At 36.4% G+C, this 115,343-nt stretch carries 100 protein-coding genes, 4 tRNA genes and 3 pseudogenes (1 of these 107 only partly in view); 51 read left to right on the forward strand and 56 right to left on the reverse strand.

The window, feature by feature from the left end:
- Window positions 1-30: 30 nt before the first annotated feature.
- Window positions 31-423 carry a sulfite exporter TauE/SafE family protein gene (locus GYY69_RS00265; protein WP_174795878.1) on the reverse strand — a complete coding sequence of 131 codons (393 nt, stop codon included), beginning with the start codon at window positions 421-423 and terminating at the stop codon, window positions 31-33.
- A 299-nt stretch (window positions 424-722) separates the two neighbouring features.
- Here GYY69_RS00265 and GYY69_RS00270 point away from each other — a divergent pair, with 299 nt between their 5' ends.
- The 4 genes from GYY69_RS00270 to GYY69_RS00285 all read left to right on the forward strand — a co-directional run bounded on the left by GYY69_RS00270 (window position 723) and on the right by GYY69_RS00285 (window position 5,710).
- Window positions 723-1,142, forward strand: coding sequence for an OsmC family protein (locus tag GYY69_RS00270; protein ID WP_174795879.1), 420 nt, complete (start codon window positions 723-725; stop codon window positions 1,140-1,142).
- 110 nt (window positions 1,143-1,252) lie between these two features.
- A complete protein-coding gene (locus GYY69_RS00275) occupies window positions 1,253-2,605 on the forward strand; it encodes an APC family permease (RefSeq protein ID WP_174795880.1) in 1,353 nt (450 codons plus the stop codon).
- A 71-nt stretch (window positions 2,606-2,676) separates the two neighbouring features.
- Window positions 2,677-3,303, forward strand: a complete 627-nt coding sequence (locus GYY69_RS00280; protein ID WP_174795881.1) for a LysE/ArgO family amino acid transporter — start codon at window positions 2,677-2,679, stop codon at window positions 3,301-3,303.
- Window positions 3,304-3,754: 451 nt separating this feature from the next.
- Window positions 3,755-5,710: a glycoside hydrolase family 3 protein gene (locus GYY69_RS00285; RefSeq protein WP_174795882.1), complete on the forward strand. Its 1,956-nt coding sequence runs from the start codon at window positions 3,755-3,757 to the stop codon at window positions 5,708-5,710.
- Between the two features lie 481 nt (window positions 5,711-6,191).
- Here GYY69_RS00285 and GYY69_RS00290 read toward each other — a convergent pair whose 3' ends face one another.
- The 5 genes from GYY69_RS00290 to GYY69_RS00310 all read right to left on the reverse strand — a co-directional run bounded on the left by GYY69_RS00290 (window position 6,192) and on the right by GYY69_RS00310 (window position 8,661).
- Window positions 6,192-7,151, reverse strand: coding sequence for a tetratricopeptide repeat protein (locus tag GYY69_RS00290; RefSeq protein WP_174795883.1), 960 nt, complete (start codon window positions 7,149-7,151; stop codon window positions 6,192-6,194).
- 351 nt (window positions 7,152-7,502) lie between these two features.
- Window positions 7,503-8,111, reverse strand: coding sequence for a tetratricopeptide repeat protein (locus GYY69_RS00295; protein ID WP_174795884.1), 609 nt, complete (start codon window positions 8,109-8,111; stop codon window positions 7,503-7,505).
- Window positions 8,112-8,390: 279 nt separating this feature from the next.
- Window positions 8,391-8,466: transfer RNA gene (locus GYY69_RS00300), tRNA-Lys, on the reverse strand.
- Between the two features lie 9 nt (window positions 8,467-8,475).
- Window positions 8,476-8,551 (reverse strand) — tRNA-Val (locus tag GYY69_RS00305).
- Window positions 8,552-8,585: 34 nt separating this feature from the next.
- Window positions 8,586-8,661 (reverse strand) — tRNA-Val (locus tag GYY69_RS00310).
- Between the two features lie 203 nt (window positions 8,662-8,864).
- Between GYY69_RS00310 and GYY69_RS00315 the strand changes: the two genes are divergently transcribed.
- From GYY69_RS00315 to tusA, 6 genes are all read left to right on the forward strand, one after another.
- The gene (locus tag GYY69_RS00315) at window positions 8,865-9,812 is read left to right on the forward strand and encodes a PilN domain-containing protein (protein WP_174795885.1); all 948 of its coding nucleotides are present in this window, start codon (window positions 8,865-8,867) and stop codon (window positions 9,810-9,812) included.
- Window positions 9,802-10,275 carry a hypothetical protein gene (locus GYY69_RS00320; RefSeq protein WP_174795886.1) on the forward strand — a complete coding sequence of 158 codons (474 nt, stop codon included), beginning with the start codon at window positions 9,802-9,804 and terminating at the stop codon, window positions 10,273-10,275. Before GYY69_RS00315 ends, GYY69_RS00320 begins: the two co-directional genes overlap by 11 nt.
- 62 nt (window positions 10,276-10,337) lie before the next feature.
- Entirely contained in the window at window positions 10,338-10,643 is a 306-nt protein-coding gene (locus tag GYY69_RS00325; RefSeq protein ID WP_174795887.1) for a hypothetical protein, read from the forward strand.
- The gene (locus GYY69_RS00330) at window positions 10,636-11,973 is read left to right on the forward strand and encodes a secretin N-terminal domain-containing protein (RefSeq protein ID WP_174795888.1); all 1,338 of its coding nucleotides are present in this window, start codon (window positions 10,636-10,638) and stop codon (window positions 11,971-11,973) included. The genes GYY69_RS00325 and GYY69_RS00330 overlap by 8 nt, the downstream gene beginning before the upstream one ends.
- Window positions 11,974-12,093: 120 nt before the next feature.
- Window positions 12,094-12,900 carry a Cof-type HAD-IIB family hydrolase gene (locus tag GYY69_RS00335; RefSeq protein ID WP_065638731.1) on the forward strand — a complete coding sequence of 269 codons (807 nt, stop codon included), beginning with the start codon at window positions 12,094-12,096 and terminating at the stop codon, window positions 12,898-12,900.
- 19 nt (window positions 12,901-12,919) lie between these two features.
- Entirely contained in the window at window positions 12,920-13,156 is a 237-nt protein-coding gene (tusA, locus tag GYY69_RS00340) for a sulfurtransferase TusA (RefSeq protein ID WP_174795889.1), read from the forward strand.
- A 46-nt stretch (window positions 13,157-13,202) separates the two neighbouring features.
- Here tusA and GYY69_RS12990 read toward each other — a convergent pair whose 3' ends face one another.
- A complete protein-coding gene (locus tag GYY69_RS12990; protein WP_174795890.1) occupies window positions 13,203-13,607 on the reverse strand; it encodes a protein YgfX in 405 nt (134 codons plus the stop codon).
- 255 nt (window positions 13,608-13,862) lie between these two features.
- Here GYY69_RS12990 and GYY69_RS00350 point away from each other — a divergent pair, with 255 nt between their 5' ends.
- The 8 genes from GYY69_RS00350 to GYY69_RS00385 all read left to right on the forward strand — a co-directional run bounded on the left by GYY69_RS00350 (window position 13,863) and on the right by GYY69_RS00385 (window position 23,950).
- Window positions 13,863-16,394 (forward strand): PBP1A family penicillin-binding protein, encoded by a 2,532-nt coding sequence (locus GYY69_RS00350; protein WP_446718867.1) that lies wholly within the window; start codon window positions 13,863-13,865, stop codon window positions 16,392-16,394.
- Between the two features lie 14 nt (window positions 16,395-16,408).
- On the forward strand, window positions 16,409-16,972 hold the full coding sequence (gene rsmD, locus GYY69_RS00355) for a 16S rRNA (guanine(966)-N(2))-methyltransferase RsmD (RefSeq protein ID WP_174795891.1): 564 nt from the start codon (window positions 16,409-16,411) through the stop codon (window positions 16,970-16,972).
- Window positions 16,972-17,229 carry a DUF1145 domain-containing protein gene (locus GYY69_RS00360; RefSeq protein WP_174795892.1) on the forward strand — a complete coding sequence of 86 codons (258 nt, stop codon included), beginning with the start codon at window positions 16,972-16,974 and terminating at the stop codon, window positions 17,227-17,229. Before rsmD ends, GYY69_RS00360 begins: the two co-directional genes overlap by 1 nt.
- A 71-nt stretch (window positions 17,230-17,300) precedes the next feature.
- Window positions 17,301-17,376 (forward strand) — tRNA-Gly (locus GYY69_RS00365).
- 342 nt (window positions 17,377-17,718) lie between these two features.
- A complete protein-coding gene (locus GYY69_RS00370; protein ID WP_174795893.1) occupies window positions 17,719-19,221 on the forward strand; it encodes a hypothetical protein in 1,503 nt (500 codons plus the stop codon).
- Window positions 19,222-20,228: 1,007 nt separating this feature from the next.
- Entirely contained in the window at window positions 20,229-21,131 is a 903-nt protein-coding gene (locus tag GYY69_RS00375; RefSeq protein ID WP_174795894.1) for a hypothetical protein, read from the forward strand.
- Window positions 21,132-21,947: 816 nt separating this feature from the next.
- Window positions 21,948-22,811 (forward strand): RNA ligase family protein, encoded by an 864-nt coding sequence (locus GYY69_RS00380; RefSeq protein WP_174795895.1) that lies wholly within the window; start codon window positions 21,948-21,950, stop codon window positions 22,809-22,811.
- Window positions 22,808-23,950: an AAA family ATPase gene (locus tag GYY69_RS00385; protein ID WP_174795896.1), complete on the forward strand. Its 1,143-nt coding sequence runs from the start codon at window positions 22,808-22,810 to the stop codon at window positions 23,948-23,950. The genes GYY69_RS00380 and GYY69_RS00385 overlap by 4 nt, the downstream gene beginning before the upstream one ends.
- Before the next feature lie 141 nt (window positions 23,951-24,091).
- Here GYY69_RS00385 and citG read toward each other — a convergent pair whose 3' ends face one another.
- The 16 genes and pseudogenes from citG to pepN form a co-directional block, all read right to left on the reverse strand.
- Complete coding sequence (gene citG, locus GYY69_RS00390; protein WP_174795897.1) at window positions 24,092-24,985, reverse strand: triphosphoribosyl-dephospho-CoA synthase CitG; 894 nt, start codon at window positions 24,983-24,985, stop codon at window positions 24,092-24,094.
- 101 nt (window positions 24,986-25,086) lie between these two features.
- Window positions 25,087-26,631 (reverse strand): annotated as a pseudogene (locus tag GYY69_RS12720) (DNA translocase FtsK); the annotation flags it as partial.
- A gap of 909 nt (window positions 26,632-27,540) precedes the next feature.
- Window positions 27,541-28,077, reverse strand: a pseudogene (locus tag GYY69_RS12725) (DNA translocase FtsK 4TM domain-containing protein); the annotation flags it as partial.
- A 102-nt stretch (window positions 28,078-28,179) separates the two neighbouring features.
- A complete protein-coding gene (locus GYY69_RS00400; RefSeq protein WP_174795899.1) occupies window positions 28,180-28,704 on the reverse strand; it encodes a gamma carbonic anhydrase family protein in 525 nt (174 codons plus the stop codon).
- 5 nt (window positions 28,705-28,709) lie between these two features.
- Window positions 28,710-29,951 carry a Bcr/CflA family multidrug efflux MFS transporter gene (locus GYY69_RS00405; protein WP_202984910.1) on the reverse strand — a complete coding sequence of 414 codons (1,242 nt, stop codon included), beginning with the start codon at window positions 29,949-29,951 and terminating at the stop codon, window positions 28,710-28,712.
- A gap of 133 nt (window positions 29,952-30,084) precedes the next feature.
- A complete protein-coding gene (gene rsuA, locus GYY69_RS00410) occupies window positions 30,085-30,774 on the reverse strand; it encodes a 16S rRNA pseudouridine(516) synthase RsuA (RefSeq protein ID WP_174795900.1) in 690 nt (229 codons plus the stop codon).
- 21 nt (window positions 30,775-30,795) lie between these two features.
- Window positions 30,796-31,527, reverse strand: a complete 732-nt coding sequence (locus tag GYY69_RS00415) for a class I SAM-dependent methyltransferase (RefSeq protein ID WP_174795901.1) — start codon at window positions 31,525-31,527, stop codon at window positions 30,796-30,798.
- Complete coding sequence (gene prlC / locus GYY69_RS00420; RefSeq protein WP_174795902.1) at window positions 31,514-33,541, reverse strand: oligopeptidase A; 2,028 nt, start codon at window positions 33,539-33,541, stop codon at window positions 31,514-31,516. The genes GYY69_RS00415 and prlC overlap by 14 nt, the downstream gene beginning before the upstream one ends.
- Before the next feature lie 95 nt (window positions 33,542-33,636).
- The gene (gene ibaG, locus GYY69_RS00425) at window positions 33,637-33,894 is read right to left on the reverse strand and encodes a BolA family iron metabolism protein IbaG (RefSeq protein ID WP_174795903.1); all 258 of its coding nucleotides are present in this window, start codon (window positions 33,892-33,894) and stop codon (window positions 33,637-33,639) included.
- 90 nt (window positions 33,895-33,984) lie between these two features.
- Window positions 33,985-34,257 (reverse strand): STAS domain-containing protein, encoded by a 273-nt coding sequence (locus tag GYY69_RS00430; protein ID WP_174795904.1) that lies wholly within the window; start codon window positions 34,255-34,257, stop codon window positions 33,985-33,987.
- 6 nt (window positions 34,258-34,263) lie between these two features.
- Entirely contained in the window at window positions 34,264-34,908 is a 645-nt protein-coding gene (gene mlaC / locus GYY69_RS00435; protein WP_174795905.1) for a phospholipid-binding protein MlaC, read from the reverse strand.
- Window positions 34,909-34,917: 9 nt separating this feature from the next.
- The gene (mlaD, locus tag GYY69_RS00440; RefSeq protein ID WP_174795906.1) at window positions 34,918-35,502 is read right to left on the reverse strand and encodes an outer membrane lipid asymmetry maintenance protein MlaD; all 585 of its coding nucleotides are present in this window, start codon (window positions 35,500-35,502) and stop codon (window positions 34,918-34,920) included.
- Window positions 35,503-35,513: 11 nt separating this feature from the next.
- Window positions 35,514-36,293: a lipid asymmetry maintenance ABC transporter permease subunit MlaE gene (gene mlaE, locus GYY69_RS00445; RefSeq protein ID WP_194240573.1), complete on the reverse strand. Its 780-nt coding sequence runs from the start codon at window positions 36,291-36,293 to the stop codon at window positions 35,514-35,516.
- On the reverse strand, window positions 36,293-37,111 hold the full coding sequence (gene mlaF, locus GYY69_RS00450) for a phospholipid ABC transporter ATP-binding protein MlaF (protein ID WP_174795907.1): 819 nt from the start codon (window positions 37,109-37,111) through the stop codon (window positions 36,293-36,295). The genes mlaE and mlaF overlap by 1 nt, the downstream gene beginning before the upstream one ends.
- Before the next feature lie 214 nt (window positions 37,112-37,325).
- Entirely contained in the window at window positions 37,326-37,655 is a 330-nt protein-coding gene (locus tag GYY69_RS00455; protein ID WP_174795908.1) for a rhodanese-like domain-containing protein, read from the reverse strand.
- Window positions 37,656-37,780: 125 nt separating this feature from the next.
- Entirely contained in the window at window positions 37,781-40,414 is a 2,634-nt protein-coding gene (gene pepN, locus GYY69_RS00460; RefSeq protein WP_174795909.1) for an aminopeptidase N, read from the reverse strand.
- Window positions 40,415-40,571: 157 nt separating this feature from the next.
- Here pepN and pncB point away from each other — a divergent pair, with 157 nt between their 5' ends.
- The 6 genes from pncB to mdtH all read left to right on the forward strand — a co-directional run bounded on the left by pncB (window position 40,572) and on the right by mdtH (window position 48,053).
- On the forward strand, window positions 40,572-41,765 hold the full coding sequence (gene pncB / locus GYY69_RS00465; protein ID WP_174795910.1) for a nicotinate phosphoribosyltransferase: 1,194 nt from the start codon (window positions 40,572-40,574) through the stop codon (window positions 41,763-41,765).
- Window positions 41,766-41,925: 160 nt separating this feature from the next.
- Window positions 41,926-43,329: an asparagine--tRNA ligase gene (gene asnS / locus GYY69_RS00470; RefSeq protein ID WP_174795911.1), complete on the forward strand. Its 1,404-nt coding sequence runs from the start codon at window positions 41,926-41,928 to the stop codon at window positions 43,327-43,329.
- A 283-nt stretch (window positions 43,330-43,612) separates the two neighbouring features.
- Complete coding sequence (locus tag GYY69_RS00475; RefSeq protein ID WP_174795912.1) at window positions 43,613-44,800, forward strand: porin; 1,188 nt, start codon at window positions 43,613-43,615, stop codon at window positions 44,798-44,800.
- 306 nt (window positions 44,801-45,106) lie between these two features.
- The gene (locus GYY69_RS00480) at window positions 45,107-46,249 is read left to right on the forward strand and encodes a porin (RefSeq protein WP_174795913.1); all 1,143 of its coding nucleotides are present in this window, start codon (window positions 45,107-45,109) and stop codon (window positions 46,247-46,249) included.
- Window positions 46,250-46,382: 133 nt separating this feature from the next.
- Window positions 46,383-46,841, forward strand: a complete 459-nt coding sequence (locus GYY69_RS00485) for a methylglyoxal synthase (RefSeq protein ID WP_174796144.1) — start codon at window positions 46,383-46,385, stop codon at window positions 46,839-46,841.
- On the forward strand, window positions 46,842-48,053 hold the full coding sequence (gene mdtH, locus GYY69_RS00490) for a multidrug efflux MFS transporter MdtH (RefSeq protein WP_174795914.1): 1,212 nt from the start codon (window positions 46,842-46,844) through the stop codon (window positions 48,051-48,053).
- On the opposite strand, the gene GYY69_RS00495 is transcribed toward mdtH, so the two are convergent.
- Window positions 48,031-48,810 (reverse strand): class II glutamine amidotransferase, encoded by a 780-nt coding sequence (locus GYY69_RS00495; protein WP_174795915.1) that lies wholly within the window; start codon window positions 48,808-48,810, stop codon window positions 48,031-48,033. The genes mdtH and GYY69_RS00495 overlap by 23 nt on opposite strands.
- 1 nt (window position 48,811) lies before the next feature.
- A complete protein-coding gene (gene lpcA, locus GYY69_RS00500) occupies window positions 48,812-49,390 on the reverse strand; it encodes a D-sedoheptulose 7-phosphate isomerase (RefSeq protein WP_174795916.1) in 579 nt (192 codons plus the stop codon).
- Window positions 49,391-49,779: 389 nt separating this feature from the next.
- On the opposite strand from lpcA, the gene ribH reads away from it, so the two are divergent.
- The 11 genes and pseudogenes from ribH (at window position 49,780) to gorA (ending at window position 59,745) form a co-directional block, all read left to right on the forward strand.
- On the forward strand, window positions 49,780-50,250 hold the full coding sequence (gene ribH / locus GYY69_RS00505; protein WP_174795917.1) for a 6,7-dimethyl-8-ribityllumazine synthase: 471 nt from the start codon (window positions 49,780-49,782) through the stop codon (window positions 50,248-50,250).
- A 4-nt stretch (window positions 50,251-50,254) separates the two neighbouring features.
- A complete protein-coding gene (nusB, locus tag GYY69_RS00510) occupies window positions 50,255-50,674 on the forward strand; it encodes a transcription antitermination factor NusB (protein ID WP_174795918.1) in 420 nt (139 codons plus the stop codon).
- 21 nt (window positions 50,675-50,695) lie between these two features.
- The gene (locus GYY69_RS00515; protein WP_174795919.1) at window positions 50,696-51,751 is read left to right on the forward strand and encodes a TrmH family RNA methyltransferase; all 1,056 of its coding nucleotides are present in this window, start codon (window positions 50,696-50,698) and stop codon (window positions 51,749-51,751) included.
- A gap of 152 nt (window positions 51,752-51,903) precedes the next feature.
- Window positions 51,904-52,839, forward strand: coding sequence for a multifunctional transcriptional regulator/nicotinamide-nucleotide adenylyltransferase/ribosylnicotinamide kinase NadR (gene nadR / locus GYY69_RS00520; protein WP_174795920.1), 936 nt, complete (start codon window positions 51,904-51,906; stop codon window positions 52,837-52,839).
- Window positions 52,840-52,901: 62 nt separating this feature from the next.
- Complete coding sequence (ubiE, locus tag GYY69_RS00525) at window positions 52,902-53,678, forward strand: bifunctional demethylmenaquinone methyltransferase/2-methoxy-6-polyprenyl-1,4-benzoquinol methylase UbiE (protein ID WP_174795921.1); 777 nt, start codon at window positions 52,902-52,904, stop codon at window positions 53,676-53,678.
- A 14-nt stretch (window positions 53,679-53,692) separates the two neighbouring features.
- Window positions 53,693-55,234 carry a ubiquinone biosynthesis regulatory protein kinase UbiB gene (gene ubiB / locus GYY69_RS00530; protein ID WP_174795922.1) on the forward strand — a complete coding sequence of 514 codons (1,542 nt, stop codon included), beginning with the start codon at window positions 53,693-53,695 and terminating at the stop codon, window positions 55,232-55,234.
- Between the two features lie 74 nt (window positions 55,235-55,308).
- Window positions 55,309-55,530 (forward strand): twin-arginine translocase TatA/TatE family subunit, encoded by a 222-nt coding sequence (tatA, locus tag GYY69_RS00535; protein ID WP_446718868.1) that lies wholly within the window; start codon window positions 55,309-55,311, stop codon window positions 55,528-55,530.
- Window positions 55,531-55,533: 3 nt separating this feature from the next.
- Window positions 55,534-55,812, forward strand: a pseudogene (gene tatB / locus GYY69_RS00540) (Sec-independent protein translocase protein TatB); the annotation flags it as partial.
- 59 nt (window positions 55,813-55,871) lie between these two features.
- On the forward strand, window positions 55,872-56,630 hold the full coding sequence (gene tatC / locus GYY69_RS00545) for a twin-arginine translocase subunit TatC (protein ID WP_174795925.1): 759 nt from the start codon (window positions 55,872-55,874) through the stop codon (window positions 56,628-56,630).
- 57 nt (window positions 56,631-56,687) lie between these two features.
- Window positions 56,688-58,112: a bifunctional D-glycero-beta-D-manno-heptose-7-phosphate kinase/D-glycero-beta-D-manno-heptose 1-phosphate adenylyltransferase HldE gene (gene hldE / locus GYY69_RS00550; protein ID WP_174795926.1), complete on the forward strand. Its 1,425-nt coding sequence runs from the start codon at window positions 56,688-56,690 to the stop codon at window positions 58,110-58,112.
- A gap of 280 nt (window positions 58,113-58,392) precedes the next feature.
- Entirely contained in the window at window positions 58,393-59,745 is a 1,353-nt protein-coding gene (gene gorA, locus GYY69_RS00555) for a glutathione-disulfide reductase (RefSeq protein WP_174795927.1), read from the forward strand.
- A gap of 79 nt (window positions 59,746-59,824) precedes the next feature.
- On the opposite strand, the gene GYY69_RS00560 is transcribed toward gorA, so the two are convergent.
- A complete protein-coding gene (locus tag GYY69_RS00560; RefSeq protein WP_174795928.1) occupies window positions 59,825-61,177 on the reverse strand; it encodes an MFS transporter in 1,353 nt (450 codons plus the stop codon).
- A 244-nt stretch (window positions 61,178-61,421) separates the two neighbouring features.
- Here GYY69_RS00560 and GYY69_RS00565 point away from each other — a divergent pair, with 244 nt between their 5' ends.
- The 6 genes from GYY69_RS00565 to GYY69_RS00590 all read left to right on the forward strand — a co-directional run bounded on the left by GYY69_RS00565 (window position 61,422) and on the right by GYY69_RS00590 (window position 68,926).
- Window positions 61,422-61,991: a DNA-3-methyladenine glycosylase I gene (locus GYY69_RS00565; RefSeq protein WP_174795929.1), complete on the forward strand. Its 570-nt coding sequence runs from the start codon at window positions 61,422-61,424 to the stop codon at window positions 61,989-61,991.
- Window positions 61,992-61,995: 4 nt separating this feature from the next.
- Window positions 61,996-62,586, forward strand: coding sequence for a YdcF family protein (locus GYY69_RS00570; protein WP_160430554.1), 591 nt, complete (start codon window positions 61,996-61,998; stop codon window positions 62,584-62,586).
- A gap of 146 nt (window positions 62,587-62,732) precedes the next feature.
- The gene (gene mnmE / locus GYY69_RS00575; RefSeq protein WP_174795930.1) at window positions 62,733-64,094 is read left to right on the forward strand and encodes a tRNA uridine-5-carboxymethylaminomethyl(34) synthesis GTPase MnmE; all 1,362 of its coding nucleotides are present in this window, start codon (window positions 62,733-62,735) and stop codon (window positions 64,092-64,094) included.
- Window positions 64,095-64,795: 701 nt separating this feature from the next.
- Window positions 64,796-65,728 (forward strand): hypothetical protein, encoded by a 933-nt coding sequence (locus GYY69_RS00580; RefSeq protein ID WP_174795931.1) that lies wholly within the window; start codon window positions 64,796-64,798, stop codon window positions 65,726-65,728.
- Between the two features lie 686 nt (window positions 65,729-66,414).
- Window positions 66,415-67,341, forward strand: a complete 927-nt coding sequence (locus GYY69_RS00585) for a hypothetical protein (protein ID WP_174795932.1) — start codon at window positions 66,415-66,417, stop codon at window positions 67,339-67,341.
- Window positions 67,342-68,023: 682 nt separating this feature from the next.
- On the forward strand, window positions 68,024-68,926 hold the full coding sequence (locus GYY69_RS00590; RefSeq protein WP_174795933.1) for a hypothetical protein: 903 nt from the start codon (window positions 68,024-68,026) through the stop codon (window positions 68,924-68,926).
- A 942-nt stretch (window positions 68,927-69,868) separates the two neighbouring features.
- Here the strand turns inward: GYY69_RS00590 and ilvA are convergent.
- The 5 genes from ilvA to ilvG all read right to left on the reverse strand — a co-directional run bounded on the left by ilvA (window position 69,869) and on the right by ilvG (window position 76,340).
- Window positions 69,869-71,407: a threonine ammonia-lyase, biosynthetic gene (ilvA, locus tag GYY69_RS00595; RefSeq protein ID WP_174795934.1), complete on the reverse strand. Its 1,539-nt coding sequence runs from the start codon at window positions 71,405-71,407 to the stop codon at window positions 69,869-69,871.
- Window position 71,408: 1 nt separating this feature from the next.
- Window positions 71,409-73,259, reverse strand: a complete 1,851-nt coding sequence (gene ilvD / locus GYY69_RS00600) for a dihydroxy-acid dehydratase (RefSeq protein WP_174795935.1) — start codon at window positions 73,257-73,259, stop codon at window positions 71,409-71,411.
- 118 nt (window positions 73,260-73,377) lie between these two features.
- Window positions 73,378-74,307: a branched-chain amino acid transaminase gene (locus tag GYY69_RS00605; RefSeq protein ID WP_174795936.1), complete on the reverse strand. Its 930-nt coding sequence runs from the start codon at window positions 74,305-74,307 to the stop codon at window positions 73,378-73,380.
- A 122-nt stretch (window positions 74,308-74,429) separates the two neighbouring features.
- Window positions 74,430-74,660, reverse strand: a complete 231-nt coding sequence (gene ilvM, locus GYY69_RS00610) for an acetolactate synthase 2 small subunit (protein ID WP_174795937.1) — start codon at window positions 74,658-74,660, stop codon at window positions 74,430-74,432.
- A gap of 3 nt (window positions 74,661-74,663) precedes the next feature.
- A complete protein-coding gene (gene ilvG / locus GYY69_RS00615) occupies window positions 74,664-76,340 on the reverse strand; it encodes an acetolactate synthase 2 catalytic subunit (protein WP_174795938.1) in 1,677 nt (558 codons plus the stop codon).
- Between the two features lie 1,761 nt (window positions 76,341-78,101).
- Between ilvG and GYY69_RS00620 the strand changes: the two genes are divergently transcribed.
- The 4 genes from GYY69_RS00620 (at window position 78,102) to GYY69_RS00635 (ending at window position 81,159) form a co-directional block, all read left to right on the forward strand.
- Complete coding sequence (locus tag GYY69_RS00620; RefSeq protein WP_446718869.1) at window positions 78,102-78,992, forward strand: SDR family oxidoreductase; 891 nt, start codon at window positions 78,102-78,104, stop codon at window positions 78,990-78,992.
- A 118-nt stretch (window positions 78,993-79,110) separates the two neighbouring features.
- A complete protein-coding gene (locus GYY69_RS00625) occupies window positions 79,111-79,770 on the forward strand; it encodes a hypothetical protein (protein ID WP_174795940.1) in 660 nt (219 codons plus the stop codon).
- Between the two features lie 227 nt (window positions 79,771-79,997).
- Complete coding sequence (locus GYY69_RS00630; protein WP_174795941.1) at window positions 79,998-80,525, forward strand: protein K; 528 nt, start codon at window positions 79,998-80,000, stop codon at window positions 80,523-80,525.
- Between the two features lie 193 nt (window positions 80,526-80,718).
- Window positions 80,719-81,159 carry a hypothetical protein gene (locus tag GYY69_RS00635; protein ID WP_174795942.1) on the forward strand — a complete coding sequence of 147 codons (441 nt, stop codon included), beginning with the start codon at window positions 80,719-80,721 and terminating at the stop codon, window positions 81,157-81,159.
- A 78-nt stretch (window positions 81,160-81,237) separates the two neighbouring features.
- Here the strand turns inward: GYY69_RS00635 and GYY69_RS00640 are convergent, their stop codons facing one another.
- The 6 genes from GYY69_RS00640 to GYY69_RS00665 all read right to left on the reverse strand — a co-directional run bounded on the left by GYY69_RS00640 (window position 81,238) and on the right by GYY69_RS00665 (window position 86,939).
- Window positions 81,238-82,479 carry an MFS transporter gene (locus GYY69_RS00640; protein WP_174795943.1) on the reverse strand — a complete coding sequence of 414 codons (1,242 nt, stop codon included), beginning with the start codon at window positions 82,477-82,479 and terminating at the stop codon, window positions 81,238-81,240.
- Between the two features lie 185 nt (window positions 82,480-82,664).
- On the reverse strand, window positions 82,665-83,777 hold the full coding sequence (locus tag GYY69_RS00645) for a ribosomal protein uL16 3-hydroxylase (RefSeq protein WP_174795944.1): 1,113 nt from the start codon (window positions 83,775-83,777) through the stop codon (window positions 82,665-82,667).
- Window positions 83,767-84,552, reverse strand: coding sequence for a YchF/TatD family DNA exonuclease (locus GYY69_RS00650; protein WP_174795945.1), 786 nt, complete (start codon window positions 84,550-84,552; stop codon window positions 83,767-83,769). The genes GYY69_RS00645 and GYY69_RS00650 overlap by 11 nt, the downstream gene beginning before the upstream one ends.
- 13 nt (window positions 84,553-84,565) lie before the next feature.
- Window positions 84,566-85,744 carry a lipopolysaccharide assembly protein LapB gene (gene lapB / locus GYY69_RS00655; RefSeq protein ID WP_174795946.1) on the reverse strand — a complete coding sequence of 393 codons (1,179 nt, stop codon included), beginning with the start codon at window positions 85,742-85,744 and terminating at the stop codon, window positions 84,566-84,568.
- Between the two features lie 12 nt (window positions 85,745-85,756).
- Window positions 85,757-86,062, reverse strand: coding sequence for a LapA family protein (locus GYY69_RS00660; RefSeq protein WP_194240574.1), 306 nt, complete (start codon window positions 86,060-86,062; stop codon window positions 85,757-85,759).
- 157 nt (window positions 86,063-86,219) lie between these two features.
- On the reverse strand, window positions 86,220-86,939 hold the full coding sequence (locus GYY69_RS00665) for a phosphatase PAP2 family protein (protein WP_174795947.1): 720 nt from the start codon (window positions 86,937-86,939) through the stop codon (window positions 86,220-86,222).
- 101 nt (window positions 86,940-87,040) lie between these two features.
- Here GYY69_RS00665 and ribA point away from each other — a divergent pair, with 101 nt between their 5' ends.
- On the forward strand, window positions 87,041-87,652 hold the full coding sequence (gene ribA, locus GYY69_RS00670) for a GTP cyclohydrolase II (protein WP_174795948.1): 612 nt from the start codon (window positions 87,041-87,043) through the stop codon (window positions 87,650-87,652).
- Between the two features lie 182 nt (window positions 87,653-87,834).
- Here the strand turns inward: ribA and GYY69_RS00675 are convergent, their stop codons facing one another.
- The 4 genes from GYY69_RS00675 to zipA form a co-directional block, all read right to left on the reverse strand.
- Window positions 87,835-88,023, reverse strand: a complete 189-nt coding sequence (locus GYY69_RS00675) for a 2-hydroxymuconate tautomerase (protein WP_065568141.1) — start codon at window positions 88,021-88,023, stop codon at window positions 87,835-87,837.
- Between the two features lie 9 nt (window positions 88,024-88,032).
- A complete protein-coding gene (luxS, locus tag GYY69_RS00680; protein ID WP_174795949.1) occupies window positions 88,033-88,551 on the reverse strand; it encodes an S-ribosylhomocysteine lyase in 519 nt (172 codons plus the stop codon).
- 67 nt (window positions 88,552-88,618) lie between these two features.
- A complete protein-coding gene (gene ligA, locus GYY69_RS00685; RefSeq protein ID WP_180214688.1) occupies window positions 88,619-90,649 on the reverse strand; it encodes an NAD-dependent DNA ligase LigA in 2,031 nt (676 codons plus the stop codon).
- Window positions 90,650-90,878: 229 nt separating this feature from the next.
- Window positions 90,879-91,808 (reverse strand): cell division protein ZipA, encoded by a 930-nt coding sequence (gene zipA / locus GYY69_RS00690; RefSeq protein ID WP_446718870.1) that lies wholly within the window; start codon window positions 91,806-91,808, stop codon window positions 90,879-90,881.
- Window positions 91,809-92,210: 402 nt separating this feature from the next.
- On the opposite strand from zipA, the gene GYY69_RS00695 reads away from it, so the two are divergent.
- Window positions 92,211-93,419, forward strand: coding sequence for an efflux RND transporter periplasmic adaptor subunit (locus GYY69_RS00695; RefSeq protein ID WP_174795952.1), 1,209 nt, complete (start codon window positions 92,211-92,213; stop codon window positions 93,417-93,419).
- A 19-nt stretch (window positions 93,420-93,438) separates the two neighbouring features.
- Window positions 93,439-96,642 carry an efflux RND transporter permease subunit gene (locus GYY69_RS00700; protein ID WP_174795953.1) on the forward strand — a complete coding sequence of 1,068 codons (3,204 nt, stop codon included), beginning with the start codon at window positions 93,439-93,441 and terminating at the stop codon, window positions 96,640-96,642.
- Window positions 96,643-97,352: 710 nt separating this feature from the next.
- Here GYY69_RS00700 and ruvC read toward each other — a convergent pair.
- The 7 genes from ruvC to GYY69_RS00735 all read right to left on the reverse strand — a co-directional run bounded on the left by ruvC (window position 97,353) and on the right by GYY69_RS00735 (window position 102,648).
- A complete protein-coding gene (ruvC, locus tag GYY69_RS00705) occupies window positions 97,353-97,841 on the reverse strand; it encodes a crossover junction endodeoxyribonuclease RuvC (RefSeq protein WP_174795954.1) in 489 nt (162 codons plus the stop codon).
- The gene (locus GYY69_RS00710; RefSeq protein ID WP_174795955.1) at window positions 97,841-98,584 is read right to left on the reverse strand and encodes a YebC/PmpR family DNA-binding transcriptional regulator; all 744 of its coding nucleotides are present in this window, start codon (window positions 98,582-98,584) and stop codon (window positions 97,841-97,843) included. The genes ruvC and GYY69_RS00710 overlap by 1 nt, the downstream gene beginning before the upstream one ends.
- Before the next feature lie 179 nt (window positions 98,585-98,763).
- Window positions 98,764-99,060, reverse strand: a complete 297-nt coding sequence (gene fis / locus GYY69_RS00715) for a DNA-binding transcriptional regulator Fis (protein WP_065639234.1) — start codon at window positions 99,058-99,060, stop codon at window positions 98,764-98,766.
- A 7-nt stretch (window positions 99,061-99,067) separates the two neighbouring features.
- On the reverse strand, window positions 99,068-100,075 hold the full coding sequence (dusB, locus tag GYY69_RS00720) for a tRNA dihydrouridine synthase DusB (RefSeq protein WP_174795956.1): 1,008 nt from the start codon (window positions 100,073-100,075) through the stop codon (window positions 99,068-99,070).
- A gap of 36 nt (window positions 100,076-100,111) precedes the next feature.
- Window positions 100,112-100,978, reverse strand: coding sequence for a 50S ribosomal protein L11 methyltransferase (prmA, locus tag GYY69_RS00725; RefSeq protein WP_174795957.1), 867 nt, complete (start codon window positions 100,976-100,978; stop codon window positions 100,112-100,114).
- A complete protein-coding gene (gene panF / locus GYY69_RS00730; protein WP_174795958.1) occupies window positions 100,953-102,404 on the reverse strand; it encodes a sodium/pantothenate symporter in 1,452 nt (483 codons plus the stop codon). The genes prmA and panF overlap by 26 nt, the downstream gene beginning before the upstream one ends.
- Before the next feature lie 7 nt (window positions 102,405-102,411).
- Entirely contained in the window at window positions 102,412-102,648 is a 237-nt protein-coding gene (locus GYY69_RS00735; protein WP_174795959.1) for a DUF997 family protein, read from the reverse strand.
- Window positions 102,649-102,821: 173 nt separating this feature from the next.
- On the opposite strand from GYY69_RS00735, the gene ilvC reads away from it, so the two are divergent.
- Window positions 102,822-104,300 carry a ketol-acid reductoisomerase gene (gene ilvC / locus GYY69_RS00740; protein WP_174795960.1) on the forward strand — a complete coding sequence of 493 codons (1,479 nt, stop codon included), beginning with the start codon at window positions 102,822-102,824 and terminating at the stop codon, window positions 104,298-104,300.
- Between the two features lie 285 nt (window positions 104,301-104,585).
- Window positions 104,586-105,158 carry a cell division protein ZapC gene (locus tag GYY69_RS00745; RefSeq protein WP_202984912.1) on the forward strand — a complete coding sequence of 191 codons (573 nt, stop codon included), beginning with the start codon at window positions 104,586-104,588 and terminating at the stop codon, window positions 105,156-105,158.
- Here GYY69_RS00745 and GYY69_RS00750 read toward each other — a convergent pair.
- On the reverse strand, window positions 105,148-106,251 hold the full coding sequence (locus GYY69_RS00750) for a YcbX family protein (protein ID WP_174795961.1): 1,104 nt from the start codon (window positions 106,249-106,251) through the stop codon (window positions 105,148-105,150). The genes GYY69_RS00745 and GYY69_RS00750 overlap by 11 nt on opposite strands.
- Before the next feature lie 123 nt (window positions 106,252-106,374).
- Window positions 106,375-106,860 (reverse strand): transcription elongation factor GreB, encoded by a 486-nt coding sequence (greB, locus tag GYY69_RS00755; protein ID WP_174795962.1) that lies wholly within the window; start codon window positions 106,858-106,860, stop codon window positions 106,375-106,377.
- A gap of 44 nt (window positions 106,861-106,904) precedes the next feature.
- Here greB and GYY69_RS00760 point away from each other — a divergent pair, with 44 nt between their 5' ends.
- Window positions 106,905-109,220 carry a Tex family protein gene (locus GYY69_RS00760; RefSeq protein WP_174795963.1) on the forward strand — a complete coding sequence of 772 codons (2,316 nt, stop codon included), beginning with the start codon at window positions 106,905-106,907 and terminating at the stop codon, window positions 109,218-109,220.
- A gap of 102 nt (window positions 109,221-109,322) precedes the next feature.
- Here GYY69_RS00760 and GYY69_RS00765 read toward each other — a convergent pair whose 3' ends face one another.
- The 6 genes from GYY69_RS00765 to GYY69_RS00790 all read right to left on the reverse strand — a co-directional run.
- Complete coding sequence (locus tag GYY69_RS00765) at window positions 109,323-110,189, reverse strand: YjjW family glycine radical enzyme activase (protein ID WP_174795964.1); 867 nt, start codon at window positions 110,187-110,189, stop codon at window positions 109,323-109,325.
- Window positions 110,164-111,705: a YjjI family glycine radical enzyme gene (locus tag GYY69_RS00770; RefSeq protein ID WP_174795965.1), complete on the reverse strand. Its 1,542-nt coding sequence runs from the start codon at window positions 111,703-111,705 to the stop codon at window positions 110,164-110,166. Before GYY69_RS00770 ends, GYY69_RS00765 begins: the two co-directional genes overlap by 26 nt.
- A 14-nt stretch (window positions 111,706-111,719) precedes the next feature.
- On the reverse strand, window positions 111,720-113,402 hold the full coding sequence (gene ushA / locus GYY69_RS00775; RefSeq protein ID WP_174795966.1) for a bifunctional UDP-sugar hydrolase/5'-nucleotidase UshA: 1,683 nt from the start codon (window positions 113,400-113,402) through the stop codon (window positions 111,720-111,722).
- 29 nt (window positions 113,403-113,431) lie between these two features.
- Window positions 113,432-114,733 carry a pyrimidine-nucleoside phosphorylase gene (locus GYY69_RS00780; protein ID WP_174795967.1) on the reverse strand — a complete coding sequence of 434 codons (1,302 nt, stop codon included), beginning with the start codon at window positions 114,731-114,733 and terminating at the stop codon, window positions 113,432-113,434.
- A 96-nt stretch (window positions 114,734-114,829) separates the two neighbouring features.
- Window positions 114,830-115,225, reverse strand: a complete 396-nt coding sequence (locus GYY69_RS00785; protein WP_065638812.1) for a cytidine deaminase — start codon at window positions 115,223-115,225, stop codon at window positions 114,830-114,832.
- Between the two features lie 31 nt (window positions 115,226-115,256).
- Window positions 115,257-115,343 carry the final stretch of a bifunctional 2',3'-cyclic-nucleotide 2'-phosphodiesterase/3'-nucleotidase gene (locus GYY69_RS00790; RefSeq protein WP_174795968.1) on the reverse strand. Its footprint extends 1,887 nt past the window's final position, so the window shows 87 of its 1,974 coding nt (coding positions 1,888-1,974); the start codon falls outside the window, past its right edge; the stop codon is at window positions 115,257-115,259.

A 115,343-nucleotide genomic window follows, 5' to 3' on the forward strand; every position in this document is an offset into this window, starting at 1 on the left:
TTTTGTGGCCTTTTTTATATCCAATAATGTTTAATATATGATTAACTTGATTGCGAGCAATAATAAAAATAGACCAAAAAATCTGATTAATTTTTTAATTGATAATTTTTGCGCAATTTGCACGCCTACTTTGGCCATGGGGATGCTTGCTAGCATAATCACTAAGGCTGCAGGTAAATAAATAAAACCTAAACAGTAGTTTGGTAATTGTGGATTATTCCAACCCGCGATGATATAGCCAATGGTACCACCAATGGCAACTGGTACAGTGAAAGCGGCCGATGTTCCGATGGTTTTACGCATATCAACACCACATCGTTGCAAAAATGGCATAACTAAAACGCCACCACCAACACCAAACATACCGGCTAATAATCCTGCAGCAGCGCCAATACTAAGAAAAATGACAAACTCAAAAATCATATTCAATCCTTAAGGTAGTGGTAAAGCGAACCACTTGGCTATTTGTTTGTTAAGTGAAAGTTAAGGCTAGATAATTGATTCTAATTATATTTACAAAGATGTTGTTGCAAATAATTTGGTTATTCTACCTGAGCTATTTGCAATAAGCCAATGAATCTATTTGCAAATAAATCAAAATTATTATCAAGTTTAATCACAAAGTAATAGGTCAAAAGATGACAGAATGTTTAAAAAAGCTTATGTTATTGCGTAAATTGTAACGAATGAAAAGTTTAAAGATAAATTGAAAGGAGCGAATAATGAAAGATCGTTTAAAGTGGATTGATGATTTTGGTTTTTTGGGCGAAACAGCAAGTGGGCATTCATTAGTGATGGATGGCGGTATTGAACATGGCGGTCGCAATCGTGGCGCTCGCCCTATGGAACTTTTGTTACATGGTGCAGCAGGCTGTATGGCTTATGATATTATCGCTATTTTAAAAAATAATAAAAAAGATGTTCGCGATCTTTGGATAGAGATTGATAAAACTCAAGCCGAATCTTCTCCTAAAGTTTATACATCAATTAATTTTCATATAGTTATTACTGGTATTAATGTCGATAGCGAGGCAGTTGAAAGAGCGGTGAAACTTGCTTCAGAAAAATATTGTAGTGCCTCTATCATGTTAGGTAAGACCGCAAAAATGTCGTATACCTATGAGGTGAAAGAGCATCATTAAATATCTTCTTATAACAAATAATTATAACTTAATAACAAGCTGATCTTAGTGCGTTTTTTAGTAATCATTTAACATTCTACTTTATTGATGATTATGATACGAAAACAATTATGCAACAGTTAAGTAAAAATATGCGGTTCCGGGATTTGGTTATTCTGGGATTGCTTTTTATTGGTCCAGCAGCACCTATAGGATTATTTGGCGTTTTAGATGCGATAAGTGATGGTGCAGTTGCTTTAGTTTATATAGTTGCCACTTTGGTAATGGCATTTACTGCATTTTCTTATGCTAGAATGGCAAATGCTTTACCGCATGCGGGCGCCGTTTACGCTTATTGCTCTATTGGTATCCATCCTAATGCTGGATTTTTAGTAGGCTGGTTGTTACTACTTGATTATATGTTTATTCCTGCTGTTGCTTATTTATTTAGTGGCATATCGTTCAATGCATTGATCCCCGAAGTGCCAATATGGGTATGGACTTGTGTGGCTGTTATGTTAACTACCACGCTGAATTTAATGGGTGCCAAAAAATCGGCCAAAATCACGTTGATCATACTAATATTTGAAATTATTGTCCTGCTTGCTGTGTTAGCTACTGGTATGTGGATAATAATAACCAGTGAGAGTAGCAAAGATTGGTTGCAACCTTTTGTTGGAGGGAATTTATTCAGTTGGGGTAAACTATTTAATGCGGTGTCTATTGCTGTACTATCTTATTTGGGATTTGATGCTATTGCGACTTTTTCTGAAGAAAATAGTGGCCATCATAATTTAGTCAGTAAAGCGATTATGAGCTGTTTAATTTTAGCCGGTTGTTTATTTGTGGTACAAATTTATGTTGGAGCTTTACTTAATCCTTATAGCTCAGACTATTTGCGTAGTCATCCCGAACTACAAGGTAAAGCTTACTATAATATTGTTAATCAAGAAATTAATTTATGGTTAGGATGGGCACTAAGTTTAATGAAAGCTATTGGTGCATCATTTGCTGCAATGGTTGGACAAGCCGCAGCAAGTCGCCTTTTATTTAGCATGGGGCGTGATAAGCGTTTACCTCCAGTTTTTGCTAAAGTGGGTGAAAAAAGCGGTGTGCCAACAATGGCTATTTTATTTGCTGCTTTATTTAATTTATGTTTAGTAGTTATTGCTGCGAATAATGCAAAAGGGTTGCCAACGTTAGTGTCATTTGTTGATATTGGCGCATTAACGGCATTTATTATGTTACATTTATCTGTAATTGGTTATTTTAAGCTCAAAAAAGGCTCCAAAGGCTGGCTTTCATGGATTTTAGATATCTTTATGCCTATTATTGGTACTGTTGTGCTATTACCCGTATTATTTCACATTGATAATGATGCAAAAATGGTCGGCATTATTTGGTTAGCGATAGGTGTGATCATCCTCTATTTAAACAAAGATCGAACGCAATTACGATGGTTAGAAAAAAATAAATTCGATTAATTTATTGAAAGCTTATGATATCATTGATTAATTGCTAATGTTTTACTATTTTATTCTGGTGTTATAACCAAATGCTATCAGAAATATTACGTGGCGCTTTAATTTCAGCCAGTCTAATTATTGCTATTGGTGCTCAAAATTTATTTGTGCTCAAGCAAGGGTTATTAAAGAATCATATCTTTTATGTGTCGGCAATTTGTTTTATCTGTGATTTTGCTTTGATGTCCGTGGGTATTTTTGGGGTAGGTATCTTTATTGGTAGCAATCCTTTAATTACTAATATACTCGCGATATTAGGGGCGGTTTTTTTAGTTTGGTATGGCTTTTGTGCGTTTAAAAGTGCAATTAAAGGCACAAGTAGTATGCAAATCGAATCCCAAGTTCCTAACAATAACAGCTTATTAAAAGTTGTACTAGCAACTTTGGCAATCACACTGCTCAATCCTCATGTCTATTTAGATACTGTTGTTATTGTAGGAGGGATTGCTGGCACGTTAACCTGTGAACAAAAACTCGCTTTTTTGATTGGCGCGGTTTGTGTTTCATTCATCTGGTTTTTTAGTATTGGTTATGGGGCAAGATTACTCACACCACTATTTAGACAAAAAAGAATGTGGGTAATATTGGATTGCATTGTTGGCACTGTAATGTTCTATATCGCTTACCGATTGGTTATTTATGTGGTATATAAAAATTAAACAGATAGTTGTAAGCTAGCCATGTATATTACTGACAAAAAGATATTTTATGTTTCGGCTGATTTTTAATCCGCGCTAAAGAGTATTGCGATAAAAAATCATTAATTCATCATCAGTTATTAAATAACATATGAATTAAGAATGTGACTTTTATCACAATTACATCAACAAATTAAAAGATAGGATATCTTCTTTATCTTATTAATGTTAGTTTACATGGAATAATTTTGGATTGTTACTGTATTATCAATTGACGATACAGGCAAAACCTAAACATTTTGGTTAACAAAGTGTTTAGGTTTTTTTGTTTTGTATAAAGGCAAAAAAGGCGAGGCGTTAATTCGCTATAGCAACAAATCATAAGATGATTTGTTGCTATGTATTCAAATCAACTATTTTAAGAATTTAATATTAATAATAAATGTGTCATAGGTCACTTAAGGATAAAAAGATGAAAAGTAAGATTTTAAAACCAGCACTATTAATTAGTGCTGTTCTAACAACAAGCCCGTTATTTGCTATTGACCAAATCAAACTTGAAAGTCATCAATTAAAAAAAATTATTGTTGATAACCTTGAATTTAAGGATATGGATAAAGATGGAAAACTAACTCCTTATGAGGATTGGCGTTTATCACCACAACAACGTGCGCAGGATCTGCTTTCAAGAATGTCATTAGAAGAAAAAGCTGGGATAATGATGCATGGTAATGCGCCGAGTTTAAATAATGATATTGGACGTGGTGATAAGTACGATTTTGAAAAACTGACCGCTTTAATTTTGAATGATAAGGTTAATAGCTTTATTACCCGATTAGAGGTTAATCCTAAGGATTTTGCAGAGCAAAATAATCAATTACAACAAATAGCTGAATCCTCTCGTTTATCGATCCCATTAACGATCAGCGTTGATCCTAGAAATACGTTTTATTATGGCAATGAATTAGGCATAAATAGTGGTTTTAGCCAGTGGCCTGGCACGTTAGGAATGGCGGCTATTGGTCACGAAAAAGATATTAATGAATATGGTAATATAATTCGACAAGAGTATAGATCATTAGGGATAACACAAGCATTATCACCAATGGCAGATTTGGGTACTGAACCTCGTTGGGCTCGCTTTGAAGGTACATTTGGTGAAAATCCTGAACTAAGTAAAAAGATGGTTAGAGGTTATATCTCAGGAATGCAAGGTAAAGATGGTTTAAATTCACAAAGTGTCGCCGCCGTTGTTAAACATTGGGTGGGATATGGCGCTGCCGAAAATGGTTTTGATAGTCATAGTGCTTATGGTAAATATGCACTTTTTACACAAAAAGATAGTTTGAAAGAGCATATTATTCCATTTACTGGCGCTTTTGAAGCAGATGTTGCTGGTGTCATGCCGACTTATTCAATATTGAAAAATGCTCAAATAAATAATCATAAACTTGATGCTGTTGGTGGTGGATTTAATTCGTTTTTATTAAAAGATTTATTACGTGACACCTATAAATTTAAAGGTGTTATCATGAGTGATTGGAATATTACGAGTGATTGTAATGAAGTTTGTGTCAATGGCACACCTTTAGGTGTTAAACCCAAAGTAGAAGGAATGCCATGGGGGGTTGAAGATCTGACCAAAGAGCAACGTTTTATTAAAGCTATTCAAGCAGGAGTTCAACAATTTGGTGGTGTTAGTGATAGCTCAATTATTGTAACCGCTGTTAAAAACAAAAAAATTGCGGAAAAAGACATCGATAACGCAGTATTGGCTATTTTGGTGCAAAAGTTTTCTTTAGGGCAATTTGAAACACCGTATGTTGATCTAAGCAAAACAAGTTTTGTTGGCAATAAAGATTTTCAAAAAGTGGCAAATCAAGCTCAATATAATTCGCTGGTATTACTTGAAAATACACAAAAAACGTTACCATTAAATCCTACTAATAAAATCTATCTACATGGTTTTTTGCCAGGTACTAAAAGTCTTTTAAAGAATAAAGTTAATATTGTTGATGATTTAGATCAAGCTGATGTCGTTGTCGTTCGAATAAATGCGCCTTATGAACAAAATCATAAAGGTTACTTTTTTGGTTTAGAACATCATGAAGGATCATTAGCATTTCCATCTAATGATAAAAATATTGAATTTATCGCACAAGCAAGTAAAAAGCATCCTGTTGTTGTTACCGTTTATTTAGATAGACCGGCTGTTCTTACAGTTTTAAAACAATATGCTAGTGCAATTATTGCTAATTTTGGGGTCAATGATGAAGTACTATTTGATCGATTACTTGATAACAAGCCTTATTTAGCTAAAATGCCATTTTCATTACCCGATTCAATGGATAGCGTGCAACAGCAAGCGTCAGATTTACCAAACGACATGAAAGCACTCTATCCGCTTGGTTATGGTTTAACGCATTAATTATATATTTTAGCTCAAACTTAACTTGACAATCACTCATTATTCATCGGGTTTCATGTTAGCAAAACGTGTGTCCGATGAGTAAAATAAAGTCTCTAGTTGCTTTTCCATGACCGGTGATTTTGCGCCGAACACAGTTTACCAAGTGTTTTTATTGTGTATATCTGGCCAATTAATCTATTTTTTAGGCGTATACTTTCGTTAAAGTTGCCTTGGATAGGAATATTATGCGCATAAGGAACTTGAGTATTGACTTTCTATTTCATCATGAGTCTTGTGCAACGTGTTATTTTTTAAAACTACTTGTTTGAAATGGGTTCTACTCATCTTGCTTGATTGTTTTTTATGATTTATTTCCTGAAGCGTAAGTTCACCATTTCACCATTTTACTCATAGTGTTTTTACAGAGGTCATGGCTATCACAGCTTATAGCCCATCATCGATCACCTATCTTGAACACTTCCTAGCTTTAATTGTTTTACTAAAGAATGTTTTTGACATGTTTGCAAGCCTCTTGGTAGTTATTTTGGCAAGCTTGTTGAAAATAATGTTTTGCGGTATAAATGTCTTTTGCGACCCCTAATCCTTGTTGATAGATAATACCTAGATTGTATTGGGAATTGGCATGGTTTTGCTCAGCGGCAAGCTGAAACCATACCCTAGCTTTGGTATAATCTTTTTCAAACCACGAACCATTATAATATAACCAACCTAAGCTATATTGTGCTTCAGGATTTCCGCTTTGTGCAGATTGAGTATCTAATTCTACACCTTTGGCAAAATCTTTTTTTAATCCGCCCAATCCATTGTAATACATATTTGCTAAATTATGCAGTGCATATATGTTTCCTTGCTTGGCTGCTTGTTCATATAGTTGTCTAGCTTTGGTATAGTTCTTTTTAACAACAATTCCACTATAATAAAATACACCCAGATTGTTTTGAGCTTCTTTGTTACCTAGTTGCACCGCTTTTTCGTAAAAATCTTTCGCCTTAACATAGTTTTGACTAATAGTATTATTATCTGAATTTTGTTCAATTCCTTTGCGATAATGTTTTTTTTCTGCAAATTCGTAAAGTGCCCCTAGACTGAATAGACCTAAAGCATAACCACTTGAAGCCGCTTTTTCATAGAGTTGCTTTGCTTTAAGCAGATCTTTCTTCACACCGATACCATAATTATACATGTAGCCTAAATTCACTTGTGCATCGGCATAATTTTGATTAGCCGACTTTTTGTACCATTCAATAGCTTTAGCATAATCTTGTTTAACGTTTTGACCATACTGGTACATATAACCTAAGTGGTTTTGCGCTTCGGCACTATTTTGTTCAGTCGCTTTTTTATATTCAGCATCAAAGTTATATTTTGTATTTTGTGTTGCAAAAATAGGCGTATTTATCGATATAAATAAGCATATTAACAATAGTAATTTCTTCATGTCATTGCCTTTGTTGGAGATGAACACATTATATTTTAATTAAAGAATGTTTTTGACATGTTTGCAAGCCTCTTTGCAGTTATTTTGGCAAGTTTACTGAAAGCAAAGCTTAGTTGTGTGGACATCTTTTTTTATCTTTGTTTTTGATTGAAAAGATTATTTGGTATTCAACCAATTATCTTACCCAATATGGATGGAAAGCGTTAAATAGCAGGCTTTTGTTTTGCCATAGAATAAGAAATCATTACATCTATGGGGTTATGCTTTAACTTTTTGATGGATTGAATTATCCAATTATCGTTATTTTAATGATGATAATGAATAAAATAGCATTCCGTCATTTATTTAATATTAATCACAACCGCAATCATTATTACTAGCTTGCTTTTTCTTGGCTTGCTGTTTGGCTACGATAGCATTAACCTTTTTTGTTACAACAGTTAAATGATCTTTTGCATCAGAATAGTTTTGTTCAGCAGCCTTAGCAAACCATTGTTTGGCTTTAAAATAGTTCTGTTTTACGCCAGTTCCATTGTAATAGAGCGTTGCTAATGTATATTGCGCAACGGCATCTCCTTTTTTAGCCGCTTTTGTATCCCACTCAATGCCTTTTAAATAGTTTTGCTTTGTTCCTTGCCCGTTATAGTACAATAAAGCTAAACTGTGTTGAGCAGCCATATGGCCTTGATTGGCTGCTTTTTCAAACCACTCTTTTGCCTTAATATAATCAGGTTGTGCTTTTGATTGTTGTTCAAAGCCATCTTCAATGCCTTTAAATTGACGTTTTTTAGTATATGAACCATCAGTATACATAAGACCCAAATGATATTGTGCTTCAGCATCATTTTGTTCGGTTGCTTTTTGATATTCCTGATTAAAATCAAACAATGTTTGTTGATCAGCATTAGCAGCAATACTAAAACATAAAACTAGTGATAGTTTTGTAAGAAACTTTAGCATACGACTTCCTTAAAAAATAAATAACTTAATCATTTTATCGCATTTATTTGTTTAGTATAGCGTAATTAATTGCGTTGTTTTGTGATTCAATATTTATGTTCTGAAATAGACTGTTGTGAACTTGATTATCCGGCACATCGCATAGCTCATCCTTTCAGGGCCAACACTACGCGTTGTTCAAATTAGTTCCAGACAAATTTATCGAATGCTGGCATTCTCGTTGCTTTTCTTTGTTTAGATTAGGTAATGTTTATTGATTGAGTGTAGATACTATTAAAATGGTGGGTCGTGAGCGATTCGAACGCTCGACCAACGGATTAAAAGTCCGCTGCTCTACCGACTGAGCTAACGACCCATCTAGAGATGGTGGGTGATACCGGGTTCGAACCAGTGACCCCCTCCTTGTAAGGGAGGTGCTCTCCCAACTGAGCTAATCACCCCACTGTTTCATTGCTGAAACGTCACGGTAAAGATTGGTGGGTGATACCGGGTTCGAACCAGTGACCCCCTCCTTGTAAGGGAGGTGCTCTCCCAACTGAGCTAATCACCCTTACCGTGTGGATGTGCATTATAAGGCACGTCTTATTTCAGTCAACCTTTTTTTTTAAATTTCTCTAAAAATCACCTCGTTCGATTTAATTTTAAACATTTTTTGGGTGTTAGTTCTCAAAAATAACTTTTGTCTATTTTTATTTAGAATAGGGTGATTATGATGAAGTGATGTTGTTATCAGAAACAAGAAGATATTCCATCATGATCTTTAATAAAGAACGCGTCATTATGTATGTGGAACCGACAATTTTACGTTATAAGATAGTAAGTACAGCTAAGCAAAACCACACATTAACAGCTAGCAAAGCTTTAATAACATTCAATTACCAAAATGTCAGTGATGTTGATGTTTTTATTGATGAGTTAAGAAAAAAAATTTCTGGGCGTGCTGAGTTTGAGCTTAATTTGGATAGCAATTTGATTCAAGTGCAACAACTAACCTTGCCCGATGTAAAGCTAAATGTCAGTGAATTGATTTTGTATATTGAAGCAAACATTTATAAATTATTTCAATTGCCAGCTAAAAGTGTGTTTTTTGATTTTGTTTTAAATGAGCAAACAAAACAAGTTACGGTAATAATAGTTGAACGCCATTATATTGAAAATTGGGTTAATCTTTTTAAAAATTATGCACTACTGTTAACATTTGCAGGTTGTCGATTTGAAAATACTAAAGTTAACTTTTTACCTTGGCGGCAAGAAAAACACACTAAGCATCAACGACAAATGATCGGTACGATTGTCGGTTTTATTGGCATAATCAGTTGTGTACTTTGTTATTTGTGGATACAAGCACGAAATGAACGACAAAATTATGATAAAAAATTGTTACACCAGCAAGAGATAGCACAAGCGCTAACCGAAGAATTATCTAATTATTTGCCAAATCCATCGTTAAGCCAAAAACAAATTCAGCAATCTTTAATACTGCTTTCAAAGCAGTTGCCTTCCGTAATTTGGCTTGAATCTTTTTATTATGAATCACAAAAAGTAAGGATCGAGGGGCAAAGTTTTAGTTATGTTGAGCTGACTAATTTTAATCAAAGTTTGTCAATGCTAAAAAATATAAGTCATAGCCAAGTAAAAACTATCACAACCAATAAAAATAATCTATTTTTTGAAATGGAAATAAAACTTAATGAACAGTGATTTTTTTTATCGTCCAATTTGGCAACAATATGGGGTTTGTATTTTATGTTGTTTGGCGTTTTTTGCTATCGTTTATCTCCTTTTTATTAAAGATATCCAGCAACAAGCTATGCTAAAGGCTAAATTATATGAACAAAAAATTACTGAAACTAAGTTGTTACAGGCAAAAGTAAATCGTTATCAGGCAAGTAAAAATACTTTATACAGCGTGATATCAGAAAAAGAGCTGGCACAGGTTTTCGAGAAAAATCATCTCGCATTACGTTCCTTTAAACATTATCAAACGGATAATATGGTTAATTGGGATATCGAGTTAGAGGGGCAATTTGGCGATTTTATTAATTTAATTTCATCATTGACAAATGATTTTTATTTTCTTGATTTTCAAAATCTAAAAATCAGCAAACAAGAACAGCAGTTACAGATTATGTTTACTTTATTGTTTAAAAAGGGCATAGAGTGATGCGCTGTATATATAAGTACCTCGGGTTATTGTGTGTTATCTGTTTTGAGCTAAAGGCTAGTATGCTTTTAGATCGAGATCCTTTTCAACAAAATTATTCAGTTTCTTGTAGTGAGCAGACAGCGTTACTGCTTGAACAAATTCAAGTTTGGCATTTTAAGGGGCTTATGAAACAAATTGATCAACAGTATCAGCAAATTTGGTTAGCATCAGATAATCAGTGGCTAGCAATAACCGATAATACAGTGCCAAATGTTTTGTTTCCTTGGTCTGTGCAATCTTTACTAAATGATAAAATTATGTGGCAAGCCGATTTACCTGATTATTGCCATAATACTGTGTCATGGACAATGTCGTTAAATGAATAATAAAAATTCCACAAATCAAGCGTATCAATGGCTCAATCAAAATATTGGCAGATTAATTAGTGCCAAAATAAGTTTGTTTGTCCCGATAGTTTTTGTATTCATAACAATTGGTATAAATGCTGCTTATGCAAATATAAATCAATCTTCAAATGTCGAACAGCAAAAAAATATCTCAATAACATTTTATCAAACGGATATTGCAATTATCTTACAAGCATTAGCCGATAGTCAGCAGATGAATTTAGTTATGTCAGACGATTTGTCAATAAAACAAACTATCAAGCTTAACAATGTTGATTGGCACAAAGCGCTAAAGATCATATTAGACTCAGCAAATTTACAAGCGGAAATTGACGATAATATTTTGTTCGTTTCTAAAGCGATAGATCCTGAAGTTTTATTATATAAACAACAATTAGAACAAAAAGAAAAAGAGCTAAAGCAACCGCTTAATTCGGTATCTATAGCTGTTAATCATGCCGATCCCACGACCTTAATCGAAACAATTCAACAACAAGGATTATTATCAGAACGAGGTAAAGTTGCGCTTGATAAACGGACAAATTCACTGATCATTACCGATTTACCTAAACAATTTACTCATATCGAAAGATTAGTTAAAACACTTGATAAACCTATGCCTCAAGTGCATATTTCAGCGCACATTGTTACCATGAGTGATGAAAGTATGTCTGAGTTGGGGATTAAATGGGGATATTCAGGAAAATCATCGCAATTATTAGATAAGTTTGATATAGGGCTTGGTACTAGTCATCCGACTACAACCGTTGGTTTTAATTTGGCTAAACTATCAGGTAGTTTACTCAATTTAGAGTTATCTGCGCTTGAATCTGAAAATCAGCTCGAAATTATTGCTAGCCCGAATTTACTCACAGCTAATCAAAATATGGCTTCGATAAAACAAGGTACTGAAATCCCTTACGAGGTTGCGAGTGGTGGTAATGGCGCCACATCTATTGAGTTTAAACCCGCCGTGTTGGGATTAGAAGTTACACCTAAAATATTATCTGATAATCAGATGATTTTAGATTTACACATTACGCAAAATACGGCTGGCCGTTCAATAAAACGTAGCGATGGTGGTGAAGCGCTAGCAATTGATACGCAAGAAATCAAAACACAAGTTCAAATAAAAAATGGCGAAACAGTAGTATTAGGAGGCATATTTCAACAAGTTACCACCAACGGTCAACGAAAAGTTCCTAGTGTAGGCAACGTGCCAATTATTGGAAATTTATTTAAACACAACAGCAAAAAACAACAAAAACGTGAGTTAGTTATTTTTATTACGCCACAATTGGTTGAGTAAATGTCAACAGAGTTGTATCATATCTTAGCTTGTTTTAGCCTTTGCTTTGATAAGTAATGCTTGTTTTAAAGTATATTATTTTAGTCGTCATTATTACCATTTATTATAAAAGTAGAGAATATTATGCATGTTGTTGCTTCTGATTTAGACGGTACTTTATTAACTCCTGAACATAGCTTATCGCCTTACACGAAACAAGTTCTTCAAGCGCTTCGTAACAAGGGCATCCATTTTGTTTTTGCAACTGGTAGACACCACATTGATGTCGCTCAAATGCGAGAAAATATGGAAATTGATGCTTTTATGATAACGTCAAATGGCGCAAGAGTACATGATAGCCAAGGCCATTTAGTTTTTAGCCAAAGTATTGAACCATCACTTGCGAGCGAAATAGCTAAAATGAGTATGGAAGATCCTTTAGTTTATACTCATTTATATCGTGGTGATGAGTGGTTAATTAATAAAGAAGATACATATTCATTAGAATTTTATCGAGACACGCAGTTTACTTATCAATTATTTAATCCACTTGATTTTGATACTAACGATATTGCTAAAATTTATTTTACTACCACGGATAATGCACTTTATCCACATTTGGTTCAGCTAAAAAATCGACTTGATGCAAAATTTGGCAATAAAATTAGCGTTGCTTTTTCTACTTTAAATTGCCTAGAAGTGATGGCCGAAAATGTGTCTAAAGGAAGTGCATTAAAAAAAGTGGTTGAAAAACTAGGTTACAGTTTAAAAGAGAGTATTGCTTTTGGTGATGGCATGAATGACTACGAAATGCTAAAAGTGGCTGGTAAAGGCTGTATAATGCAAAACGGTAGCTCAGAGTTAAAGGAATTGTTACCCGAATTAGAGGTAATTGGCTCAAATGCACAAGACGCCGTGCCTCATTACTTAAGTAAACTATTTTTATAATTATCAAATATATCTAAAAATGAATATAATTATCGACAAAGAACTCAATACGCTTGGATTGCGTTGCCCTGAACCGATTATGCTAATAAGAAAAGCCATTCGAGAACTTGCCATAGGGCAAGTTCTTTATGTCATTGCTGATGATTTTGCTACAACTCGCGATGTCCCTAGCTTTTGCCGCCATATGGATCACGAATTACTGTCATCGCAAATAGAATCCCAACCCTATCAGTATTGGATTAAAAAATCGCATTAGTTTAACCACTTTTTTGGCAAAATTTTCAAGAAAGTAGGTGTTTGCGTTAAGTGAATTCAATTTGTTTTAAGTAAAAACGTAATGTTCGCCAGTCATTAGGTTGCAGATTATCAACCATTAACAAAAGCGTACAGCGTTTACCGTCATGTCGAGATTTTAAATTCAAGATAATAACATAACGAAATATCAGCGGTTTATACATTAAGTACCAGCGTTGTTTGTACCAATATATTTGATTGATATAGTGAAATAGCGCAAATTCGTTTTTAATGGTTTTGAAATAACAGATACTACGCCACCATTCTATTATTAATAATATTATAATAATAAAGGTATAAGAATTTAAGGATGTGTTAGCAAACATGACTAGACAAAGCATCATGAGCACGGAATAAAAAAGGGTTGAAATTAGTAATTGCAGCTTTGATATGCTGAGTTTTATGCTCCACATAATGCTTACTCTAATTAGTGAAAATATAATTATTTCATGATTTTGTTAAAAATTGCTTAAAATAAAGTTAAATATGGGAGATAATACGCACAATTTGGGTGTGATTTAATGGATAAGAGATCAATCATTAGCATTTTCCTTTAATGTTTATGTGAAGTCCTTACCAAAAGATAGGTTAACTAAATTTGGCGCAGAGAGAACTCTGAAGCCATTATTTTTGCCTTAAAATTTAGATAGGAAAAATTTGTGATATTAATTAGAGTGTTAAAAATTCTTCTAAAATTACTCATTGGTTTATTTCTTTGTGGCTTAATTATTGGCATTGCTGGTTATGCTCATTATTCTAAAGATCTACCAGATGTTACTACATTAAAAGATGTTCGATTACAGACGCCAATGCAAGTATTAAGTAAAGATGGTGAGTTAATTGCTATTTTTGGTGAACGGCGTCGAACCCCATTGAAATATGACGAAATTCCACCAATGGTTGTTAATGCCGTCATTGCAACAGAAGATGCTCGTTTTCATGAACATTTTGGCATTGACCCTATTGGTATTGTTCGGGCAATGTATATCGGTTTAAAACATAAAGGATTTTCTCAAGGTGGTAGTACCATCACTCAACAAGTCGCTAAGAACTTTTTCTTAACACCTGAAAAAAGCATATCGCGTAAAGCCAAAGAAATTATTTTGGCTATTCGTATGGAAAAAGAACTATCGAAAGAAGAAATCATGGCATTGTATCTTAACATGATTAACTTCGGTTCTAGAGCATACGGCGTTGCCGCTGCATCTTATACTTTTTTTGGTAAAACTCCCGATCAGTTAACCATTGATGAAGCCGCTTTATTAGCCGGTTTACCAAATGCACCATCAGCTTACAATCCAATTTCTCATCCAGATCGTGCATTAACTAGACGTAATTGGGTATTAGGACGTATGTTAGATCAATCCTATATCACTCAAGCTGAATATAATGAAGCGATTAAAAAGCCGCTTAGCGCCAGCTATCATTCACCACAAATCGAGTTTTCAGCGCCTTATGTAGCGGAAATGGCACGTCAATTTATGTACGATAAATTTGGCGAAAATGCCTATACAGATGGCTATAAAGTTTATACAACTATTTCGAAAACAGATCAAATAGCTGCAACAGAAACGGTGCAAAAACATATTATTGATTATGATATCAGACATGGTTATCGTGGCGCTGAAAAAGTATTATGGCAACCGAATGAAACCCCATGGGATCTTGAGCAAATCAAGCAAACCATTGATAAATATATGTGTTATAACGGCATGTGTCCAGCTGTTGTTATGACCTCAGCAGATAAAGAAGCAACAGCGGTATTATCTGATAAAAGCAGTATTACTATTACATACCCAAACATGAAATGGGCTCGTCCATTTATTAGTGATACAAGACAAGGTGCGTTTCCTAAAAAAGTATCTGATACTCTTAAATCAGGACAACTTATTTGGGTTAAAAAAACGGGCGATAATTGGGAATTAGCACAAATTCCAGCTGTCAATGCCGCACTGGTATCACTTGATTCAGACAATGGGGCAATCAAAGCAATTGTAGGCGGTTATGATTTTAATTTGAGTAAATTTAACCGAGCAACGCAAGCACTGCGGCAATTAGGTTCAAATATTAAACCATTTATTTATACTTCAACCTTAGAACACGGTTTAACGATGGCAACACTGCTCAATGATGCACCCATTGTCCGTTCTACAGGGAGTGCAACATGGCGCCCTAAAAACTCACCACCAACCTATGCAGGACCACTACGCTTAAGAATCGGGTTAGGAATGTCTAAAAATGTAATGATGGTAAGGGCTTTGCGTGCCGTTGGTATAGATTATGCGGCAGATTATTTAGAACGTTTTGGATTCCCAAAAGAGAATATTTCACATAACGAATCGTTAGCGTTAGGTTCGGCTTCGTTTACTCCCCTGCAAGTGGCAAGAGCGTATTCTGTTATCACTAACGGAGGTTATTTAATTACACCATACTTAATTGAAAAGATAGAATACAATAGTGGTACTGGTACCATTTATCAACATCAACCGATGATTGCTTGTCACAATTGTGTTGACGATGATGTCATTGTTGGCTCAACACCGGTATCACTTGATAATGTTGAAAATGAATCAAATGAATCAGATAATGAAGAACCTGAACAAGCCAACCTTAAATCTGATGATGATATCGTGTTACCTGATATAAATATTGATAATAAAACAATTGATGTCACCCCAAAATATGCACCGCATACAGTAAATAGTGGCATTGCATTTATTATGAAAGATGGTCTTCGTTCAATTGTATTTGGTGGTTCAGATTGGCAGGGTACGGCATGGCGCGTAAAAGCGTTGGGTAGAAAAGATGTCGGTGGAAAAACAGGGACTACTAACTCATCTAAAGACGTTTGGTTTTCTGGATTTGGTGGCAATATTGTCACAACTGTGTGGATGGGATTTGACGATCACCGTCGTGATTTAGGTCGAACTTTCCGAGCCGAAGCAGGGGCGGTAACTGCAAATCCAGTGTGGGTTGATTATATGAAAGTTGCCCTAAAAGATGTACCGGTAATAGAAGATGTCAAACCTGAAAATGTGATTTCTGTGACTATTGATCAAAAAACGGGGTTATTACCTCAATCTGGCTCTAGAACTATGTCAGAGTACTTTATAAAAGGTACCGAGCCAACGACTTATGCAACTCAAGAAGTGGGCACAAAGGTAACAGATTCAGAAGGTAATACTTCTGAGCTATTCTGATATAAGGATTTGAGATGAATGGTTCAATAAGAATTATTGGTGGAAAATGGCGTGGGCGTAAATTGTCGGTACTTGACAAACAAGGGTTGCGCCCAACCACAGATCGTATCAAAGAAACTCTGTATAACTGGTTAATGCCAGTTATACACGATAGCAATTGTTTAGACTGTTTTTCAGGAAGTGGTTCGTTAGGTTTTGAAGCAGCATCAAGAGGAGCCCAAAGTGTTACCTTACTTGAAAAAGATAAACAAGTTGTGCAACTACTCAACAAAAACAAACAGCTTATTGCTAGCGATACAATCGACATTTATCATACCGATACTCTACAATGGCTAAACAAGCCTGCTATAAAACAATTTGATATTGTATTTATCGACCCGCCATTCCATCATGCATTGGTGGCAAAAACGGTTAGCGAGCTTGAGAATAATAACTGGCTAAAACCGTCAGCTTATATTTATATTGAAACAGAAATAGATCATAATCTAACAACTTATATTCCAACTCACTGGCATTTACATCGCGAAAAAACGGCCGGACAAGTTCACAGTTATCTATTTATACGAGAAGGCAATTAATGTTCATATTTATAGGAAAAGTCTTGTATTCATTGGTATGGTTATTTTTAGTATTTAACCTTATCTATCCTTATCCACACCCTGCCAATGTAGTGGCTAATATCGGTTTAATTGCGTTTACGGTTATCCATGGTTTACAAGCGTGGATGTTACACTCAACCATGACAAATCAAGAAAAACAACAAGACAAATTTAAAGTCTTACGTTTGTTTTTATTTGGTGTTTTTGAATCACTTAGTTGGAAAGATAAAAAATAACAATAAAAATGGTTGCTAGATACAAAAATTTTTGTATAATGCTCACCACTTCTTTCGAAGTGCCTCAATAAGCGGGAATAGCTCAGTTGGTAGAGCACGACCTTGCCAAGGTCGGGGTCGCGAGTTCGAACCTCGTTTCCCGCTCCAATATAGCCTATGTAAATTACTAGAACTTTCAAAAAAGTGAAATAGAATCGCAGTATTGTTTTCTTAACTAGCTAAAAATAGACGAATCCAAAATAATTTTTATCCTAAAACGCATAGTTACTTGAAATTTTTTTAACAATAATTTCCGGATGTTTGCTAAAAAATAGCATTCTTCAAAGTTGTTCATAAGCAATCTTAGTAAATTTTTTTAATCAAAATGATGGTCAATTTTTTTTTAAACGCTATACTCACAAAAAGGAAAAATTGATTTAGCTTATTTTAAAAGCGAGTAATTGTAAAAAAGATAAATAAAACAGAGAAATAATTGATAGGTGAAATGTTATGGAGAGACAGGTTAAACACCAACTGCCCTATGTCCAAAATTTACCAAATAAACAAGTTAGACGGAGGGGCGTACTCACCTCATGTTTATCATCGAAATTATTATTAAAATTCATAGCGCAGTTGGCACCGTTATTGTTATTGCCATATTCATTGGACTTACAGGCATTGTCCGCCAAAACCACCGATATAATTCAAGGTACAGCGCCGTATTTTACGTTTGATAGTGGTAAAACCAAAGTGACAACAACAGAAGATTTACTTAGTATCTGGTTATCGGATGGTACTCAAATCACACCATCAAACAATCCCTCAACCCCCACGAACCCAATCAACTTACCCAATGCAGGAGATACTCTTGCTGATATTGATATGATGATACCAGTATCAACAAATTTCATATTGTTAAGTGACTTAGTAACACATTATCACTATTGGGGTGATGATGATGGTGATGGATTGGGCACAAAAGGGGTCATCGCAACAGGTAGTTTATCAATTAGGATTACTGATAAAAATAACCGAGAAATTAACCGCAGTGATGCTTTAGATATTTGCAAAGCGCCTTATAAAATGGAGTTAAACAACATACCGGGCCGTTTAAGCACGCAATACGGTGTACCAAGTCACAGTATTTTTGACTATGGCACGGTAACGTATTACATCAATCCAAATTTACCGCCTACAGTCTGCTATGCTAGGCCGAATCTACGATATGGCACAGGCGGCTTTAAAGGGGCTGACTCCATATGGGATTCAGATAAAGGTTTTATCCCGCAATCAACCAATCCCACATTATACGGCAGTAACTTCCCGACCACGGGAGCTGATGGCTTATATTTTGATTTAGACATAAGGGGCGTTGATACAAATCAATTGACTTGGGAACCCGTCACGCATGAGGGAATAACCGCCACAGTAACAAGGACAACAGCTAACGATAATTGGATTCCTAACTATCCAGAAGTAGTAACACGAGTCACTTTAACTGGTCCAGAAGCAAGAGCACAAAAGGATAATGTCAATCCTAGTCGAATTAGCAAGCCCAATTTACCACAGACATTTGAATTAGTAGGTAGAGATAGTGATGGTAATGCAGTCGTAAAATATGGATTTGTATTACGGAAGTGGTTCATCAACCGAGGGGATAAAAGCGATACCGCATCTAATCAAGTAGCATGGTGTCGTAGTTTAGGTTATCGTCTCGCACAGGTCAAGGACCTGACTAACGCAGTTTGTTCTGATGTGAACGTTGGTAACTATTGTCAAGATGCTGTCGGGGCTACACCATCAGCTAGTGATAATTTTTATCAGCGTCAAATGGGTGCTGGATTTTTAACGGAGTGGGGTGAAATATTAGATTACGCGGATATAGATTTCACCCTCTGGTACTGGACAAGTGATACAACGGGAAACCTTCAGTTCTATGTGGGGGTAATGGGCGGTGGTGTGGGCAGCTATAATCCAAGTTACCATTACTCAGGGTTTTGCACCACGCCTTAGTTTTTATTTTTAGTTTTTAATCCTTGGCGAAAGGGCACAATTAAAGGATGTAGTCCTAGCGGGAGATGTCGATTTTCCGCGTAAAAAGTAAGCTATATTAACCTTTGGGTGTTATGGAGATTGATATTTTTTCTATAAAAACAGATTGGGTATAACATTGATTTTATTTTTTTGTTTTTTAGTAAAATAAGGTAGTTATAGGGTAGCTTTGCGATGATATTTTTCCATACCTTACCAAGTGCTGACAACTTAGGCAAGTGAGCAAGTCAAACATGAATATTTGGTGTGGTTATGTTTGTCCGGAACAAACCAAAGTAGGAGTATAAAGACCTAACCGCATCAAAAAGCCTTTAATCAAAACATACAACTCCAAAATTACCCCACAAACAATTGATTTTATTAAAAAACATTAAGTAAAAAGTTTAATAAAATCAATTTTCTATCTCGGCAATTTTGCAGATAAAAATACACCTATATTTCACAACATTCAAAAGTCAATACAGTCATTAATCTGGCGTCAGAATGTGACAGCAACGGAGATAGGTTAGCACGTCAAACTGGGATGTTTGGCTCAACGTTATCACCGATATTAATAATTCCACCAAAGGTTAAAAGGCACGAAACTTAATACCATATTTTAATTAAAAAATTACCATCGCTTTAAAGTTGAATCGTTTCCATCTTCACATTTCTTTACAAAAAAATGCGCTTAAAAACTAGCCAGATGTTTTTTAAGCGGTTATACTTTTATCACTATAGTACAACAAGCTTATTAAACAAGCGAATAATCATAAAAAACATAAATAAAACAAAATATTACTTGACGGGTAAACCATAATGCATTATCATTTTAGACACCAGACACCAGACACCAGCACTGGCAAACCTATGTCTTAAATTTATCAAATAATCCTATTCGACGAGTTTTTACACAAAACTTATTTATATCTTCGAAATTATCGCTCAAATCACCTAAAACAGCTTTGCTAGTATTAGCATTGTTATTATTGTCATCTTCATCGAATTTACAGGCATTGAATGGTAAAATAGCTCGAGCGGATAATCGTAGTGATGCGATAATTTTACCTTCAACGGTAGTTGCAGTTATTGATTATGTAAGGCCGAATGTATATTTGGGTTACCGCAAATATGAAGGACCAGTTGACATATGGAATCCTAGTAAAGGCTTCTTAGTTCAATCAATCAATCCTGAATCATACAACCTCAATTTCCCAACTACAGGTGCGCATAATTTATATTTTGATTTACTCATAACTGGAGATGTAGAACAATTGATATGGGAGCCTGTCACGCATGAGGGAATCACCGCGACAGTGACAAATGTTGTAGCTAATGATATTTGGATTCGTTCTTATGAAGATAGGAGACAAGTTGTAGCACGTGTTAGGCTAACAGGTCCAGAGGCAAGCAATCAATGGGATAATCCGAATCCTAGACGAATTACTGTACCAAGGTTACCGCAGAAGTTTGAGTTAGTGGGTAGAGATATATATGGCGGTGAGGTAGTAAAATATGGATTTGTATTAAGGCAGTGGTTCGTCAATCGTCGTGATGGTCAATTGAAAAATTATAGTGACCAGTTAGCATGGTGTAATAGTTTGGGTTATCGAATGTCACGGGTAAGAGATTTAACCAATTCAAACTGTAGTAATTTAGGTGCAACACCTTGCTCATTCTTTGATAATCATTACAAGCGTCACATAGGCGCTGGCTTTTTCACGGAGTGGGGCACCATGTACCCCTACACTGATGCGGGCTTCGTCAACGCCTACTACTGGACGAGTGACGCAGCAGGTGGCCGCCAGCAGTTCCTTGTCTACTCGTACGACGGCAACGTCCTCAGCTTCTATGTCGACGACGGCGGCTATGGCCTTTGCACCGCACCTTAGCTTTTAGCGTTTATTTCTTAATCCTTAGGTCGCGGGGGCACTTCTGGTACAAATAGAGGCAATCTAACAAAGAACCCAGCTTCCGCTCAGTTGGACGCTGAGCAGGTATGACTGCGTTAATGACTGAAAGTCAAAAAACGCTCCCGACCGACTACGCATAGGCATGGTTGGCATTAAAAGGGTAAGTTTTAAAGGTATTTTGTTCGGTAATGTTTCGGATGTTGACTCTAGAGTTATTTATTTTCCCAAAGGTTAAAACGTCCGAAACTTAACCGTATCCCCATAGTCTTTACTTAAATACAAAATCCCCAAAAAAACGGACTGTAAGCATTTAATTTCATTAAAAAATAATTAATAAAAATTTAATAAAATCAATTAAATATCTAAAATGTTTTATAGAAAAACATTCCAATTTTTCACAATACCTAAAGGTGGATATAGTCATTAATCTGGCATTAGAATGAGCACAGAGCTGGTAAAGGGTTGTTGCAAAAATAGTCAGTTAGAGTGTTGATTTTATTTGTATTTTTATAAAAACAATTGATTTATAATTAATTATTTCCATAAATGATTATTTATTATAATTAAACTTGACAAAGCATGAGCAACTGTTGATAATAGCGCCGTTTTTTTAACCTGAATTTTTTATTATAGCGAGGTGGCAAAATGCCTGTAGTTAACACTTTATCTTAATGCCGACTTGGTATCTTCTATCATATTGTCTTTTGCTTAGTATTATCTAAGCCCCCTTCGTTGCAATTCAATCTATAGATTTTTGCCTTGTCGGTTTTCCCTTATTTTTTTGGAGAAAACATTATGACAATGGAATCTTATATTCAAAATTTAGAATTAATTAAATATCCACGAACACCGCACCTAGAAAGCTCACGCCTACAGGTTGGTGATAGTGAACATGGACAACGTCCTTATAAGCAATTAGCTGGTCAATATATCGTTATTGAAGAAAAACTTGATGGAGCAAACTGTGCTATTAGTTTTTCAGCTAGTGGTGAGCTGTTGCTTCAATCTCGAGGACATTACTTAATAGGTGGTTCACGAGAACGCCAATTTAACCTTTTAAAGCACTGGGCATGCGTGCATGAATATTGGTTACTTGAGCGTTTAGAAGATCGCTATATCCTTTATGGTGAATGGTTACACAAAAAACATGCTATTTTTTATGATGCTTTACCGCACTATTTTTGTGAGTTTGATATTTGGGATAGACAACAAAACTGTTTTTTATCTACCCTAAAGCGACATCAATTATTAGCAGGTGGTCCTGTTTTATCGGTACCTGTGTTATTTGCAGGGATTGCACCTTCTAAATTGGGCGATTTATTGGCGTTAGTCAAACCATCTTTGGCTAAAACCGCTAATTGGCGTACTTGCTTTGAGCAAATCGTGATGCGTGAAAAGCTTGACTTAAGCAAAGCTTGGCAACAATGTGATAACTCTGACTTGATGGAAGGGTTATATCTTAAAATCGAATCGGAAGAACAAACCATTGACCGCTTAAAATGGGTGAGACATGATTTTGTTCAGGCGATTTTAGATGCAGGGCAACATCATAGTGAACAGCCTTTTATTCCAAACCAATTAGCTCAAGGTGTTGAGTTATATACACCTCAATTAACAGTGAATTGGAATAATGGATGCCTAAACGGAGGTAAATTATGAATTACCAAGTACTAAAACAACAAATAGCAAGTACGTTGGCAACTGATGATTTTAGCCCATGGTTAACCTGTATTCCTGAGTTGAATAGTTTGATAATAACGCCACAAGATCCCTTGCATCATGGTGAGGGGAATGTTTGGGTGCATACGCAAATGGTTGTGCGTGCATTATTAACGCAAGAAGAGTTTACCAATGCAACAGAAGATGAGCAGTTTGTATTATTTATGACTGCTTTATTGCATGATATTGCGAAGCCAGAAACCACCGTCATAGATGAGTTGACAGGTAAAATCACACAACCAAGGCATTCCAAAAAAGGCGAAATTCGTAGTCGTATATTATTATGGCGAATGGGGGTGCCATTTGATTTGCGGGAACAAATCTGCCGAATCATTAGTGTACATCAAGTGCCTTTTTTTGCTTTAAGTGATGGCGGAAGAAATAAATCACCCGAATATTTAATTCACCGCTTATCGTGGCAACTGCCTATTTGGATGTTATGTCTGCAAGCTAAAGCTGATATGGAAGGTCGTATTTGTGCTGATAAACGCCGAGCGCTTGATGAAGTTGAACTCTTTAAGCAATTGGCGCTTGAAGAGGGGTGTTTATATCACCCTCGCCAATTTGTTGATGATTATACTCGGGTTCAATATTTTCGAGGTAGTAATGTATTACCCGATTATGCGTTATATCCCCAAGTAGGATCTAAGGTGATTATGCTGGCTGGTTTACCTGCATCCGGTAAAAATAGTTGGGTAAATAAGCATTATCCAACATGGCCGATTGCTTCTTATGATGATGCTAGAGCTGAATTAAAGCTAAAGCATGGTGAAAATGAAGGCTTAGTCATACAATTTGTTTTAGCAAAGGTAAAACAGTGGTTAAGAACTAAGCAATCTTTTATTTGGAATGCGACCCACTTATCACAGGAGATGCGTCAAAAAGCACTCGATTTGCTTTATGCTTATCATGCGGATGTGGAAATTGTTTATCTTGAGCAACCTGAAAAGGAGTTGTATCGTCGTAATTCAGCACGCGATACTACCTTGCCAAATAAAACGATTCAGCGGTTATTAAGTAAATGGGAAGTTCCATTACCGACTGAGGCTCATAAGGTGAGCTATTTAATCAATCAATAATTGTTATTCATCTTTGGTAATATTAAATTGGGGCTTGATATCAAAGCCCCTGATTTGTCGAATAGCTACATTAACTATTCAATTCTAATTATGTTTATGACTTTTCGATATCCATAAAGGCGATTTTTTTATTGGTTTATCTTATTTATTATATTGAGACAAAAACCAAGTGATCGCAATTAAATCGGCCGAACCACCGGGGCTTAAATTGCGTTTTATTAATTCGGTATCAAGTTGATACAAATTTTCCCGTACTTTGGGATTGATTATGCCACCTTGTTTGATGAGTTTTTTCGCTTGTTCTTGCACAAAAGCCAAGCCATCAAGGCCACCTCGTGAAACCAGATTAGTATCTTGATTAAAAGCAAGTAAATATAACATCGCCTGTAATAAGCAAGTTTCTTCATCATAGCCACTGTTTTGCATTTCTTGATAGATAGGTAGTGAAATATTTCGAACTGTTGCGTAGCCAGATTCTGCTTCTCCTCTTGCACCAGTAAGGTTGTGGCGTTTAAATAGCCTTTCGCCTACAGAATTGGTTTGATTATTTTGTTTTAGTTCACTTTGAACAATGCCTTGGCAAATGGATGAAACTGTATCGCAAATACTTTGTGCGTTGATTGGTAAGCCTATTTGTTCTAATTTGCCAATCGCGCCAAGCAGTAAACCAAAGGCAAATATCCCTCCTTTATGGGTATTAACTTGATTGGTGGCTTGGAACATGGCTTGTTCACACTCAATACCAATCGGTCTGATTCCTGCTAAAAATAGTTTGTTATCGTGTAAAGCGGATGCTTTGCCATATTGATAAAAACGTTCAAACCAGTTGCTAATGGCACTGATGCTGTGGACAAAGGTTTGAAAATCCATGTCACGGTGGGCACCACTGTTATTCATGTCAACTAATCCCGGCTTAGGTGATAGGCAAATTTCTTTAATTAATGCTTGGGTTGCTAATTGTGCAGGTAAGCATTGATTGGGCTCATTATTGAGTTTTAATTCTAATAATGCGATTTGTTGATAATAATTGTTCATTATTATTAATTACCTATTGGGGATGATAATTATCATGTTGTGTGATGCTAGTGTGTCATAAACCAATCTAGCGATTGAAATTGATTGGTTTATGACAATAATTAATAATCACTATGCGTTGATACCGCAAGTACTTCCCGATTACCGTTGTGGCTTGGGGCGCTAATAATGCCTTCTACTTCCATCTGTTCCACAATGCGGGCAGCTCGGTTATAGCCAATTCTAAATTTGCGTTGTACGCTAGAAATTGACGCTCTTCGTGTTTCAACAACAAAAGCGACAACTTGATCAAATAATGGATCGAGCTCTTCACTTAACATATCTGCGTTACCATTTTCACTTTCGTCGGTTGCTACAGTGACATTTTCGATATATTTTGGTGTGCCACGTGCTTTCCAATCTTGTACAACGGCGTGCACTTCTTCATCACGGACAAAGGCACCGTGAACGCGAATTGGAATAGAACTATTAGGGGCTAAATAAAGCATATCCCCCATACCAAGTAGTGATTCAGCGCCCATTTGATCTAAAATGGTACGCGAGTCAATTTTACTTGATACTGTAAAGGCAATGCGTGTTGGAATATTCGCTTTGATTAAGCCGGTAATAACATCAACCGATGGGCGCTGTGTCGCTAATACCAAGTGAATACCAGCCGCCCGTGCTTTTTGAGCAAGCCGTGCAATTAACTCTTCTACTTTTTTACCAACGGCCATAATAAGGTCAGCAAACTCATCAACCATAACCACAATGTACGGTAATTTTTCTAGTGTCGGCATGTTAAGATCCATGCTGTCTGTTGGTTTCCAAAGTGGATCGGGAATAGGCCTGCCCATTTGTTCTGCCAGTTTGATTTTTTCGTTATAACCGGCAATATTACGAACCCCTAACGCCGACATGAGTCGATAGCGTCGTTCCATTTCGTTAACACACCAATTAAGCGCATTGGCAGCATCTTTCATATCGGTTACTACTTGGGTTAATAAGTGTGGGATCCCTTCATAAATAGATAACTCAAGCATTTTCGGGTCAATCATAATAAACCTGACATCTTCAGGCTGTGATTTATACAAAATACTTAAAATCATTGCATTAACGCCGACAGATTTACCTGAACCTGTCGTACCGGCAACTAATAGATGTGGCATCTTTGCCAAATCAGCAACCACCGATTGTCCAGCGATATCTTTCCCTAATACTATCGTTAGTGGTGATTGCGCTTCTTTAAACTGTGGACTATCTAAGACTTCTCTAAAATAGACCGTTTGGCGATTTTTATTGGGTAATTCAATGCCAACATAAGGCTTACCTGGAATGACTTCGACCACACGTACTGATGGCATGGATAGTGAACGCGCTAAATCACGGTCTAGCGTTGAAATTCGTGCGGCTTTAATACCTGGTGCCAGTTCAATTTCAAAACGAGTAATCACTGGCCCCGGCAAATAATCAACCACTTTAGCTTTAACCCGGTAATCCGACAAACTTTTTTCAATTAGTTCAGACATGGCATTTAAAGCGACATGATCGATTTCGATTCGCGCTGTCGGTGGCGCGGTTAGCAAGTTTAGCGACGGCAAAGGTGTAGTTGGTTTAGGTAATGGTTTATCATTACGTCGTAATAATGGATGAATTAAGCTTTCTTCGTCGCTTTCATTGGAATAATTTTGAATATCTTCAACGCGATCTTCTTCTGGGTAGATATCGTCAATGATTGGATTGGCCTTTTTTAGCGCTTCGGTATCAATATATTCTAGCTGTTCTACATCTGCTACTTTTACTTCGGTTTCAGTTTCTGTATCAGCTATGTTTGCAATGTTAGCTAGGTTTTCTGTATCTGTAATAATCTCAGGCTCTTGGATAAATGACTGCTTAGATTCAATTATTTCAATTTTTGCAACATCTATAGTTGGTTCCAAGGATGTTTGTTCATGAGTAAATTTAATTTCAGGCTCGTTATGTACCAAAGTAAACAAGGGTTTACTTGGCGCATCAGAAATAGTGTATTTATCTGGCTCTCCAAATGATAATTTTTCTGCTGATTTTTGCGTTTGTATTACCTGTTTTATTTGCTCCATTGATGAAGACAATGCTTGTTCTTGATCTGGTGTGGCTTTGTCCGCATTTATGTTTTGAATAATCGATTCAAGGCGAGATAAAATTTCGTCTGGATTAAGTTCATTTCTTGGCGGATTGTCAATTGTTTGCGAGGTTATGGTTGACGATGGTAATTGAACGTCTTCGCGCGATGACCCGATTAATTCAGCGGTAGTTTTGATTGAAATTTCTTCATTGTCAGTCGATTCGGTAGTATTTGATGACTGCTCTTGTGATGCGTCATTGCTTGGGATAGTGGTTGATGTTTGAACGATATGGGGATTATCATCTTTGGTATCAAAAGGTATGGTAAATTGAGGCTCTTTTGTATCCTCATTGGACGGTACTATTGGTTTTTCTTGCTTTGAATCAGGTTGTGCAAGTTTATTTGTGATGCGAGGTTTCATTAACCACCTAATAGGTAACAGTAAAATCATGACAAAAGCACCTAATTTTTCAATTAGATTGAGCCATGATAATCCAGTTAATAATGTGACACAGGCTAAACAAGTTGCAAGAAGAATCAATGATAAAGCAAAACTATTTATAATAGGTAAAAGGCTTTCAATGACTATCGCACCAAGATACCCCCCCGCTTCAAACTGTTCAGAATCGCGGATATTTAAAGCAAAAAATCCAGTCGCACTAAATATGAATGCTAAAATCCCAATAATCCGAAATGAAAGACTAAAGTAGTTAATAGGATTATTCGCATGTTTATAAAAATAAACGCTTAATTGTAAACAGATAAAAACAGCAATGAAAGGTAAGCTATAAGCAATAAAACCTAAAAATTGAAAAAGAATATCGCTGGCATATGCACCAATATAACCACCAAAATTACTAATCGGAGAGTGCCAAGCCGTACGAGACCAACCAGGATCAGACGGATCGTAACTGAACTGTGATAAAAATAAACAAACAGATAAACCGATTATTATGAGTAGAATAAATTGATTAATAATCTGTTTTCTTGTAATTTTGGGCTTTTTCAAACAAGTACCTAAAAACTATTGCTAATAAAATTGCTGGCATTTTATCATAAATTGTGCCTGCTCACAGAGGCAATAGCATCGAAAACACAATTTATTGTTGGGTTATTCTGTTATGGGAAATAGGGTTGAATTAAATCTGATACCATTTTGTACATATCGTTGCGCATTAGTAATATTGGCAGTAATTTCAGCCTCGGTCAATTTACGGATAATTTTAGCGGGCGATCCCATAATTAAACAACCTTCTTCATAAGGTATAGTGTGTGTTACTAGCGAGTTGGCGCCAACAAGACAATTTTTTGCAATTTTGGCATTGTTTAATATAGTACTACCCATACCAATTAATACATTATCTGCAATTGTGCAGCTATGTAGGATTACATTATGTCCAATTGTGACATTTTCGCCGATAATGCAAGGAATATCAGTTTCAATATGGATAGTAGTGTTATCTTGTACGTTACTATTTTTGCCAATACGTATGGGGGCTATATCACCCCGTAAAACAGCGTTAAACCAAATAGATACGCCTTCTTGTAATACAACATCACCAATGATATCGGCAGATTTTGCAATAAAACAATTTGGATGAATTTGTGGATATAAATCGCCTAGTTGATAAATCATAATGATCACCTTTTGCTGTTTTTGACACTCAAAAATAAGCTAACAGAAAGAAAATTACATAACACCATAGAGCCAACCATTAACCACTCTGTTGTATTATCGATCGTTATGGTTGTAGCGGTATGCGTTGCTACCAATGTTGATAATAATATTCCTAATGCACCCGCGACAGCGAATCGAATTGTACCGGCAAGAGAAGATGCCGTGCCAGCAATATGCGGGTAAAAATCTAAAACGACGGCCATGCTATTGCCTCCAATGGTTGACATACAACCAATATAACCAGCAACACAAGCAACAAGATAGGCAAATCCCAAATTAAATACTGTGACGAGCATCAGCCCTATTGCCATAATAAATTGGAGCAAAAGACCGAGCCGCATCATTTTTATAGCGCCAACATGTTTAACAAATCGACTATTTAATGTATTCATGAAAACCATCACTATGATATTGAACGCAAAGTAGTAACCAAAATTAATTGATGCAACACCATGCAGATTCATATAAACAAAAGGCCCTAAACTTAAAAATGAAAACAATCCCGCACCTGAAAACGCACCTATCATCATATAAGTTAATACTTGTCTATGGCGAAATAGTGTAATGAAATTACTCAATATACGCATTAAACTGAATTTATCTCGTTTTGCTTTGGCTAGTGTTTCAGGAATCAATGTAATGACTAGAATAAAACAGGTCAAAGCAATTAGGCTAATAGTGTAGAAATTGGCTTGCCAATTAAACCAATATAAAATAAAACCACCAATAATTGGTGCTAATAACGGTGCAACATTGGATATCAGCATTACAAATGACATCATTTTAGAAAATTCATCACGGTCACGATAAATATCTTTCATTAACGCATTAATCACGATTGTTGTTGCCGCCGCTGCAATGCCATGAAAAAATCGAGCAGTGATTAATTGATTAATATTGGCCGCAATACCACAGTTTAACGCTGCAACTATAAAAATAATTAGACCAAAAATTAATACGTTACGCCGTCCATAACTGTCAGTGAGCGGTCCAAATAAAAGTTGACCAACAGAAAATCCTAATAAATAGCAGCTAATGGTTAACTGTACAGCCGAATCAGCTACATTAAAATCACGAGCGATAGTTGGCATACTTGGTAAATACATATCTATGGATAAAGGCATTAGCATAGAGAGTAATCCAAGAATAAAAATCAGTGCTTTTTTAGAAATTTTAAGATTAACTAAAGTATTTTGGGATGGCACGTCGTACTTCCTTCAAATTGTATTCAAAATACGCATAACAAAATGCGTGACCATAAATGACACAAAATTATTTAAAAAATCTTTAATTATCTAAATGGAAAGTTGTGGCTCAGATCTCAGTAAATTATACCTATCAATTAAACGAGTCAATTTCATCTTGTGTAAGTGGGCGATATTCCCCTTCGGGTATATCTAGGATTACTTTGCCTATCTGTATGCGATGCAACGCAACAACATGATTATTGACTGCAGCAAACATGCGTTTAACTTGATGATATCGCCCTTCACTAATGGTTAATTCAGCGTGAAAATCATCGATAATATGTAATTTAGCGGGTTTAGTGAGTGATTTCTCACTTTTTAATTGAATGCCATTGTTAAATATATCAATCAGTTCAATGTCTAATGGTTGTTCAACCGTGACGGCATAGACTTTTTCACAATGATGCTTGGGTGAGGTAATTCGGTGTGACCATTTACCATCATCGGTCAGCAATACAAGCCCAGTCGTATCAAGATCAAGCCTGCCAGCTGCATGCAATTTTTCAGGCATCGGCTCATCAATAAAATAAAGAATAGTGGGATGGTCGGGATCATCGGTTGAACAAACATAGCCTTGAGGCTTATTGAGCATGAAATAGCGTTGGCTGGTAACTTGTTCGATTTGATAACCATCATAATGAACAATCTGTTTTGGCGATAATTGATAAGCGCCTGATTTTATAATCTCACCATCAACAGTTACTTTTTTCGCTTTGAGTTCTTTGGTGACAATTGTACGACTGGCGCCTAAGTGATGAGCAAGAAATTTATCTAATCGCATAATTTAAAACATGTTCCTGTATTACTTTAAAGGTGTATATATATCAAAACGGTGATTTTTAGTTTTTATTTCAGCCGTTGGTTTTTGATTAGCTAAAAACGGTGCATAATCGGGTCTTTTGACCACAACCCGTTTTTGGGCTAATTTTCTTGCTGGCTCTAATAAGCTATCTGCATCATTATCACTACCAACCAGTTGTTGAAAAATGCGCATCTCTTTTTTGACAAGTGCACTTTTTTGACGATGTGGAAACATGGGATCGAGATAAATCACATCGGGTTTTTCTGGGTAAGTACTTAATCCCTCAATGCTTGAATGATAAATTAAACGTAAATGCTGCTCAAGCCAACTACCAATGTGGGGATCTTGATAGGCACGCTGTAAACCATCTTCTAATAATGCAGCAACGACAGGGTGCCGCTCAAACATAGTGACATGACAACCGATAGATGCTAAAACAAAGGCATCTCGACCAAGCCCAGCTGTGGTATCAACAACTGTAGGTAAATACTCACCTTTTACCCCGACTGCTTTAGCAATTGCTTCACCACGACCACCACCAAATTGACGACGGTGAGCCATTGCTCCTGAAACGAAATTAACACATATCGAACCTAATTTTGCTTCGTCAGTCTTTTGTAACTCAAGTTGATTGTTTTGGGTAATCAGAGTGAACGGTAAATCGGCATGTGCCGATAACCACTGCTCAGCTAATAATTTTAGCTGAGCTAAGTTAGGACTAGTGGATACCATAATGACGAAGTAATGCTTCAAGTTGAGGTTCGCGGCCTCGGAAATTTTTAAATAGTGTCATTGGTTCATCGCTACCGCCTTGCGACAAGATGTTATCAAGAAATGCATTCCCCGTTTTGGCGTTGAAGATGCCTTCTTCTTCAAAACGTGAAAATGCATCAGCAGATAATACTTCTGCCCATAAATAGCTGTAATAACCTGCAGCATAACCACCAGCAAAGATATGACTAAATGCATGCGGGAATCGACCCCATTCAACAGTAGGCACAACAGCGACTTGCTTTCTTACTTCGGCTAATGTGTTTAAAATATCTGGATCTTTTTGTGTATGTAATTTAAAGTCAAAAAGACCAAATTCCAATTGGCGTAAAATAAATAGCGCGGCTTGATAGTTTTTAGCATCTAGCATCTTTTCTAACATGTCTGCGGGCAGTGGTTCGCCAGTTTGATAATGTCCTGATATAAATGCAAGCGCTTCAGGTTGCCAACACCAGTTTTCTAGGAATTGACTAGGTAATTCAACGGCATCCCAAGGTACTCCATTAATACCTGCGACAGATGAAGTATCAATTTCGGTTAACATGTGGTGCAAACCATGACCAAACTCATGAAATAGGGTGGTGACTTCATCGTGCGTAAATAGCGCTGGTTTGTCGCCAACCGGGCGATTAAAGTTACAGGTTAAATAGGCAACCGGTTTTTGTACATGTCCGTCAGCAAAACGCATACGGCCAATACAATCATCCATCCAAGCGCCACCACGCTTGTGTTCGCGTGCATATAAATCAAGATAGAAGCTACCTTTTAATTCACCGTTAGCGGCAAACAGATCATAAAATTTTACTTCAGGATCCCAAACTTCAACGCCTTGTCGTTCTTTGGCTGTAATACCAAAGATGCGGTGTACTACCTCAAATAAACCACTAATTACTCTTTGCTGTGGAAAATAAGGACGCAACTCTTCATCGTTAATGGTGTACAAGTACTGTTTTTGTTTTTCACTATAATAAGCCACATCCCATGGCTTGATATCACTAGCACCAAAAAACTCATAAGCATAACGTTTAAGTTCAGCAAGCTCTTTTTCGCCTTGAGGTTTAGCTTTAGTTGCTAAATTGGTTAAAAATTCGATGACTTGCGAGGTGGATTCAGCCATTTTTGTTGCAAGTGATTTATCTGCATAGGTATTGAAGCCTAGTAATTGTGCAAGCTCATTACGTAGTGTTAAGATTTGTTTGATGATCTCTGTATTATCCCACTTACCAGCATGGGGGCCTTGATCTGATGCACGAGTAGTATAGGCTTGATAAAGTTCAAATCGTAGATCACGGTTATCACAATAAGTCATAACAGGAAGGTAACTTGGCATATCTAAAGTCAGTAACCAACCCTCTTCGCCTTTTATTTTGGCTTGTTCTTGAGCAGCAGCAAGTGCACTTTCAGGCATGCCAGAGAGTTCTTTGATATCAGTAATTAGTTTTGACCAACCCATGGTCGCATCAAGTACATTATTGCTATATTTTGAGGATAATTCTGATAATTTTGCGACAATTTCACCATAGCGTTTTTGTTTATCATCAGGTAAACCAATTCCAGATAATTCAAAATCACGTAATGCATTATCAATAACTTTTTTCTGTGCTTTGCTTAACGTCGCATATTGTTCGCTTTCTTTGAGTTGTTTATAGGCTTGATATAAAGGTTTATGTTGTCCAACCCATGTGCTGTATTCAGATAATAATGGCAGACAAGCTTCATAAGCTTCACGTAATTCAGGGCTATTTTTAACTGAATTAAGATGGCTAACTGGCGACCAAGCTCGACCAAATTTTTCGTCCATTTCATCAATTGGTTGGATTAAGTTATCCCAAGTGTATTGGCTATTTTGTTTTAGTACTGTTTCAATTGTATTTCTGCAGTTTTTTAAAGTTTCTTGTATAGCAGGCAAAACATGCTCGGGCTTAATTTGTGAAAAGAGTGGTAATGGTGCATCTGTTAATAATGGATTAGTCATGTAGCGATACCTTTATACACATGGGTTGTCTATTGATAGAACATAATATGGTGGCAAATTCAGTTAATTCAAGAGAATGTCATGCTTGGGAAGCATTATAATCCCATCAATTTGCGTTCGCGCTGCCATTCAGTAGGGGTATAAGTTTTTATAGAAAGAGCATGGATACGGTTGTCATGGATGAATTCTGCCAAAGGGGCATAAATTGCTTGTTGTTTTTTTACGCGACTTAAATCGGCAAATAATTCACCGACAGCAATAACTTGAAAATGGCTACCATCATCGGTCAAAACATGTACATCATCAAGCTCAAGCGAATTTTTTAATTTATTGATTATTTCTTCTTTATTCATTACTCATACTCATTATTAATGTAAATTATGGAAGTTATTTTTGTTAAAAAGTTTCAGGTAACTATGCGTTTTAGTATAAAACCTAACTTTTTAAACATTGATCACAGGTTGTAGATCATACAAGGTAATTAATGTTTGTAGCTGAGGATTAATACCTTTGAGCTTTACATCATATTTATTGCAAAAATAAATTAACGTCGCGAGCCCTGAAGAATCAACTCGAGTAAGTTGCCCTACATCAATGTATTTGACACTGTTTAAAATGGTGTTTTGTGTTGACCATAAATCGTTTAAAGAGTGAACATCAAGTTCACCCTGTAAACATAATATATCTTGTAGTTGTTCTGTTTTGATTCGCGACATTATCGACTAACCTTTTTGTTTAGCATTTGGATCAATATTGCGATTTGAAAGATCAGTTAATTGCTTAGTTAATGCATCAATACCGTTTTGACGTAAAATAGTTGACCATTCATTTTGTTTTGTGGTGATCATGCTTACACCTTCAGCAACTAAATCATAAGCTTTCCATTCGCCAGTGACAGAGTTTTTACGCCATTGAAAATCAATACGCAATGGTTGTTGATTTTTATCCGGTTGATTTAATAAAACACGAATAGAAATAAGTGTTTTGCCAGTTAGATCTTTTGGCGATTCAACTTGATAGGTTTGACCATTATACATAGATAATGCTTGAGCGAAAGCTTGTACCAGATAGTTTTCAAAAGCCGCAAAATAAGCTGTACGTTGTGCTTCTGTTGCACTTTTATAATAATTACCTAGAATCAATGCGCCAGCATATTTGACTTGTACATAAGGTAATAGATCCGATCTTACAATCTCTTTGAGTTTGTTAGGGTTTGATTTTAAAGCTGCGGATTGTGCATTCATGGTGCTAAAAATCTTATCAGCAGAAACTTGCATTTCTTTATAGGGATCGTTTTCAGCAAAGGCTGTAGCACTAAACATTAAAACTAATACTAAAAAAACGGCTTGTTTGAATTTGGTTAACATAGTCACTCCTTACTTTTCGTTTGTATCTTGCGTATCTTGTTTTTTATCTTTATCAGTCGAACCCCCGGCACTATAAAGGAACTGACCAATTAAGTCTTCAATAACCATAGCAGGTTTAGTGTTATATATTACAAAACCGTCGTGAAAATAGGCTGGTTCATGCTGATTTATTGGCAAACTATTGTTTGTACCTTCGCTATCTAATGAATCAAGCTCCATTTCAGTATTTTTATCAAGTCCAAAGTTGATATCAATAAATTGTTCGCCTAATAAACCCGATGTTTTAATTGAGAGAGAACTTGAGCTTGGAATTTGATTGTATTGCGCATCAATATCCATTGTCACATAGGGTTTATACACATCAAGATCTGATGATTTTAGCGTTATATTGCTTACTCGACCAATTACAACGCCACCAATTTTGATAGGAGAACGTGCTTTTAATCCCCCAATATTATCAAATACAGCATAAACTCGATAGGAATTATGGCTAGCAAATGATGTTGGATCGGTTACTCTAAAACATAAAAATAGCACTGAACAAATGACCAGCACCATAAATAATCCTACTGTAATTTCGATTTTACGACTCATGTTTAATGACCTCAATGACTAAACATTAATGCGGTTAAAATAAAATCTAACCCCAAAATAACTAATGATGAATAAACAACAGTGCTTGTTGTTGCTCGACTAATTCCTTCTGATGTTGGTACACAATCATAACCATTAAAAAGTGCAATCCAAGTGCTAGCGATGGCAAATGCAAAGCTTTTGACAAAGCAGTTTCCTAAATCATGCCACCAATCAACATTGCTTTGAATAGATGACCAAAAAAAGCCCGCATCAATACCTTTCCAATCAACACCAACAAGCGCACCACCTAAAATGCCAACGGTGACAAAAATTGCAGTTAAAAACGGCATACTAAAAAATCCAGCCCAAAAACGTGGAGCGATAATACGCCGTAATGGATCAATTGCCATCATTTCCATACTTGATAACTGTTCAGTTGCTTTCATTAAGCCGATTTCGGCTGTTAAAGCAGAGCCTGCACGCCCAGCAAACAGTAAACCTGCGACAACAGGCCCTAATTCGCGAAGTAGGGCTAGCGCAACCATCATCCCAAGGCTTGCTTCGGCTCCAAAGGTGGTTAGTATAAAATAACCTTGCAGAGCCAAAACCATGCCTATAAAAAGACCAGAAACAATAATAATAGTGAGAGATTGTACTCCAACAAAATAAAATTGCTTAACGAGTAATGGAAATTGTTTGTTAAATTGTGGCTTACCAATCAATGCCCCAAACAGCATAACACCGGAACGACCAATCATCGCAATGATATTGATAAACCATTGCCCTAATTTTGCCAGTAAATTCAACATTATTTTATACCTCTGCTTAGGTCTAATCGGTAATCATCAGCAGGATAATGAAAAGGAACTGGTCCATCAGCCAAACCGTCAAGGAACTGTTTAACGCGTAAATCGTTATTATCACGCAGTTGCTGTGGTGTACCGCCTGCAATAATATGCTGTTCAGCTACAATATAAGCATGATCTGCAATACTGAGTACTTCGCTCACATCATGGCTCACAACAATGCAGGTTAATCCTAATGATTGGTTAATTTCAGATATCAGCTTAACAATTACGCCCATTGAGATAGGATCTTGTCCTGCAAACGGTTCGTCAAACATAATTAGATCGGGATCAAGCGCAATAGCTCTAGCTAAAGCGGCTCGCCTTGCCATACCACCAGATAGTTCGGCTGGCATCATTTGAGCCGCGCCCCGTAAGCCAACCGCTTGTAATTTCATTAATACTAAATTATGCAGTATAGGTTCAGGTAGATTAAGGTGTTCACGTAATGGATAGGCTACATTGTCAAATACCGTTAGATCAGTAAATAAGGCACCAGATTGAAATAACATGCTCATGCGTTTACGTACTTCATACAATCTTGAACGTGACATGCTGGGCACATCTTCACCATCAAATAAAATTTTTCCTGATTGCGGTTTTAATTGTCCACCAATTAGGCGTAATAAGGTGGTTTTACCAATGCCAGATGGTCCCATAATTGCCGTGACTTTTCCTTTTGGGACATTCAGATTCATATTTTTATAAATAGGTCTTGTTCCACGATAAAAAGACATATCATGGATTTCAACCAAATTCTGCTGTAATGCCTTGCCCACCATTATTTCCTATACTACTAAAATTATAATTGTGCCTATTTTACTTGATATTTGTAAATAAAGAAATCAATTAAACGCATCGCCAATTTGTGAATAGTTTGTAAATAAATAATTTTTATACTTTAAATATTATATGAAAACACATAATCAAAATGGTTATTGGGTAATGCCTAAAGAATAAACGAGAAAAAATAAAGCCCGTTTGATAACGGGCATTTTAATATCTTGGCATTTGTTGATCAATTATGCATGCCCAAGCATCAATCCCGCCCGTAAGGTTATATAGGAAGTTGGGATCAAAGCCATTTTCTGCTAAATAATAAGCAACATTTAGGCTTCGCCTGCCATGATGACAATAAATAACTATATCTATTTCGTCTGGGATTTTATCTAAATATAGCGGGATCATATTCATTGGAATATGCGTTGCGTGATTGATACTGCAGATGGCTACTTCATTGGGTTCGCGTACATCAAGTAAAAATAGATTATCTTGTTGCTTTAATTTTTGTACAAGTTCGGCCGGGGTGATTTCTTTTATTGTCATTATGTAAAGCTCATTAGAATAATTGTCAAAAAGTTTCAGGTAGGTATGTGTTTCAGTATAAAACTTAAATTTTAATTTAATTAATATCATCTGGCAATGATATTGCCAGATGATATTTTTACCACCTATACAGCTAATGCTTTGCTAATTTTTTCAAATAAATCTTTAGATAAATTTTCAATTTTTAGCAAGGCTTCAAGTGCTTTTCGCATCTGTTGTTGACGTTTTTCGTCATAACGTTTTAATCGAATCAGCGGATCGATGAGTCTTGCTGCAACTTGCGGATTTTTTTGGTTTAACTCTGTGAGGATTTCAACTAAGAATTGATAACCACTACCATCTTTAGCATGAAATGCCACAGGGTTATTATTTACAAAGGCACCAATTAATGCGCGGATGCGATTTGGATTACTGAGCGTAAATGAGCGGTGAGTTAATAATTTTTTCACTGTAGCAAGGACATTTTTATCTGGGCTTGTTGCGTTCAATGCTAACCATTTGTCCATAACAAGCCCATCTTGATGCCATTTATCATCAAAGTCTACTAATAGCTCAGTTCGACAATCAAGTTTAGCTTTTACCGCTACATTCAAGGCAGCTAAACAATCAGTCATATTATTTGCTTGATAATATTGTTGGCTAACTAATGTATTAGCGTGCGAATTGTCATCAGCATAGGCTAATAAAGTTAAACAACAGTTTTTAAGTGAGCGCTTAGCAATATCATTATGTTTAATTTGATATTGTAAAGTGTTATTGTGGTGATAAACGGCTAATAATTCATCATAAAGTTCGTTTGCAAACTGAGTTAGTAAAAACAGACGGACTTCATGAATAGCGATTGGATCAACCACAGTAAATAAATTAGCTAATTCGTTTTCAGATGGCAAGGTCAAGATCTGCGCAATAAGGAAAGGATCAGTATTTTCTGATAACAGTACCGCCCGAAATGCATCTAATACTGAATCAGGTAGCATTATTTTTTGATTTTCTTGATAATTTTTTACATTTAAACGAACATATTTTGCCAATAGCATTTGCGCTGCATCATAGCGGCTAAATGCGTTAGTCGCGTGCTGCATTAGGAAAATGAGATCATTATCTTGATAATCATAAGTCAACTTAACGGGTGCTGAAAAATTACGTAATAATGAAATGATCGGCTTTTCAGTCACGTTATCAAAAATAAATTGTTGTGTGCTCTGTGTTAAATTTAAAACATGGTGAATAGGTTGGCCTTGGTATTGCAATGTAATAACTTTGCCATCATGTTGATATAATTCAATATCAAGCGGGATATGTAATGCTTGTTTTTGATTTTGATCTTGTGTTGCTGGCGTATATTGCTCTACCGTTAAAGTATATTGTTGGTTTTTTTCGTCGTAATTATCGGTAACGGTTAGTTCAGGTGTACCTGATTGACTATACCATAATTTAAACTGAGTTAAATCTATACCTGAGGCATCTTGCATGGCTGCAACAAAATCATCACACGTTGCGGCACTGCCATCATGGCGTTTGAAGTAGAGTTTCATGCCTGCTTGAAATTTATCTTCACCTAACAAGGTATGCATCATACGAATAACTTCAGCTCCTTTTTCGTATACGGTGACTGTATAAAAGTTATTCATTTCAATGACTTGTTCAGGGCGAATAGGGTGAGACATAGGGCTGGCATCTTCGGCAAATTGAACGGTACGTAAAAGTTTTACATCTTCAATCCGTTTGACTGCACGAGATCCCATATCGGCGCTAAATTCCTGATCACGAAATACCGTTAATCCTTCTTTTAAACTGAGTTGGAACCAGTCACGACAGGTGACTCTATTACCTGTCCAGTTGTGAAAATATTCATGACCAATTACCCCTTCAATACCTAGATAGTCATCATCTGTTGCTGTTTGTGGTTTGGCAAGCACATATTTTGAATTAAAGATATTTAATCCTTTGTTTTCCATTGCTCCCATATTGAAAAAATCGACTGCAACGATCATAAAAATATCTAAATCATATTCAAGTCCAAAACGTGTTTCGTCCCAACGCATGGCATTTTTTAAACTTGTCATTGCCCAGTGCGAACGATCTAAATTACCTTTATCAACATAAATTTCTAAATCAACTTTACGTTTGGATTGCGTGATAAACTGATCTTTTAAAATATCAAAATCACCAGCAACTAAAGCAAATAAGTAGGCTGGTTTAGGAAAGGGATCTTGCCATTGTACCCAATGACGTCCATCAGCAAGTTCACCTTGCGCGATGCGATTACCATTTGAAAGTAGGTAAGGATAGCGTTGTTTATTGGCGGTAATGCGTGTTGAAAAACGTGCAAGTACATCGGGTCTGTCAAGATAATAGGTGATATGACGAAATCCTTCCGCTTCACATTGCGTACAAAGTGCTTCGCCTGATACATATAATCCTTCAAGTGCGGTATTATCAATTGGTTTGATTTCGTTAACAATCGTTAAAGTAAACTCAGCAGGCACGTTTTGAATGATTAATCCTGTTTTCGTGATTTGGTAATCATGCCATGGTTGCTCGTCGATATTAATGGAAATCAATTTAAGGTCTTCGCCATCTAAAATTAAATCGCTCGCTTGCTGGTTTTTTTGAACGACGTGGCTACGAGCTGTTACTGTTGTTATTTCGGGCGCTAAATCAAAATCAATATCAATGTCGGTAATAGTAAAATTAGGCGCTTTATAATCAAGACGGTTTTTTGCAATAGGTTGCGATTCAGGTGTTTTTGTATTCATGTTGTTATGACCTTTTGGTTTGGACTCAATTTATACGTTGTGCTAGTGAATATTATAGCTGATTAAAAACAATCTTATTACATAATTAATCTATATCTTCATTATTATTCTGCTATAATCTCTAGAATTTTCTTTAAAGTAATAGCATTAAATTTACATGTTACCAGCGATAATTACATCAATATTAGATACTGATGCTTATAAGTTGCATATGCAACAGGCCGTATTTCATCACTATCCTGAAGCAACCGTGGTTGCACAGTTTCGTTGTCGTAGTGATGATCTACTTGGGCAATATGCAGATCAAATAATACATCAAGTGAAATTAATGGAATCATTAGCGCTGTCTGATGATGAATTTAGCTATTTATCAAATATCTCCTTTTTTAAATCTGACTATTTAAATTGGCTTAAAAAATGGCGTTTTAATAGTAATTTGCTTACTATAAAAAATGAAGATGGGAAGCTTTCCATTACAATTAAAGGAAAATGGTTAGATGTCATTTTATGGGAAGTGCCATTACTTGCTGTTATTAGTGAGGTTGTCCATAAAGATCGTTCGCCAAATATTGGCGTTCCTGAAGCATTGGCAAGGCTAAAAGATAAATTAGCCTTGTTTAATGAAAAAACAGCTAATATGGATATGTCGGGTTTTAATTTAATGGATTTTGGTACTCGTAGGCGTTATTCGTTTGCGGTGCAAGAAGCTATTGTTAGTTATTTGAAATCGCATTTTAATAACTTTCATAGCACTAGCAATTATTTACTCGCCTATCGTTTAGGGCTTACGCCTGTTGGAACTCAAGCACATGAGTGGTTTCAAGCTCATCAGCGTTTAGCCCATAATCTTCAGGATTGCCAAATAAATGCACTTCAGGTTTGGTTAGATGAATATCCTCATGACTTGGGGGTGGCATTGACCGATTGTATTACAATGGATGCGTTTTTACGTGATTTTGATTTATACTTTGCATCTCACTACCAAGGGCTTCGCCATGATTCGGGCGATTCAATTGAATGGGGCGAAAAAGCGATTGCGCATTACCAGCAGTTAGGCATTGATCCTAAAACAAAGTTATTGGTATTTTCAGACAGCTTAAATTTTGATAAAGCGATTAACATCTATCAGCATTTTAACCACCGCGTAAAATTATCTTTTGGCGTGGGTGGTTTTTTAGCTTGTGATATTCCCTCTAAAAATGCCAATACTAAAGCATTGAATATTGTGCTTAAATTAACGGAATGTAATAATCAATCCGTTGCGAAGCTATCAGATAGCCCTGGGAAAACGATATCTCAGGATTTAGATTTTATTGATGAATTAAAACGAACTTTTAGCGTTAAAATTTGATAATAATTCATATTTAACCTATGTTCATATTAGAAAATAGAAATCAGTAATCAAGATTTTATTATTCAAAAATTCCATTTTGCTATGGAATAACCGTTAGAATAGATCTGTATTACTTTAAAGATTACTTAAACAATTAATGTAGAGATGGATAATTAAAATGACTTCAGTTGCACCTATTGTTGATGTGTTACAAGGCAAAATTGCTGTTGGTAGCACAATTTCTGTTCAGGGTTGGGTAAGAACTCGGCGTGATTCTAAAGCAGGCATATCATTTTTAGCCGTTTATGATGGTTCTTGCTTTGATCCTATTCAAGCGGTTATTGAAAATAATTTACCTAATTATGAACAAGAGATCTTACGTTTAACGGCTGGGTGTTCGGTTAAAGTCACGGGTAAAGTGGTGGAATCACCAGGTCAAGGTCAGAAATATGAATTACAAGCAGCGCAAGTTACAGTATATGGCTTTGTTGACGATCCTGAAACTTACCCAATGGCAGCTAAACGTCACTCTATTGAATATTTGCGAGAAGTGGCTCATTTACGAGCAAGAACCAATATTGTTGGTGCGATAACGCGTGTACGCCATACGCTTGCACAAGCAATTCACCAGTTTTTTGATGAACGTGGTTTTTATTGGTTATCAACACCAATTATTACTGCATCAGATACCGAAGGGGCGGGCGAAATGTTCCGTGTTTCAACACTGGATATGTTAAATCTGCCTAAATCGGACAATGGTAAGGTTGATTTTGATAAAGACTTTTTCGGTAAAGAAGCTTTTTTAACTGTTTCTGGGCAACTAAATGCCGAAACTTATGCTTGTGCGCTTTCTAAAGTTTATACTTTTGGTCCAACATTTAGAGCTGAAAACTCAAATACCACTCGCCATTTAGCTGAATTTTGGATGATGGAGCCTGAAGTGGCATTTGCTGATCTCAATGACAATGCTAAACTTGCCGAAGATATGCTGAAATATGTGTTTAAAGCTGTGTTAGAAAAACGGGCTGATGATATGCAATTTTTTGCCCAGCATGTTGATAAAGAAGCAATCAATCGCCTTGAGAACTTTATTAATGCTGATTTTGCGCAAGTGGATTATACCGATGCTATTACCATTTTGCAAAACTGTGATGCTCAGTTTGAAAACCCTGTCAGTTGGGGAATTGATTTAGCCTCAGAGCATGAACGTTACTTAGCGGAACAACATTTTAAAGCACCAGTGGTTGTCAAAAACTACCCTAAAGACATTAAGGCGTTTTATATGCGTATGAATGATGATGGTAAAACCGTTGCAGCAATGGACGTTTTAGCACCGGGGATTGGTGAAATTATTGGTGGTTCTCAGCGTGAAGAGCGTTTAGATATGTTGGATAAACGAATGGAAGAAATGGGGCTGAAGAAAGAAGATTATTGGTGGTATCGTGACTTACGCCGTTACGGCACAGTGCCGCACTCGGGGTTTGGACTTGGTTTTGAACGCTTAATTGTGTATGTAACAGGTGTTCAAAATGTACGCGATGTGATCCCATTCCCAAGAACGCCACGTAATGCGAATTTTTAAGTTGATTAAATTCCCAACCAAAATTTGGTTGGGAATAAAAATTAAAAAACCCAGTTTTATGTACAAAAAACAATCAAACAGGCTCATTTTTAGCCTTAGACATCACATTTAATGAAAAGTTCGCTTGATTTTATAAAAAATTTATACATAATTTACGATACTGTAAAAAGTAGATAAAAATAATAGATAAAAATATTATTTTTTGGATGAATAATTATTGTATGAAAATTGACACTAAACTAATGGAAAGTGTCTTTTTAGAAAATAACCATGAGGGTAAAAAATGAAACGTAATCTATTAGCAATCGCTATCCCTGCGCTTTTAGCTGCAGCTAGCGCAAATGCATCTATTGAAGTTTGGAACAAAGATGGTAATAAAGTTGACTTTTATGGTCGAGTAAAAGCAGCTAACAACATTACTGACCGTGGACAAGCAGGTGAAGGTGATGATACTTCTGCTCGTTTAGGTATGTCTGGTCAAACTCAGATTACTGATAGCCTAACTGGCTATGGCCGTTGGGAATACGAAGCGAAAGCTGGTAAAAATTCTAGCAACGAAGTACGTTATGCATTTGCTGGTTTAAATTTTGGTGATGCTGGTTCATTCGACTATGGTCGTAACGATGGTGTGTTAAAAGCAATCACAGCTTATACTGACGTATTACCACAATTTGGTGGTGATGCAGCAAACAACGATTGGAACGTGTTATCTGCACGTACTAAAGCTGTTGCAACTTACCGTAACAACAACTTCTTCGGTTTAACTGATGATTTAAGCTTTGCATTACAGTATGCTGATAATGGTGATAACGCTGCAACTTATGATAGTAAACTTGCTAGAGCAAAATATGATGAAGACGGTGATGTCGATGGATTTAGTGGTGAAAGCCGTGAAGCCTATGGTGCAAATGTCCAATGGCATATTTTTGATACAGGTTTAACTCTGGGGGCAGGTTATGCTCAAACAGCAGGCAAATCTGCGTACGAAGCTGGAGCATTTAAAAGAGTCAAAACATGGACTACTGGTATCAAATATGATAATTACAACTTGTATCTAGCTGCTAACTACTTCCAATCTAAATTCAATACTTGGAATGATCGCACTGATGGTGAAAAATATAAAGATCCAAAAATCAAAGGTATTGAATTAGTTGCTCAATATGGTATTGATTTAGAAGTAGGTCGTTTAACGCCTTCTTTAGCTTATGTGCAACATAAGGTGAGCAATGTTGAAGATGGTTATTATGATGATGATCATAAAGAAGGTCGTAATTTCGTTAAATATGTTTCACTTGGTGCAACATATGATCTAAACAAAAACTTTAGCGCTATCGTAGAATATAAATTCAATCTACTTAAGAAATACGACATTGGTGCAGAAACAAATACTGTTCGTGAGAGCAATGGTCGTCATCCATACAAACCAGGTACTAAAGACGTGTTAGGTGTTGGTTTAATTTACCAATTCTAATTTCTTGATATCTTATAAAAAGGCACTTAGGTGCCTTTTTTTTCGCCTGCTAAATGCTTTTCTTGTTAAAAACACATTTTATGTCTAAAAAAATCTACATCAAATATTAAAATATTCGTAAATTCGCAGAAATAATCTAGTTAACATTGTTAAATAGGCAATGAGTGCAATAAAATCTATTTGTTATCTAATAAAAATAGATATCACAGTAATAATATGATTGTTATTTATTGACAATTATTTATTAAAACAAGAGCAAAATAATTTGCGTCTTTAATAATATAAAATACCTACGAGGGTAACAAAATGAAACGTAATCTATTAGCAATCGCTATTCCTGCGCTTTTAATTGCAGGTACGGCAAACGCTTCTATCGAAGTGTGGAATAAAGACGGTAATAAAGTGGACTTTTATGGTCGAGTTTATGCTTTAAATTATATTACCGATCGTAATAATCAAACTGGTGAAGGTGACAAAACCACTGCACGTTTAGGCATGTCAGGTCAAACACAAGTGACAGATAGCGTAACTGGCTATGGCCGTTGGGAGTACGAAGCCAATACTGGTAAAAATGCAGATAACGAAACGCGTTATGCATTTGCTGGTTTAAATTTTGGTGATTTTGGATCATTTGATTATGGTCGTAATGATGGTGTGTTAAAAACATTAACGTCTTATACTGATGTTTTACCAGAATTTGGTGGTGATGCTTCAGATAATAATCTTTATGCATTAACAGCTCGTACAAAGGCCGTTGCGACTTACCGTAATTCAGATTTCTTTGGTTTAGTAAATGGTTTGCGTTTTGCTGTTCAATACGCGGATAATGGCGATAACAGCTCAACAAATCATTTCAACAAACAGAATAGTAATGCAAAACATGATAGTGCTGAAGCATGGGGTTCTGTTGTTGATTGGGATGTACTTGATACAGGTTTATCGGTTGGTGCTGGTTATGCACAAACGGGTGGTCATAAGGATGCTAAAACATGGTCAGCTGGTATCAAATATGATAACGACAACCTTTATTTAGCTGCGTTATATATTCAAGGTAAACAAAAATATGGTTGGGATAATGCATCGACGAATCACCGCGCTGATGATTTAAAAACCAAAGGTTATGAATTTGTTGCGCAATACGGTATTGACTTTGAAGTGGGTCGTTTAACGCCATCTGTTGCTTATATCCAACATAAAGTTAAAGATGCATCTCATTATTCAAATGATGCAGGGCTTAAAGGTAATGATGTAGCTAAATATGTTGATGTTGGTTTAACTTATGACTTTAACAAAAACTTACAAGCTATTATCGATTATAAAATCAACTTGTTAGATAAAGATGACATCGGTGCACGTCATGCTTTATATGAAGACGGCTCATTTACTAAATCACAAATCAATGGCACAACAAAAGACACAGTGGCACTTGGTTTAATCTACCAATTCTAATCTCTTTTGATATTGTATAAAAAGGCACCTCGGTGCCTTTTTTATTATTTGCTATCGATTAAATATCCCTTGCACTTTAATTAATACTCTGTTAAAAAATCTAGAAAGATAATAATAAATTAGGATAACAATGATGCTTTATACCACACGTAAATTATCGGCTCAAAAAAATATTGCTTTAGTTGCTCACGATCATTTAAAGGATTCTTTATTAAATTGGTGTAAAAAAAATCGTGAAGAACTTTCTCGACATAATTTATGTGGTACAGGGACGACAGGCACATTGATAAAACAAGAAATAGGACTAAATATCACACCAATGCTAAGTGGCCCTATGGGGGGCGATCAGCAAATTGGTGCATTAATTGCAGAAGGTAAAATTGATATCTTAATCATTTTTTGGGATCCACTTAATGCCGTACCTCATGATCCCGATGTCAAAGCGTTGTTACGGCTATCTACGGTTTGGAACATTCCCGTTGCTACTAATCAAGCTACAGCCAATGCATTGATCCAATCTTCTATTTTTACGCAAGAAGTTGACATTGAAATTCCTGATTATCAAAGCTATTTAGCGCAAAGAGTGAAGTAAATGCCAATACCATCCCAAATTCGTAAAACAGGCCGGCAAATACTTCTGCTTGATAATTTGTTTATTGTATTAGGGTTTTATGTGGTGTTTCCGCTGGTTTCAACCCACTTTGTTAACCAAGTCGGTTGGAGCGCTCTATTTGTTGGTTTTGCGTTAGGATTTCGGCAATTTGTTCAACAAGGCTTTGGGATTATTGGTGGTGCTATTGCCGATCGCTTTGGTGCAAAGCCTATGATTGTGGCGGGTATGTTTTTACGTTGCGTTGGTTTTATCTGCATGGCTATTGCAAGTGAGCCTTGGTTATTATTATTTTCTTGCTTACTTTCAGCGTTAGGGGGACTATTGTTTGATCCACCCCGTATGGGATTAACCATTAAATTCACCCGCCCACATGAGCGTGGTAAGTTCATATCGCTGTTAATGATACAAGATAATGCTGGTGCTGTGATTGGTGCTCTTATCGGTGGCATTTTAATTGATTATGACTTCCATTTAGTGTGTTGGTGTGGTGCTTTTATCTTTTTCTTATGTGGGATTTTTAATATTTTCTTCCTACCTGCTTATCACATTGCCATTGGCAAAGCTCCTATTATTAATGGCATGAAAATGGTTGTAAAAGATAAAAAATTTACTCGCTATGTACTTACGTTAACCGGTTATTATGTACTATGGGTGCAAATTATGTTGATGTTACCTTTAACAATCACAAGCGTATCAGGTAGCCCTAGTTATGTAAAATGGATGTATGCTATTCAAGCTGGTATTTCACTTGTACTACTGTATCCACTTGCTCGTTGGAGTGAAAAATATTTCAGATTAGATCAGCGCCTTAAATTTGGTCTATTTTTAATGTCATTTGCTTTTATTATCATAGGTTTTACATCACAATTAACAGTGCTATTATCACTGATTGCGTTATTTTATTTAGGAGCAATTATTGCAGAACCTGCCCGTGAAACTTTATCAACAATACTAAGTAATCCTAAGGCAAAAGGTAGTTATATGGGATTTAGTCGTTTAGGGCTTGCTCTAGGTGGGTTTCTAGGTTATACCGGTGCGGGTTGGTTATATGATATTGCTAAGCAAATGGGATTTCCACATCTTCCATGGATAGTGCTGACTACCATTGGGCTATTAACTTTAAGTTATCTACAATATCAATTTAAAAATGAGCCACCAATGCCACACGTTAAAATGAGGAAGATTGGCTAATTTCACCATCTTTAAATAAAATAGCCTCGTTAGTATTGAGCTTATGCCATGTTTCATTCGAAGTTAATGGTAGTGTAGAAATAATGGTAACGACATCATTCGGTGTTGTATGTTTTTGAAAGTCAATTTCGACATCTTCGTCCAGCAATTTTGCTTTGCCAAAAGGCGCTTTACGGGTTATCCAATGTAAATTGGTTGAGCAGTAGGCAAACACATATTGCCCATCAGACAGTAGCATATTGAATATACCAAGTTGGCTTAACTGATTGGCACATTGTTGAATAAAATTAAACAGCTCAAGATCATTGGTCGGTTTTTGCGAATACTTTTGATGTAGTTGATTTATTAAGTAACAGAAAGCATATTCGCTATCGGTTTCACCAATGGGTTGAAATAGCCCTGTATCTAAATGTTGGTAATCGGTTAATTGCCCATTGTGCGCAAAAGTCCAGTTCTTTCCCCATAGTTCGCGGGTGAATGGGTGGGTATTTTCTAAGGTGACACCGCCTCGATTAGCCTGGCGAATATGGGCTATCACGGCTTTAGATTTGATGGGGTATTCTTTCACCATTTTAGCAATAGGTGAATAGCTGCAAGGCTCGGGATCTTTAAATGTCCGGCAGCCTTTTCCTTCATAAAAAGTAATTCCCCAGCCATCTTTATGGGGACCTTTGTCCCCACCTCGTTTAATTAGGCTAGTAAAACTAAAGCAAATATCAGTTGGCACATTAGCGCTCATACCTAATAATTCACACATATTATTTAACCATTTCTTTTTCGATCAGCAAAATAAGAATATGAATCACTTTGATATGGATTTCTTGCACGCGATCGGCATAACCAAAGTGCGGAACACGAATATCAACATCGGCAAGTCCATTCATCTTACCGCCATCTTTACCGGTTAACGTAATGATTTTCATGTTCTTTTGTCTTGCTGCTTCAATTGCTTTAAGTACGTTAGCTGAATTTCCTGAGGTTGAAATACCTAAAAGCACATCACCTTTTTGACCAACACCTTCAACATATCGTGAAAAAATGGAGTCGAATCCAAAATCATTACCGACACATGAAATGTGACTTACATCTGATATGGCAATGGCTGGGTAAGCAGGGCGATTATCACGAAAGCGGCCGGTTAGCTCCTCAGCAAAATGCATAGCATCGCAATGAGAACCACCATTACCACACGATAACACTTTGCCGCCTTGTTTAAACGAATCGGCAATTAAGATTGCGGCTTGTTGAATTTGTTGCAGATTTTTATCATCTGAGACAAAATTAGTTAATACGTCAATTGCTTGGTTTAATTCATTACGAATATTGTTAATGTACACGGATATTTCTCCATCGATAAATTTATTCTCTATTGTAATTTTTTCAAAATAGCTTGCAAGCGATAATATTTCCTATCTTGTCAAAAACTTTCAGGAATGTATGCCGTTAAGTGTAAAAATAAACATTAAAATAAAAATAAATTAAGGTAATTTTTAATAATGACAGTTGAAATAATGACAAAATTTAAATTAATTTTAAACTTAACAAATAATACATTTGCAATAGCAAAATTTTTTGCGTTTATTTTAAATAATATCTTGGACAGAACTTGGCCGTAGCGTTATTTGCCAATAGGATAAGTTTTTCTTTCGTGATACAATTTATTAAGTCTCTTTTCACTTAAAAGAGAGTGAAATGACATTCATAATAGAATTGGTAAGGAATTAATATGCAAACAATTGATGGTAAAGTGGCTGCGCCAAAAGCGAAAGTTGCAATTGTGGTGGCACGTTTTAATCATTTTATTAATGATAGCCTAGTAAATGGTGCAATTGACGCATTAACACGTATTGGTCAAGTCGATGATAAAAATATCACGGTTATCTGGGTTCCTGGAGCTTATGAAATTCCACTTGCCGCAAAAGTTGCAGCACAGTCGAAAAAATATGATGCAATTGTGGCGTTAGGTACTGTCATTCGGGGTAGTACGGCGCATTTCGATTTTGTCGCGGGCGAATCAAGCTCAGGTTTATTAAGCGCAAGCTTAGATAACACCATTCCAGTTGGATTTGGTATTTTAACTACCGAAAGTATAGAACAAGCTATTGAACGTGCAGGTACCAAGGCCGGCAATAAAGGTGCTGAAGCCGCATTAACTGCACTGGAAATGCTAAATATTATTAAAGCAATTAAGGAGTAATTTAGTGGCATTAGTAAATCCTCGTCGTCGAGCAAGAGAATGTGCAGTACAAGCCATTTACTCTTGGCAAGTTTCCAGAAATGATCTTGCTGATGTTGAGACAAGTTTTATTGCAGAACAAGATATGAAAGGCGTTGATGCTAAGTATTTTCGTGAATTGTTGAATGGAGTAGCCAAAAATACCGCCGAATTAGATGATAAAATGGCGCCTTATCTCACTGAGCGCACCGTTGATGAATTAGGGCAAATTGAATTAGCGGTACTTAGAATCGCACTATATGAATTAATGAAACGTCAAGATGTACCTTATAAAGTGGTCATTAATGAAGCTATTGAATTAACTAAAACATTTGGTGCTGCTGACAGCCATAAATTTGTTAATGGCGTATTAGATAAAATAGCCCCAACCATCCGTACGCGATAACCGATTAACTATGAGATTGATATGAACGACAATACCGAAAAAAGCAAACCTACTATTTTTTACGCCACAAATAGTGCACCAAAGAAGTCTGCTCGCTCAGCTACAGAAAAGTCTACCGGATGGAAAGGTAAGCGTAAAGATGATTCATTTCAGTCGAAACCTAAACGCGATCGTCAAGACCGTATTGAAACATTCAAACCTCGAAATGATAAATCTGATTTTATAAAAAATAAGTTTAGTGTTGAACTTAATCAATCTCAATCTTTCATCGCTAACGATTCTCCATGGCAAAAAAAAGTTCGCACTAATGAACAAACGCCTACATTTGGTTATGATGGATATCGTCAACGAAAAGAAGAAACTTTGGTTTATAGTGAAAATAGTTGTAAGGCTGTTTTCAAACATCGACGTACAGCCATTGTCAAACTATTTATTACCCAAGAGATGGCTTATCAGTTTAAAGATATAATCGACTGGTTGGTTAAACAGCGGTTAGGTTATGATGTTGTCTCTAGTGAACAAATTAGCAAAATAACCCAAACCCAACACCATGGTGGCGTCTGTTTAATTGTTAAAAAGCGTGTTCCTCTCACATTATTAGATTATTTAGAAGAAAAGAGTGATAGAGAACATGATTGTGTGTTAGCCATTGACGATATTAATAACCCTCATAATCTAGGCGGATTAATGCGTAGTGCTGCATTTTATGGTGTTAATGGTGTGATATTGCGCCAAACAAATTTACTTGATAGTGGTGCAGCTATGCGTGTGGCCGAAGGCGGAGTAGAGGCTGTTGAAGCAATTAAAAGTGATGATTTTGTTGCTTCACTTGATATGCTTAAACAACAGGGTTACCAAGTTGTTGCACTATTGCCTTGTCAAGCAAAGTCCATTGCATCAAGTGAATTACATAAAATTCGTTTTAATAAAAAAGTTGCATTAGTCATATTCCAACAAATTAATATGAAACTTATCGATTGTGCTAATGTGGTTGTACATTTAAAGGGCAATGATAACATGCCTGCATTGAATATTTCAGTTGCTACGGGTATTTTATTATCTAACTTGCAAAAATAAGAAAATATTAGTTTATATTTTTGCTATCAATTAGTTAGGTTATAAAAGTTATTTTACTAATTGATAAAATATATCCAATAGCATAATTTGATTAGAAATTGCTTTTTTTTTCTGTAAATTGTTATTAATTTTTGAGTGTTTTGGTAATTGTCATGGCTTTTAAGCATAAAGTTGGTTTAATTTTTGGGAAGTTTTATCCTTTACATTGTGGTCATATTTATTTGATTGAAAAAGCCATGAGCCAAGTTGATGAATTACATATTCTTCTTGGTTGCGAAGCATCGCGCGATAAGCTACTCTTTGATAAAAGCCATTTACCAAAACAACCTCAAGTAAGCGACCGTTTTTCTTGGTTAAAAGAGACGTTTAAAGATCGTCACAATATCCATATCCATGTACTTGATGAAGCGGGTATTGAATTTTATCCGAATGGTTGGCAAGATTGGAGCTGTCGTGTTAAGCAAATTCTTTCAGTACATAAAATTAAACCCAATGTGGTTTTTACTAGTGAGCCACAAGATGTCAAAAATCACGAGTTCTATTTTGGCTGTCCGGTAGTCATTGTCGATGCTAATCGAGAGTTTATGGATATCAGCGCGACACAAATCCGTGAAAACCCCTATAAAAATTGGTCTTTTATTGCCCAAGCAGCAAAACCTTTTTTTGTTAAAAAAGTAGCTATTATCGGTCAAGGTAGATTTTGTGACTTATCTATTCAACTGGCTAATATTTATAATACTCAATATGTGCCTAATGGTTATATTAATTATATCGAGCGAGAAATCTCAACCCATCATAACAAGCGTTATTTAAGCGAATCTGATTATATTAAAATTGCGATGTTACATGTCGAACGAATTTCAAAAGCTGTTGAAACCGCTAATAAACTTGTTTTTACCTCCATTGATTTTGCAACACTAATGCAATATTACAGTCAAATCTTCCAAAAAGATAATGATGTTTTAAAAGCCTTTAAAGACAGTTACCATTTTGATTTAGTTATTCACGAAAAAGATTTAACCCCACAATGTTCACAACAGGAATATTTTGAAATCGTCTCTAAGAAGGTTGAAGCATTATTGATTTAGTTCATCACATTTATTGTGGCTTATGCTAAAATAAGGTAACTCTTTGTGATAGGTAAATTTCTATGTCTCAATCTTCTGATAAACAAGACAATACAAATCAAGAAAAAATTGATTTTGGTTACCAGCAAGTACCAAAACAAGAAAAAGTAAAACGTGTTGCCGAAGTCTTTCACTCTGTTGCCGATAAATACGATGTCATGAATGATCTCATGTCATTTGGTATCCATCGAATTTGGAAAAAAATTACTATTGAATATAGCAGTGTGCGTAAAGGCCAAAAAGTTCTAGATCTTGCTGGTGGCACAGGTGATTTAACGGCAAAATTCTCTCAATTGGTCGGTGATGAAGGATTAGTTGTTTTAGCTGACATTAACGAATCAATGTTAAAGGTTGGGCGAGATAAACTGCGAGACAAAGGCTTATTTAAAAATATTGAATATGTACAAGCCAATGCAGAAGAATTACCTTTTGCTGATAACTATTTTGATTGTATCACTATCTCATTTGGTTTACGCAATGTCACTGATAAAGAAAAGGCTTTACGCTCTATGTGGCGAGTATTGAAGCCCGGTGGACGCTTATTAATCCTTGAATTTTCTAAACCACAATATCAGATCCTAAATAAAGCGTATGATCTGTATTCTTTTACCATGTTACCACTAATGGGGAAAATTGTGGCAAATGATTCGGAAAGTTATCGTTATTTAGCTGAATCAATTCGTATGCATCCCGATCAAAAAACATTGAAAAAAATGATGGAAGATGCAGGATTTGTCGATGTGAAATATCACAACATGACCGGTGGTATTGTCGCGTTACATACTGGCTTTAAATTTTGATGCGATGAATAACAATGACATTTTTTCGACTATTTAAAATATTAACCGTATTTCGAGCCTATCAATTAGATGAACTGTTGCCGAAACATCGTTCATCAAAGTGGCTTCGTACTTTATTATTCTGCCTATTTTGGGTTAGACCTAAGGCAAAAAATCAAGAAATTGGTGAACGTTTACGACAAGCGCTGCAAGAATTAGGACCAGTTTGGATAAAGTTTGGACAAATGGTTTCAACTCGGCGTGATGTTTTACCAAAACATATAGCAGAAGCTTTGGCTAGATTGCAAGACCAAGTGATTTCTTTCGATGGAAAAATGGCTAGACAATTGATTGAGTCTGCATTAGAGCAACCGATAGATCATTATTTTTCCGATTTTGATGAAAAGCCATTAGCGGCAGCGTCAATAGCACAGGTCCATACCGCAGTATTAAAACGTAGCCAAGCCGAAGTTGTCATCAAGGTCTTGCGTCCTAATATTTTACCGGTTATTCAAGCCGATATCGGTTTAATGTATTGGGTGGCTAAACAATTTACTAAACGTATCAAATCAGGCGAAAAATTGCGAGCGGTTGAAATAGTGCATGATTATGAAATGACGCTATTAAAAGAGTTGGATTTACAAAAAGAGGCTTACAATACCGTTAGATTGCGTGATAATTTTATCAATAGTGATACTTTATATATCCCTTATGTTTATCAAGATCTTTGTCGAAAAAATGTAATTGTTGAAGAGCGCATTAAAGGGATTCCCATTTCAGATATCGAGCAACTTAAGCAAAATAATGTCAATATGAAATTACTTGCAGAGCGAGGTGTTCAAGCTTTTTTTACCCAAGTATTTCGTGATAACTTTTTCCATGCTGATATGCATCCGGGTAATATTTTTGTCGATATTACCGATCCACAAAATCCTCGCTATATTGGTATTGATTGCGCCATTATTGGCATATTAAGTAATGATGATCAGCGCTATCTTGCCGAGAATTTCTTGGCATTTTTTAATCGAGATTATCGAAAAATAGCCGAAACTTATATCGCATCAGGTTGGGTACCAGAAACTACCGATGCTATAGCGCTTGAAATGGCAATGCGCAATGTGTGTGAGCCAGCATTTGCAAAACCTCTAGCTGAAATCTCATTTTCACAGATTTTATTGCAATTATTTCAAGTTGCCCGCCAATTTGACATGGATATTCAACCGCAATTAACCCTTCTTGAAAAAACGCTATTTTATATTGAAGGACTTGGTCGTCAACTTTATCCTGAACTTGATTTATGGCAAACAGCAAAGCCATTTTTAGAAAAGTGGTATCAAGATAAATATAGTGCTAAAAAAATACTGCGACAAGCTTGGAAATCATTGCCCGAGTGGCGCACTCTATTGCCACAGTTACCAGAAAAATTAAATGATTTTGAACGAACCACCAAACAGATGAATGTTCAATTAAACCAAATTAATCAAGAATTACAGCATAGTAAAAAGCGTGAACGAATGCTATATGGAATGCTTGGGTTAGTTTGCGCTTTATGTATTATGATATTGATTGTGCGTTGAGCTGGATTATTTGGGAATATTCTAATTTGCGTGTATAATTTGGTTATGTACCCCCATTGGAGATAATTATCATGATGCCAAGCTTGCCTCAGCTCCTTATATTAATTGCTGTTGTTGTGTTGTTATTTGGAACAAAGAAATTACGTTCATTGGGTTCTGATCTTGGTGAATCAATTAAAGGCTTTAAAAAAGCAATAAATGACGATGATAATGACGATAAAAAACAACAAGAGAATTCACAAAAAGTCGATAATATTGACTCATCTGATGTTAATAATCACAACAAAAAAGAGTAAGTCGTGTTTGATATCAGCTTTGGTCAATTATTATTAGTATTAATTATTGGTCTGGTAGTATTAGGTCCAGAACGGTTACCTGTTGCGATAAAAACAGTTGCAGGTTGGATAAAGATGTTACGCCGCATGTCAGCCACTGTACAGTTAGAGTTAAATAAAGAACTTAAACTACAAGAATTACAAGATAGTTTAAAAAAGGCCGAACAAAGTGGTTTAACAACACTTACGCCAGAAATTCAAGAATCTATCGATGATTTAAAGCGCGTAACAGAATCATTAAAAAATGAAATTGACTCTGCAACGCAAATTGATCCCCAAATTGACTCAGATAAAAATAAATCATGACAGACGACGCTACTCAACCATTAATTGGTCATCTTGTTGAACTCAGAACACGACTACTACGTTGCATTATCTGTATATTGTTGGTATTAGCTTGTTTACTCTATTTTTCCAATGATATTTACTACATTGTGGCAAATCCACTCATCAGCCAATTACCTCAAGGTAGTAGCATGATAGCAACCGATATTACAGCCCCGTTTTTTACGCCAATTAAGCTAACAACCGTGGTGGCGATATTTATCTCAATTCCGTATGTACTGTACCAAATTTGGGGCTTTATTGCGCCAGCACTCTACCAACATGAAAGACGTCTGGTGATGCCACTAATTGTATCAAGCACGATCCTTTTTTATCTTGGTATAGCCTTTGCTTATTTTGTGGTGTTTCCACTGGCATTTTACTTTTTTATTCATACGGCGCCGGTTGATGTGGCTATTAATACGGACATTACCAAGTATCTTGATTTTGTTATGACCCTTTTTGTGGTATTTGGCTTTGCTTTTGAAGTGCCAGTCGCTATTATTTTGCTTTGCTGGACTGGAATCACTACACCTAAAAGCCTACGTAAAAAACGCCCTTATATTATTGTTGGGGTGTTTGCTGTCGCGATGTTTGTAACGCCTCCGGATGTCTTTTCACAAATATTATTAGCTGTACCTATCTGTTTCCTGTTTGAAATTGGCACCTTTTTTGCCCGTTTTTACCAACCGCGTCAACATGACAATATAGAAGATGACAGCCAAGAGTCTGAATAAGATCTATAAACAGATACACAATGAATTAAACTGAACAAGTAAGGATAACGAGTCATAATGAAAACATCATTACCTGATTTTAATTGTGCCAATGTATTAGTTGTGGGCGATATTATGTTAGATCGCTATTGGTATGGGGGGACTAATCGAATATCACCTGAAGCCCCGGTACCCGTCGTTAAAATTGACTCTTTAGAAGAACGCCCAGGGGGTGCAGCCAATGTTGCCATGAATATAACTTCACTCTGTGGTAACGCGCGACTTATTGGCTTAACAGGCATTGATGAACCAGCTAAAATTCTTGATGAACAACTCAGTAAACATAACGTTCACTGTGATTTTGTATCGGTTTCAACGCACCCAACCATCACCAAACTGCGAGTCCTATCACGCAATCAACAATTAATTCGAATCGATTTTGAAGAAGGATTTGGCAATGTTGATGCAACGCCGATTCTTGAACGCATTCAAACAGCATTAATGACCCATAAAGTGTTGGTTCTGTCGGATTATGCTAAGGGTGCATTATCGGCAGTTCAAGCTATGATTAAGCTTGCCAATCAAGCCAATGTACCGATTTTAGTTGATCCTAAAGGTACGGATTTTGAGCGTTATCGTGGTGCAACAATCTTAACACCTAATATGTCGGAGTTTGAAGCAGTAGTTGGCCATTGCCAAAACGAAGAAGATATCGTAGAAAAAGGTTATCAATTGATTAAACAGTACGATCTAAAAGCGCTTTTAGTAACACGAAGTGAAAAAGGCATGACGTTACTCCAATTAGATAAACCGATTTATCATCTACCGACTCAAGCCAAAGAAGTGTTTGATGTGACTGGTGCGGGCGATACTGTAATTGCCACCTTAGCAGCGGCGTTAGCAGCGGGGCAATCTTTAGAAGAAAGCTGCTTTCTAGCCAATGCCGCAGCCGGTGTTGTTGTTGGTAAACTGGGTACATCAACTGTTTCGCAAGTCGAGCTAAGTAATGCTATTCGAGCCCGTGCCGATGACGGTTTTGGGGTAATGACAGAAAATGAACTTAAAGAAGAAGTTCAAAAGGCGCGCATGCGTGGTGAAAAAATTGTTATGACCAATGGTTGCTTTGACATTTTACATGCGGGTCATGTTTCTTACCTTGCTAATGCGCGTAAACTAGGAGATCGTTTAATTGTTGCGGTGAACAGTGATACTTCGGTGAAGCAGTTAAAAGGAGAATCTCGCCCAATTAACCCACTAATGCAACGTATGATTGTATTAGGTGCGCTTGATTCAGTTGATTGGGTTGTGCCATTTGAAGAAGAAACACCACAACGATTAATTGCTAGCGTCTTGCCTGATGTTCTAGTCAAAGGTGGTGATTACAAACCTGAGGATATTGCAGGTGGAAAGGAAGTAATTGCCGCAGGTGGAACGGTTAAAGTGCTTAACTTTGAAGATGGTTGTTCCACAACTAATATTATTAATGCAATAAAGAATCGCTAAATCGTAGTAGATAAAATCGGCTACTAGGCTAAGTAGCCGATTGTTTTTTCAAATCTTTATAACCTCATTTAGCTATTATTTTGTTTTCAGCATAACTTAAAAATTGTTAAAAACTGGTCATCACTTTAATCAAATCCCTTAATAATATAGAACGTTAATAATTATTAGTATGATCAATCGTTAATAACTATTATTAAATTTCAAAATTAATACTTTTTTTATTATGCGCTTTATGCAAAGCTAATAACCAAATTATGAAAATGAGTATTAAGGATATTTTATGACCAAACATTATGATTATATTGCCATTGGTGGCGGTAGTGGTGGGATAGCATCAGTTAACCGAGCTGCATCCTATGGAAAAAAGTGTGCCATTATTGAAGCAAAATTATTAGGTGGAACTTGTGTAAATGTTGGTTGTGTACCTAAAAAAGTGATGTGGTATGGTGCACAAATTGCTGAAGCCATTAATCACTATGGCCCTGATTATGGTTTTGATACTACTATTAATCAATTCAGTTGGGATAAATTAATTGCTAGCCGAACTGCTTATATTGATAGAATCCATCAATCTTATGATCGCGTCCTGAATAATAACAACGTTGATGTGATTCATGGATATGCTAAGTTTGTTAATTCTCATACAGTTGAGGTAAATGGTGAACATTATAGTGCCGATCATATTTTGATAGCTGTCGGAGGTAAACCAACGATTCCGAATATCCCAGGTGCACAATATGGTATTACTTCTGATGGTTTCTTTGCGCTAAAAGCCTTACCTAAGCGTGTGGCAGTTGTTGGCGCTGGTTATATTGCTTGCGAAATCGCAAGTGTATTGCATGCACTTGGCGCACAAACTCATCAATTTGTTCGCAATGCCACACCACTACGATCTTTTGATCCATTAATTGTTGAAACCTTAATGGAAGTGATAAAAACAGAAGGGCAACAACTTCATACTTTTGCGGTGCCAAAATCCGTTACTAAAAACAGTGATGAATCATTAACGTTAACACTAGAAAATGGCGAAAGTTATACTGTCGATTGTTTAATTTGGGCAATTGGTCGTGAACCTGCTACAAATGACATGAATTTACAGGCAGCAGGAATTGAAATTGATAATAAAGGCTTCGTGGTGGTGGATAAATATCAAAATACCAATGTACCTAGCATTTATTCAGTCGGTGATGATACAGGTGCCATGGCATTAACGCCGGTTGCGGTTGCCGCGGGTCGTCGCTTATCAGAAAGACTTTTTAACAATAAACCTGATGAATATTTAGATTATAGTAATATTCCAACCGTCGTATTTACTCACCCAGCTATTGGTACAGTAGGCTTAACTGAGCCAGAAGCGATACTGCAATATGGTGAAGAAAACGTCAAAGTCTATAAATCCACCTTTACGGCCATGTACACCGCAGTTACACAACATCGTCAACCATGTCGTATGAAGTTAGTATGCGTCGGTAAAGATGAAAAAATTGTTGGTATTCATGGTATTGGTTATGGTATGGACGAAATGTTACAAGGCTTTGCCGTAGCACTAAAAATGGGTGCAACGAAAAAGGATTTTGATAACACCGTTGCGATTCATCCAACTGCTGCTGAAGAGTTTGTTACTATGCGTTAATATGGCAGCTACTGTATAGCACTAAATTAAATAAAAAGCAGGAGAGTTCCCTGCTTTTTATTGCAAAGAAATCTTACTGTTAATGATTAGTTGAGTTACTGCTCCAGCCCTTTTTTGCTAAAGGATAGAAACCAACTCCAATTGCAATTAATGCCACAAAAGAGATATAGATACCCGCACCCAAATAACTATATTCTCCTAATAAGTGTTCAGGACTTAATAGATAAATCGTTAACGTTGGCGTAATAGCGCTAAATAACGCATAAGCTAAATTATAAGAAAACGACAAACCTGAATAGCGGATTGCTGGTGGAAATGTCCTTGTTCCTATGATTGGTGTCATGGCGACAGAGCCGATAAAAAGCCCAAACACCGCCCAAATCAAATAAAGCTTAGTGATTGACATATCAGGCGATAAAGAACTATAAAAATAGAGACCGGAAACAGCAAGTCCACCCCAACAAATCATCCCAGTTTTTGTTGAACCAAGCTTATCATCTAACCAACCAAAAATAATACAACCTAATGTTAAGGTCAAAGCGGCAATACAACCACCGATCCGCCAATCAAGGTTGGCAAAATGATACATTCCACCAACAATACGACCCGGGGTAATTAAAATCCCCACCATAATTGCTGTGGATAATGACCACGTTAACAATGCAACAATCAAACAGGCTGTTTTGTGTTTTTGTAGCACAGTAACAACGGGAATGTTTTTTTCAATCGCTTTACGTGCCGCTAATTCCTTGAAAATAGGTGTTTCAGATAAAAAACGTCGCAAATAAACCGAAATCACCCCAAAAATACCACCAATAATAAACGGAATACGCCATGCGTAATCTAAAATATTTTGTGTCGTAAAACAAAGATCAATAATAATTGTGACAATAAACCCAAGTAAAATACCGCCAGTAATTCCTGATGTTAATGTGCCAACACCAAGTCCATAACGTTGTTTTGGCACATGCTCTGCAATAAATACCCAAGCACCTGGCATTTCGCCACCGATCGCTGCACCTTGCAACATGCGCATAATCAAAAGCAATAGTGGTGCAAAAATACCGATCATTTCGTAAGTGGGTAAAACCCCAATGATGAAAGTCGGTAGCGCCATCATTGCGACACTTAGGGTAAACATCTTTTTACGGCCCATTTTATCGCCAAAATGTGCCATAATAATACCGCCCACAGGACGGACTAAATAACCAGCAGCAAAAATTCCCCACGCAAACAGATCTAACGTCAAAGGGGATAATGTATGAGGTAAAAATAGCGGTTTAACGATGGTATCGATATAAAGCGCATAAATAACAAAATCATAAAACTCTAGCGTACCGCCTAAAGAAGATAACACTAACGTTTTTAGATCTTTACTATTTAATGGTCGTGCATTGGGTTGTAACCGAACATTGATTTCAGACTGATTCATGAACTAACCTTATTCTTATTGTTAAATAGAGATAAAAAATCAAGAAAATTTATCTTTTTTGACCAAATCTTATAAAGAATCCTCATTCTGCCACAAAAAGATGCCTTTTTTCCTATCATAAAAAAATTTAATGAATGAGATTAAACTGTGTATTTAATTTATAATCTTAATATATTTATATTTTATTGGATAAAAGATATCATCATTTACCATACCATGGTGGTTAATCCAAAAGGATGATTTAATGATAGACCAAAAAGTAAAGCGTTGCAGTTGGGTGACAAACGATCCGCTGTATATTGCTTATCATGACAACGAGTGGGGCATAGCCCAATATGATAGCCTTAAGCTATTTGAAAAAATTTGTTTAGAAGGACAACAAGCCGGCTTGTCGTGGATCACGGTATTAAAAAAGCGAGACGAGTATCGACGTTGTTTTTTCAATTTTGATCCTCAAAAAATTATAAAATTATCGTCTGGCGATATCGAAAAATTGCTTGAAAACAAAGGATTAATTCGTAATCGATTAAAGCTTAATAGTATTGTAAAAAATGCACAGGCTTATTTAGCTATGCAAAATAATGGCGAAGATTTTTCACAACTTATTTGGTCTTTTGTTAAGGGTAAACCGATTATCAACCACTATAAAGACAAAAGTGAAGTCCCCGTGAGCACCGAACTATCTGACCAGATGTCAAAGGCATTAAAAAAGAGGGGCTTTAGTTTTGTTGGCTCAACGATTTGTTACGCATTTATGCAATCAATGGGACTAATCAATGACCATTTTGACGATTGCTTTAAAAAAGGATATTGATTTAATGAAAATTTTAAAATTATTCAATTATGCTGTTATCGCCATTTTAGGTTATTTTATTGTTTGCAATATTATTATTTTTATCTATGCGCAACAAAAGCCCATTGATAACGCTGATACACTAGTTGTGTTGGGTTCACAAGTTGTTGGCACGCCAGCAATGGCGCCTTTAACCTTACAAATTCGCTTAGATGTAGCTGCCACTTATTTGCAAAATAATCCCAATACGAAAGCTGTTGTTTGTGGTGGACAAGGCAAAGACGAATCAGCCACTGAAGCTAGTGTGATGTTTAATTACTTGGTAAATCAAGGAATAGACGCTTCGCGAATCTATATTGAAGACAAATCAACCCGAACAGCCCAACAATTTATATATGCCAATGAGGTATTACCATTAGGGAAAACGGTTGTGGTTACTAATGATTTTCATTTATTACGCTCGGTAATGCTAGCTAAACGTTCAGGAGTTACAGATGTATCGGGATTATCGGCGCCATTACGTTTTTCTAATTTTGATAAATATATTGCAATGATAAGAGAGCCTTTAGCATTAGCTAATTCGTGGTTATTTGATCATCCTAAAAATGAGATTTAGACAGGCTCTTTTTTGACTATTTATTTAAACCGCTTGATTTTTAAAATGGCGTATATTTGCATGATTAGCTAAATAAGCAAAAGCTGTTTTTGCGTCTTGTCCATGGTATTATGATGTATTGCTGTTTAATTTAGAAATTGATACATATGACTTCAGATACTATTGTCGCACAAGCAACCCCACCCGGTCGTGGTGGTGTCGGTATTTTACGTATTTCAGGACCAAAGGTTCAGGCTGTTGCCCAAGCTGTATTAGGCAAATTACCTAAGCCTCGACATGCTGATTATTTACCTTTTTTAGCCTCAGATGGTTCAACCTTAGATGAGGGAATTGCTTTATTCTTCCCAAATCCTCATTCATTTACTGGCGAAGATGTGCTTGAACTACAAGGACATGGTGGACCTGTTATTTTAGATTTACTCTTAAAACGTGTTCTTGAAGTACCACATGTCCGTATTGCTCGCCCAGGTGAATTTTCAGAACGGGCATTTTTAAATGATAAATTAGATCTTGCTCAAGCCGAAGCGATTGCTGATTTAATTGATGCTAGTTCGGAACAAGCAGCAAAATCAGCTATATCATCCTTACAAGGTGTATTTTCTAAAAAAGTAAATGCACTGGTTGAGTCATTAATCCATTTACGCATTTTTACCGAAGCAGCAATTGATTTCCCCGAAGAAGAGATTGACTTTCTATCAGACGGTAAAATTGAAGCACAGCTAAACGAAGTAATTACTCGCTTAAGCGAAGTGCGGCAAGAAGCGAAACAAGGATCGCTATTACGAGAAGGCATGAAAGTCGTTATAGCAGGACGGCCTAATGCTGGTAAATCCAGCTTGCTAAATGCACTGGCAGGACGTGATGCCGCCATTGTGACCGATATCGCCGGCACAACTCGAGACGTTCTACGTGAACATATTCACATTGATGGTATGCCACTACATATTATCGATACCGCTGGTTTGCGCGAAGCGAGTGACGAAGTAGAACGCATTGGCATTGAACGCGCTTGGCAAGAAATAGAGCAAGCTGATCGTGTATTATTTATGGTCGACAGCACAACGACAATAGAAACCAATCCAGAAAAACTATGGCCAGAATTTATTGAACGCTTACCAAAACAGATGCCCGTCACTGTCATCCGCAACAAAGCCGATTTAACTGGCGAAGCACTAGGATACAGTGAAGTAAATGGCTACTCACTGATTCAGCTTTCAGCACGAACAGGAGAGGGAATGACTTTATTGCGTGATCATCTTAAACAAGTCATGGGCTTTTCCAGTAGCACCGAAGGTGGATTTTTAGCACGCCGACGTCATCTACAAGCATTAGAAAAAGCAGCAGAACACTTAAATAATGGTAAGTACCAACTCATTACTTTCCATGCTGGCGAATTGCTAGCTGAAGAGCTAAGACTAGCACAAGAAGCCCTGAGCGAAATTACAGGAGAATTTACCTCTGATGATTTATTAGGTCGTATATTCAGTTCGTTTTGTATCGGTAAATAAAACTTTAATCCCATACTAAATAAAGTCTATTAAGTAAAACATTGTTTCATTGTTGGTACATTCCGACCGACACCTCAGTGAGGTTAGCATGTCAAGCTGGGGTGTTTGGCGAGTTTGTGTCTTGTGGAACAAATTTGAACATCTGAACAAAGCGAAAGTAGCCTCGAAGAGGCGAGTATCAGGATGATACTTGTAATGTTGAGGATTTCGCACAAAATCCCCTAAGTTGGACGTTGTTACTGTTACTATTTATTTTATTAAAAGGTTAAAATATCCGAAACCTAACCACGCCGAAATGATTTCTATCAAAATAATATAATGAAAGTTTTTCAATCATTTAAGCGTTTTACAAAAGCTTAATTAATGCTGACAGTGACATTTCTTTTAAAAAACATCCCAAAAAACTAGCCAAGCTTTTTTTTAACGGTTATACTTCAATTAATTAAAAAGTAGCTGATTTAACAATCAAATGAAAGAAAAAAAGACAAATAAAACATAAACTTACTTGACAGGTGAACCATAATGCATTATCATTTTAGACACCAGACACCAGACACCAGCACTGGCAAACCTATGTCTTAAATTTATCGAATAGACACCTTAGATGCGTTTTAACGCTCGCCTCGTTTATATCCTCGAAGTTATCTCTTAAATTACTATCAAAATTATCCCCGAAAATCTTGCTAACGTTGGTCTTGTTATTGCCGTATTCATTGGATTCTCAGGCAAATAGTCGAACAGTCGATAATCATAGCGATGCAATAATACTACCGCCATCAATACCGGTACTCCATTTTGCAAGGCCGAATTTGCTATTTGGTAAAAATGGTTCGGAGATTAGCGGAGTCAACTTCGCCGGTCCAGCTAATATATGGAATCCCGAAGGGGGATTCCTTATTCAATCAACCGATGGTGCATCATACAACCTTAATTTTCCAACCACGGGAGCTGATGGATTATATTTTGATTTAGTTATAGAGGGCATTGATGCACGTCAATTGATATGGGAGCCAGTTACACATGGGGGAATAACTGCCATAGTGACATGGATATGGGCTGAAGATGATTGGCTTCCATCTGGAGGTGAAATTGTGACGCGCGTTACACTAAAAGGTCCAGAGGCAAACGCTCAAATAAACAATTCTCATCCTAATCGAATTGCTGTGCCAAGTTTACCGCAGATATTCGAGTTAGTGGGTAGAGATGTTAGTACTGGCAATGAGCTGGTAAAATATGGATTTGTATTACAGAAGTGGTTCGTGAATCGCGGAGATAGAGAAGATAACTATCCTAATACCGAAGCGTGGTGTAACGATTTAGGCTATCGAGTGCCACAGGTAAGGGATCTCACCAACGCAGTCTGTTTGGGCACATGGGAAGGTGATTGGTGTAAAGGCTCTGTCGGTGCTACGCCATCATCAAGTGGCAATCATTACCAGCGTCGAATAGGGGCAGGATTTTTCACTGAATGGGGTGGCACGTACCTTTATGCTGGAGCTGGCTTCGTCTATGATTACCAATACTGGACGAGTGACACGGCGGGAAATACTCAGTTTGATGTGGACTCGGATGTCGGCGACGTATACTTCAACAAAACAAGTAATAGTCCGCGCGGAATTTGCGCCACGCCTTAGTTCTTAATCCTTGCTCCCTAGTTGGCCTTATGGCACTGATTAAGGATAATTAATCATAGAACAAAGTCCTGCGCCCCCGCGCATTTGGGGCGCTGAGCAGGCCAAGCCAGCGAGTCTTGTGCTTTAATAACTGAAAACCATAGTCTATTTTAGTGTGGCAAGGTTTCAGATGTGGTCACTATAGCTATTTTGAACATCTAAACAGCAAACGACCGAAACCACTTCCGCCAATCCACTCCACCTACCAAAACAAAAACTCAATATCAGGCAAAAAATTGTCAGAAAAAATATTGATTTTATTTTATTATTTTTTATATAAAAACAATAAATTTCAATATTTTCAATCTTTCCATAAACTGAATCGAAGTCACACCTAAATAATTTTTACCAAAAATTCCCCAAAAAAACTAGCCAAGCTTTTTTTTAATGGTTATACTTTGATCAATTTGAAAACGGATTATTTAATAAGCGAAAGAACACGGAAAAGATAAATAAAACAACAATTTACTTGACAGGCAAACCGTAATGCATTATCATTTTAAACACCAAACACCAAACACCAAACCTGGCAAACCTATGTCTTAAATTTATCAAATAGACGCATTAGACGAATTTTTACTGTCGCCTCTTTGATATGCCCGAAGTTATCCCTCAAATTATTATCAAAGCTATCCCCAAAAATCCCGTTGGCGTTGATACTCCTATCATTATTGTCGTTTTCGTTGAATTCACAAGCATTATCGGGTCAAAATAGTCGAGGAGTAAATCGCAGTGATGCCATAATGCTACCACCGTCACAATGGGGAGAAATCAAATTCGCAAAGTCGGATGGGGTTAATTTTGATCATGACTACGGCGTTGGTGCATATGCAGGTCCTGCTGAACTATGGGATCCTGATAATGGATTTCTAGTTCAATCAACCAATCCAGCATCATACGCGCTTAATTTTCCAACTACTGGGGCTCATCAATTATATTTTGATTTAATCATAGAGGGAGAAGCAAGTCAATTAACATGGGCACCAGTTACGCATGAGGGAATTACAGCTACAGTGAGGCTAATAACAGGATGTGATCGCAAATGCAATGTCGTGTATCGTGTTTTTCTAAAAGGTCCAGAGGCAAAAGATGAATGGTTTAATCCTTATCCCGGTTTAATTGCTAAGCCAAATTTACCGCAGACCTTTGAGTTAGTGGGTAGAGATAGTGGCGGTAATGAGATACTCAAATATGGGTTTGTATTGCAAAAGTGGTTCGTGACTCGGGGGGGGGCATTAAAACGCCTACCCGAGCAACAATCTTGGTGTAGTAGTATAGGTTATCGTTTGCCACAGGTCAGGGATCTGACTAATGCTAGATCACGTTTTAGTGCTACACCATTATCAAGTGGAAATCATTACCAGAGACGACTTGGAGCTGGATTATTCACGGAGTGGGCCCCCATGAACAGCTACGATCGCGCGGAACTTTACTATAGCTACTGGACGAGTGATGGTATGCCAGTAAACGATGGTAGTTATAAGCATGGTGATCTCATTGTCGCCTCGTACGATGGCCACATCGGCGTGGACATTGTACGAGGTATCCACTATGCTATGTGCGTTACTCCTTAGTTTTTAGCGTTTATTTCTTAATCCTTATGGCGCAGCAGGGGGGAGCTTATGGTGCAAATAGCGGAAAACATAACAAAGTATGAAGCCCCCCACCCAGTTGGGACGCTGAGCAGGCAAAACCTGCGAGTCTTGTGCTTTAATAACTGAAAACCATAGTCTATTTTAGTGTGGCAAGGTTTCAGATGTGGTCACTATAGCTATTTTGAACATTTAAACAGCAAATGACTGAAATCCACTTCAGCCACCAAAACAAAAACTCAATATCAGGCAAAAATCTGTATGAATATATTGATTTTATTTGATTTTTTATTTTATTGTTATTTTGATAAAAAACAAATATTTCAATCCATTAGAGCTTTTCATAAAACTTAATCGAAGTCACACCTAAATAATTTTTACCAAAAATCCCCCAAAAAAACTAGCCAAGCTTTTTTTTAATGGTTATACTTTGATCAATTTAAAAACGGATTATTTAATAAGCGAAAGAACACGTAAAAGATAAATAAAACAACAATTTACTTGACAGGTGAATCGCAATGCATTATCATTTTAGGCACAAGGCACAAGGCACAAGCACTGGCAAACCTATGTCTTAAATTTATCAAATAATCCTATTCGACGAGTTTTTACACAAAACTTATTTATATCTTCGAAATTATCGCTCAAATCACCTAAAACAGCTTTGCTAGTATTAGCATTGTTATTATTTTTACAGGCATTGAATGGTAAAATAGCTCGAGCGGATAATCGTAGTGATGCGATAATTTTACCTTCAACGGTAGTTGCAGTTATTGATTATGTAAGGCCGACTCTATATATGGGTAACGGCAGATATGCAGGCCCAGTTGACATATGGAATCCTAGTAAAGGCTTCTTAGTTCAATCAATCAATCCTGAATCATACAACCTCAATTTCCCAACTACAGGTGCGCATAATTTATATTTTGATTTACTCATAACTGGAGATGTAGAAGAATTGACATGGGAACCAGTCACGCATGAGGGAATCACTGCGACAGTGACAAATGTTGTAGCTCGTGAATGGTGGGTTCCTGGTGAGGATGAGGGACAAGTTGTAGCACGTGTTAGGCTAACAGGTCCAGAGGCAAGCAATCAATGGGATAATCCGAATCCTAGTCGAATAGCTAAGCCATGGTTGTTACCGCAGACGTTTGAGTTAGTGGGTAGAGATATATATGGCGGTGAGGTAGTAAAATATGGATTTGTATTAAGGCAGTGGTTCGTCAATCGTGGTGGTCAATTGAAAACTTATAGTGACCAGTTAGCATGGTGTAATAGTTTGGGTTATCGAATGCCACGGGTAAGAGATTTAACCAATTCAAACTATAATAATTTAGGTGCAACACCTAGTTCATCAGGTAATCATTACAAGCGTCACATAGGCGCTGGCTTTTTCACGGAGTGGGGCGGCATGAGCTACTACACTGATGCGGGCTTCGTCCGCAACTTCTACTGGACGAGCGACGCGACAGGTAGCGGCCAGTTCGATGTCCTCTCGGGCGACGGCTACTTCACCAGCCTCTTTGCCAGCAACTCCCGCTATGGCCTTTGCACCGCACCTTAGCTTTTAGCGTTTATTTCTTAATCCTTAGGTCGCGGGGGTGGTTATGGTGCTTGAGAGGATAATATAACAAAGAATAAAGCCCCCGCGTAAGTTGGGGCGCTGAGCAGGCAAAGCCTGCGAGTCCTGAGTTTTAATGATTGAAACCATAATCTATTTTAGTGTGGCAAGGTTTCAGATGTGGTCACTATAGTTATTTTGAACATCTAAACAGCAAACGACCGAAACCACTTCCGCCAATCCACTCCACCCTCCAAAACAAGAACTCAATATTAGGCAAAAAAATCAGAAAAGATATTGATTTTATTTAATTATTATTTTGATAAAAAAACACTATTTAAATCCCTCATATGTAGGAAAACCTCGGGTTGCTTTAACTTGGTGATGAAAATAATCTTCTAAAAACGCATAAGACGTTTTGCCTGAAATCGCTTAAATTTTTAGCTTGCTATCTTTTGAATCTTCGAATATTTGCTGATTATGGTACATACTTTATTAAAGTACTTGTCACACTTTCGACTTACCTATTTATTTTAGGGCTGCCAGTGTGGTGAATTTTTAATTGATACGATGGTGAGCACATGTTTTAACAAATCAGGGTGGCAAAGTCTCAATTCATCACCAAACGGTATAGAATCCTGAATATTTTTTACAAAAAAATATGGTCTAAAAAGAGAATAGTTATGTAAATGCCCCATAGTAAACACGCAACTCACCTAGAACATTATGTTGTTTATATGTAATTGCGTCGTGTGATTTAATGTTTAATGAAGTCTTTCAGTGCAATAAATGGCTGGACGAATGACCATCAAGCGGTTAGCCAAATTGGTGACGAGGATTTTTTTATGATATAGACGCCATATCGCTTGTCTGGGATATGGCGTTATGTCGATGCTTTACAGTTGTTTTTCAAATTACGATAAACAACGTAAGTAATTATGACACTTAATTAGTTAAAAACAACTTGAGTGATGGATTATGCGTTTCGTTATGAAAACCATAACCTAGCTCGGTTAGGTGCTGGTTAAACTGTTTAATGGTTGCTTCGTCGATTTCAAACGCAGCAAGTACACGTCCATAATCGGTGCCATGGCTACGGTAATGGAACATTGAGATATTCCAATTGGTGCCTAATGTTTGTAGGAATTTAAGCAAAGCCCCTTGCGATTCAGGAAATTCAAAACTGTATACTTGCTCTTGTATTGGTTTGCAAGGCTTGCCGCCAATCATATAGCGTACATGCAGTTTTGCCATTTCGTCTTCGGTTAGATCCACAACCGAATAACCTGTTGCACTTAATTCTTGTATGATTTCATCTTTCTCATTACTTTGAGACATTTTAATCCCTACAAAAATACAAGCGGATTTATCATCATGATAACGATAATTAAATTCGGTCACCGAGCGCCCACCTAGAAGCTGGCAAAATGTTAAAAAACTGCCTTTTTTTTCAGGGATAGTGACTGCTAGCAGGACTTCGCGTTTTTCACCGAGTTCGCAACGTTCAGACACATAACGTAAGTTATGGAAGTTTAGATTGGCGCCAGATAATATATGGGCAAGGTTTTCGCCACAAATATTGTGTTGTTCAACGTATTTTTTTAAACCCGCTAATGCAACAGCACCAGAGGGTTCAGCAATGGCTCGCACATCATCAAATAAGTCTTTCACTGCGGCGCAAATTTCGTCGCTATCAACGGTAATAATATCATCAATATATTGCTGACAAAGCCTGAAAGTTTCCTCGCCAATTCGTTTAACTGCAACCCCTTCAGCAAATAGCCCAACGCGGCTTAAATCAACCGGTTTACCTGCGTCGAGTGCCGCTTTTAAGCAAGCTGCATCAGCAGGTTCAACGGCAATGACTTTGATTGATGGCATGATTTGTTTGATTAATACCGCCACACCCGCAGCAAGACCGCCCCCGCCAACCGGCACAAAAATACGATCGAGTTTGGCATTTTGTTGTAATAATTCCATGGCAATACTGCCTTGCCCAGCAATTACTAGTGGGTGATCAAACGGTGGAATAAAGATGCGTTTTTGCTCTTTTGCCAGTTCCATGGCTTTCGCTTTGGCTTCGTCAAAATTGGCGCCATAAAGGAGTACTTCGCCACCAAAGCTTTTGACTGCTTCAACTTTGATATCGGCCGTTGTTAGTGGCATGACGATTAAAGAACTGATGCCTAATTTTGTGGACGAAAAAGCCACGCCTTGTGCATGGTTGCCAGCCGATGCGGCAATAACGCCACATTTACGTTCGTCTTCATTTAGACTGGCTATCATTGCTTGGGCACCACGGATTTTGAAACTGTGAACTAATTGCCGATCTTCGCGCTTGACAAAAATTTGGTTTTTTAATCGTGTCGAGATTTTTTCCATTTTTTCTAGCGGGGTGACTTCGGCCACGTCGTATACGGCGCTACAGAGTGTTGCTTTTAAGTAATCGGCACCAGTGAGCTTGTTGTTATTTTGTTGTTTCACGTTAACCACCTAGTTTGCTTTTATCACGAACGGCACCTTTATCTGCACTTGTTGCTAAACTGGCGTAAGCCTTTAGTGCATAAGAGACATAGCGATCGCGATTGTGAGGGGTAAAGGCTTTGTCGCCACGGGCAAGTTCGGCTACGCGGCGGCGTTCAAGTTCGTCATCAGGGACTTTTAATACTAATTTGCGATTTGGAATATCAATATCAATAATATCTCCATTGCGCACAAGACCAATAATACCGCCATTTGCGGCTTCGGGTGAGATATGACCAATTGATAAGCCCGAAGATCCACCCGAAAATCTGCCATCGGTAATCAGTGCACAGGATTTACCCAGTCCCATGGATTTTAAGTAGCTTGTTGGATAAAGCATTTCTTGCATTCCTGGGCCACCTTTTGGACCTTCGTAAATAATAACAACTACATCACCAGCCACAACCTTGCCCCCTAAAATGGCCTCAACAGCATCTTCTTGGCTTTCAAATACTTTGGCTGGGCCTTGGAAAATTAAATTTTCAGCAGCAACGCCTGCGGTTTTAACAATTGCGCCATCAAGGGCTACGTTGCCATAGAGTGTTGCAAGCCCGCCGTCTTGACTATAGGCGTGAGCTTTATCGCGAATACAACCATTTACACGGTCGTCGTCGAGTGTCTCCCAATAGCAATCTTGCGAGAACGCTTTGGTAGTGCGAATGCCTGCTGGTCCACTGCGATACATTTTTTTGACGGCTTCGTCATCCGTTTGCCTGATATCATATTTTGCCAAGGTTTGTTCTAATGAAAGACCAAGTACATTATGAACATTGCGATTGAGTAAACCTGCTTTATCCAATTCAGACATAATGGCGACAACGCCACCAGCACGGTGTACATCCTCCATATGATATAACTGAGTACTCGGTGCCACTTTACATAAATGTGGCACTTTACGTGATAGTCTGTCGATATCTGACATGGTGAAGTCGATTTCGCCTTCTTGCGCGGTGGCAAGTAAATGCAGTACCGTATTGGTTGACCCCCCCATAGCAATATCAAGTGACATGGCATTTTCGTAAGCGGCTTTAGTGGCAATTGAGCGTGGTAGATACGAAGTATCATCATGTTCATAATAGCGTTTTGTGATCTCAACAATGCGCTTAGCGGCATTTAAAAAGAGCTGTTCACGTTGTTTATGGGTAGCAACTAATGAGCCATTGCCCGGTAGTGAAAGCCCTAGTGCTTCGGTTAAGCAGTTCATGGAATTGGCGGTAAACATGCCAGAGCAAGATCCGCAAGTCGGGCAAGCGGATTCTTCAATCGCTTTGCTATCTTCGTCACTGACATTTGGGTTAGCACTTTGGATCATGGCATCAACAAGATCTAATTTAATAATTTGATCAGAAAGTTTGGTTTTGCCCGCTTCCATTGGTCCGCCAGATACAAACACAGTTGGAATATTTAAACGAAGTGAGGCCATTAACATGCCGGGGGTGATTTTGTCGCAGTTTGAGATGCAGATCATAGCATCGGCACAATGCGCGTTAACCATATATTCAACAGAATCAGCAATGAGCTCACGCGATGGCAATGAGTACAGCATACCACCATGCCCCATAGCTATGCCATCATCAACGGCAATGGTGTTAAATTCTTTGGCAATACCACCCGATGCTTCAATTTGTTTGGCAACCAGTTGACCAATGTCTTTTAAATGGACATGTCCCGGTACGAATTGCGTGAATGAGTTGACCACCGCAATGATGGGTTTACCAAAGTCTTCATTTTTTACGCCAGTTGCACGCCATAATGCGCGGGCGCCAGCCATGTTTCGGCCTTCGACTGACGTTGCTGAACGATATTTAGGCATTTCTTGCTCCCAATTTTTTATGCAAGTGACCGTGTTTAACGGTCTGTAGTTCTTTAAAATCAATCATTAAGTGAAAATGTTATCCGCCAAGTGAGTTGGCGGATTTTGATTTTTCGTTTTATTTAATCAGATCTAACCAACCGTATTTATCTTCGGTTTTACCATTAAATAAGCCAAAGAATGTTTGTTGAATTTGTTTAGTGATTGGGCCACAGCGACCAATGCCAACTTGGATGCGATCAACACTACGCACTGGGGTAATTTCGGCTGCGGTACCAGTCATAAACACTTCATCGGCTAAATAAAGTGATTCACGTGATAGCGTTTGTTCACGTACTTCAATACCCATATCACGCGCTAGCGTTAATACTGCATCACGTGTAATGCCCGGTAGAGCCGATGACGATAAAGTAGGGGTATATAAAATACCGTCTTTAATAATAAATAGGTTTTCGCCAGCACCTTCAGATAGGTGACCATGCACATCTAACGCAATGCCTTCTTGGAAGCCGTTAGCGCGCGCTTCAGATCCAATTAATAATGACGATAAATAGTTACCGCCCGCTTTAGCTGCCGCTGGAATGGTGTTAGATGCCACACGATGCCAAGAAGAGACCATGGCATCAATACCTTGATCTAAGGCTTCGTCGCCTAAATAGGCACCCCATGGGAATGCGGCAATCATGACATCGGTTTTATAACCCTCACGCGGGTTAACGCCCATACCCACATCGCCAATAAAGACTAATGGGCGAATATAGGCGCTTTCTAATTTGTTTTTCTTGATCGTTTGGCGTGTGGCTTCCATGATTTCTTCAAGCGAATAAGAAACAGGAAAACGATAAATCTTGGCTGAATTTAATAATCTTTGGGCATGTTCTTTATGACGAAATATAGCCGGTCCTTTGTGCGTGTTATAACAACGGACGCCTTCAAATACGGAGGTACCATAATGTAAGGCATGCGACATCACATGTACTTTTGCATCCGCCCATGGAACCATTTCGCCATTCAACCAAATATAATCTGCTTTTGCTGTAGAACTCATTTTGTTTTCCTCTTTATTTTTTCAATTTGCTAAGTAAGTACTTTGCTTTAGGTATTTTTGCTTTAACGGTCAAGCATTACACTATACTTGTTTATTTAACAATAAGTTGTTTGTGAAAATTATTATTCAACTGCTATGACATCTTCTAATTTTGCTACTTGGTTTTGTAGTGTTGATAGCGGTCTTTCAGTGGTTAATATTAATGTCAAAGTCAGTGCATTGTTTTCAATTGTTTGCATTTGCATTGATTGAATATGTCCACCTCGATGCCGGATAACTCGTAATATACGTTCAAGTGATCCCAATTTGTCATAAGCCTTTATGGTCAATTGATATTGCGCTTGTTCGTTCATTGCTTACTCCTTGCAACTTTTGTCTAGCATGTTTTCGTTTGCTGCCCCAGGGGGTACCAGTGGCCATACGTTTTCTAATTCATCTATGCAGACATGTAACAGGTAAGCGCCTGTTGAGTTAAATAGGTTATCAAGCGCTGTATCAATTTGTGATTTTTTGCTGATGCTTTGCCCCGGTATGTCAAACGCTTTGGCTAACATTAAAAAATCGGGATTGTCTGATAGATTTGTTTCGCTGTATCTTTCATTAAAAAATAACTCTTGCCATTGGCGAACCATGCCAAGACGTTGGTTATCAATTAATACGATTTTTATGGGTAATTGTTTGCGTTTAATGGTGGTGAGCTCTTGGACATTCATCATAAAAGATCCATCACCCGATACACAAATCACACAGTCACTAGGCCTTGCCATTTGCGCACCAACTGCGGCTGGTAAACCAAATCCCATTGTGCCAAGCCCACTTGATGTAATAAAGTTTTGCGGGTGGGTAAAGCGCATATGCTGGGCTGTCCACATTTGGTGTTGCCCAACATCGGTAGTAATAATTGTAGTTGCTGATTTTTTTTCTGAGATGGTTTTTAATAAAGCCGGTGCGTAGATCGCTTCGCCAGGATGATCGTAACGAGTTGGGTGCTCTGCTTTTAATTGATTAACTTTTTTATGCCACTCTTGAATCGAAACCATTTGATTTAATTGTGGTAAAACTTGCTTTATATCGCCTTGTAATCCTAAATGGGTTTGGCGTAATTTGTTGATTTCGGCCTGATCGATATCTATATGAAGTACTTTAGCATGTCGCGCAAATTCATTAAGATTACCGGTCACTCTATCATCAAATCGAACACCTAAGGCAATTAATAAATCACACTCTTGTACGGCTAAATTGGCGGCTTTGGCGCCGTGCATACCAATTAATCCTAAGTAATAAGGATTATTCAAATCGGCAACACCAAGTCCTTTTAAGGTTGATACACTTGGAATGTGTGTTAAGGCCATAAAGTCTCTTAGCTCGGATATGGCACCAGAAAGCCCAACACCACCACCAATATAAAGTATCGGTTTTTGGGCTTGGGCGATCATTTCTTTGGCTTGTTTTATATCATCAGGCAAGATTGGGTATAGTTGATTATTATCTTGTGCGGTTTTTAATGAGGATGGCGTAAAATATTGTTGATAGTCAAGATTTGCAAGCTGTATATCTTTGGGCACATCAATCAATATTGGTCCTGGCCTACCCGAGCAGGCTAAGTTAAATGCTTGCTCTAAGGTGTTGGGCAAGTCTTTTGCATCGTCAATTAAATAACTGTGTTTGGTGCAGGCTAGTGATAATCCTAATACATCCACTTCTTGAAAGGCGTCAGTACCAATAAGTTTGGTTGGCACTTGTCCTGTAATGGCAACAATAGGTACTGAATCAATTAACGCGTCGGCAAGCCCTGTAATGATATTTGTTGCGCCTGGGCCTGATGTGGCAATACAAACGCCGGTTTTTCCGGTTGCACGAGCATAGCCGATTGCAGCCATTGCAGCACCTTGTTCGTGACGACAAAGTACATGCTCAATTCCACCATCATACAGTGCGTCATATAGAGGCATAATTTGTCCACCGGGATATCCAAAAACGGTGGTAACGCCTTTTTCTTTTAAGGTTTTTACTATCCACTGTGTTCCTAACATTTATTCCTCACTTGTTCTTATTTTATTCAGTTACTGTTTATAAAACATTGTTTATAAGCCGTTTGTAAAAAATATTCATAAAAAAACCCCCGCTTTTTGGGGAGCGGGGGTTTTTGATTTTATGTATGAACACATTTTTAATTCAAAAAACGCCCCCGCGTTGGAATAATGACCACGCTGACAATAATGTTGATGAGGACGATTTTGAGTGAAAATTTCATAATGCGATATAATTAACTTTTTTGTCATTTTTAAAAATTATTTCTAACAAAATACTCGTTTTAAAAAAAAGTGCAATAGTTTTTTGTCGTTTTTGTTATGTAGAATAAATCAGCTGTAAAAAAGTTTCAGGAAAGCTAGTGTTTTAGTATAAAAAATTAGGGGGATAATGATTTATTTTGGTATTTTTTATAATGTTAGTTATAGAAATTGCTCGTGTTATTTACAGTAATTTGAGAAATGGCGGTAACGAATATACATAAAAAAAACAAAACTAACACCGTATTACAGACAAGAAATATGACGCTTATATCATAAAGGAAAGATAGCTGTTACCGATTTGGCTAAATGCTTTATAGTCAGTTAGCTGACAATGTATAACGTGCTAAAAAGGCCTGATTGAAGCTGTTTGTCCTTCACCTTGACCAGTAACAACAAAACTTATAAAACCATGCGATGTGGTATTAAACGTCAGGTTAATGTTAATTTTTTTGTAAAAAATATTCAGGATCCTATACCGTTTCGTGATTAATTGAGCATTCGCAGCATCTATTGGTTAAAACGTGTGATAAACATCGTATCAATCAAAAACTCTTAAAAATAACCTGACCGCAAACAAATGGCAAAGCCGAATGCCATAGATACTTTAATGAAGATGCAGTATTTACTTTTAGATTATATTTTTGTAAAAAATATTCAGGATCCTATACCGTTTCGTGATTAATTGAGCATTCGTAGCATCTATTGGTTAAAATGTGTGATAAACATCGTATCAATCAAAAACTCTTAAAAATAACCTGACCGCAAACAAATGGCAAAGCCTAAGGGCAATAGATACTTTAATGAAAATGTAGTATTCATTTTTAGGTTATATTTTTGTAAAAAATATTCAGGATCCTATACCGTTTCGTGATTAATTGAGCATTCGCAGCATCTATTAGTTAAAACGTGCGATAAATATCGTAACAATCAATAACTCACTCACGAAAACATCTTGACCTAAAATGAATAGGAAAACCGAAAGGAATAGCTACTTTAATAAAGAGGCATAGTGAAGGTAGTGATGAAATAGACATGCTTAAGAACGATTTTTTAATGGTGTTAACTATCGCTACGATATTAATAATAAGTAAACTTAAATATTTTATATAAAATCAATATGTTAATTAAAATAATTTAATTTGTTATCGCTAGCTTAGTTAAATTTAATTTGATACACTAAATCAGGTGCAAGATTATGCAATACTCATGGCTTAGGCATTACTAATTTCACTGACCTCGCCAAGCCTATCATGGAAAGCCACCTTTATTAATTATTAGCCTCAGTTGTTTATTTTTAAATTTTGGGGATGATATTGAACAATACGATTAAGTTTTAAGAAAGAATATTCTAATTTATGTTGTCAGTAAATATAATTTATTGAATTAATTGGGTATTTTAAAGATTAAAATATGCTTAGCAATAGGATTTTGTGATTATTAATTGATTTCATTTAAGTTATATTGAATTTGTTTTCAAATACATGTTTAACTTAGGAGAAAATTATGAACAAACAAATCTATAATCCACTTACCAAATATCATCATGATAAATTTCCAAAACAAAAACAGGAGGCGCCAGCTTTACAGTGCGAAATGAATCCGCTTCCTGATTGTGGGGAAAAAAGCTATCAAGGTCATAATCGTTTAGAAGGGCGCAAAGTGCTTGTGACTGGTGGCGATTCAGGCATCGGCCGAGCAGCTGCAATAGCTTATGCTAAAGAGGGGGCCGATGTAGCAATAAATTACCTTCCTGTTGAACAAAAAGATGCGGAAGAAGTCGCTAAAGTTATTCAAGCTGCTGGGCGCAAAGCCGTATTAATTCCTGGTGATTTAAGTGACGAGGCTTTTTGTAAAAAATTAGTTGATGAAGCACACCATAAATTAGGTGGATTAGATAATTTGACATTGGTTGCAGGTAAGCAAACTGCAGTTGAAGATATTATGGCGCTTACCACCGAGCAAATTAAGAAAACCTTTGAAGTTAATGTGTTTTCGCTTTTTTGGATCACAAAAGCGGCTTTAGGGTATTTAAAACCGGGTTCAACCATCATTACAACTTCGTCTGTTCAGGCTTATCAACCTAGTGGTAATTTATTAGATTATGCTGCAACTAAAACAGCTATTATCGCGTTTACTCGTGGGTTAGCTAAGCAATTAGCGCCAAAGGGCATTCGTGTAAATAGTGTTGCACCAGGTCCAGTTTGGACACCATTACAAATTTGTGGTGGTCAACCAAGTGATGTTATTCCTGAGTTTGGTCAACAAACACCATTACAACGAGCAGGTCAACCAGTTGAACTTGCTGGTGTTTATGTGCATCTAGCCTCGGAAGAATCAAGCTATACAACTGGCGAAACTTATGGTGTTACCGGCGGTATGCATATTAATTAATATTTGAGACGGTAAAAGGTGTTAATGTTATAAGTTATTAATTTTTAAAATCAACGGACGATGATGAATCAATTCATCATCGTCACAATATAAAATAGAAAACAAAAAGGGCAATAAAATGAAACTTTTTAAAGTGATCACTTTAGCAGTGTTAGCAATTTTTTTAGTTAATTGTGATAATTCAAAATCAACTGTTGATGATACAAAACAAAAAGCCGAGCAAACAAGCTCAGACATGGGCGACAAAGTCCAGCAAATGGGTTCAGAATTGAGCGATAATGTTAAGCAAATGAGCGCCGATGTTAGTGACAAAGCTAAGGAAATAGGTGCTGAGATTAGCGATAAAGCTAAACAAACAACTGCAGCCATTAGTGATAAAGCGAAAGATTTGTATGAACAAACAAAATCTGAAAAAGAAGATATGCTTAAGAAAGTACAAGAAGGTAATTATAGTGTAGCTGAAAATTTGATGATCAAGGCGATTAAAGCAAAATTACCAGCGACAATTGATCAGAACACAACTTTAGTTGATGTATCGACAGATAACAAAACTATTAATTATAAATATGTGGTGAATAATAGCACTAAAGATGCATTACAGGCTGAAAGCAATCAAAAAGAGTTACGTAATAAATTGCTAGATTTTTACTGTGGTGATGATTCTAGTATGAAGACACTAAGATTAGTATTTCCACGAGGAGCTAATCATGATTACTATATCAATGATGATAAAGTTTTTTCAGTGGATGTAAAACCGAATGATTGTGATGATGACTAGATATATTTGGATTAACTTTAACAAATAGTTAGAATTTATTCATAATAAAAGGGCTACTTGAAGCCCTTTTATTTTTGCCATTCTTTTTAAGATTGTTCATTTGCTAATTTTTAACAGATAATTAAAATTTTTTATTAGTATTGTGTATTTTTAGTTTATCTTTTACAACTTTATGAGTATTTTATAAGATAGCGGGTGGTCATGAATTAGCTTGGATAGGAATAAATATGAAAGGTATTAAAGCAACAGTTGTAATGTTTATGGCAATAATATTATTTGGTTTTGATAATTCAGAAGCGAAAGTTATAGATACTAAGCAAACCGATATTCAAGAAAATGTGGATGTTGTTGATAGAGGAATAAAAATTATAGCTCAATCAACACCTGAAAAAATCAAACAATTTAATAATCAAAAAGATAGTGATTATAGTTTTGCTCAAGATTCGGTTGTTGCAGGTATAAAAGAAAAGTTACCTATTGTGGTTGATAAATTTACGATGTTCGATGATATATCAAAAGATAACGATAAACTTATCTATAAATATATTATTAAAGGTATGCCTAAAGAATTGATATTGCTAAAGCAAAATCAGCAATCTGTATTAAACACGATAGTTACTTTATATTGTGGTAATGACCCAAATGTTAAAGCGTTAAAACTTTTATTCCCAAATGGAGTAAGTCATAATTATTATCTTGCCAATGAAAAAATTATGTCGTTTGATTTGAAACCGAGTGATTGTGATTCTAAATAACTATTACTCAATTTAAAAAATAGTAGAAATCATCGGTACTAAATGAGGCTTATTAAAGCCTTTTTTTATTTGTTATTTATTTTAAATTGCAAAGTTTTTATGTACTTTTCTCACTGATATTTTACAATTTTATCGTTCGCCTTTAAATAAGCGGTAAACATGTAATTTATAAAATTCACTTAAAGGAATAATGATGAAAAGTTTAAAAACAGTGCCAGCAATTTTGATAAGCTTGGTTCTTTGCAGTTGTGATAATTCAAAATCTAATGCTAATCAAACAAGTAGTGATTCTTCAAAAAACACTGAACTTAGTCGTTTGCAAGAAACTATTATTAATGAAGCCAAAAAAATGCTTCCAGTTAAAGTTGATGAAAAAAACAATTTGATTGATATCACTAAAGAGAATGATTTAATTAATTATAAATATGTAATTAATAGTTCAAAAGATGAGGTATCAATCCCTGAAACTCAAAAAATGACGACAGAAAGTCTAAAAACACTTTATTGTAGTAATAGTGCACAAGTTAAACAACTTAGGGATGCATTTCCAAATGGTGTTAGTCATAATTACTATATTCATGATGAAAAATTGTTTAGTGTTCAATTGACGCCAGCTTCTTGTACTGCTAACTAAAGATAGTTTCATTTAGTTTTTTGATGTAATTTATATGAGATAAAAAACAGGGCAATTGCCCTGTTTTTTTGCGTAATTTTATTCGAGCTCTTTGCCTTTTGTTTCAGGTATTAAAAAGACAAATGCCGCAGCCGATAATAAATAAGCGGCTGATAGTAAAGCTAATGCGTAGCTAATTGAGTAAACGGTGGCTAAATAAGCAATTAGTACTTGTGATACACCGGCAATGCCTCGACCGACATTAAAAATAATATTTTCAGCACTTGAACGGGCATCTGTTGGGTAATGTTCAGCAAGTAGCGCGCCATATCCGCCCATCATGCCATTGACAAAAAAGCCAATTACTGAGCCAAAGATAATTAATATAAACATATCAGTTTGATGAAAATAGAACCAAATTGAAACGGCCGAGATGAATAAAAAGAAGATATAAGAAGGGCGACGACCAAACTTATCACATAACCAACCAAAAATTAGAATTCCTAATGACATACCTATAGTGGTTGAAATAGTCCAAAACATGGTATTTTTAAATGGCAATTTGAGCTCAGTTGCAATCATATTTGGCATCCAAACCATGAGTCCGTAAAAACCGAAGTTTTGTACTGCACAAGCGATGGTTAATCCTATTGTGGTTGCTATGGTTCTTGGGTTTTTAAATAATTTGCCAACGGCTATTTTGTTTTTATTTTGGTCTTTTAGATTTTGCCAGATTTCTGGTTCTTTTAGACCTTTACGTGTCCAAGCAACAAATAGCGCAGGTAGCACGCCCATCGCAAAAGCCCAGCGCCAACCATAAATTTCGCCAATAAAATTGACGGTTAATGCAGCTAAAATAATGCCGACTTGAAAACCTAATGCAACAATAGATGTTGCTCTTGAGCGTTTATTTTTAGGCCAGCTTTCAGAAACTAAAGTCATGCCAATCCCAAATTCACCACCAAGTCCAAGTCCACTTAAAAAGCGAAATATTAAAAAGCATTCGTAATTAGGTGAAATTGCACATAATCCAGTAAAAAGAGAAAATATTAAAATAGTCCATGAAAAGACTCTTACTCGACCATATTTATCGGCAAGTATACCAAATAAAATGCCACCTAATACGGCGCCAAGTAAGGTTACTGAGGTTAAAGTGCCTAAATCTGTTTTTGTTAAGTTGAAGCTGACTGAAATTAGACTAAAACAAACACCTAAAATCATCATATCCATGCCATCTAGTGCGTAACCAACGGTGGATGCAAATAGAGTTCTTTTTTGATATGGAGTTGTGCATTTGCTTTCACTTTCTGCTTGCAGGGCTGCGTTTGCTTCGGTTTTCATGTATACCTCTAGTTTTTAAAATTAGATAGTTACTTAAAATTTCCATTTTATGATGTTTAATTTGCGATTAAACGGCGGGTAAATTAAAGCGGGGCAAGTATATCCTTAAAAGTTAAAAAAAGCCAAGCTTAAAGCTCTAAATAGTCGTTTTATCTGCCGATTTTATTATCGGCAGATATGTTATGTTACTCTTCGGCAAAGTACCAATAGCCTTTGTTCACAAAATCGTGCATAAATTGCAGTGTGTTTTTATCTTGTAACTGCTCGTAATAGAGTGTTTCAGTTTTACAAAGAAGATCAATGACGGGCATAGGTAGATTAATTTGTTCGCCATGGATGTAGCCACAATCGCCCACCTTAAGGATTCGAATACTTGGTACTCGGTGTAGTTCTGCTCCATTTTTTAGCAGTGATTCAAATTCGTTATAATCGTATGGTGGTTCAACTGGCAGAATATTTAAATCGTGCATTGGTAGTGTAATGTGTTTACCGAACCAATCGTTAAATAACTCTGGTTTTTTGATTAAATCGATGATTTGATCTTGTAGTTTTGTTAGTTCATAAGGCTGAACTTGGTATGGATCTTTAGGTCGTTTTAAATTTGGATCTTGATAATAAATACCATTTGGCAGATTATCAATGATATAATCTGCAAAGCTACTTAATAGCTCTTGTGAGGTTCGTGTCATAAAACCAACAGAATAACTGAGTGATTCACCAATGGATGTGCCATTATGTGGGCAACCTAGTGGAATGTATAAGATGTCGCCAGCAGTGATTTCTTCGTCAATGATGGGTTGATATTCTTCAACATGCAATAATGCTTTGTGTGCATTAAATTGTTTATAATGTTGGTTACGATCGCCAACTTGCCAACGTCTGCTGCCCATGCCTTGAATGATAAACACATCATAATTATCGATATGCGGCCCAACGCCAGCACCTTGTGTTGCGTAAGAAATCATTAGATCATCAAATTGCCATTGTGGCATGCATTTAAAAGGCTCAAGTAGTGTGGCAGCTTGTTCGTGCCAGTGATCAACAGCTTGTATTAACAAACTCCAATGATCTTCGCCTAAATTATCATATTGAGTAAATGGCCCAAATCTAGCATCCCAAACACCATCTTTATTAGAAACAATCCGGCTATCGATTTCTTCTTCCATCGCTAAACCCGCTAGTTCGTCTGGTGTAATGGGATCAATAAAATCTGCAAATGCTTTGCGTAGGATTACCGGTTTTTTTTGCCAATAGTTTGTTAAAAAATCATCCCAATCAATAGCTAACTTATAATTCATTTAATTTCCCTTGAAGATTGAATAATTGACAAAAGTTAGATGTAGTCTTTTGTGCTATCTCTTCTAAACAGACACCTTTTAAAGCGGATAAATATTGTGCCACTTCGCGAACATAAGCGGGTTGGTTTTCTTTTCCTCGGTATGGAACGGGAGCAAGATAAGGTGAGTCGGTTTCGACCAAGATACGATCAAGCGGTACATATTTGGCAACTTCTCGTAGAGCTTCGGCATTTTTAAAGGTGATTATTCCTGAAAATGAGATATAAAAACCGATATCTAATAGTTGTTTTGCTGTTTCGATATCTTCTGTAAAACAGTGCAACACGCCCGAATGAACATGCTCATCTTTTAAGATTTTTAAGGTATCTTCTTTGGCATTACGTGTATGGACAATGACGGGTTTACTTAATTTTCGACCTAATCGAATATGTTCTTTAAAATTCTCTTGTTGTTGCTCCAAATTATCTTGTTGGTAATAATAGTCAAGACCAGTTTCACCTAGTGCTATGACGTTATCTTCTTGGGCTAAGTTTTGAAAGCGCTCGGCATCGTATATTTCGTCATCAAGGTTAAGTGGGTGAATTCCACACGAAAAAGAGCATTGTTTTTGATAAGGTGTAAGCTTTTGTTTCATGGTTTCATAGCCCGACAGCGTTGTTGCCACGCTTAGGCAATGTTTAACGTCGTTGTTGGAAGCTTCTTGTAAAACATCTTTGATAGATTTAGCACTAAGATCTAAACTATCTAAATGGCAGTGAGAGTCAATTAAAAACATAAAAATCTCTTTTTTATTTATCTGAATGTTGTTCAAAATCACGAACAGGTTTTATTGTAGACCACGAACGGCAAGCAGGGCATAACCAGTAGATTGAGTTAACCGTGAATCCACATTTTTGGCATCGATAATTGGGCACAGTTTTTATTTGTTCGCCAACCATGTTTCTTAAAAGTAAAAGGCTTTCTTTGGCTTTACCTTGTTCTGCATCAGCAACATGATAGTTCATTAATCGATAAAATCCCTTTAAGTTAGGATGTTTAAGTAATTCACGATACATAAAGTATTGTGCAGCATCTAAGCCTTTTTGTTTTTCAATAAGATCAGCAAGCATCAATTCGGCCACATTACCGGTATCTTGATCGACACATAATTGTAAAAATTGCTGAAATTCATGTTGGTTATTTAGTATTAAATAGCACTCTTTTAATAAAGGTAGTGCTTCGCCAATAAAGGCTTTGTCTTGTTGCAATATTTGTTGAAAAGATTGGATGGCTTGTTCTGTTTTATCTTGTACCATAAGAACTCGACCCAACATGAGCGAAGTGCGAGCACATTTAGCATCTGCCATTGCTGATTTTTGTAATAGACCATTTGCTTTATCAAGGTCATCATTAGCAATAGCTTGTGACGCTAATTCACAATAAAATTGTGCGATATCGGTTTTGTATTTTTCATTGCCAAGTTTGACCAATTTAGTTGCCATATTGATGGCATTTATCCATTCACTGGTTGATTGGTATATGATGATAAGTTGCTGTAGTGCGTATTGTTGAAAGTCTTCTTCATCAATGAGTTGCAAAAACATCTCTTCGGCACGATCGTAAAGGCCTGCAACCATATAATCCCGCCCTAGTTGTTGAATAGCTAATAATCGTTGTTCAAATGTTAAAGATGAGCTTTCTAACAATGCTTGGTGGATGTGTATCGCTCTGTCAAGTTCACCCCGAGAGCGAAATAGATTGCCTAATGTTAAATGTGCTTCAAGTGTACCATCGTCTTCTTTTAACAAGTCTAAGAAAAGATCGACGGCTTTGTCTTTTTGGTTAGACAATAGAAAATTTAAACCATCTACATATTCACGCGATAGCCGATTAGATTGATTTAGATATTTTTGTTTTGCATTTCTGTCTCCCATATACCAACCGTATCCGGCGGCGATAGGAAGTAACAGAAATAACAGTTCAAACATAGTAACCTATTCTTAATTGCTTTTAGTTAAGTGTATTTGTTGATGATTAGCCATATCTTCATCATATTTTTTTTGTAATTTGCTCAGTTTACGTTTTGTTGATGAGTGTTGAAATTTAGCTTTTAAAAAGAAGATGCCTGTTAGTATCCAACCGACAATAAAACCCGAACCAAATAAAATGGCTAATAACACCGATAAGCGGAGGTCAGTTTTAGCCACCAAATAATTAAAAGTTACGATTTGATCATTAGCTGAACCTATTGCTATTGAGATAGCAAAGATGATAATTATCAATAAAATTGATATAACAAATTTCATAATGTTGACCTTTCTTTTTATTTTTAATTAAACGTTTTGGTTATTATACTAGACTGTTTATACAAATTGCTTTGATTAGTTAAACAGTTATCAATGACATTCAAAAATAAAATCCGCCTGTAATAAATGGCAGTTTTTTAAAAATAATATTTAAAAATTATTTGTCTACTATATGCCATTTTTTAGCATAAAAATAGCTGATTAATGAAATTATCCAAGCGATTAATATGCTTGTTATTAGATCAATTGGACTGTGCATGCCTAATAATATCCGGCTAATTTCAATTAATATCGACCAAATAATGGTAATTGATACTATCACATAATGCTGCTGCAATTTAAGTAATGTTAAAGCTAAAAATGCCCAAGTTACAGCAAATAAAGTATGTCCAGAAGGAAAAGCAAATCCAGTTTCATTTTTCCAGTGGTTAGATAACCAACTTGGAATTGTGGATGAATTTTTAAATAACTGCTGAATAAGTTCTTTTCTTTCTGATTCCGATTTCGAATAAAATTGTTGGTTACTAATCTTAAATTCTTTTGCTATCCAAAGTACATAAGGTCTTGATTCGGCTGTCTGCGATTTTAAAAAACTTTTAATTGCCTGCCCACTTAATATTGCACTAACAAGAAGCAACCATAATAATATAATTTTTTTTTTCATTTTACTGGATAATAATAGACAAAATACTAAGAATAAAATTGTCGATGTAATTATTGCCCAAGGAAAACTTGCTGTTTCAGTTATTACGAATAAATATTTAGATGTATCATTTAATGACGCTGGTTGCCAATGCCAATTTATGGCTATAATAACTAAAGGAACAACTAAGAAAATAGCCAATATGGCTATTGTTTTTTTTATTACTAACCCCATTTATAAACTCAATTAAGTACAAATTGCTTAATATTTTAGCATAAAAGATAGATTTATTTTTATAAAATCTTAGCTATGTTTTATTTAAAACGGAGACAATAATGCAATTAAAACGTGTTGCACAAGCGAAACTGCCAACGCCATGGGGATGTTTCACTATTGTTGGATTTGAAGAAATTGCAACAAAAAAGGATCATGTAGCATTGGTATTTGGCGATATATCTGGTGATACACCAGTGCTTACAAGAATTCATTCTGAATGCTTAACCGGTGATGCGCTTTTTAGTTTACGCTGTGATTGTGGCTTTCAGTTAGAAGCTGCCTTAAAACAAATTGCAAAAGAAGGTAAAGGGATTTTAATTTATCATCGTCAAGAAGGGCGCAATATTGGTTTATTGAATAAAATTAGAGCTTATGCATTGCAAGATCAAGGTTTAGATACGGTTGAAGCTAATGAGCAATTAGGTTTTGCGGCGGATGAACGAGATTTTACTTTATGTGCAGACATACTGACTTTATTAGGGGTATCACAAATTCGTTTGTTAACCAATAACCCAGAAAAAATAAGAGTGCTTGAGCAGTCTGGTATTAAAATTACGCAACGAGAGCCATTGGAAGTTGGCGAAAATCCGAATAATGAACACTATTTAGAAACCAAAGTGAATAAAATGGGGCATTTGCTTCATCTGCATCACGCTAATTGTAAACATTAATCGCTTGGTTAAATAGTGAGTTGTTTATTTGTGATGGATTTTATCTAAGATAGTAAACATGTTGGAATAAAAAATCTCAAAATATATTTTCTATTTTGAGATTTTTTATGGAGCTTAATATACAAAAAGGAATTTTCACTTATTGATATTGTTATTTTCCCCATTATTTGACCACGTTAAAATCAATCTTTATCACTGCGCAACACGCCACCGTTAGCAATCTGATCTTTAGATATTTCGTGCATGATGATTTGTACGGCTTCTGGTTTGCAATTGAGGGTTTCGACAATGGCATTAGTCACGCGTTTTGCCATTTCTCTCTTTTGCTCTATAGTGCGACCTTCTAAAAAGTCGATCACGACATTTGGCATAAATACCTCCTAGTGGTGATTAATTTGGGCAAGTTGTTCATCTGTCAATGCGATTTCATCATTATGACAGACTCCAATACCGGATTTTATAATTTGTTCGGCAATGGCTTTGGCTTCATCTAATGAGTGCATTTTATAAGTACCACATTGATATTCATTTAATTCTGGAATTTGATTTTGCGATTTAACGTCTAATACATCATGCATTGATTTGAGCCATGCATCAACGACTAATTCTTCATCGGGTTGACCAATTACGCTCATGTAAAAACCAGTACGGCACCCCATTGGTGAAATATCGATTATTTCAACTTTATCACTGTTGAGATGATCGCGCATAAAGCCTGCAAATAAATGCTCTAATGTATGAATCCCTTTTTCTGGCAGATTGTCTTTGTTGGGAATGGTAAAGCGTAGATCAAACACCGTAATATCATCACCTTTTGGGGTTGCCATGGTTTTGGCAATTCGCACAAAAGGAGCTTTCATTTTGGTATGATCGACTTTAAAACTATCTAATAAAGGCATAATGTCCTCCTTGTTTTTTGCTTGTTATTTTAATCAATCTGCTAATAAGTACCAATGGATTTTATATTTACTCGGCAAGTAAATTTACCATTTCTTGCTCGTCAATAACTTTTATTCCCAGTTCTTGGGCTTTAGTAAGTTTAGAACCAGCGGCTTCTCCAGCAATCACGAGATTGGTATTTTTTGATACACTGCCTGTTACTTTTGCGCCTAACCGCTTTAATCTATTTTTGGCTTCATCACGGGTTAAAATAGATAAAGTACCGGTTAATACGATAGTTTTACCTGAAAAGGGTGAGTTTGTATCGGTTGCTTGTATTTGCGGGTTAACATCTTGCCAGTGAATGCCAATTTTATCGCTAGTTAGTTGATCTATTACGTTGCGATTATGTGGTTCTTGGAAAAAGTCTATAATGCTTTCGGCAATAACGACGCCTATATCGTTTACCATTTGTAATTGTTCAAGTGAAGCGTTTTCGATTGCCGATAAACTGCCTAGTTGATTAACCAAATTTTCGGCAGTAACTTCTCCTACATTTGGAATTCCAAGCGCAAATATAAAACGGCTTAATGTGGTATTTTTTGAGGCCTCTAATGCATTTAATAAATTATTGGCAGATTTTTCGCCAATTTTGTCCAAACTACATAGTGTTGGTAGATTAAGTTTATAAAGATCTACTGGGGTTTTGACATAATCTTTATCCACCAATTGTTCAATGATTTTATCCCCCATACCATCAATATTCATAGCCCGCCTTGAAACAAAATGTTTTAAGGCTTCTTTACGTTGTGCTGGGCAAATTAGTCCGCCGGCACAGCGCGATACAGCTTGGCCTTCGTCTCGCACTATTTGTGATCCACAAATAGGACAGTGAGTTGGGAATATGATTTCTTTTGTGTCCGCAGGTCTTCTGTCCAATATGACAGCGACAATTTTAGGAATAACATCACCTGCTCGGCGTACTGTTACATAGTCGCCTTCCCTAATGCCTAATCGTGTGATTTCATCACTATTATGTAATGTCGCATTGCTAACAATAACACCAGCAACTGAAACTGGTTCAAGTCTTGCAACTGGTGTAATTGCGCCTGTTCGTCCAACTTGAAAGTCTACCTTGTTTAATTGTGTGATTTCCTCTTGAGCAGGGAATTTAAATGCAGTTGCCCATCTTGGTGCACGAGCAACAAAGCCAAGTTCTTTTTGTTGTTCAATGCTATTAACTTTGATAACCACACCATCAATATCAAAGTCTAACGACATACGTTGCTCGCCAATTTGTTTAAAATAATCTAAAGCAGCCTGTGCGCCTTGACGTTTTTGAACTTTATCACTAACCGGTAATCCCCAAGCTTTAAATTGCATTAAGCGGTCATAGTGAGTATTAGGTAACGTAGTGCCTTCGACAATACCCACACCGTAACAAAAGAATGTTAAAGGTCTTTTTGCGGTAATTTTAGGATCCAACTGTCTTAATGATCCAGCAGCAGCATTACGCGGATTGGCAAATACTTTCTCGTTTCGCTTTTCGGCTTCTGTGTTGAGTTTTTCAAAGCCTTTATGTGTCATAAATACTTCACCACGGACTTCTAATCGAGCAGGAATGTTGTTGCCCCTTAGAACTAGTGGAATTGTTTTGATGGTTCTTACATTTGCTGTTATGTCTTCTCCTGTTGTGCCATCACCTCGAGTTGCAGCTTGTATAAAGTGGCCATTTTCATAAAGTAGGCTAACGGCAAGTCCATCAAGTTTGAGCTCACAACAATATTCAACATATTCAGCGTCGCTTAAATGAAGCCGATCTTTAACTCTTTTATTAAATGCTATAAAACTAGCATCATCAAACACATTATCGAGTGATAGCATGGGCATTTCGTGTTTGATAGATGCAAATTGTGCTAATGGTGAACCACCAACTCGTTGGGTTGGTGAGTCGGGCGTAATAAGCGTTGGATGCTGTTGTTCTAATGTTTGCAGCTGTTTTATTAGTTTATCATATTCAACATCGGGAATTTCTGGTGTATCAAGTACATAATAACAGTACTCATGGTGCCTAATTAGGTTTCGTAGTGAGGTCAATTGTTCTGTTATATCTTTAATCGATTCAGATAAATTTGCTGAATTTTCGTTTTTATTCGATAGTGACATGATAATAGGCTCTTAATTACAACGTAGGTTTTGGGAATATCATTACAATTGCATTAATCTAACTGTAAATAATGCATAGATAAATTAAATCATTTAAGTAAATATTTTACAGCAATATCTATTTATAACCACCAACCTAAGTTGGTGGCATTTTGTTAAAACTTTATTGAAAATATCGCGGTTAAATCTCGTTACAGGCTTTTTTAATGCGATCTTTGTAACTGTTGATTTTTTGTGGTGTCAGCATGTGATGTTCATCATCTAATACGACACCGTCAACATCATCCGCTATGCGTTGTGCTGTTTGTAACATTAATTTGAAATTTTGTTGGTTGTTACCTTCAGTTGGTGCAATCATAAAAATAGATACGCCAGGTGTAGTAAATTCATGCATTGTTTCTGGATCTAAATAGCCTGGTGTGACCATATTGGCTAAACTAAATAATGTTGGACCATTACCAGCAGGATCCACATGACGGTGGAAAATCCGCATGTCACCAAATTGAAAACCTGATTGCATAATACTAGCAAGTAATACGTCTCCTTGTAGGAGTTTTCCGTTAAGGCCTGTGATGTTTAACACGATAATTTCAGTTGTAGATTGCTTGTCGTCAATATTTGGCTTTTTAGATTTGTCATTAGGCTGGGTTTCGCTATCTGTATTTACTTGGTTTTCTTTCGTTGTTTGGGTTAAATCAAGTTGTTTTTCTTCTAATTTTTCATCTTCAAAAAGATCACGATTAATGTTGATAACAGGTTCTTTTTCCGTATCAGTATTAACTTCTTGTTGGCTATCATTATCAACAAATAGATCTACTTGTTGAGGTACATTTTCTTGTTCTTCTATCGCATCATCATTAATTACGCTATTTTTTTCAAGACTTTCATTATTTTTTATTGTGTTGGGCTTGAGTAAAATTACATCATCTTCTTCTAGACTATTTATAGCGAAGTCTTGAGATTGTTGAGTGTTTTGTCCAAATTTTTCTTCTTTATCTGAACTAAAAAGTGAAGAACGTTCTTTTTTATTGATCCAAAACCCATGGATGAGCAATGCAATAATGACCAAGGATGCAACAACAATTAGAACAATACGTAAATTATCCATAATAACCATCTCTGTATTAAATTAAATATAGACCTAAATTATTCAATCATATTTTGAAAAAAATGATTACGGAGTACAGCAATGTAAATTTTAACTTCTTTAAAAATTTAGATTAATCTTCATTAAAGCAACCGCACTTTGATCTTTAGTATAACATCTTCTTTAAGATACGTTATAGCACTAAAAATTAATTAATATATATTACTTGATTTCTGGCAATATTCATAATTATCAATATATTTTTTTAATATCATAATTTAGTTAGCAAATTTTTAGAACTCCGTGCTATTAACATGTAAAGTTACTTACAATCTATGCATATTTTTTGTAAAATCTCTGGTCACGTTTGAATAAAAACTATTATTTTTAAAAAGATAACGATTAAGTTCACTGAGGTCATTTTTTATGAGATTTAACAAGCTATTATTAGCCTTGCCCGTGGCGTGCGCCAGCCTACTTTTATTAACAAGTTGTGATAATGGTAAATCACAAAACGGTAAGAATCAATTACCGAAGGTAACAGTATTTAAAGTTGAACCATTAAACTACACATTAAAGATTAGTTTACCTGGCCGTGTTGTTGCGTCTCAAATTGCTGAAATTAGACCTCAAGTTAGCGGTATTATATTAAAACGAGAATTTGATGAAAGCTCAAATGTTAAATCTGGGCAGTCACTTTATCAAATTGATCCCGCTATTTACCAAGCTAATTATGACAGTGCTGTTGCAAGTGTAGCTAGTGCTAAAGCCAATGCAAACATTGCACAACTTACTCTTAAACGTTATGCTGGGCTGTTAAATACTAAATCAATCAGTCAACAAGATTATGATAAAGCAGCGGCGGATGCTAAACAGGCTGAAGCGGCTGTATTAGTTGCACAAGCGGCGGAGCATACCGCTAAAGTGAATTTAGACTATACAAAAGTATATTCGCCAATTGATGGATATATAGGTAAGTCAAGTGTTACTGAGGGAGCATTAGTTGCGGCTGGCCAATCAACACCACTAGCCCTAGTTCAACAACTAGACCCAATTTATGTTGATATGACCGAAGCGGCTACTCGCTACAATAAATATCTTCAAGATGAAAACGTAATTTATGAACCAGTTAAAGGTAACAATGTTGAATTATACTTTAATGATGGTTCTAAATACGCTTATCCAGGCAGTGTGAAATTTTCTGATATGACGGTTAATGAAACAACGGGTACTGTAACGTTGCGCTCACAGTTCACAAACGCTGAAGGCAAAATTTTACCAGGTATGTTTGTTAAGCCACAAATGACATTAGGTTATATCAAAAATGCTATACTTGTTCCACAACAAGGAATTACCAGTAATAAGTTAGGGCAATATACCGCAAAAATCTTAAGGCCTGATAATACAGTGGAATATCGACAAGATATCCAAGTATACACTGGCATAGGTGGTTATTGGGTTGTTACAAAAGGAATTAACGTTGGTGAAGAGGTTATTATTACAGGATTACTTAATTTAACTTCTGTCGAGAACGCCAAAGCAGATACACCACCTATGAAAGTAGAGAAAGTCGGACATCCTGGTAAACTTTCGCAAGAGCAATTAAATAATATCATCAAAAACAGTGTGAAATAAAACAGGGGTAGATTTAATTATGGCTAAGTTTTTTATTGATAGACCTGTTTTTGCATGGGTAATTGCTATCATGATGATGTTGGGAGGCGCGTTATGTATAAAGCTGTTAGCTGTTGAACAGTATCCTGATATTGCTCCACCAGCAGTTACTGTTAGTGCAGTTTATCCAGGTGCCGATGCACAGACTATCGAAAATACGGTTACTCAGTTAATTGAGCAGAATTTAACAGGATTAGATAATCTCATTTATATGAAATCAACCAGTAGTGCACAAGGTGTTGTTCAAACAACGTTAACCTTTGCGCCTGGAACTAATCCCGATTTTGCTCAGGTGCAAGTGTTAAATAAAGTTGAAAGCATTAAATCACGACTACCAGAAAGTGTGCAGAAAAATGGTGTTTCTGTTGCTAAAAACAACACTAGTTTTTTAAAGGTCGTTGGTTTTTATTCAACCAATCCACAAAAAACTCAAGCGGATATTGCTGACTTTGTTTATTCAACAGTACAAGATCAAATTCGACGAGTACAAGGTGTTGGTGATACACAATTATTTGGTTCTGAATATGCAATGCGTATTTGGCTTGATCCCAATAAATTGACCTATTTTAATTTATCCATTGAAGAAATCATAGCTGCTATTCAAGCACAAAACGCTCAGGTAACAGCAGGGCAATTAGGTGCTTTGCCATCAACAGACGGACAAGAACTTAATGCTACAATTACTGCACAATCGCGTTTAAAAACACCGGAACAATTCCAACATATTCTTGTTCGAGTTAATACCGATGGCTCTAATATTTTATTAAAAGATGTAGCCACTGTTGAAATTGGTGCATCTGATTATAACTTTATTTCGCTTTATAACGGTAATGCTTCAGCTGGTTTAGGGGTATATTTAGCAACAGGTGCTAATCAATTAGATACGTCAGATAAGGTTGATAAAAAACTAGTGGAGTTATCTAAAATCTTTCCTGAAGATATTAAATATTCTTTCCCATACGATACCACACCATTTGTTAAGCTTTCTATTAATAATGTAATTCACACATTAGTTGAAGCTATCATTTTGGTTGTTATTGTAATGTATGTGTTTTTACAAAACCTACGCTCGACACTGATTCCTACCATCACCGTACCAGTTGTATTGTTAGGTACATTTGCAATTTTGTATATTTGTGGATTTACTATTAACACGTTATCAATGTTCGCGATGGTACTGGCTATCGGCTTATTGGTTGATGATGCGATAGTTGTTATTGAAAACGTTGAGCGTATTATGCATGAGGAAGGTTTATCGCCTTATGACGCAACAGTTAAATCGATGGAACAAATTACATCGGCATTGGTTGGTATTGCTGTTGTATTATCGGCCGTGTTTGTGCCGATGGCTTTTTATGGTGGTGCCGCAGGTGGAATTTATCGTCAGTTCTCAATTACCATTGTAACTGCAATGGCATTATCCGTCTTAATGGCAATTGTGTTAACACCTGCACTTTGCGTTCAGATTTTAAAAGCACCATCTAAAAGTAAAGTAAGAAAGTCTTCACTAGGTGAAAAATTAGAATCTATACCGCCATTTAGTTGGTGTTCTGTCGGTTCCAAAAAATTCTTCGAATGGTTTAACAATTTTTATGAAAAGGGCTTACGTTCTTATGAAAAAGGCGTAATTAAGGTTATTCGTTATCCATTGATTACATTTGTTTGTTATGCCTTAATTCTTATTGGTTTAATTTTTGGTTTTAACCGTTTACCCACTGGCTTTTTACCTAATGAAGATCAGGGAGTGCTTTTGGTTATGGTTGAGTTACCGCCAGGCTCGACATTAGAACAAACCATGTCGGTATTAAATAAAACTGCAAAATTTTATACCGAGCAAAAAGCTGATTCTGTTGAAGAAATATTTACTGTTGCTGGATTTAGTATGGTGGGGCGTGGACAAAACATGGGACTTGGCTTTGTTCGCTTAAAAAATTGGGGTGAACGTAAACGCGCTGATCAAAAAATTGATGCTTTAGTTGCTAGTGGTTGGGGATTTGCTTCCACTATAACTGAAGGGCGGGTAATTGTTACCAACTTGCCAGCTGTTCCTGCATTAGGTATGGCTAATGGCTTTTCTTATGTTCTGAAAGATACGGCTAGTTATGGTCATGATGCGTTGGTAGGTGCATTTTTTCAAATGTTGGGGCAAGCTTCTCATCATCCAAAACTACAACAAGTTAGACCTGGAAGTATGCTAGATGTTCCACAGTACAAAATTAATGTTGATTTTGAAGCAGCACAAGCATTGGGCGTTTCGGTAAATTCAGTAAATACTGTATTGTCGACAGCTTTAGGCTCTGCTTATATTGATGATTTTGTTTATAATAACCGAGTTAAAAAAGTATACCTGCAATCTGATGCACCATATCGTATGTTGCCTGATGATTTTAGTTATTGGCATGTGAAAAATAAAAATGGTGAAATGGTTCCATATGATGCTTTTGCTACCACGACTAAAACCTATGGTTCGCCATCACTAGTTCGTTATGATGGTGTGGCTGCAATGGAGATAAGCGGTTCGGCTGCTCCAGGTCTAAGTTCTGGACAAGCAATGGCAGTGATGGAAGAATTATCAAAAAATTTGCCAAAAGGATTTACCTTTGATTGGACAGGTATTTCTTATCAAGAACGCCAAACAGGCTCACAAACAACGACACTTTACATTGTTTCAATTATTGTGGTGTTCTTGTCATTAGCAGCCTTATACGAAAGTTGGACTGTGCCAATTTCGATCTTATTTGTTATTCCTCTTGGAATCTTAGGTACTGTGTTTGCAACGATGTTTAGAGGTCTTGATAACGATATTTACTTTATCGTGGGGTTATTGACAACAATGGGGCTATCTGCCAAAAATGCTATCTTGATTGTAGAATTTGCCAAAGATGCGATTGAAAAAGAAGGTAAATCGTTAATTGATGCAACACTTGAAGCTTGTCGTTTACGATTGCGTCCAATTTTAATGACTTCATTTGCCTTTATTCTAGGTGTTTTACCATTGGCATTAAATACTGGAGCAGGTTCTGCAAGTCAAAATGCAGTAGGTACTGGTGTAATTGGTGGTATGTTAACTGCAACGTTTTTAGCTATATTTTATGTACCATTGTTCTTCTTATTTGTAACAAAACTATTTACGAAGCATAAAAATAAACCAGTTCTATTAAGTAGAAAAAATACGCTTAAATGATTTATATGTAAATTAATATAAAACGCTTATATCTATCTAGCTTTTGCTATGCATAAGGATGAACAAAAATATTTTTTACACTTAATTGAGCCGATTATTTTTATAATATCTTTAGAATAAAATAATTGAATTTAAAATGCGCTATTTGAGATTAGCGCATTTTTATGCTTTGCATAAAGTAATTGAGGGTTGGATATAACCATATTACAATAAATTGTTATTTTATAATAAGTTAATAAATTAAAGACTCAGTGTTACGTTGAACAGCGTATAATAATTTGTGTGATATTAGCTAAATAAAATAAGTATATGGTATACTTTCGACGAGAATATAAACTAAATATTTATATTATTAATAGTGGTTTATCAAAGGTAAATTAACAGCAGTCAAATTTCATTGATGTTCTTCTGTCCATTGAAGAATGGCATCTGTTGCAACTGAAAATGTTAAGAAAATTAAAGGAAAAACAGATCGTAATAGTGAAGAAACTAATCAACAAGATACTAATCAATAATATTATACTTAGCTTCTTTTGTTGTTGAAAAATAATAAAAAGGTATGTAGGTAAAAATTTGTAAAGCAAATATATTATTAGCTCTGTTTTACTACTTTTTGTGAAAATATTATAAAAGTATTTTATGACTCTTTTCGATTTAGTTGAAACATTTTTGTTCCCTAACAATCAGATAACATTGAAATGCTTATAATTTTACTTACGAGACTTTATCAGCTGTTGACTGGTGTGAGCATGGGTTATTGCTATGGCCAAAGCATCGGCAGCATCGGCTTGAGGACTAGCCGGTAGCTTTAATAATAATTTGACCATATGTTGTACTTGTTTTTTATCGGCAGCGCCTGTTCCTACTACGCACTGCTTAACTAAACGAGCAGCATATTCAAAAACAGGTAGATTATTATTAACTGCTGCGACAATTGCTGCTCCCCTTGCTTGGCCTAATTTCAATGCTGAGTCAGCATTACGAGCCATAAACACTTGTTCAATAGCAAACATATCTGGTTGGAATTGTAAGATAATTTCACCAACACCAGCATATACGCGTTTTAAACGGGTAGGTAAATCATCAACTGCAGTACGAATGCATCCGCTGCCAAGGTAAGTGAGTTGACGTCCCGTTTGTTGAATTACGCCGTAACCCGTCAAACGAGAGCCAGGATCGATGCCAAGAATAATGGCCATTAGAGTGTTGCTGCTACCTCATCTGAAACTTCACCATTATGGTAAACTTCTTGAACATCATCACAATCTTCAAGCATATCAATTAAACGTAATAGCTTTGGTGCAGATTCAATATCAAGATCCACTTTTGTTGATGGAATCATAGATACTTCAGCTGCTTCGGCAACTAAACCTGCTGCATCAAGTGCATCTTTAACTTCACCAAAAGTTTCTGGTGTAGTAAATACATCAATAGCACCATCATCATAAGTTACAATATCATCAGCACCTGCTTCAAGTGCTGCGTCCATGACTTTATCTTCGTCTGTGCCAACAGGGTATGAAATAACTCCTTTTTTAGTGAATAAATATGAAACTGAGCCATCAGTACCTAAATTACCACCTGATTTAGTAAAGGCGTGACGCACTTCTGATACCGTACGGTTTCGGTTATCACTTAAACATTCAACCATGACAGCTGTACCTGCGGGACCATAGCCTTCATAAATAATCGTTTCCATATTGCTATCATCTTCACCGCCAACACCACGAGCAACGGCTCGGTTCATGGTATCTCGAGTCATATTATTCGATAATGCTTTATCCATTGCAGCGCGTAGTCGTGGATTTGACGCTGGATCGCCACCACCAAGTTTTGCTGCTGTTACCAACTCACGAATAATTTTGGTAAAGATTTTTCCGCGTTTTGCATCTTGTGCTGCTTTGCGGTGTTTGGTATTGGCCCATTTACTATGACCTGCCATAAAATTCTCCAGATTAAATAATTGAAAAAATCACCGTATTCTAGCAAACTTTTATGAAAAATTCATTAGCAATATCTTTATTCATTTTATGAAGGATTCATTAAAGTTTTTATTTATCAGCAAAAAGCGCCTTACAGAAAGGCGCTTTTTTGTCATATTAACAATGGAATAATAGTTAATTAACTCATTCCATATTGTTTTAATTTTTTGCGTAGTGTACCTCGGTTGATACCAAGCATATTTGCAGCTCTGGTTTGATTACCACGGGTATATTGCATAACCATATCAAGGAATGGATGTTCAACTTCAGCTAACACTAAATCATATAGATCTGTAGGATCTTCACCATTTAATTGCGATAAATAGTTTTTTAAAGCTTGCTTTACGGAATCTCGCAATGGCTTTTGTGTTATTTGGTCCTGAGAATTTACAGTTGTAAATTTAAGTGCTGCAGCTGTAACGCGTTGTTCTGACATAGTATTCTTAACTCTTTGGGTTGTTTCTAATTTGACTAAAAAATGCTTTTAGAGTGTTTACTTGCTCACTTGTATTGCTAAGTACACTAAATAAGCGCCTGAATTGATCGCTGTCAGCATAATTCTTGGTGTACCAATTTACATGCTTTCTGGCAATCCTTAATCCTTTGTATTCTCCATAAAATTGATAAAGTTCATCAAGATGTGACAATACAACTTGTTCTACTTCATCAATAGTTTTATTATTTTTTAACTGTCCATGTGTTAAATAGAATGCAATTTCTTCAAATATCCAAGGTCGCCCCTGTGCCGCTCGGCCGATCATTATAGCATCAGCTTGCGTATATTGAAAAACATCTTTTGCCTGTTCAGGTGTACAAATATCCCCATTGGCAATTACAGGAATCGTAACGTTTTCTTTAACTGCCTTAATAGAGTCATATTCAGCCACACCATTGAATAAGCAAGCACGAGTTCGTCCATGAATAGTAATTGCCTTTATGCCACAATCCTGTGCAATTTGTGCGATTTCTATGCAATTTCTATGATCTTTATTCCATCCAGTCCGCGTTTTTAATGTTACCGGAACATCAACTGCACCGACAACTTTCTGCAAAATTTTTTTAATAAGTTCTGGATACTGCATTAAAGCAGATCCTGCCAATTTTTTATTGACCTTTTTAGCTGGACATCCCATATTGATATCAATCAATTGAGCGCCATGTTTGACGTTAAATTCTGCAGCTCTAGCCATTTCGTCGGGATCAGAACCAACAATTTGTACTGCACGAACACCAATATCCTCGCTTGCAACCATCCGCAGAGCTGATTTATCGGTATGCCAAACATCCGAATTTGCTAAAAACATTTCTGAAACTGTCATACCAGCACCAAACTGATAGCACAAATTACGAAATGGTTTATCGCTGATTCCAGCCATTGGCGCAGCAATTAAATTATTTTTTAATTTAATTTCACCAATGTTAAGCAAATTAAGGCCGGCTATATTACGCATTTTTTCTCTAACTTAAAAGGGGGTAACGTTATTTTTTTAATTTTTTTTACCAGTGATGCGGCACCACTCTTCCTGTTCAACAACAGGATCTAATGTAAAATGAGGTTTATAAGCCGTGAAAACACTTGGTGACTGAGTTGCTAAAATACCCGATAAGCCTAGCTTACCTTGTGGTTTTACTAATTTGCTTATATGTGGTTCAAGTTCTTTTAATGGGCCGGCTAAAATATTGGCAACAAGGATATCTGCTTGTAAATTATCAGGGATATCTTTTGATAAATAAAGTTCTAACTTTTCGCTGACATCATTACGCAGCGCATTGTCACGGCTAGCTTGAATGGCTTGAGGATCAATATCGATACCAATTACCCGCTTTGCGCCTAATTTAAGTGCTGCAATTGCCAAAATACCAGACCCACAACCGTAATCAATTACTAGTTTATCTTTCAGATCTAAACTATCAAGCCAAGTTAAGCATAATGCAGTAGTGGGATGAGTGCCTGTGCCAAAAGCTAAACCAGGATCTAACATAACATTGACTGCATTTGCATCCGGTACATCGCGCCAACTTGGGCAAATCCAAAGTCGCTTACCAAATTGCATAGGATGAAAGTTATCCATCCATTCACGTTCCCAGTCTTTATCTTCTAGTTGTTCAATCTTATAAGAATATTGAGCAAGATTTAATGTTGCTTTTAATTCATCGATATCTGTTTGGGCATCATATAGGCCAATTACATCGGTATTACCCCAAAGTTTTGTTTCACCTGGTAATGGTTCAAAAACAGGATTATCATAAGTGTCTTGAAACGTGACTGAGGCTGCGCCAGACTCTTCTAATTGTTCGCTAATTTTTTCGGCAAGATCGTTAGTTGTATTAATTCTGAGTTGAATCCAAGGCATAATTTTTTCCTGTGTTACCAAACATATTGGCAATGATAAACACCACCAATCCAATAATTAAGGATGGGATAATCGGATGAAAAGCATAAAGCTTTATATTGTAAGCCGCCAATAAAATATAGCTTATTGCGCCGGCAAACATAGAACACAAAGCTCCTGTTGAATTGGCTTTTTTCCAATAAAGTCCAAGCACTAATGGCCATAAAAATACGGCTTCAAGCCCACCAAAAGCAAGTAAATTTAACCATATAATCATATCAGGTGGATTCCAAGCTGCTAAAATAAGTAATCCGCCAAAAATAAAGGTGATGATAACAGATATGCGCGTTAACATTTTATCACTATAGCTTTTGCTATGCTTCATGCTTAAAAATAGGTCTTTAATGATCACTGATGAAACTTGTAGTAACTGGGCATTAATTGTTGACATAATTGCGGCAAGCGGAGCTGCTAAAAAGATACCAGCCGCTAATGGTGGCATGATGTTAATTATTAGGGTAGGAACGATTTGATCTGGAACTGTTAAATCACTAATAATCGCTCTACCAAGTGCGCCAGATAGGTGCATGGTCAACATAATGACTGTGACAACAATCGTACCAATGATAATGCCTTGATGTACGGCTTTACTATCTTTGTACGCCATGCAACGAACCGCTGTATGAGGTAAACCAACTACGGCAAAGCAGACTAAAACCCAAAATGATGCCATAAAAGGAAAGTCCATAAAATTATTAGGACCTTGTGGTGTGAGTAGTGCAGGATCGATTTCATTTAAACGATGAATAATTGCTGTTATACCCCCACCCGCATAGATAATCGCTGTTAATAGTAAGATAGCACCAATTATCATTACTAGACCTTGGAAGGCATCATTTAAAATACTCGCTCTAAAGCCGCCAAAAGCGGTATAAATAACGGTACCAATACCAAAAATCAATAATCCGATATCGTAAGAAATGCCAACCGATGATTCCAGTAATCGTGCACCACCAACAAACTGTACTGTCATAGCGCCAATAAAAGCAACAACTAATGCAATGCTAGCCAACCAAACGATGGCTTTACTTTTATAGTGTGCATAAAGCATGTCACTTAAGGTTATTGCATTATATTTACGCGCTAAAATGGCAAATTTTTTGCCTAAAATACCAAGTGAAAGTAGTACTGTTGGGACTTGGATCATCGACAATAATACCCAACCAAGACCAAATTTATAGGCTGCACCTGGGCCACCAATGAAAGAGCTGGCACTAATATAAGTTGCAGCTAATGTCATGGCTAGTAAAAATCCACCCATGGTTCTATTACCGATAAAGTAATCAGTAAATTGATTTACCTTTTTGCGTTTCATATATGCATAAATTGATAACGCAAACACGAAAATAAGGTAGATGACAAGCGGTACAATAATATCCAAATGCATTGTTTTATCACTTAATTTGTTCTAATGAAATGTTTTTGAATTGAAATTTTACAACCACCCAACAAAGTAATACAAAACCGAAAGGTACCATGATGCAAGATAGTTCAAACCATAATGGAAGACCTAAAAATCCTATATTATCGCTAACACAGTAAGCACAAACAATCCATCCAAGAAGATAAATAAAAGTTAACAATAACGAAAGTTTAGCTTCTTTATTAGCTTGCTTATATCGAGTATCCATATTGATTGATTGGTAAATTGAGGGTGGCTTAGATTAAAAGAAAGTACTTAACTTAGCAAGGTTGTTGCAATTTATGCAATATTGTATTTTAAATATATCAATTTTCGCAATATAAAAAGTACTATATAGTGATTGATAGTCGATTATGAATAACTCAACTCTTGGAGAGAATAATGTCAAACTATTTTAATACACTCAATTTACGCGAAAAATTAGAACAATTAGGTCAATGCCGTTTTATGGCTCGTGATGAATTTGCAACAGAAGCTCACTTTTTAAAAGGTAAAAAAATTGTTATTGTTGGTTGTGGAGCACAAGGGCTTAATCAAGGTCTTAATATGCGTGATTCAGGTTTAGATATATCTTATGCATTACGTAAAGAAGCTATTGCTGAAAAACGAGCATCATGGAAAAAGGCAACTGAAAATGGTTTTAAAGTAGGAAGTTATGAAGAATTAATTCCAACAGCAGATCTTGTTATTAACTTAACACCAGATAAACAGCACTCAGCAGTTGTAAAAGCAGTCCAACCACTAATGAAACAAGGCGCAGCACTAGGCTATTCTCATGGTTTTAATATTGTTGAAGTGGGCGAAAAGATTCGTTCTGATATCACAGTTGTTATGGTAGCACCTAAATGCCCGGGGACTGAAGTGCGTGAAGAGTATAAACGTGGCTTTGGGGTACCAACACTGATCGCTGTGCATCCAGAAAACGATCCCAAAGGTGAGGGTTTAGCAATCGCTAAAGCATGGGCTGCGGCCACTGGTGGACATCGTGCTGGTGTTTTACAATCTTCATTTGTTGCTGAAGTTAAGTCAGACTTAATGGGTGAACAAACAATACTTTGTGGTATGTTACAAACCGGATCGTTACTTTGCTTTGATAAATTGGTTGCAGATGGTGTCGATCCTGCTTATGCATGTAAATTACTTCAATTTGGTTGGGAAACAATCACTGAAGCGTTAAAACAAGGTGGAATTACCTTGATGATGGATCGTTTATCAAATCCAGCTAAATTAAGGGCAAACGCTTTAGCAAAAGAATTGAAAGTGATTATGACGGATCTTTACCGTAAGCACATGGATGATATTATATCTGGCGAATTTTCATCAACCATGATGAAAGACTGGGCAAATGATGATGTTAACCTACTTAAATGGCGTAAAGAAACTGGCGAAACTGCATTTGAAAAAGCCGCTGAATATCAAGGTAAAATTGATGAACAAGCTTACTTTGATCAGGGAGTAGTGATGATTGCAATGGTTAAAGCTGGTGTTGAACTTGCGTTCGAAACTATGCTTGAATCTGGCATTTTACCTGAATCAGCTTATTATGAATCGTTACATGAATTACCACTGATTGCTAATACCATTGCGCGTAAACGTCTATATGAAATGAATGTAGTAATTTCTGACACAGCTGAATATGGTAACTATCTATTTGCTAATGCCGCTGTACCGCTATTAAGAGAAAAATTTATGCCAATGTTACAATCAGGTGATATTGGTAAAGCAATTCCTGAAGATAGCGTCGATAATGCACAATTACGCGATGTGAATGAAGAAATTCGTAATCATCCAATAGAAATAATCGGCCGTAAACTACGTAGTTATATGACTGATATGAAACGTATTAATGTTGCAAGCTAACAGTGATTTATAAATAAAGGGGTGCTGAAAAGCACCTTTTTTATGTCTAAAATTTTAAAGAAAGTGTTTGTTTTAGCATAAAAAATCCTATCAAACTATCTAAATCGATCTAAATTAGATTCCACTTAGAGAGTTTTGAACTTTTAGATTGAACTTTAAAATATTTAAAAATTAAATAATTAAGCTATTTTTATTTTAACTTTATATTTATTTTTTAACTAATTTATGTTATTTTTTTGAATAAATTTAATTTAATTTAATTTAATTGACGAGGATAATATATCAATGAAAATGGCTTTTCGGCCGACTGATTGTTGGCGTTGGTATTTTGACAGCGAATACGATAGCCTAATGCTTGAAGTTTCATCTGAAATGCTATTCCGTTCTTGTTATCCAAGTAAAATGTTAATTCCTGATGTTTTTGGTGAATTTTCATTTTCTGTTAGCGATGCAACGTCTTATTACCAATTTCGTGATGGTTGCCAGTTACTTGATTTGACTGATGCACAAAAAATTGAATTATCCATTAATGCGATTGTGGCAGCTAATTTTTTGAAACCTCAAATGCCCAAGAGCTGGTATTTTTCTCAACAGCCAATGCTATACGTTCCAAAAGTCGCAGATGTTGTCGAGGTAAGTTTACAAGAAGGTGGGCAAAAGGTTTATTTGATGATTGTCGAGGCGGGTGAAAATGCTTCGCTTTGTATTATTGCGCAACCTTCTTTTGTTGCTATGAGCAAAACGTTTATGTTTTCTGAAGCAATTAAGGTGATGAATGATAGATTAAAGCCTGTAGAGGAAAAATTAATTGCACAAATACCAGTGTTAGATAATTTTGAATTTAAAGCTATTTCTTGATTAGTTCAAGTATAATATCTCCTTTAGGAACGCAACTACAAGCTAAAATTCGATTATTGCGTTTTACAGCTGACTGAGTTAATGCGCTTATTTCTCCCTTTCTCAAAATAACTAAGCAACGTCCACAAACAGCCGAACGACAAGAATAAGGTAATGCTATTTTATGCTGTTCTAACTGCTCTAAAATAGTTTGCTTATTATTACCTTTAATGGTTTTTCCTTCAAAAGTGATTGTACAAAGTTGTGTTTCACGTTTTGTTTCTGGTGGAAAGGTTTTAATATAGTTTTTGGCTATTTGCCTTTCCAATATTTCTATTTTATCATGAACTGAGATTGTTCCATGATTTCGGGCAATCATATTCATACCAAAATTAATTTGACCTTGTTCATCAGCTCTAAAATAACGTAATGTTTTCAACGGTTCATTATTGGCTAATGGTTTTGCAGAATTGACATCCATTGTTGTTAGTACGCATCGAGTACAAGGTTTAACGATATCAAAAATCACCTCGCCAATTTTAATTGTCTTCCAACCATCTTCAGCAAAAGGTAGTGCACCATGGATAATAATATTTCCCCGAAATTGCCTAATATCGAGTTTTTCTGGGCATTGATGTTGTAAATAATCAAATGAAGCTTTGTTTAATAACAAATAAGGATAACCATCAGCAAAACTAACGGGCACTTCTGGGTAGCGTTTTGTTCTGCGTGATAATTGATACCCAACCCAACGCAGTTGGACATCTTTTTGAAGAATATGGCTAAAAAATTGATTCACTCTTATAGGAGCAATTTGTGAAGTGAAATGATTTCCCCAAACTTCTGTTGGTTCTTGTAAACTTGAAAATTCATCAAGATTAAGGCTGATTGGCGTAGTTGATGGATGTGAAATATGGACTTCGCTACCAATAATGGTAGCACTCAGTTTTAATAATTGTGGATACTGCCTTGCTGTAATAAATGTACCATCAGGCTCGCTAATCATCAAAATACGATCGTACTCAAAGCCACCATCGACCGTATTTGCTTTAGTAAGTTCTATACCTTGAATCGATTTGATTGGATAGATGTATAATTGATTGACGGAAATCATAATCCCTTAAGTAAATGGTAAATATTGGTATGATTATATACTTAATTACTCGTATTTTATAGACAATAGAATGTCAGATTAAGAGTAATAAAAAACCTGATTGTTTAATTTGAAACACACAACTTAAGAGGCAAAGTCAGTATAGCTAATCCCTACAATATAATAAAACATTTTGCCATTTGGGGTGATAACGGCTATTTCATCATCGACTTTATGTCCTATTAGTGCTCTTGCGACAGGGCTGTTGATAGATATCCAATTTTTTTTAGGATCAAACTCATCCGCTCCTACAATGCGATAAACATATAAGTTTCCATTTTCATCTTCTAATTTTACCCATGCACCAAAAAATACTTTGCCTTCTTGTCTAGGGTCTGGCTCAACAATTGTCAGTGTTTCTAATCGTTTGGTTAGAAAACGAACTCGTCTATCGATTTCTCTTAACCTTCGTTTGCCATAGATGTATTCGGCATTTTCACTGCGATCACCAAGCGCAGCTGCATCCGATACTGCTTGGGTAACTTTAGGTCTTTCTTCTTTCCATAAATATTTTAGTTCACGATCGAGTGCTAAATAGCCCTCTCTTGTTATATAATTAGCTTTTTGCATGTTGAAGATAAATTCTGTTAATTGACAAAATATTCAGAGATACCATGATAAATAATCAAATTAGCCATATTATAGCTGGTGAACTCAGTGTAAAACCAGAACAAATTTTAGCTGCGATTCAATTATTGGACGAAGGTAGCACTGTTCCATTTATCGCTCGATATCGAAAAGAGGTAACAGGAGGGCTTGATGATACCCAATTACGTACTCTTGATAGCCGATTAAGCTATTTACGTGAACTTGAAGATCGCAAAAAAACGATTTTAAAGTCCATTGAAGAGCAAGGTAAATTAACGCCAGAATTAAGCAAAAGTATTACACAAACGCTCAGTAAAACCGAACTTGAAGATCTCTACCTACCTTACAAGCCCAAACGTCGTACTCGCGGTCAAATTGCCATTGAAGCGGGTCTTGAACCACTTGCCGATGACTTATGGCAAAATCCTTCATTAAATCCAGAAATCGAAGCAGAAAAATATCTCAATGTAGATAAAGGTATTACTGATACAAAATCAGCATTAGATGGTGCGCGTTATATTTTAATGGAGAAATTTGCTGAAGATGCGGCATTACTGGCAAAAGTACGTCATTATCTTTGGAATAATGCTCATTTAGTTTCACAAGTGGTGAGTGGCAAAGAAGAAGAAGGCGCAAAATTCCGAGACTATTTTGCGCAAAGTGAACTTATTTCCAAAGTTCCATCTCATCGTGCATTAGCCATGTTCCGAGGGAGAAATGAAGGCTTTTTACAACTCTCGTTAAATGCCGATCCACAATTTGAAGAAACACCAAAAGAAAGTTATTGTGAACAAATTATCACTGAATATTTAGGTGTTCATTTTAATGACCAACCAGCAGATAAATGGCGTAAAGCTGTTATTAATTGGACATGGCGCATTAAAATTTTAATGCACATGGAAACCGAATTAATGACAACATTACGTGAACATGCTGAAGAAGAAGCGATTAACGTCTTTGCTGCCAACTTGCATGATATGTTAATGGCTGCACCAGCTGGTATGAAAGTCACTATGGGCATGGATCCAGGTTTAAGAACAGGCGTAAAAATAGCAGTTGTTGATGCAACCGGTAAACTAGTTGCGACCGAAACGATTTACCCACATACAGGACAGGCTGATAAAGCAGCTATGGTTATCGCTGCGCTTTGTATCAAATACCAAGTTGAATTAGTCGCTATTGGCAATGGTACAGCTTCGCGCGAAACTGAGCGTTTTTACCTTGATGTTCAAAAAAAATATCCAGAAGTTAAAGGTCAAAAAGTTATTGTTAGCGAAGCTGGTGCTTCAGTGTATTCAGCATCAGAACTTGCAGCACAAGAGTTTCCTGATCTTGACGTATCGATCCGTGGTGCGGTATCAATTGCAAGGCGATTGCAAGATCCATTGGCAGAGCTTGTTAAAATTGATCCTAAATCAATTGGTGTTGGCCAATATCAGCATGATGTGAGCCAAACTCAGTTAGCTAAAAAACTTGATGCTGTTGTTGAAGATGGTGTAAATGCCGTTGGTGTTAATTTGAATACCGCCTCAATGATGCTACTTGCACGTATTGCTGGACTTAATAAAGTGATTGCCCAAAATATTATTGATTGGCGTAATGAAAATGGACAATTTACCGACCGTAAACAGTTATTAAAAGTATCACGTTTAGGTCTCAAAGCATTTGAGCAGTGTGCAGGCTTTTTACGGATTATGGATGGTAAAAATCCGCTTGATGCATCAGCCGTTCACCCCGAAGCTTATCCTGTGGTAGAGCGAATTTTAGAAAAAAATCATAAATCATTAAAAGATATTTTAGGTGACACAAATTATTTAAAATCACTTAAAGCGATTGATTATGTTGATGATCATTTTGGCGTTCCAACCGTAACCGATATTATTAAAGAACTCGACAAGCCAGGACGTGATCCAAGACCTGAATTTAAAACCGCTCAATTTGCTGATGATATCGAAACCATGGAAGATCTAAAAATTGGCATGATTATGGAAGGTGCGGTAACCAATGTAACCAACTTTGGTGCTTTTGTGGATATTGGGGTACACCAAGATGGTTTAGTGCATATTTCAGCACTATCAGATAAGTTTGTTGACGATCCAAGAACAGTTGTCAAAGCTGGTGATATTGTTAAAGTGAAAGTGATTGAAGTTGATATTTCACGCAGACGTATCGCTTTAACTATGCGTCTTGATGATCCAACGTCATTAACTAAGCAAGACGATAGTCGATCCTATAAAAGTCGATCTCATGCTAGCAAACCAAATAATAAGAGTTTACAGTTAGGTAATAGTGCAATGGGCAATGCGTTTGCTGCTGCATTTAAAAAAGGCAAAGAGCAATAAGTTGAATCCATTAAAATTAAAAAGGAGGGAAACAATGTTTCCCTTTTTAATTGGTTTATTTTTAAACTGTTTTTATCGTTATTATTTGCTGACGGTAAAAAATTATAAATATACAAGGGGCAAAGTAATCTGTTTGAATCCACTTTGTTTTAATTGCTGGGCAAAAAGTTCTATTTGTTGTTTACTGGCAGACTGCCATGTTTTAGCAATGCCATGTACGCCATGGTTATGAAATGCATTAATTCTTATTCGAATATTGGGATCTAAATCAATTAAGAATTTGGCAATATTTTCAGCGTTATTTTGTAGATCGGTTTGTTTAGGAATAATTAAAAATCTTACTTCATATAATTTATTAACTTTCGCAAGATATTTAATCGTATCTTTTACTCGTAGATTGTCTCGTCCTGTTAGCTGTTTATGTACATCATTATCCCAAGCTTTAAGATCAATCATTGCGCCGTCCATCACGTTTTCTAATTTTTGCCATCCTGTTTGGTGTAAGTAACCATTGCTATCAATAAAGCAAGTAAGGTGATTTAAATCGTTGGCTTGTTTTATTGCTCTAAATAGTTTCTCAATAAAAGGCAGTTGTATAGTCGCTTCTCCCCCACTGAGGGTTATACCATTTAAAAATGGCAGATATTTTCGGATAATTTTTAATATATCTTCAACACTGTATTTATAAGTCATTGGTGTTGAATTATGAACGCAAATATTAATACAAGTATCGCATTGTTGGCAAACCGAAATTTGCCATACAACTCTATGATTTTTAAATCTTAATGCTTTATGTGGACAAGCATTAACACAGTCGCCACAATCTTTACATAATGATATTGTGTAAGGATTGTGGCAGTTTAAGCAACGAAAATTACATCCTTGTAAAAATATTACTAGCCGATTGCCAGGCCCATCAACACAAGAAAAGGGTAAAATCTTATTAACGATTGCCCATGATTTGTTCATGACTGATTACTCTTGGCTTTCTACATAAATAGCTATTGACATCATCAGCAGCTTCTGCTCCTAAGAACGTGGTATTGATTCGTGAACCTTCTTTGTTATACTTTTTGATATCGGATAATCTCACCATATAACCTGTTACTCGAACAAGATCATTGCCACTGATATTGGCAGTAAATTCACGGAAACCAAATTTGAAAGCTGCTTTACAAATTTGTAGTAATGCAGATGGATTATTTTTGATGGTTTCTTCGATAGTTAAAATATCACTAATGCCAGATGTGTAATAATGATGATGTTTAAACAATGCCATAATATGGGTAACAGGATCGGGCTCATGACCATAAGGAATTCGTAGACCAGGGGTTGTATCTTTATCTATACTAATTCCTGATTGGGCGTGTAACATGGCTTTTCCTTTCCAAGCATTTTTTATTGTGTGACTATCAATAAATTTGGCAATTAGTTGGGTAATGTTTAATGCCCGTTCATTTGCTTGTTCGTCAAAACCATAACGTCCTGCTAAATTTGCGTTTTCTTGCAAAATATTGACCGCTTCAGCCATGCCAAAGATACCAAACATTGGTGCAAATCGGTTAGGATCAATTAATTCTTCTTGGACTAAAAAACTGCCATCAAAAAAGTTGGATTGTTCATAAAGAAAAGCAGATCTTGCTTTAATAAGATTTAACTGTAATTGGCAATAATAGGGGAGGGTATTTGTCAAAAAGTCTTCACTATTTTTACTGCGCAATGCAACTTCTTTTAAGTTGATTCGTGAAAGAGTGCTTCCTCCGCCTGCAACTGGTAGTGAATTATAACAACTTACTACACCATATCCTTTGTCATCAAAATCTTTTTGGATCATATTATTGTTGGCAATATGAGGTTTGCTTGTTTCACAAATATTTTCTATTGCTACTAATAATAGTGATTCAGGGGTAATATTTTCATCATAGATAAAGGTTAAATTAGGTGCAACTTGTTTGAGTTCTCTATCTATACGTAAGATTACACGACAGAGAATATTATCGGTTGGTCCAATATTGGCATGCATAAATGCGTCAGGTAAATTACGATCTAGCATTATCCAAAAATGTTTTAATCGCTCGTAAATTTCATCTTCTGTAAGATGGCCAACGTAAGGAAGTAAGATTTGATCTAAACAGCCTAAGTAAACAGGCATACCAGTTACTGAAGGAACATGATGATAAATGATGGTAAGCATATTTAATGCATCATCAAAAGTATTAGCAGGTTCAAGTTCAAGCCACTTTGAGCCTTGTTTTAAGAATTTAGTATAATCGGGGAGCACATAACGCGGTTTATACGGTGCGTGACCTTCATACATATCACAAATAACACGTTCATTTAAGGCTTTTTGGGTTTCACTATCTAGCTCTAAATAAGGCAAGTTATTTTCCGCAGCAAGTGCAAGCAAATTAGATTTTTGTTTTGGTGATAGGTTGGGATCTGTCACAATGTTATAACAATTTTGTTGAAATTCGGTCAAGCTCATAATTACCTCAATACTTATTTCTCAATAATAAATTGTGCTGGTTCATAATCAGATGCGTTAATTGGAGAATGTTCCTCAAAATATTGTTTTACGACATCAGCATCTCGATAACCAGTATCCACATAAGTTGGTGAAGTATTGGTTATTGGATAACCATCACCACCTGTAGCTAAAAAATCAAGTGTAGCAATGCGATATGATTTTTGTAAATCAATGGGTTCATTTTTAATTTTTACATCTTTAATGTTATCGCCAAATCGTGTTAGGCTGATATTTTTCAGGTGTGCATATCCGCCCGAACTTTGTTTTTTATTAAGTGCTATTTTTAGGTAATCGATTAATTCGCTACCCGTCAATTCAAAATAAACAACATTATTACCAAAAGGCTCAACTTTTAGGATATCGCGATAAGTAATATTGCCTTCAATTAATGAATCGCGAATCATGCCACCAGACATAATGCCAATGTCCGCATTGGTTTTTTCGACAAAAGCACTGAGTAACAACTGTCCCATATTACTTTGTTGATATCTTACAACGCCGCGATCACCTTCAAGACGACCGATTAATTCACCACTTTTAACCAGTAATTGTTGTTTACCTCGCTCTTGATAAGGTTTTAAATTTTCGAGTAATGTTTTATCTTGTAAGATCTCTTTAGTGTAATATTCAAGGCGTTTGGTTCCGTCACCATTATCTATTTCTTTTTTTAGATTGATTGGAATTAATTGGTAATTTTGCAAAGTTATTTTGCCATTTAAAAAGACAAAATCAGCACGCCCAACATATTTACCCCATTCGTGGGCTTGTACAATCCATGTGCCATTTTGTTTATCGGGTGCGCATGGGGTACCCGGTACATATTCGGTAATGCGTTTATTTGGGCTTGCCATACAAACGGGATTTTGCGAATGACCGCCGACAATCATATCTAATTCGCCACTTTGCAAACCTCGTGCTAATTCAACATCACCTGGCGCCATCGAGCCATGTTCACCATTTTCGTAATGACCCATATGTGTAACGGCAATAATCATATCTGGATGTTCTGTCTTTTTTATTTGGGCAATAACTTTTTGTGCTTCGGGTAATGTTTTTCGAAATTCAACGCCATCAGTATTTTTGGGAGAGGCTAAAAAAATGGTATCATCTGTGGTTAATCCAAATACCGCTACTTTAATGCCATTTAAATCAAACATTTTGTAAGCATCAAAAACACGATTATCCGTACCTTTAAAGTAAGTATTGGCAGATAAAAATGGAAATCGAGCCCATTTTTGTTGCTCACGAATAACGGTTAAAGGATGATCAAATTCATGATTACCGACAGCCATCGCATCATACCCAACTTCATTCATACCCAAAAAATCAGGTTTAGCTTGAAGTACATCTGATTCAGGAACACCCGTATTAATATCACCACCAGACAAAAGCAACAATTTTCCACCTTTAGTGGTTACTTCCTTTCTTATTTCATCAACAACTGTTTTTTGTGCAGCAAGACCATATTCTCCAATATCATTTTGCCAAAAACGACCGTGGTGGTCGTTAGTGTGTAAAATAGTAAATTGGTAAGGCTTGTTTATTTCCCAACTCGGTGTTGTTGATTGTATCGTTGAAGCTGCTATAGTGTTAATTGAAAACAATCCCAACACAACAAGCAGTGATATTTTTTTATTCAAATTTGAATGATACATGGTGCTTCCTAAATCCTTATTGATAATGATTACTCCGTAATCACTTTATAAATCAATTGCGGTTCATGTGCACAATCACTAATAATAATATTGTCATACAATTTTTGCTTGATCGCATCAAGCTTATCTGTACTAGCGTGAATGGTTAACAACGCTTCGCCTTCGGCAACTTGATCGCCTACTTTTTTATGTAACACGATTCCAACCGCGGGATCAATAATATCCTCTTTGGTTGCGCGCCCAGCACCTAGTTGCATTGCCGCAATACCAATTTGATCTGCAATAATTTTTGATACATAACCTGATTTAAGAGCCGGTAGAGCAATTTGATAAGGTGCACTAGCCAGTTTTTCAGGATGATCAACAATTGAACTATCACCACCTTGTGCTTCAATTAAGGTTTTGAATTTCTCGATAGCTTTGCCATTTTTAATGACTTCTTGAAGTTTTGCTCTAGCTTCTTCCAATGTTTTGGCTTTATTGGCAAGCACAACCATTTGGCTACCTAATGTTAAAACTAATTCAGTTAAATCAGCAGGACCATGACCCTTTAAAGTATCAATGGCTTCTTTTATTTCAAGCGCATTACCAATTGCAAAACCAAGTGGTTGTGACATATCTGAAATGATTGCCATAGTTCTGCGGCCAATTTGGTTACCGATATTCACCATTTCATGAGCTAATTTTTCGGAGTCCGCCATATCTTTCATTAGCGCGCCATCGCCAGTTTTGACATCTAGCACAATGGCATCAGCGCCAGCGGCTAATTTTTTGCTCATAATTGAGCTTGCAATAAGTGGAATAGAATTAACTGTTCCTGTTACATCCCGTAACGAGTATAGCTTTTTATCTGCTGGTGTTAAATTGCCGGATTGGCCAATCACGGCAAGACCGCTATGATTAACTTGATTAATAAAATCTTGTGTACTTAATTCAATTTTAAATCCTGGAATAGACTCAAATTTATCAGTGGTGCCACCTGTGTGCCCAAGTCCACGTCCTGACATTTTAGCCACTGGTACACCTAACGCTGCAACTAAAGGCGCAAGAACTAAGGTTGTTGTATCGCCCACACCACCAGTTGAATGCTTATCAACTTTAATACCTTTGATTGATGATAGATCAACAGTATCGCCCGAATACATCATAGCGCTGGTCAAATCAGCACACTCTTTAGACGTCATACCTTGATAATAAATTGCCATTAATAAAGCGCTAACTTGATAATCAGGAATTTTGCCATTAGTGTAGTTTGTAATAAAAAATTGTATTTCTTCAGTTGATAACGCTTTTCCATCGCGTTTTTTTTCAATAATATCAACAAATCTCATATTGATGCTCTCTTATCTTATATAATAGGGCGAATATTTAATTGTTAAATTCTCCCTAAGTGTAATGACTTAGTAAATAAAATTGTTTAGAGTAAATTAGTCCAAATCACTTGGTGAGAATGACCAAGGTAATAATTCCCCCACCGTTGTTTCTTGGATTTTTCCCTGCATATTAGTTAAAATCACGGGCATATCTTTAGCACAAAACTCGCTAATAACTTGACGACAAGCACCACAAGGCGAGATAGGTCCCTCGGTATCACCAATGACCACCAGTTTTTTAAATTTTGTTTTACCATCAGATACCGCTTTAAAAATTGCTGTTCGCTCGGCACAATTAGCCAGTCCATAAGATGCGTTTTCAATATTACAGCCTAAAATCGCTTCGTCATTTTCAGTAATGAGCACGGCACCAACCTTAAATTTAGAATAAGGTACATAAGCTTTAGAACGGGCTGCTTTAGCAAGTTCAATCAGTTTGTCAATTTTCATATTTATAATCCTTGGGTCATAATAATACTAATTAAATTTTGGGTTGAGTGTTAACTGGTGACTGTAAATCTATACGATAAACGCCTAAACCAGATGCATCTGTGTCGATAAAGCGAAT

The sequence above is a fragment of the Gilliamella sp. ESL0250 genome, assembly GCF_013345045.1.
Classification (GTDB): Bacteria; Pseudomonadota; Gammaproteobacteria; order Enterobacterales; family Orbaceae; genus Gilliamella; species Gilliamella apicola_H.

Bases quoted from the DNA above. Each gene is read 5' to 3' on its own strand.
- GYY69_RS00265 (WP_174795878.1), bottom strand. From the start codon at position 423: ATGATTTTTGAGTTTGTCATTTTTCTTAGTATTGGCGCTGCTGCAGGA.
- GYY69_RS00270 (WP_174795879.1), top strand. From the start codon at position 723: ATGAAAGATCGTTTAAAGTGGATTGATGATTTTGGTTTTTTGGGCGAA.
- GYY69_RS00275 (WP_174795880.1), top strand. From the start codon at position 1,253: ATGCAACAGTTAAGTAAAAATATGCGGTTCCGGGATTTGGTTATTCTG.
- GYY69_RS00280 (WP_174795881.1), top strand. From the start codon at position 2,677: ATGCTATCAGAAATATTACGTGGCGCTTTAATTTCAGCCAGTCTAATT.
- GYY69_RS00285 (WP_174795882.1), top strand. From the start codon at position 3,755: ATGAAAAGTAAGATTTTAAAACCAGCACTATTAATTAGTGCTGTTCTA.
- GYY69_RS00290 (WP_174795883.1), bottom strand. From the start codon at position 7,151: ATGAAGAAATTACTATTGTTAATATGCTTATTTATATCGATAAATACG.
- GYY69_RS00295 (WP_174795884.1), bottom strand. From the start codon at position 8,111: ATGCTAAAGTTTCTTACAAAACTATCACTAGTTTTATGTTTTAGTATT.
- GYY69_RS00315 (WP_174795885.1), top strand. From the start codon at position 8,865: ATGATCTTTAATAAAGAACGCGTCATTATGTATGTGGAACCGACAATT.
- GYY69_RS00320 (WP_174795886.1), top strand. From the start codon at position 9,802: ATGAACAGTGATTTTTTTTATCGTCCAATTTGGCAACAATATGGGGTT.
- GYY69_RS00325 (WP_174795887.1), top strand. From the start codon at position 10,338: ATGCTTTTAGATCGAGATCCTTTTCAACAAAATTATTCAGTTTCTTGT.
- GYY69_RS00330 (WP_174795888.1), top strand. From the start codon at position 10,636: ATGAATAATAAAAATTCCACAAATCAAGCGTATCAATGGCTCAATCAA.
- tusA (WP_174795889.1), top strand. From the start codon at position 12,920: ATGAATATAATTATCGACAAAGAACTCAATACGCTTGGATTGCGTTGC.
- GYY69_RS12990 (WP_174795890.1), bottom strand. From the start codon at position 13,607: ATGTGGAGCATAAAACTCAGCATATCAAAGCTGCAATTACTAATTTCA.
- rsmD (WP_174795891.1), top strand. From the start codon at position 16,409: ATGAATGGTTCAATAAGAATTATTGGTGGAAAATGGCGTGGGCGTAAA.
- GYY69_RS00360 (WP_174795892.1), top strand. From the start codon at position 16,972: ATGTTCATATTTATAGGAAAAGTCTTGTATTCATTGGTATGGTTATTT.
- GYY69_RS00370 (WP_174795893.1), top strand. From the start codon at position 17,719: ATGGAGAGACAGGTTAAACACCAACTGCCCTATGTCCAAAATTTACCA.
- GYY69_RS00380 (WP_174795895.1), top strand. From the start codon at position 21,948: ATGACAATGGAATCTTATATTCAAAATTTAGAATTAATTAAATATCCA.
- GYY69_RS00385 (WP_174795896.1), top strand. From the start codon at position 22,808: ATGAATTACCAAGTACTAAAACAACAAATAGCAAGTACGTTGGCAACT.
- citG (WP_174795897.1), bottom strand. From the start codon at position 24,985: ATGAACAATTATTATCAACAAATCGCATTATTAGAATTAAAACTCAAT.
- GYY69_RS00400 (WP_174795899.1), bottom strand. From the start codon at position 28,704: ATGATTTATCAACTAGGCGATTTATATCCACAAATTCATCCAAATTGT.
- rsuA (WP_174795900.1), bottom strand. From the start codon at position 30,774: ATGCGATTAGATAAATTTCTTGCTCATCACTTAGGCGCCAGTCGTACA.
- GYY69_RS00415 (WP_174795901.1), bottom strand. From the start codon at position 31,527: ATGGTATCCACTAGTCCTAACTTAGCTCAGCTAAAATTATTAGCTGAG.
- prlC (WP_174795902.1), bottom strand. From the start codon at position 33,541: ATGACTAATCCATTATTAACAGATGCACCATTACCACTCTTTTCACAA.
- ibaG (WP_174795903.1), bottom strand. From the start codon at position 33,894: ATGAATAAAGAAGAAATAATCAATAAATTAAAAAATTCGCTTGAGCTT.
- GYY69_RS00430 (WP_174795904.1), bottom strand. From the start codon at position 34,257: ATGTCGCGAATCAAAACAGAACAACTACAAGATATATTATGTTTACAG.
- mlaC (WP_174795905.1), bottom strand. From the start codon at position 34,908: ATGTTAACCAAATTCAAACAAGCCGTTTTTTTAGTATTAGTTTTAATG.
- mlaD (WP_174795906.1), bottom strand. From the start codon at position 35,502: ATGAGTCGTAAAATCGAAATTACAGTAGGATTATTTATGGTGCTGGTC.
- mlaE (WP_194240573.1), bottom strand. From the start codon at position 36,293: ATGTTGAATTTACTGGCAAAATTAGGGCAATGGTTTATCAATATCATT.
- mlaF (WP_174795907.1), bottom strand. From the start codon at position 37,111: ATGGTGGGCAAGGCATTACAGCAGAATTTGGTTGAAATCCATGATATG.
- GYY69_RS00455 (WP_174795908.1), bottom strand. From the start codon at position 37,655: ATGACAATAAAAGAAATCACCCCGGCCGAACTTGTACAAAAATTAAAG.
- pepN (WP_174795909.1), bottom strand. From the start codon at position 40,414: ATGAATACAAAAACACCTGAATCGCAACCTATTGCAAAAAACCGTCTT.
- pncB (WP_174795910.1), top strand. From the start codon at position 40,572: ATGTTACCAGCGATAATTACATCAATATTAGATACTGATGCTTATAAG.
- asnS (WP_174795911.1), top strand. From the start codon at position 41,926: ATGACTTCAGTTGCACCTATTGTTGATGTGTTACAAGGCAAAATTGCT.
- GYY69_RS00475 (WP_174795912.1), top strand. From the start codon at position 43,613: ATGAAACGTAATCTATTAGCAATCGCTATCCCTGCGCTTTTAGCTGCA.
- GYY69_RS00480 (WP_174795913.1), top strand. From the start codon at position 45,107: ATGAAACGTAATCTATTAGCAATCGCTATTCCTGCGCTTTTAATTGCA.
- GYY69_RS00485 (WP_174796144.1), top strand. From the start codon at position 46,383: ATGCTTTATACCACACGTAAATTATCGGCTCAAAAAAATATTGCTTTA.
- mdtH (WP_174795914.1), top strand. From the start codon at position 46,842: ATGCCAATACCATCCCAAATTCGTAAAACAGGCCGGCAAATACTTCTG.
- GYY69_RS00495 (WP_174795915.1), bottom strand. From the start codon at position 48,810: ATGTGTGAATTATTAGGTATGAGCGCTAATGTGCCAACTGATATTTGC.
- ribH (WP_174795917.1), top strand. From the start codon at position 49,780: ATGCAAACAATTGATGGTAAAGTGGCTGCGCCAAAAGCGAAAGTTGCA.
- GYY69_RS00515 (WP_174795919.1), top strand. From the start codon at position 50,696: ATGAACGACAATACCGAAAAAAGCAAACCTACTATTTTTTACGCCACA.
- nadR (WP_174795920.1), top strand. From the start codon at position 51,904: ATGGCTTTTAAGCATAAAGTTGGTTTAATTTTTGGGAAGTTTTATCCT.
- ubiE (WP_174795921.1), top strand. From the start codon at position 52,902: ATGTCTCAATCTTCTGATAAACAAGACAATACAAATCAAGAAAAAATT.
- ubiB (WP_174795922.1), top strand. From the start codon at position 53,693: ATGACATTTTTTCGACTATTTAAAATATTAACCGTATTTCGAGCCTAT.
- tatA (WP_446718868.1), top strand. From the start codon at position 55,309: ATGCCAAGCTTGCCTCAGCTCCTTATATTAATTGCTGTTGTTGTGTTG.
- tatC (WP_174795925.1), top strand. From the start codon at position 55,872: ATGACAGACGACGCTACTCAACCATTAATTGGTCATCTTGTTGAACTC.
- hldE (WP_174795926.1), top strand. From the start codon at position 56,688: ATGAAAACATCATTACCTGATTTTAATTGTGCCAATGTATTAGTTGTG.
- gorA (WP_174795927.1), top strand. From the start codon at position 58,393: ATGACCAAACATTATGATTATATTGCCATTGGTGGCGGTAGTGGTGGG.
- GYY69_RS00560 (WP_174795928.1), bottom strand. From the start codon at position 61,177: ATGAATCAGTCTGAAATCAATGTTCGGTTACAACCCAATGCACGACCA.
- GYY69_RS00565 (WP_174795929.1), top strand. From the start codon at position 61,422: ATGATAGACCAAAAAGTAAAGCGTTGCAGTTGGGTGACAAACGATCCG.
- GYY69_RS00570 (WP_160430554.1), top strand. From the start codon at position 61,996: ATGAAAATTTTAAAATTATTCAATTATGCTGTTATCGCCATTTTAGGT.
- mnmE (WP_174795930.1), top strand. From the start codon at position 62,733: ATGACTTCAGATACTATTGTCGCACAAGCAACCCCACCCGGTCGTGGT.
- ilvD (WP_174795935.1), bottom strand. From the start codon at position 73,259: ATGCCTAAATATCGTTCAGCAACGTCAGTCGAAGGCCGAAACATGGCT.
- GYY69_RS00605 (WP_174795936.1), bottom strand. From the start codon at position 74,307: ATGAGTTCTACAGCAAAAGCAGATTATATTTGGTTGAATGGCGAAATG.
- ilvM (WP_174795937.1), bottom strand. From the start codon at position 74,660: ATGAACGAACAAGCGCAATATCAATTGACCATAAAGGCTTATGACAAA.
- ilvG (WP_174795938.1), bottom strand. From the start codon at position 76,340: ATGTTAGGAACACAGTGGATAGTAAAAACCTTAAAAGAAAAAGGCGTT.
- GYY69_RS00625 (WP_174795940.1), top strand. From the start codon at position 79,111: ATGAAACTTTTTAAAGTGATCACTTTAGCAGTGTTAGCAATTTTTTTA.
- GYY69_RS00630 (WP_174795941.1), top strand. From the start codon at position 79,998: ATGAAAGGTATTAAAGCAACAGTTGTAATGTTTATGGCAATAATATTA.
- GYY69_RS00635 (WP_174795942.1), top strand. From the start codon at position 80,719: ATGAAAAGTTTAAAAACAGTGCCAGCAATTTTGATAAGCTTGGTTCTT.
- GYY69_RS00640 (WP_174795943.1), bottom strand. From the start codon at position 82,479: ATGAAAACCGAAGCAAACGCAGCCCTGCAAGCAGAAAGTGAAAGCAAA.
- GYY69_RS00645 (WP_174795944.1), bottom strand. From the start codon at position 83,777: ATGAATTATAAGTTAGCTATTGATTGGGATGATTTTTTAACAAACTAT.
- GYY69_RS00650 (WP_174795945.1), bottom strand. From the start codon at position 84,552: ATGTTTTTAATTGACTCTCACTGCCATTTAGATAGTTTAGATCTTAGT.
- lapB (WP_174795946.1), bottom strand. From the start codon at position 85,744: ATGTTTGAACTGTTATTTCTGTTACTTCCTATCGCCGCCGGATACGGT.
- GYY69_RS00660 (WP_194240574.1), bottom strand. From the start codon at position 86,062: ATGAAATTTGTTATATCAATTTTATTGATAATTATCATCTTTGCTATC.
- GYY69_RS00665 (WP_174795947.1), bottom strand. From the start codon at position 86,939: ATGGGGTTAGTAATAAAAAAAACAATAGCCATATTGGCTATTTTCTTA.
- ribA (WP_174795948.1), top strand. From the start codon at position 87,041: ATGCAATTAAAACGTGTTGCACAAGCGAAACTGCCAACGCCATGGGGA.
- GYY69_RS00675 (WP_065568141.1), bottom strand. From the start codon at position 88,023: ATGCCAAATGTCGTGATCGACTTTTTAGAAGGTCGCACTATAGAGCAA.
- luxS (WP_174795949.1), bottom strand. From the start codon at position 88,551: ATGCCTTTATTAGATAGTTTTAAAGTCGATCATACCAAAATGAAAGCT.
- GYY69_RS00695 (WP_174795952.1), top strand. From the start codon at position 92,211: ATGAGATTTAACAAGCTATTATTAGCCTTGCCCGTGGCGTGCGCCAGC.
- GYY69_RS00700 (WP_174795953.1), top strand. From the start codon at position 93,439: ATGGCTAAGTTTTTTATTGATAGACCTGTTTTTGCATGGGTAATTGCT.
- ruvC (WP_174795954.1), bottom strand. From the start codon at position 97,841: ATGGCCATTATTCTTGGCATCGATCCTGGCTCTCGTTTGACGGGTTAC.
- GYY69_RS00710 (WP_174795955.1), bottom strand. From the start codon at position 98,584: ATGGCAGGTCATAGTAAATGGGCCAATACCAAACACCGCAAAGCAGCA.
- fis (WP_065639234.1), bottom strand. From the start codon at position 99,060: ATGTCAGAACAACGCGTTACAGCTGCAGCACTTAAATTTACAACTGTA.
- dusB (WP_174795956.1), bottom strand. From the start codon at position 100,075: ATGCGTAATATAGCCGGCCTTAATTTGCTTAACATTGGTGAAATTAAA.
- prmA (WP_174795957.1), bottom strand. From the start codon at position 100,978: ATGCCTTGGATTCAACTCAGAATTAATACAACTAACGATCTTGCCGAA.
- panF (WP_174795958.1), bottom strand. From the start codon at position 102,404: ATGCATTTGGATATTATTGTACCGCTTGTCATCTACCTTATTTTCGTG.
- GYY69_RS00735 (WP_174795959.1), bottom strand. From the start codon at position 102,648: ATGGATACTCGATATAAGCAAGCTAATAAAGAAGCTAAACTTTCGTTA.
- ilvC (WP_174795960.1), top strand. From the start codon at position 102,822: ATGTCAAACTATTTTAATACACTCAATTTACGCGAAAAATTAGAACAA.
- GYY69_RS00745 (WP_202984912.1), top strand. From the start codon at position 104,586: ATGAAAATGGCTTTTCGGCCGACTGATTGTTGGCGTTGGTATTTTGAC.
- GYY69_RS00750 (WP_174795961.1), bottom strand. From the start codon at position 106,251: ATGATTTCCGTCAATCAATTATACATCTATCCAATCAAATCGATTCAA.
- greB (WP_174795962.1), bottom strand. From the start codon at position 106,860: ATGCAAAAAGCTAATTATATAACAAGAGAGGGCTATTTAGCACTCGAT.
- GYY69_RS00760 (WP_174795963.1), top strand. From the start codon at position 106,905: ATGATAAATAATCAAATTAGCCATATTATAGCTGGTGAACTCAGTGTA.
- GYY69_RS00765 (WP_174795964.1), bottom strand. From the start codon at position 110,189: ATGAACAAATCATGGGCAATCGTTAATAAGATTTTACCCTTTTCTTGT.
- GYY69_RS00770 (WP_174795965.1), bottom strand. From the start codon at position 111,705: ATGAGCTTGACCGAATTTCAACAAAATTGTTATAACATTGTGACAGAT.
- ushA (WP_174795966.1), bottom strand. From the start codon at position 113,402: ATGTATCATTCAAATTTGAATAAAAAAATATCACTGCTTGTTGTGTTG.
- GYY69_RS00780 (WP_174795967.1), bottom strand. From the start codon at position 114,733: ATGAGATTTGTTGATATTATTGAAAAAAAACGCGATGGAAAAGCGTTA.
- GYY69_RS00785 (WP_065638812.1), bottom strand. From the start codon at position 115,225: ATGAAAATTGACAAACTGATTGAACTTGCTAAAGCAGCCCGTTCTAAA.